88 protein-coding genes and 1 pseudogene (1 of these 89 running past the window's edge) are annotated in these 115,343 nt (G+C 72.0%); 54 read left to right on the forward strand and 35 right to left on the reverse strand.

Annotation, left to right across the window (positions count from 1 at the left end; translation table 11 throughout):
- The 16 genes from QSK25_RS17085 to QSK25_RS17160 all read left to right on the forward strand — a co-directional run.
- On the forward strand, positions 1-482 hold a 482-nt coding region (locus QSK25_RS17085), incomplete at its 5' end, for a ClpB D2-like domain containing protein (RefSeq protein ID WP_285639413.1).
- A 138-nt stretch (positions 483-620) separates the two neighbouring features.
- Positions 621-1,472, forward strand: a complete 852-nt coding sequence (locus QSK25_RS17090; protein ID WP_285639414.1) for a maleylpyruvate isomerase family mycothiol-dependent enzyme — start codon at positions 621-623, stop codon at positions 1,470-1,472.
- A gap of 41 nt (positions 1,473-1,513) precedes the next feature.
- Entirely contained in the window at positions 1,514-2,449 is a 936-nt protein-coding gene (locus tag QSK25_RS17095) for a hypothetical protein (RefSeq protein ID WP_285639415.1), read from the forward strand.
- A 123-nt stretch (positions 2,450-2,572) separates the two neighbouring features.
- On the forward strand, positions 2,573-3,775 hold the full coding sequence (locus tag QSK25_RS17100; protein ID WP_285639416.1) for a DUF6004 family protein: 1,203 nt from the start codon (positions 2,573-2,575) through the stop codon (positions 3,773-3,775).
- A gap of 114 nt (positions 3,776-3,889) precedes the next feature.
- A complete protein-coding gene (locus QSK25_RS17105; RefSeq protein WP_285639417.1) occupies positions 3,890-4,786 on the forward strand; it encodes a class I SAM-dependent methyltransferase in 897 nt (298 codons plus the stop codon).
- Entirely contained in the window at positions 4,786-5,424 is a 639-nt protein-coding gene (locus QSK25_RS17110; RefSeq protein WP_285639418.1) for an NHL repeat-containing protein, read from the forward strand. The genes QSK25_RS17105 and QSK25_RS17110 overlap by 1 nt, the downstream gene beginning before the upstream one ends.
- A 16-nt stretch (positions 5,425-5,440) precedes the next feature.
- The gene (locus QSK25_RS17115; protein WP_285639419.1) at positions 5,441-6,754 is read left to right on the forward strand and encodes an ABC1 kinase family protein; all 1,314 of its coding nucleotides are present in this window, start codon (positions 5,441-5,443) and stop codon (positions 6,752-6,754) included.
- Positions 6,755-6,818: 64 nt separating this feature from the next.
- A complete protein-coding gene (locus tag QSK25_RS17120; protein ID WP_285639420.1) occupies positions 6,819-7,514 on the forward strand; it encodes a winged helix-turn-helix transcriptional regulator in 696 nt (231 codons plus the stop codon).
- Between the two features lie 7 nt (positions 7,515-7,521).
- Positions 7,522-8,220 carry a DUF899 family protein gene (locus tag QSK25_RS17125; protein ID WP_285639421.1) on the forward strand — a complete coding sequence of 233 codons (699 nt, stop codon included), beginning with the start codon at positions 7,522-7,524 and terminating at the stop codon, positions 8,218-8,220.
- Positions 8,221-8,583: 363 nt separating this feature from the next.
- Positions 8,584-9,360 carry a crotonobetainyl-CoA--carnitine CoA-transferase gene (locus tag QSK25_RS17130; protein ID WP_285639423.1) on the forward strand — a complete coding sequence of 259 codons (777 nt, stop codon included), beginning with the start codon at positions 8,584-8,586 and terminating at the stop codon, positions 9,358-9,360.
- Entirely contained in the window at positions 9,357-10,625 is a 1,269-nt protein-coding gene (locus tag QSK25_RS17135) for an aminotransferase class V-fold PLP-dependent enzyme (protein ID WP_285639425.1), read from the forward strand. The genes QSK25_RS17130 and QSK25_RS17135 overlap by 4 nt, the downstream gene beginning before the upstream one ends.
- A 21-nt stretch (positions 10,626-10,646) precedes the next feature.
- A complete protein-coding gene (locus QSK25_RS17140; protein WP_285639426.1) occupies positions 10,647-11,480 on the forward strand; it encodes a class I SAM-dependent methyltransferase in 834 nt (277 codons plus the stop codon).
- Complete coding sequence (locus QSK25_RS17145) at positions 11,477-12,607, forward strand: trans-sulfuration enzyme family protein (RefSeq protein ID WP_285639428.1); 1,131 nt, start codon at positions 11,477-11,479, stop codon at positions 12,605-12,607. The genes QSK25_RS17140 and QSK25_RS17145 overlap by 4 nt, the downstream gene beginning before the upstream one ends.
- 22 nt (positions 12,608-12,629) lie before the next feature.
- Entirely contained in the window at positions 12,630-13,511 is an 882-nt protein-coding gene (locus tag QSK25_RS17150) for a homocysteine S-methyltransferase family protein (RefSeq protein WP_285639429.1), read from the forward strand.
- 60 nt (positions 13,512-13,571) lie between these two features.
- Positions 13,572-14,222 (forward strand): winged helix-turn-helix transcriptional regulator, encoded by a 651-nt coding sequence (locus QSK25_RS17155; protein WP_285639430.1) that lies wholly within the window; start codon positions 13,572-13,574, stop codon positions 14,220-14,222.
- Between the two features lie 34 nt (positions 14,223-14,256).
- Positions 14,257-15,702, forward strand: coding sequence for an NDP-hexose 2,3-dehydratase family protein (locus tag QSK25_RS17160; RefSeq protein WP_285639432.1), 1,446 nt, complete (start codon positions 14,257-14,259; stop codon positions 15,700-15,702).
- A gap of 14 nt (positions 15,703-15,716) precedes the next feature.
- On the opposite strand, the gene QSK25_RS17165 is transcribed toward QSK25_RS17160, so the two are convergent.
- Entirely contained in the window at positions 15,717-16,025 is a 309-nt protein-coding gene (locus QSK25_RS17165) for an ArsR/SmtB family transcription factor (RefSeq protein WP_285639433.1), read from the reverse strand.
- A 210-nt stretch (positions 16,026-16,235) separates the two neighbouring features.
- Here QSK25_RS17165 and QSK25_RS17170 point away from each other — a divergent pair, with 210 nt between their 5' ends.
- From QSK25_RS17170 to QSK25_RS17180, 3 genes are all read left to right on the forward strand, one after another.
- On the forward strand, positions 16,236-17,951 hold the full coding sequence (locus QSK25_RS17170) for a hypothetical protein (RefSeq protein WP_285639435.1): 1,716 nt from the start codon (positions 16,236-16,238) through the stop codon (positions 17,949-17,951).
- 205 nt (positions 17,952-18,156) lie between these two features.
- Positions 18,157-19,848 (forward strand): hypothetical protein, encoded by a 1,692-nt coding sequence (locus QSK25_RS17175; protein ID WP_285639437.1) that lies wholly within the window; start codon positions 18,157-18,159, stop codon positions 19,846-19,848.
- Entirely contained in the window at positions 19,845-21,533 is a 1,689-nt protein-coding gene (locus QSK25_RS17180) for a DUF6239 family natural product biosynthesis protein (protein WP_285639439.1), read from the forward strand. Before QSK25_RS17175 ends, QSK25_RS17180 begins: the two co-directional genes overlap by 4 nt.
- An 18-nt stretch (positions 21,534-21,551) precedes the next feature.
- Here QSK25_RS17180 and QSK25_RS17185 read toward each other — a convergent pair whose 3' ends face one another.
- Entirely contained in the window at positions 21,552-22,946 is a 1,395-nt protein-coding gene (locus QSK25_RS17185) for an aminotransferase class V-fold PLP-dependent enzyme (RefSeq protein ID WP_285639440.1), read from the reverse strand.
- A gap of 198 nt (positions 22,947-23,144) precedes the next feature.
- Here QSK25_RS17185 and QSK25_RS17190 point away from each other — a divergent pair, with 198 nt between their 5' ends.
- Positions 23,145-24,866: an ABC transporter substrate-binding protein gene (locus QSK25_RS17190; protein ID WP_285639441.1), complete on the forward strand. Its 1,722-nt coding sequence runs from the start codon at positions 23,145-23,147 to the stop codon at positions 24,864-24,866.
- A gap of 76 nt (positions 24,867-24,942) precedes the next feature.
- Here the strand turns inward: QSK25_RS17190 and QSK25_RS17195 are convergent, their stop codons facing one another.
- The gene (locus QSK25_RS17195; protein WP_285639442.1) at positions 24,943-26,082 is read right to left on the reverse strand and encodes a nucleotide disphospho-sugar-binding domain-containing protein; all 1,140 of its coding nucleotides are present in this window, start codon (positions 26,080-26,082) and stop codon (positions 24,943-24,945) included.
- Between the two features lie 74 nt (positions 26,083-26,156).
- Between QSK25_RS17195 and QSK25_RS17200 the strand changes: the two genes are divergently transcribed.
- On the forward strand, positions 26,157-27,311 hold the full coding sequence (locus tag QSK25_RS17200) for a DegT/DnrJ/EryC1/StrS family aminotransferase (protein WP_285639444.1): 1,155 nt from the start codon (positions 26,157-26,159) through the stop codon (positions 27,309-27,311).
- Here the strand turns inward: QSK25_RS17200 and QSK25_RS17205 are convergent.
- Positions 27,301-28,431: a glycosyltransferase gene (locus QSK25_RS17205; protein ID WP_285639445.1), complete on the reverse strand. Its 1,131-nt coding sequence runs from the start codon at positions 28,429-28,431 to the stop codon at positions 27,301-27,303. The genes QSK25_RS17200 and QSK25_RS17205 overlap by 11 nt on opposite strands.
- Positions 28,432-28,587: 156 nt before the next feature.
- On the opposite strand from QSK25_RS17205, the gene QSK25_RS17210 reads away from it, so the two are divergent.
- Genes QSK25_RS17210 through QSK25_RS17220 form a run of 3 tightly spaced genes read left to right on the forward strand, consistent with a single transcriptional unit; the run spans position 28,588 to position 31,288 of the window.
- Positions 28,588-29,565, forward strand: coding sequence for an ATP-binding cassette domain-containing protein (locus QSK25_RS17210; RefSeq protein ID WP_285639447.1), 978 nt, complete (start codon positions 28,588-28,590; stop codon positions 29,563-29,565).
- Positions 29,562-30,398 (forward strand): ABC transporter permease, encoded by an 837-nt coding sequence (locus tag QSK25_RS17215; RefSeq protein WP_285639449.1) that lies wholly within the window; start codon positions 29,562-29,564, stop codon positions 30,396-30,398. The genes QSK25_RS17210 and QSK25_RS17215 overlap by 4 nt, the downstream gene beginning before the upstream one ends.
- Entirely contained in the window at positions 30,395-31,288 is an 894-nt protein-coding gene (locus tag QSK25_RS17220) for an aminodeoxychorismate lyase (protein WP_285639450.1), read from the forward strand. Before QSK25_RS17215 ends, QSK25_RS17220 begins: the two co-directional genes overlap by 4 nt.
- On the opposite strand, the gene rfbH is transcribed toward QSK25_RS17220, so the two are convergent.
- Together rfbH and QSK25_RS17230 are read right to left on the reverse strand one after the other, a co-directional pair.
- On the reverse strand, positions 31,243-32,559 hold the full coding sequence (gene rfbH / locus QSK25_RS17225) for a lipopolysaccharide biosynthesis protein RfbH (protein ID WP_285639452.1): 1,317 nt from the start codon (positions 32,557-32,559) through the stop codon (positions 31,243-31,245). The genes QSK25_RS17220 and rfbH overlap by 46 nt on opposite strands.
- A complete protein-coding gene (locus tag QSK25_RS17230) occupies positions 32,556-33,533 on the reverse strand; it encodes a Gfo/Idh/MocA family protein (protein WP_285639459.1) in 978 nt (325 codons plus the stop codon). The genes rfbH and QSK25_RS17230 overlap by 4 nt, the downstream gene beginning before the upstream one ends.
- An 88-nt stretch (positions 33,534-33,621) precedes the next feature.
- On the opposite strand from QSK25_RS17230, the gene QSK25_RS17235 reads away from it, so the two are divergent.
- Positions 33,622-34,482, forward strand: a complete 861-nt coding sequence (locus tag QSK25_RS17235; protein WP_285639460.1) for a class I SAM-dependent methyltransferase — start codon at positions 33,622-33,624, stop codon at positions 34,480-34,482.
- Here QSK25_RS17235 and QSK25_RS17240 read toward each other — a convergent pair.
- Together QSK25_RS17240 and QSK25_RS17245 are read right to left on the reverse strand one after the other, a co-directional pair.
- Positions 34,436-35,644, reverse strand: coding sequence for a DegT/DnrJ/EryC1/StrS family aminotransferase (locus QSK25_RS17240; protein ID WP_285639461.1), 1,209 nt, complete (start codon positions 35,642-35,644; stop codon positions 34,436-34,438). The two genes, QSK25_RS17235 and QSK25_RS17240, sit on opposite strands and share 47 nt — an antisense overlap.
- Positions 35,641-36,357: a class I SAM-dependent DNA methyltransferase gene (locus tag QSK25_RS17245; RefSeq protein ID WP_285639462.1), complete on the reverse strand. Its 717-nt coding sequence runs from the start codon at positions 36,355-36,357 to the stop codon at positions 35,641-35,643. The genes QSK25_RS17240 and QSK25_RS17245 overlap by 4 nt, the downstream gene beginning before the upstream one ends.
- Positions 36,358-36,434: 77 nt before the next feature.
- Between QSK25_RS17245 and QSK25_RS17250 the strand changes: the two genes are divergently transcribed.
- On the forward strand, positions 36,435-37,601 hold the full coding sequence (locus QSK25_RS17250; protein WP_285639463.1) for a nucleotide disphospho-sugar-binding domain-containing protein: 1,167 nt from the start codon (positions 36,435-36,437) through the stop codon (positions 37,599-37,601).
- Positions 37,602-37,689: 88 nt separating this feature from the next.
- Entirely contained in the window at positions 37,690-38,550 is an 861-nt protein-coding gene (locus QSK25_RS17255; protein WP_285639465.1) for an SRPBCC family protein, read from the forward strand.
- A gap of 253 nt (positions 38,551-38,803) precedes the next feature.
- Here QSK25_RS17255 and QSK25_RS17260 read toward each other — a convergent pair whose 3' ends face one another.
- Positions 38,804-40,012 carry a DUF885 domain-containing protein gene (locus QSK25_RS17260; RefSeq protein WP_285639466.1) on the reverse strand — a complete coding sequence of 403 codons (1,209 nt, stop codon included), beginning with the start codon at positions 40,010-40,012 and terminating at the stop codon, positions 38,804-38,806.
- A 39-nt stretch (positions 40,013-40,051) separates the two neighbouring features.
- Between QSK25_RS17260 and QSK25_RS17265 the strand changes: the two genes are divergently transcribed.
- From QSK25_RS17265 to QSK25_RS17275, 3 genes are all read left to right on the forward strand, one after another.
- Positions 40,052-40,768, forward strand: a complete 717-nt coding sequence (locus QSK25_RS17265) for a class I SAM-dependent methyltransferase (protein ID WP_285639468.1) — start codon at positions 40,052-40,054, stop codon at positions 40,766-40,768.
- Positions 40,769-40,807: 39 nt separating this feature from the next.
- Positions 40,808-42,301: an ABC transporter substrate-binding protein gene (locus tag QSK25_RS17270; protein WP_285639469.1), complete on the forward strand. Its 1,494-nt coding sequence runs from the start codon at positions 40,808-40,810 to the stop codon at positions 42,299-42,301.
- Between the two features lie 231 nt (positions 42,302-42,532).
- Positions 42,533-43,480 carry an AfsR/SARP family transcriptional regulator gene (locus QSK25_RS17275; protein WP_285639470.1) on the forward strand — a complete coding sequence of 316 codons (948 nt, stop codon included), beginning with the start codon at positions 42,533-42,535 and terminating at the stop codon, positions 43,478-43,480.
- 44 nt (positions 43,481-43,524) lie between these two features.
- Here QSK25_RS17275 and QSK25_RS17280 read toward each other — a convergent pair whose 3' ends face one another.
- A complete protein-coding gene (locus QSK25_RS17280) occupies positions 43,525-44,643 on the reverse strand; it encodes a DegT/DnrJ/EryC1/StrS family aminotransferase (protein ID WP_285639471.1) in 1,119 nt (372 codons plus the stop codon).
- Entirely contained in the window at positions 44,640-45,605 is a 966-nt protein-coding gene (locus QSK25_RS17285) for an NAD-dependent epimerase/dehydratase family protein (RefSeq protein WP_285639473.1), read from the reverse strand. The genes QSK25_RS17280 and QSK25_RS17285 overlap by 4 nt, the downstream gene beginning before the upstream one ends.
- A 171-nt stretch (positions 45,606-45,776) precedes the next feature.
- Between QSK25_RS17285 and QSK25_RS17290 the strand changes: the two genes are divergently transcribed.
- Both QSK25_RS17290 and QSK25_RS17295 read left to right on the forward strand, forming a co-directional pair.
- A complete protein-coding gene (locus QSK25_RS17290; protein ID WP_285639474.1) occupies positions 45,777-46,577 on the forward strand; it encodes a class I SAM-dependent DNA methyltransferase in 801 nt (266 codons plus the stop codon).
- Entirely contained in the window at positions 46,574-48,070 is a 1,497-nt protein-coding gene (locus QSK25_RS17295; protein WP_285639476.1) for an NDP-hexose 2,3-dehydratase family protein, read from the forward strand. Before QSK25_RS17290 ends, QSK25_RS17295 begins: the two co-directional genes overlap by 4 nt.
- A gap of 273 nt (positions 48,071-48,343) precedes the next feature.
- Here the strand turns inward: QSK25_RS17295 and QSK25_RS17300 are convergent, their stop codons facing one another.
- Positions 48,344-49,618 (reverse strand): activator-dependent family glycosyltransferase, encoded by a 1,275-nt coding sequence (locus QSK25_RS17300; protein ID WP_285639478.1) that lies wholly within the window; start codon positions 49,616-49,618, stop codon positions 48,344-48,346.
- Between the two features lie 187 nt (positions 49,619-49,805).
- Here QSK25_RS17300 and QSK25_RS17305 point away from each other — a divergent pair, with 187 nt between their 5' ends.
- Positions 49,806-66,566, forward strand: coding sequence for an SDR family NAD(P)-dependent oxidoreductase (locus QSK25_RS17305; RefSeq protein ID WP_502881865.1), 16,761 nt, complete (start codon positions 49,806-49,808; stop codon positions 66,564-66,566).
- 74 nt (positions 66,567-66,640) lie between these two features.
- On the opposite strand, the gene QSK25_RS17310 is transcribed toward QSK25_RS17305, so the two are convergent.
- Positions 66,641-67,705, reverse strand: coding sequence for a cobalamin-independent methionine synthase II family protein (locus QSK25_RS17310; RefSeq protein ID WP_285639482.1), 1,065 nt, complete (start codon positions 67,703-67,705; stop codon positions 66,641-66,643).
- 377 nt (positions 67,706-68,082) lie between these two features.
- On the opposite strand from QSK25_RS17310, the gene QSK25_RS17315 reads away from it, so the two are divergent.
- Genes QSK25_RS17315 through QSK25_RS17325 form a run of 3 tightly spaced genes read left to right on the forward strand, consistent with a single transcriptional unit; the run spans position 68,083 to position 70,363 of the window.
- On the forward strand, positions 68,083-68,535 hold the full coding sequence (locus tag QSK25_RS17315; protein WP_285639484.1) for a hypothetical protein: 453 nt from the start codon (positions 68,083-68,085) through the stop codon (positions 68,533-68,535).
- A gap of 14 nt (positions 68,536-68,549) precedes the next feature.
- Positions 68,550-69,719 (forward strand): sensor histidine kinase, encoded by a 1,170-nt coding sequence (locus QSK25_RS17320; RefSeq protein WP_285639486.1) that lies wholly within the window; start codon positions 68,550-68,552, stop codon positions 69,717-69,719.
- Positions 69,719-70,363, forward strand: a complete 645-nt coding sequence (locus QSK25_RS17325) for a response regulator (protein WP_285639488.1) — start codon at positions 69,719-69,721, stop codon at positions 70,361-70,363. Before QSK25_RS17320 ends, QSK25_RS17325 begins: the two co-directional genes overlap by 1 nt.
- Here the strand turns inward: QSK25_RS17325 and QSK25_RS17330 are convergent.
- A complete protein-coding gene (locus tag QSK25_RS17330) occupies positions 70,356-70,820 on the reverse strand; it encodes an RDD family protein (RefSeq protein WP_285639490.1) in 465 nt (154 codons plus the stop codon). The two genes, QSK25_RS17325 and QSK25_RS17330, sit on opposite strands and share 8 nt — an antisense overlap.
- 112 nt (positions 70,821-70,932) lie before the next feature.
- Here QSK25_RS17330 and QSK25_RS17335 point away from each other — a divergent pair, with 112 nt between their 5' ends.
- Positions 70,933-71,964, forward strand: coding sequence for a MerR family transcriptional regulator (locus QSK25_RS17335; RefSeq protein WP_285640116.1), 1,032 nt, complete (start codon positions 70,933-70,935; stop codon positions 71,962-71,964).
- Positions 71,965-71,982: 18 nt separating this feature from the next.
- Here the strand turns inward: QSK25_RS17335 and QSK25_RS17340 are convergent, their stop codons facing one another.
- From QSK25_RS17340 to QSK25_RS17350, 3 genes are all read right to left on the reverse strand, one after another.
- Positions 71,983-72,651 (reverse strand): TetR/AcrR family transcriptional regulator, encoded by a 669-nt coding sequence (locus QSK25_RS17340; protein WP_285639493.1) that lies wholly within the window; start codon positions 72,649-72,651, stop codon positions 71,983-71,985.
- 38 nt (positions 72,652-72,689) lie between these two features.
- On the reverse strand, positions 72,690-73,145 hold the full coding sequence (locus QSK25_RS17345; protein ID WP_285639494.1) for a nuclear transport factor 2 family protein: 456 nt from the start codon (positions 73,143-73,145) through the stop codon (positions 72,690-72,692).
- 143 nt (positions 73,146-73,288) lie between these two features.
- Positions 73,289-73,729: an SbtR family transcriptional regulator gene (locus tag QSK25_RS17350; RefSeq protein WP_285639496.1), complete on the reverse strand. Its 441-nt coding sequence runs from the start codon at positions 73,727-73,729 to the stop codon at positions 73,289-73,291.
- 57 nt (positions 73,730-73,786) lie between these two features.
- On the opposite strand from QSK25_RS17350, the gene QSK25_RS17355 reads away from it, so the two are divergent.
- Together QSK25_RS17355 and QSK25_RS17360 are read left to right on the forward strand one after the other, a co-directional pair.
- Complete coding sequence (locus QSK25_RS17355; protein ID WP_285639498.1) at positions 73,787-74,524, forward strand: SDR family oxidoreductase; 738 nt, start codon at positions 73,787-73,789, stop codon at positions 74,522-74,524.
- Positions 74,518-75,444 carry an NHL repeat-containing protein gene (locus QSK25_RS17360; RefSeq protein ID WP_285639500.1) on the forward strand — a complete coding sequence of 309 codons (927 nt, stop codon included), beginning with the start codon at positions 74,518-74,520 and terminating at the stop codon, positions 75,442-75,444. The genes QSK25_RS17355 and QSK25_RS17360 overlap by 7 nt, the downstream gene beginning before the upstream one ends.
- Positions 75,445-75,778: 334 nt before the next feature.
- On the opposite strand, the gene QSK25_RS17365 is transcribed toward QSK25_RS17360, so the two are convergent.
- A complete protein-coding gene (locus tag QSK25_RS17365; protein WP_285639502.1) occupies positions 75,779-77,725 on the reverse strand; it encodes a tachylectin-related carbohydrate-binding protein in 1,947 nt (648 codons plus the stop codon).
- Positions 77,726-77,930: 205 nt separating this feature from the next.
- Here QSK25_RS17365 and QSK25_RS17370 point away from each other — a divergent pair, with 205 nt between their 5' ends.
- Together QSK25_RS17370 and QSK25_RS17375 are read left to right on the forward strand one after the other, a co-directional pair.
- Complete coding sequence (locus tag QSK25_RS17370) at positions 77,931-87,131, forward strand: DUF8616 domain-containing protein (RefSeq protein WP_285639503.1); 9,201 nt, start codon at positions 77,931-77,933, stop codon at positions 87,129-87,131.
- A gap of 136 nt (positions 87,132-87,267) precedes the next feature.
- Positions 87,268-87,561, forward strand: a complete 294-nt coding sequence (locus tag QSK25_RS17375) for a hypothetical protein (protein WP_285639504.1) — start codon at positions 87,268-87,270, stop codon at positions 87,559-87,561.
- Here the strand turns inward: QSK25_RS17375 and QSK25_RS17380 are convergent.
- The 7 genes from QSK25_RS17380 to QSK25_RS17410 form a co-directional block, all read right to left on the reverse strand.
- On the reverse strand, positions 87,548-90,613 hold the full coding sequence (locus tag QSK25_RS17380; protein WP_285639505.1) for an AfsR/SARP family transcriptional regulator: 3,066 nt from the start codon (positions 90,611-90,613) through the stop codon (positions 87,548-87,550). The genes QSK25_RS17375 and QSK25_RS17380 overlap by 14 nt on opposite strands.
- Positions 90,610-91,959 (reverse strand): hypothetical protein, encoded by a 1,350-nt coding sequence (locus QSK25_RS17385; RefSeq protein ID WP_285639506.1) that lies wholly within the window; start codon positions 91,957-91,959, stop codon positions 90,610-90,612. Before QSK25_RS17385 ends, QSK25_RS17380 begins: the two co-directional genes overlap by 4 nt.
- Positions 91,956-93,068, reverse strand: a complete 1,113-nt coding sequence (locus QSK25_RS17390) for a DUF8189 domain-containing protein (protein ID WP_285639507.1) — start codon at positions 93,066-93,068, stop codon at positions 91,956-91,958. The genes QSK25_RS17385 and QSK25_RS17390 overlap by 4 nt, the downstream gene beginning before the upstream one ends.
- Before the next feature lie 310 nt (positions 93,069-93,378).
- On the reverse strand, positions 93,379-94,107 hold the full coding sequence (gene pflA, locus QSK25_RS17395; RefSeq protein ID WP_285639508.1) for a pyruvate formate-lyase-activating protein: 729 nt from the start codon (positions 94,105-94,107) through the stop codon (positions 93,379-93,381).
- Positions 94,104-96,356, reverse strand: coding sequence for a formate C-acetyltransferase (gene pflB / locus QSK25_RS17400; RefSeq protein WP_285639509.1), 2,253 nt, complete (start codon positions 96,354-96,356; stop codon positions 94,104-94,106). The genes pflA and pflB overlap by 4 nt, the downstream gene beginning before the upstream one ends.
- Positions 96,353-96,775 carry a hypothetical protein gene (locus QSK25_RS17405; protein WP_285639510.1) on the reverse strand — a complete coding sequence of 141 codons (423 nt, stop codon included), beginning with the start codon at positions 96,773-96,775 and terminating at the stop codon, positions 96,353-96,355. Before QSK25_RS17405 ends, pflB begins: the two co-directional genes overlap by 4 nt.
- A gap of 1 nt (position 96,776) precedes the next feature.
- Entirely contained in the window at positions 96,777-97,382 is a 606-nt protein-coding gene (locus tag QSK25_RS17410) for a hypothetical protein (RefSeq protein ID WP_285639511.1), read from the reverse strand.
- 107 nt (positions 97,383-97,489) lie between these two features.
- Between QSK25_RS17410 and QSK25_RS17415 the strand changes: the two genes are divergently transcribed.
- The 6 genes from QSK25_RS17415 (at position 97,490) to QSK25_RS17440 (ending at position 101,641) form a co-directional block, all read left to right on the forward strand.
- On the forward strand, positions 97,490-98,644 hold the full coding sequence (locus tag QSK25_RS17415; protein WP_285639512.1) for a lycopene cyclase family protein: 1,155 nt from the start codon (positions 97,490-97,492) through the stop codon (positions 98,642-98,644).
- Between the two features lie 33 nt (positions 98,645-98,677).
- Positions 98,678-99,580, forward strand: coding sequence for a universal stress protein (locus QSK25_RS17420; protein ID WP_285639514.1), 903 nt, complete (start codon positions 98,678-98,680; stop codon positions 99,578-99,580).
- 78 nt (positions 99,581-99,658) lie between these two features.
- Positions 99,659-100,219 (forward strand): CBS domain-containing protein, encoded by a 561-nt coding sequence (locus QSK25_RS17425; RefSeq protein ID WP_285639516.1) that lies wholly within the window; start codon positions 99,659-99,661, stop codon positions 100,217-100,219.
- 82 nt (positions 100,220-100,301) lie between these two features.
- On the forward strand, positions 100,302-100,754 hold the full coding sequence (locus QSK25_RS17430; protein ID WP_285639517.1) for a universal stress protein: 453 nt from the start codon (positions 100,302-100,304) through the stop codon (positions 100,752-100,754).
- 10 nt (positions 100,755-100,764) lie between these two features.
- Positions 100,765-101,193 (forward strand): OsmC family protein, encoded by a 429-nt coding sequence (locus QSK25_RS17435; protein ID WP_285639518.1) that lies wholly within the window; start codon positions 100,765-100,767, stop codon positions 101,191-101,193.
- Positions 101,183-101,641: a universal stress protein gene (locus tag QSK25_RS17440; protein WP_285639519.1), complete on the forward strand. Its 459-nt coding sequence runs from the start codon at positions 101,183-101,185 to the stop codon at positions 101,639-101,641. Before QSK25_RS17435 ends, QSK25_RS17440 begins: the two co-directional genes overlap by 11 nt.
- 209 nt (positions 101,642-101,850) lie before the next feature.
- Here the strand turns inward: QSK25_RS17440 and QSK25_RS17445 are convergent, their stop codons facing one another.
- Genes QSK25_RS17445 through QSK25_RS17460 form a run of 4 tightly spaced genes read right to left on the reverse strand, consistent with a single transcriptional unit; the run spans position 101,851 to position 105,446 of the window.
- Positions 101,851-102,948 carry an ABC transporter permease gene (locus tag QSK25_RS17445; RefSeq protein WP_285639520.1) on the reverse strand — a complete coding sequence of 366 codons (1,098 nt, stop codon included), beginning with the start codon at positions 102,946-102,948 and terminating at the stop codon, positions 101,851-101,853.
- Positions 102,945-104,105 carry an ABC transporter permease gene (locus QSK25_RS17450; RefSeq protein WP_285639521.1) on the reverse strand — a complete coding sequence of 387 codons (1,161 nt, stop codon included), beginning with the start codon at positions 104,103-104,105 and terminating at the stop codon, positions 102,945-102,947. The genes QSK25_RS17445 and QSK25_RS17450 overlap by 4 nt, the downstream gene beginning before the upstream one ends.
- 2 nt (positions 104,106-104,107) lie before the next feature.
- Positions 104,108-105,031 carry an ABC transporter ATP-binding protein gene (locus QSK25_RS17455; RefSeq protein WP_285639523.1) on the reverse strand — a complete coding sequence of 308 codons (924 nt, stop codon included), beginning with the start codon at positions 105,029-105,031 and terminating at the stop codon, positions 104,108-104,110.
- On the reverse strand, positions 104,988-105,446 hold the full coding sequence (locus QSK25_RS17460) for a universal stress protein (RefSeq protein WP_285639525.1): 459 nt from the start codon (positions 105,444-105,446) through the stop codon (positions 104,988-104,990). Before QSK25_RS17460 ends, QSK25_RS17455 begins: the two co-directional genes overlap by 44 nt.
- 192 nt (positions 105,447-105,638) lie before the next feature.
- On the opposite strand from QSK25_RS17460, the gene QSK25_RS17465 reads away from it, so the two are divergent.
- Positions 105,639-106,232 carry an Rv1733c family protein gene (locus tag QSK25_RS17465; protein ID WP_285639527.1) on the forward strand — a complete coding sequence of 198 codons (594 nt, stop codon included), beginning with the start codon at positions 105,639-105,641 and terminating at the stop codon, positions 106,230-106,232.
- On the opposite strand, the gene QSK25_RS17470 is transcribed toward QSK25_RS17465, so the two are convergent.
- The 3 genes from QSK25_RS17470 to QSK25_RS17480 are packed head-to-tail and all read right to left on the reverse strand — an operon-like array spanning position 106,209 to position 110,021.
- Positions 106,209-106,565 carry a spore germination protein GerW family protein gene (locus tag QSK25_RS17470; protein ID WP_285639528.1) on the reverse strand — a complete coding sequence of 119 codons (357 nt, stop codon included), beginning with the start codon at positions 106,563-106,565 and terminating at the stop codon, positions 106,209-106,211. The two genes, QSK25_RS17465 and QSK25_RS17470, sit on opposite strands and share 24 nt — an antisense overlap.
- 31 nt (positions 106,566-106,596) lie before the next feature.
- Entirely contained in the window at positions 106,597-107,706 is a 1,110-nt protein-coding gene (locus QSK25_RS17475) for an acetate/propionate family kinase (RefSeq protein ID WP_352235991.1), read from the reverse strand.
- Positions 107,697-110,021, reverse strand: coding sequence for a phosphoketolase family protein (locus QSK25_RS17480; RefSeq protein ID WP_285639530.1), 2,325 nt, complete (start codon positions 110,019-110,021; stop codon positions 107,697-107,699). Before QSK25_RS17480 ends, QSK25_RS17475 begins: the two co-directional genes overlap by 10 nt.
- A 151-nt stretch (positions 110,022-110,172) precedes the next feature.
- Here QSK25_RS17480 and QSK25_RS17485 point away from each other — a divergent pair, with 151 nt between their 5' ends.
- On the forward strand, positions 110,173-110,475 hold the full coding sequence (locus tag QSK25_RS17485; RefSeq protein WP_285639531.1) for an HPF/RaiA family ribosome-associated protein: 303 nt from the start codon (positions 110,173-110,175) through the stop codon (positions 110,473-110,475).
- Positions 110,476-110,481: 6 nt separating this feature from the next.
- On the opposite strand, the gene QSK25_RS17490 is transcribed toward QSK25_RS17485, so the two are convergent.
- Positions 110,482-110,943 carry a Crp/Fnr family transcriptional regulator gene (locus QSK25_RS17490; RefSeq protein ID WP_285639533.1) on the reverse strand — a complete coding sequence of 154 codons (462 nt, stop codon included), beginning with the start codon at positions 110,941-110,943 and terminating at the stop codon, positions 110,482-110,484.
- A 201-nt stretch (positions 110,944-111,144) separates the two neighbouring features.
- Between QSK25_RS17490 and QSK25_RS17495 the strand changes: the two genes are divergently transcribed.
- Positions 111,145-111,555: an Hsp20/alpha crystallin family protein gene (locus tag QSK25_RS17495; protein WP_285639536.1), complete on the forward strand. Its 411-nt coding sequence runs from the start codon at positions 111,145-111,147 to the stop codon at positions 111,553-111,555.
- 330 nt (positions 111,556-111,885) lie between these two features.
- On the opposite strand, the gene QSK25_RS17500 is transcribed toward QSK25_RS17495, so the two are convergent.
- Entirely contained in the window at positions 111,886-112,578 is a 693-nt protein-coding gene (locus QSK25_RS17500; RefSeq protein WP_285639538.1) for a universal stress protein, read from the reverse strand.
- 156 nt (positions 112,579-112,734) lie between these two features.
- Here QSK25_RS17500 and QSK25_RS17505 point away from each other — a divergent pair, with 156 nt between their 5' ends.
- From QSK25_RS17505 to QSK25_RS17515, 3 genes and pseudogenes are all read left to right on the forward strand, one after another.
- Positions 112,735-113,274, forward strand: coding sequence for an MBL fold metallo-hydrolase (locus QSK25_RS17505; RefSeq protein WP_285639540.1), 540 nt, complete (start codon positions 112,735-112,737; stop codon positions 113,272-113,274).
- Positions 113,275-113,282: 8 nt separating this feature from the next.
- Positions 113,283-113,786: pseudogene (locus QSK25_RS17510) on the forward strand (MBL fold metallo-hydrolase); the annotation flags it as partial.
- Positions 113,787-113,914: 128 nt separating this feature from the next.
- On the forward strand, positions 113,915-114,106 hold the full coding sequence (locus QSK25_RS17515; protein WP_285640119.1) for an MBL fold metallo-hydrolase RNA specificity domain-containing protein: 192 nt from the start codon (positions 113,915-113,917) through the stop codon (positions 114,104-114,106).
- A 3-nt stretch (positions 114,107-114,109) separates the two neighbouring features.
- Here QSK25_RS17515 and QSK25_RS17520 read toward each other — a convergent pair whose 3' ends face one another.
- Complete coding sequence (locus QSK25_RS17520) at positions 114,110-115,105, reverse strand: Acg family FMN-binding oxidoreductase (RefSeq protein ID WP_285639541.1); 996 nt, start codon at positions 115,103-115,105, stop codon at positions 114,110-114,112.
- 129 nt (positions 115,106-115,234) lie between these two features.
- Between QSK25_RS17520 and QSK25_RS17525 the strand changes: the two genes are divergently transcribed.
- Positions 115,235-115,343 carry the beginning of a GAF domain-containing sensor histidine kinase gene (locus QSK25_RS17525; RefSeq protein ID WP_285639542.1) on the forward strand. Its footprint extends 1,571 nt past the window's final position, so 109 of the gene's 1,680 nt are visible here — the first part of the coding sequence; the start codon lies at positions 115,235-115,237; the stop codon falls past the right edge of the window.

A 115,343-nucleotide genomic window follows, 5' to 3' on the forward strand; every position in this document is an offset into this window, starting at 1 on the left:
CCTCGAACCTGGGCACGTCCGACATCAGCAAGGCCGTCGGTCTGGGCTTCACCTCGGGTCAGGACACCGCGTCCAACTACGAGCGGATGAAGAACAAGGTCAACGACGAGCTGAAGAAGCACTTCCGGCCCGAGTTCCTCAACCGCATCGACGACATCATCGTCTTCCACCAGCTCACGCAGGACGAGATCATCAAGATGGTGGACCTGATGATCGCCCGCGTCGAGACGCAGCTGAAGAACAAGGACATGGCGCTCGAGCTGACCGACAGGGCCAAGTCCCTGCTCGCCAAGCGCGGGTTCGACCCGGTGCTGGGCGCCCGCCCGCTGCGCCGCACGATCCAGCGCGAGATCGAGGACCAGCTGTCGGAGAAGATCCTGTTCGGCGAGATCAGGCCAGGCGGCACGGCCCTGGTCGACACCGCGGGAGAGGAGGACGACGAGCACTTCACCTTCCAGGCCGCGCCGGTACCGGCCCCCTGAGTGGAACTCCCCGAGTGGACGAACGCCGGCTGCACCCGTCCAGGTGACGCACGGTAATGACCTGCGCTGTCTTCATTGCGCCCCAGACCGAGATTCAATATGGTTATTTAAAGTGAATCTCCTCGGTCGGGGGTGGGCGTGCGCCTCGAACTCACCGAACGGCGCTGGCTCGGCCTGCGCACCGCGCTCTTCGACGCCACCGAACGGTTCGCCGCCCTGGTGCTGTCCGAGCAGGACGCCGTCCGCCCGGCGGTCGGACACTGGTCGCTGAGCGACTGCGTCGCGCACACCGCGGTCGTCGCCAGGATGAACGCGGGCTTCCTCGCGTCCCCGGCCGCACCGCTGGGTGTGCCCGAGCTCGACCGGCTCGTCGCGAGCTCCACGCTCGGCGACATCGGCGCGCTCAACGAGGTCCTGCTGCGCGCGTTCCCCGACCGGACGCCCGCCACCCTCGCGCGCCACCTGCGCGAGGGGGTCGACGACCTGTTGCGGGTCAGCGCGGACCTGGATCCGCACGCGCCCGCGACGTGGATCGGCGGGTCCGGAATGCCGGTCGCCGCGCTGCTCGCCCACCTGCTGAACGAGGTCCTGCTGCACGGCTGGGACGTCTCCCGCGCCCTCGCGCGCCCGTGGCGGGTGCCTTCGCACGAAGCGGCGTTCGCCTTCGAGGTGTTCCTCGTGCAGTTGCTCGGCGGCCCGGACACGCGCCGCCTCTTCGGTCCCGGCTCCGGCCGCGGCCGTCCCCTGCGGGTCGAGTTCCGCTCCCCGCACACCACCCCCGTCGTGCTCTTCAACGGTGACGGCCGCATCGGCGCGGATCCCCCGGAGGCCGGCGCGGACGCCCGCGTCCGGTTCGAACCCGGCGCGCTGATGCTCACCGTCTTCCGTCGCACGCGGCTCGCCCGCGCCGTCGCGACCGGCCGGATCGTCGCCACCGGCCGCCGCCCCTGGGACGCCGTCTCCTACCTGCGGCGGATGCACACGCCCTGAGCCCTGCCGCGCCTGTCCACCCCGTCCTGGAAGGGTTTCGCATGTCCGTGCAGCTCAAGAGGGACGTCCCCGACGTCCTCGCCCGTCCGCGCCGGCCGTGGCTGGTGGTCGGTCTCAGCGCACTCGCCGGCTTCCTGCTCACCGTGGTGTGGTCGGCCCACTTCGTCGACTCGGTCATCGGCGGCACCGTCGCCGACGGCCTGCTCGGTCACGACGCCGACGCGACCCCGATCGCAGGGGTCGGTGCCGGGGTGGTGTTCGCGTTCGTGTCGGGTCTCGCGGGTACGTTCACCGCCTGCAACATCGCGGCGTTCGGCGTGATGGCACCGGTCGCGGGCCGCGAGGGCACCGCCGCGAGCAGGGTGCTGGGGGTGCTGCGGCCGCTCGGGTGGCTCGCCGCCGGCATGGTCGCGGTGTCCGCCGCGTACGGCGTCGTCGTCGCTCTCGTGGGTACCTCGATGCCGCAGTTCCAGACGGCCACGACTACCGGACTCGCGCCACGCCTGGTGCAGGCCATGGTCGTCTACGGGGTGGTCGGTCTCGTGATGATCTACCTGGGACTCGCGGCGGCCGGGCTGGTGCCCGACCCGCTCGCGCGGCTGGCCCGGCGGTGGGCGCCCGCGCCGATGGTGGTGCTCGGCGCGCTCATCGGCGCGTTCCTCATCGGCAGGCCGTTCCCGCTGTTCCGGGTGATGTTCCGGGACGCGGCCGAGAGCGGCAACGTCCTCTACGGCGCCGCCGCCTTCGTGCTGCAGTCGGTCGGCAACATCCTCGTCATGGCCGTGTTGCTGCTGCTCGTCGCCTGGCTCGCGGGGGAAAGGATCGGCCGCTGGTTCGCCGCGGATCCCCGGCGCAGGGCCGTCCTGACCGCCGCGGCCTTCGTCGCCGCGGGCGTCTTCCTCGTCCTGTACTGGGACGTGCGGATCCTCGAACGCCGCGACCTGATCCCGTGGTACCCGGTCGCCCCTTGGGTCTGAGGGTTGACGTTACTTCAAAAACATATAGCATCGTGGCGTAGACCGAGCGTGACCGTTCGTGTGTCCACCGGGCATCGGTCCACTGGCGGTCCCCAAACTCAACAGACGCTGGAGGTGTCTGGAGTGAGTCTTTCCAAGGAGAACTACGAGGCCCTGAACCTGGAGCCCAAGCCGATCCGCCCGCACATCTTGGCTGCCGCGACGGTGGTGTTCGGTGACGACTACTACTCGGGCCGGCGGGAGACGATCAACCTCTCGGGCTTCGTGCAGCTGAACAAGTGGCCCATGCCCGGCTTCGAGCACCGGGTGGACGAGAAGGGCTACGCCTCGTTCGACACCGAGCTGATCAGTGCTCCCGAGGTCGGCATCAAGGGCTACAGCTACGAGCTGGACGACCGCCTTCAGGTGTTGTCCAACCCGTTCCTGCCGAACTCCGGCCACGTCAAGCAGATCGTGCCGGGCAAGAACTTCCCCGCGGAGTTCTACATCCGCCGCTTCGGCATCCTCGAGACGAGCACGCTGCGCCTCGCGCACCGCAACGTCATCGACATCTACGGTGTCGTGGACAACGTGCCGCCGTTCAAGAAGCCGCTGACCGGTCCGTACCTGGGCCACCCCCGCGGCGACGGCCCGTTCGACGTCGTGCAGGCGCCGAACGTCGTGCGCGGCACCACGCTGCCCGAGGCCTGGTACCCGGCCAGTGACGAGAACGAGCCCATCGGCATCACGCCGGAGGTCTTCTTCGCGCCCAGCGCCGGCCCGTGCATGTCGATGCTGGTCGACCCGTCGCTGATCATGCAGGTGACCCTGGAGGGTCAGCTGGAGCTCGAGGTCGGGGGCAAGACCGTCAAGGTCGACATCGACGGCGACTACCGCAAGGCCGCGGGTGCCGAGATCCTGCTGTTCGGCCCGGACAAGCACAAGGACGGTCCCGGTGTGCTCGCGCAGCTCGCGCGGGTCGCCGTGTCCGGCCACTGCGCCGAACTGGGTGGCCGGGTCATGCTGCGCGCGTCGTGGCCGCGCGTGTCGGGTGGCACGCTCGGCGAGGGCTCCGAGGACAGCCTCAGCCGCGTCAGCTTCCCGAGCGACCTGCACATCGACACCAACTTCGAGCTCTGCACGCCGCAGGGCACGCTCTACGCCGACAACTCGGTCCACGTCGCGGGCAAGCTGCGCGACGTCGAGGCGACCGGCACCGAGCTGAAGATGGACGGCACCGACTCGCCGCTCGTCACCACGGACAACGAGGTGAAGGCGCGGCTGACCGGCGTCCGCCTGGCGATGCGCGACGCGCACGTCGGCGAGACGGCCGCGGTCAACATCTGACGCCGGTTGCCTCCGGCTCAGGTTTGGTTTAGATTCAATTAGCAACTCTCGGTGGGTGTCGCCCGTTCCCGCGGGTGGCACCCACCGTTGCTACGGCATGAGGGGAGAGCGCGCATGGACTCCCGGCTCCTGGCCATGCACCAGGTGATGGTGGCGGATCGCGTGCGTCTCGACGCCTACGACCGCGCCCTCGCGAGCGCCGTCGAGCCGGGCGACGTGGTCGCCGACGTCGGCGCCGGGACGCTCGTGCTCTCGGTCATGGCGCTCAAGCACGGCGCGTCCCACGTGTACGCGATCGAGGCGGACCCCGCGATGGCCGCGCTCGCGGAACGCATCGCGGCGGACAACGACCTCCGGGACCGGATCACCGTCGTCCAGGGCGACGCGCGGGTGGTGCGCCTGCCGCGCAAGGCGGACGTGGTGGTCGCCGAGCTGATGGGCAACCTCGGTCCCGAGGAGGAGATGGTCGAGCTCGTCGGCGCCGTCGCACGCCGCAACCTCGCGCCCGGAGGCCGGGTCGTGCCCCGCCGCCTGACCACGTTTCTCACCGCGATCGAACTCGACGGCGAGGGCTGGGGCGTGTGGCGCGACGAGCACCTGGGCTACCGGCTCGACGCCGTGCGCACCGCCGCGGGACCCGGACCCCAGCTCCACTTCTTCCAGCGCGATCCCGTGCTGCTCAGCGCCCACGTCGCGGTCGCCGACAGCGAGATCGGGGTCAGCCGCTCCGGTCGCCCGGACGGCGCCAGGACCCTGCGCGTCGAGCGTGGCGGCGAACTGCACGCCGTGATGGGCCACTTCGCGGCCGAACTCGCCGACGGGGTCGTGCTGTCGAACTTCCCGTCCTACGCCGGCTGCAACTGGGCGGTGTGGACCTGGCCGGTCCAGCACACGCCGGTGCTGCCGGGCGACGAGCTGGTCGCGGAGCTCGTCGCGCCGTCCGCGAGGGCCGTGCGCGACGCGACCGGGTGGCGCCTCGACTGCGCCCTGGCCCGGCGGAGGAGCGCCTGATGCCCATGTCACTCGGCACCGTCCGAGACATCCCGGTCCGCGCGCTGAAGCTGTGCGGCCTCACCTGGTCCGGCGAGTTCCTCTGGTTCTCCGAGGCCGTGTCCAACCAGATCATGGCCCTCGACCCGGTCACGGGCAGCGTCGAGCGCCGGATCCCGTGCCCCGGCGTGCGGACCGATCTGACGACGCTCGCCGGCAACCTCGTGCAGGTGGTCGGCGACCGGCGGGACCTGAGGGTGATCGACCCCGCGAGCGGCGACACGGTCCTGGAGATGCCGAACCCCCGTCCGGGCCACGTGCTGTGCGGGCTGGAGGCCACCAAGGACGGCATCTGGCTCGGTTACGAGGACCTGCGCGTGCTCGACCTGCGCAGTGCCCAGAGCGGCGAACTGCTCGACACCATCCCGATCCCGCGGGCCGTCGCGGGCCTCACCGTGTCCGACCGGTTCCTCGTCTACGCCGAGCACCAGGCCGGAACGATCAACCTGATCGACGTCGCCCTGCGCCGGCAGGTCGCGAGCTACGACGTGGCCGGCAACCCGACCGGGATCACCTGGGACGGCAGCCGGATCTGGTACTGCGACTACACCACGCTCCAGCTCCGAGCGATCGAGGTGCCCGGCATCAGCGGCGACTGACCAGAGGGAGCTGCCCGTGCCCGACCCCACCACCTCCTGCCGTCCGTCCCGCCGCGCGCTTGTTTTGAGAACGGTCCATGTGTGCGCCGTCCTCGCCGCGGTCCTGGTGCCCGCGCTCGTCTCGGCGCTGGTGCTCCGGGTCCGCTCCGGCCGTGACGCCGCACGGCAGCACCTCTACCGGCGCGTCACGGTCCTGCTGATCCGCCTGGGACCGACGTTCGTCAAGGCGGGCCAGGTGCTCGGCACGCGCCGCGACGTCCTGGCGCCCGCCCTGTGCGACGAACTCGGCGTGCTCCAGGACGACGTGCCCCCGATGAACGCCGCCCAGACCGGCCGCGCGCTCGCGGACGCGTTCGGCGGTGAGTTGGACGAGCTCTTCGCCGAGGTCGACCGCACCCCCGTGGCGAGCGGCAGCGTGGCCTGCGTCTACCGGGCGAAGCTGCGCACGGGCCGCACCGCCGCGCTCAAGCTCCAGCGCCCCGGCGTCGACCGGGTGATGACGCTCGACCTGGTGCTGATGCGGCGCGGCGCCGCGCTGGCCGCGAAGCTGCCGCTGTTCGCGGGCCTGCCCGTCACCGAGGTGGTGGACCACGTGACGGGCGCGGTGCTCGGCCAGCTCGACTTCGAGCGCGAGGCGGAGGCGCTGCGCCGGTTGCGGCGCAACCTCTCCGCCGTGCCGCGGGTGTGGGTGCCGCAGGTGTTCACCGAGGCGTCGCGGCCCCGGTGCATCGTCATGGAGTTCATCGACGGCCTCGCGACCGACACCGCCCAGCACTGCTCGCCGGCCGCGCGCCGCACGTTCGGCGTCTCCGGGCTCACCGCGATCTACCAGATGCTGTTCGTGGACGGCTTCGTGCACTGCGACATGCACCCCGGCAACCTGTACTTCACCAAGTCCGCCCAGGTCGTGGTCCTCGACGCCGGGTTCAGCGTGCAGCTCACCGACCGGCTGCGCAGGCTCTTCGCCGAGTTCTTCATGAACATGGCCGTGGGCCGGGGCGACCGCGCCGCCGAGATCGTCGTGGAGAGCTCCACCGGGCTCGACGAGCGCGCGGACGTGGCGGGCTTCCTGACGAGGATGGCGGACCTGGTCGAACGCAGCCACGGCCTGCCGGCCAAGGAGTTCAGCCTCGTCGGCTTCGCCACCGAGATGTTCGACCTGCAGCGCCGGCACGGCGTGCACGCGGCTCCCGAGCTCATCTTCCCACTGCTGTCGCTACTGGTCATCGAAGGAACCATTCGCGATCTGAACCCGGACGTCGACTTCCAGGAGGCGGCGAAGCCCGTGCTGGTGAAGGGACTTTTCGGGACAACCCCGACATCCGGCTGATCAGCGGCGGCCGTCGGAAACTATAGGTTAGAATAGCCAGCGCTGTGGCGGGAGGAGGAGACCCATGACGACCAAACGGACCTACCAGCAGTACTGCGGTCTCGCGTCGGGTCTCGACGTGGTCGGCGAGCGCTGGACGCTGCTCATCATCCGCGAGCTGCTGATGGGCCCCGCCCGGTACAGCGACATGATCGCGAACCTGCCCGGTCTCGGCACGAACCTGCTGGCGGAGCGCCTCAAGTTCCTGGTGGAACGCGGCGTGGTCAAGCAGGTCGACGTGCGCGGCACCGGCTCGCAGCTCGCCTACGCGCTGACCCCGGTCGGCGAGGAGCTCCGGCCGCTCATCCTGGGCCTCGCCCGGTGGGGCATGGAGTTCGTGGGCGACCTGCGCCCGGAGGACGCCGTCCGGCCGCACTGGGGCTTCCTCGCCGTCGAGGCGATGCTCGACCAGACCAAGGTCGCCGACGTCGAGGAGCGCTACGAGTTCCAGGTGGACGACCAGGTCTTCCACGTCGAGGTGTCCGGTGGCCGTGCCCGCGCGGTGAAGGGCGCGGCGCACGAGCCCGCGATGGTCGCGAAGACCGACGCGGCCACGTTCGTCCAGGTCGGTGCCGGCCGCCTGACACCACTGCTCGCGATGGTGACCGGCAGGCTGTCGCTGCAGGGCGACATGGAGGCCGTCGTGCGGTGCTGCGACCTGCTGGGCCTGGAGACGGGCATGCCGGCGAAACAGCCCGCCCCCGCCCTCCCCGCCGTCTGATCCGGTGGTGGCCGACCCCGCCGGTCTGTGGCCGGACTCCGCCTCCGACGACTACCGCGCGGCGCGCACGGAGCTGTGGCACGCCGAACGCGACCTGTACGCCGCGCTGGAAGCGGTCGCCGCCGCCCGCCGTGCCCTCCCGCCCGGCGGCCTGCTGGGCGACTACTCGTTCGTGGAAGGCCCCGAGGACCCCGGCCTGGACGAGCCCACTCGTGCCATCGGCCTCGCGGACCTCTTCGGCGACCACGACACCCTGGTCGTCTACCACCTGATGTTCGGCCGGGACGCCCAGGAGGCGTGCCGGATGTGCTCGATGTGGGTCGACGGCCTGCACGGCGTCTCGCACCACCTGGCCCGGCACACCGCGTTCGCCGTGGTGGCGGAGGCGGGCGTGGCCGAGCTGCGCGCGTGGGGCCGCAGACGAGGGTGGGACGGGCTGAGGCTGGTGTCCGCGCACGGCACGACGTTCGGCCGTGACCTGGGCGCGGTGCGCCCGGACGGTGCGCTTCGGCCGGGGTTGAGCGTGCTGCGGCGTGAGGCCGGAGGTGCGCGGCACTTCTACACCGCGTTCGCCGACTGGACCGAGTCGGAGAAGGAACGCGGGATCGACCTGTACTCACCGGTGTGGCAGGTGCTCGACCTGCTGCCGCAGGGGCGGGGCGACTGGTACGCGGCCAACGACTACGCGGGCAGGCTGCGGGGCTGAGCCGGGCGTCGCAGCCTGGACGGCGGGCCTGGGCGGCGAGCTTGACTGAGGCGAGGCGAAGCCGGACTGGCGGGCCGGACGACGAGGGCGTTCAGGCCGGCCAACCGGGCGGTTGAGGTGGGTGCGGCCGAGCAGCCGGCTCCCGATGCTTGCCTCACGCCGGCGTCCGCACACCAGCTACCTCTCTCGCACGCGGCCCCGCGGCCTTGGCCTGCCCTGCACGCCTGCCCACCCTCACCTGCGGCACTCCACACCCGCTCCCAGCCCGCTCCACCGCCGTTCTCGGCTTGATCGCCCTCGCCCAGTCCGTGTTACTGTTCACTTGAAAAAGATATTGCCTTCCTGAGGACCGTGGAGGGGATCGTGAGGTGTGACATCGGTTCCGCGCCGGACTTCGTCGAGGTGGCGCGGTCCTACGTGGAAAGCCACCCACACCTTTCCTCGCAGCGGATCGCCGTGGCCCGGCAGCTCAGGCTCGACCTGGACGAGGGCTTCTGTCGCGACATGGCCGACCTGTTCGACCGGGCGCCACTGATGGTCTGGAACGACGACATGGCGCGGCGCTATGAGTTGTTCAAGCAGGCGAATCTGGCTCAGTACCGCGCCATCCGCGCTGCCGGGCTCGACGTGCGGCCGTGGTCGGGGGAGCGCGGGCCCTACGCGGACTCGCGTGACCTGGCCCGGCGCGTGCGGGAGACCGCCGTCCTGCACGTCTACCTGACGTCGGCCGGTCACGGGCCCGGGCCCGCCACGGGCTTCCACCCGCTGCGCGCTCCGTCGGGGGTGGTCGAGCACGGCGTGGAGCTCACGCACAACGACATCTCCCGGGTGGTGCATGACGTCTTCGGGCACGTCGTGCACGGGTACGCGTTCGGGCCGCGCGGGGAGTTCCTGGCCACCCGCACCCACCTGCCGATGTACCCGGACGACGCGCACCCGGTGCTGCTGAGCGAACAGGTCGGGCAGATCTGCTGGTTCTTCCACGGCCCGCACCTGCGGGTGGACGGCCGGGTGCCGGCGCGCGGTGAGCCTGGGTGGACGCCGCCCTCCGAACGGCCCTACGCGCAGCAGAAGGTCTTCCCGCTGTCCGCCTGGCACGTCGCCCGGTTCACGAACCTGTTCACGGAGGAGGACCGTTGACGCACACCGCACAGGAGAGTCCCGCCACCGCCCTGCCGGCCGGCGTGCGGGACGACTTCCCGATCCTCACCACCTTGCCGGGGCCCTACCTCGACAACGCCGCCACCGCGCACAAGCCCCGCACGGTGCTCGACGCGATCACCCGCTACTACACCACCGCCAACAGCAACGTCGGCCGCGGCTACCACGCGCTCGGCCGCCGGTCGACCGACGTCTACGAGCAGGCGCGGGCCGACGTGCAGGAGGCGCTCGGCGCGGCCCAGCCCGAGGAGGTCGTGTTCACCGCGGGCACGACCGACGCGGTCAACACCGTCGCCGACGGGCTGCGCCACCTGCTCGGCCCCGGCAAGGCGGTGCTGGTGAGCGGCATGGAGCACAACTCGAACCTGCTGCCGTGGCGCAGGCTCGCCGAGGAGACCGGTGCACAGCTGAGGGTGGCCCCGGTCGACGCGCGCGGACGGGTCGACACCGAGGCGTTCACCGCCCTGCTCGGGCCCGAGGTGCCGCTGGTCGCGCTGTCGCACGTGTCGAACGTGCTCGGCACCGTCAACCCGGTCGAGCAGCTCGTGGCCGCCGCGCACCGGCACGGAGCGCTGGTCGTCGTCGACGGGGCGCAGGCCGTGCCGCACCGGGCCGTGGACGTGCGGGCGCTGGACGCGGACTTCTACTGCTTCTCCGCCCACAAGGTCTACGGGCCTATGGGGACCGGGGTGCTCTACGGCAAGCGCGACCTCCTCGACGAGCTGCGCCCACCCCGCGTCGGCGGAGGCACGGTCAAGGGCGTCCACGCCACCGAGCCGGTCCGCTACGTGCCGGTGCCCGCGCGGCTCGAGGCGGGCACGCCGAACGTCGCCGGCGCGGTGGGCCTGGCGGCGGCCCTGCGCTACCTCGACGGGCTGGGCAGGGACGCCGTGCGGGCACACGACGAGCAGCTGGTCCGGTACGCGGTGCACCGGCTGTCGGAACGGCCGGACGTGCGCGTGATCGGGGCACCGGAGGAGGACCCGAGCGGCATCGTGTCGTTCGTCGTCGACGGCGTCCACCCCTACGACGTGGGCGGGCAGCTGGACGAGCAGGGCATCGCGGTGCGCTGCGGTGTGCACTGCGCCAGCACGTTCCTCGACGACCTGGGCCTGCTCGGAACGGTGCGCGCGTCCTTCGCCGTCTACAACACCCGTGCCGACGTGGACACCCTCGTCGGGGCGCTGGACGCGGTGCGACCGGACGTCTGGACGAACGAGCACCCCACGACCCGTTTCCTCTGACCCGCGTCGCGAGGAGGTCCGATGCCGACGGTGGACGAGCTGGAGCAGGTGCGCGCCGACCAGACCGCGATCTGGGACGCGGTGAGCGACGGCTGGCTGGCTTGGAGCGAGGAGTTCGAGAGCGCCGCGGGCGCGGTGTCCGCGGAGCTGGTGCGGCTGGCCGGGGTGCGTCCCGGCCACTCCGTGCTCGACTACGGCACCGGCCTCGGCGAGCCCGCGCTCACCGCTGCCCGCGTGGCGGGCGAGAACGGCGAGGTGGTGGGCGTGGACCTGTCACCGCGCATGGTGGCGCGGGCACGGGAACGCGCGCCGGGCGTCCGGTTCCTCGTCGGCGGCACGGAGGTCGTGCCCGGCGGGCACGACGTCGTGCTGAGTCGCTGGGTGCTGCCGCTCGCGGCGGACCGGGCGGCCCTGTTGAGGGACCTGCGTGCGGCGCTGCGGCCCGGTGGTGTCCTGGCCGCAGCCGTGTGGGGCCCTCCCGCGGAGGTGCCCGTGATCGCCCTGGGCTTCGGCGTGCTGAGCGGGCTGCTGGAGCTCCCACCGCCACCACCGGGACCGGGCCCGTTCGCGCTGGCGGATCCGGCGGTGCTGCGCGACGAGGTCGCCGCGGCCGGGTTCGGCGAGGTCGCGGTGAGCGAGCTCGTGGTCGGCTTCCGGCTCGCCGGTCCCGAGGCGTTCGCCGACTTCACCCTCGACGTGCTGCCACCCCGGCTGCGCGGTCTGCTGCGCGGGAGGTACGGCGACGAACGCCACCCCGAGGTGGTCGCCGCGCTCGCCGCCGCGGCCGGCCGGTTCCGCGTGGACGGCTGCCTGCACCTCCCGTCGCGGTGCCTGGTGGTCAGGGCCGTCGCATGAGGTTCGACACGAGGCTGGTGCACGTGGGCCAGGAGCAGCAGGACGGCACCGGTGACGTCGTCCCGCCCCTGCACCTGGCCTCGACCTACGACCGCGACGCGCAGGACCCGCCGCGCTGGTTCTACGCCCGTGGTGAGAACCCGACGAGGGAAGGTCTCGAACGCTGCCTGGCCGCGCTGGAGGACGTGCGGTTCGCCTCGGTGTTCTCGTCCGGGCAGGCCGCGGGGGCGACGGCGCTGGCCGTGCTCGCCCGGCGCAGGGTGATCGTCTCGGACGACGTCTACGGCGGTACGCACTCGTTGATGGGCACCCTCGCCGCCCAAGGCGTCGAGGTGCGGTACGTCGACCTGGCGGACCCGGCGGTCGTGGCACGCGTGTTCGACGACCGCGCGGAGGGCGCGCTGGTGTGGGTCGAGACGCCGACGAACCCGCTGCTCAAGATCGTGGACCTGGCCGAGGTCAGCAGGCGGGCCCACGCCGCCGGGGCGGTCGTGCTCGTGGACAACACGCTGGCGGGGCCGGTGCTGCAGCAGCCGTTGCGGCACGGCGCCGACGTGACGCTCTACAGCACCACCAAGTCCGTAGCCGGGCACCTGGACGTGCTCGGCGGGGCGCTCGTGCACGACCGCGAGGACCTGCACGAGGCGTTCACCGCCCACCGCACGGCGGTCGGCAACGTGCCGGGCCCGTTCGACTGCTTCCTGGTCCACCGCGGCCTCAAGACGCTGGCGCTGCGCACCCGCTGCCAGGTCGCCACCACCGGGTTGCTCGCCGACGCGCTGCGCGAGTCGCCCGCCGTCGCCGAGGTCCGCTACCCGGGACTGCCGGAACACCCGGGGCACGCGGTCGCCGCCCGGCAGATGGCCGGGTTCGGCTCGCTGATCTCGTTCCGCTACCGCGGCGACGTGGACGCGCTGCTGCGCCGGCTGCGGCTGTTCGCCAACGCGGTCAGCCTCGGCGGCGTCCGGTCGCTGGCCGGGTGCCCGGCCACCACCACCCACCGCCCCGTGCCGCAGGAGACCAGGACGGCGCTGGGCATCACCGACGACCTGGTGCGCGTGTCGGTCGGCATCGAGGACCCGCAGGACCTGCTCGACGACCTGGACCGGGCGCTGCACGGCACCTGACGACGCATCGCGGAGGACTGACATGGCGGAGTTGACCCTGCTCGACGGGGCCGTCGCGACCGAACTGCACCGGCGCGGCATCCCGATCACCGCACCGTGGTGGACCACGCGGGCCGTCCTGACCGGGCCGAAGCGCACCGTGCTGCAGTCCGTGCACGAGGACCACGTCGCCGCCGGCGCCGACGTGATCACCGCGAACACGTTCCGCGCCAACCTGCGGACCCTGCAGGGCAACGGGCTGGAGGACGCGGGCCTCGCGTGGATGGTGCACGCGGCGGTGGGCGTCGCCACCGCGGTGCGCAACGCCACCGGCCGCCGGATCAGGGTCGCGGGGTCCGTCGCACCGGTCGAGGACTGCTACCGGCCGGACCTCGTGCCCCCGGACGACGAACTGCGGACCGAGCACCGCTGGCTGGCCGTGGAACTGGTGCGCGCGGGCGTCGACCTGGTGCTGGTCGAGACCATGAACTCGGTGCGCGAGGCGCGGATCGCGGTGGGCGAGGCGGTGGCGGCGGGAGCGCCCGCTTGGGCGTCGTTCGCCTGCGGGCCCGACGCACGCCTGCTCTCCGGCGAACCGCTGGCCGAGGCAATGCGCGCGGTGACGGGGGAGGGCGCGAGCGCGGTGCTCGTCAACTGCACGCGCCCCGGCGACGTCGAGGCGGCGCTCGCCGTGCTGGCGGAGGCCGGTGTGCCGTTCGGCGCCTCGCCCAACCTGGAGGACCGCACCGTCGCGGCGGAGGGAGACGGGCACCTGCCCGTCGCCGTCACGCCGGAGGAGTTCGCCGCGCTGGCCGCGCGGTGGCGGTCGGAGTTCGGCGCTTCGGTGCTCGGTGGCTGCTGTGGCACGACGCCCGAACACCTCGCCGCGGCGGCGAAGGCGGTCGCGGCGGTGTCCGCGCGGTGATCACCGGGCCGATCACCGGCGCGACTAGCATTGGCCACCCGGAAGGGTGGTGCTGGCGTGGTGTCCTCGAAACGCGACTACGGGCAGTTCTGCGGGCTGGCGGCGGCGCTGAACGTGATCGGCGAACGCTGGACGCTGCTCGTGGTGCGCGAACTGCTGGTCGGGCCCACCCGCTTCACCGAGTTGATCGACAACCTGCCCGGCATCGGGCCGAACCTGCTGACCGACCGGCTGCGCACGCTCGTCGAGGAGGGCCTGGTCGAACAGCAGCCGGTGCCCGGCGACGGACGGGCCCGCCAGTACGCGCTCACCGCCGTGGGGGCCGAACTCGCACCGGCGGTGCTGGCACTGGCCAGGTGGGGCCTGCAGTTCCTCGACGAGACCGACTCCTCGGGTGCGACCCGTGCGCGGTGGGGTTTCCTCGCGGTGCAGGCGATGGTGCGGGAAGACCGCGTCCCGGACGTGGACGAGGTCTACGAGTTCCGGGTGGCCGACCAGACCTTCACCATCGCGGTGGCCTCGGGCGCGGTCGCGTTCGGCCACGGTCCCGCCGCCGCCGCGGACCTCACGATCGAGTGCGACACGGACACGTTCGTGCGGATCGGCGCGCGCATGCTGTCGCCGTTGCAGGCCATCGCCTCGGGCGCGGTGAAGATCTCCGGCGCGGAGGAGGCCATCCGGCGCTGCACCTGGATGCTCGGCCTGCACTGACCCGGTGCGCCTCCGGTCGCGGAGGTGGGGTGCGGTGACGGCCGGATGGCGGTCCGCCGCGGTGGCCGCGGGCGAGCGCGCGGCACCGGCCCGGCTGGCCCGTTCCGCCCAGGCCGGACGCAGCGCGGTGGCGTCCGAGGACGCGGAACAGTGGTTCGGCGAGCGGTCCCGCACCACCGAACTGCACGTGCAGCGGGTGCCCCTCGACGCGCTCACGGGCTGGCACGCGGATCCGTCCACCGGCGACCTCCACCACGACAGCGGCCGGTTCTTCTCCGTGCGCGGCATCGACGTGTCGGTGCACGGCCACGAGGTGTCCCGCTGGAACCAGCCGATCATCCACCAGCCCGAGGTGGGCGTGCTCGGCTTCCTGGCGCGCGAGTTCGACGGCGTGACCCACCTGCTGGTGCAGGCCAAGGTGGAACCCGGCAACGTCAACGGGGTCCAGCTCTCGCCGACCGTGCAGGCCACCCGCAGCAACTACACCGGCGTGCACCGCGGCCGTTCCGTGCCCTACCTCGGGCACTTCCTGGACGCCCGGCCGGAGCGGGTGCTCGTGGACGTGCGGCACTCCGAGCAGGGCGCGTGGTTCTACCGCAAGCGCAACCGCAACGTCGTCGTCGAGGTCGTCGAGGACGTGGAGGTCCTGGACGGGTTCCGCTGGTTCACGCTGGGCGAGGTGCACCGGATGCTCGCGCGCGACGACGTGGTGAACATGGACGCCCGCACGGTGCTGGCGTGCCTGCCGTTCGCCGGTGACGGCCTGACCGCCGACCTGGCCGCGGCGGGCGACGACTTCCGCTCCGCTCTCGTGCGCTCCTGCGAACCGGACGCCGGCAGCGTGAACACCACCGGCGAACTGCTGCGCTGGATCAGCGAGTGCCGCACCAGGACGGACTTGCGCACGACGGACGTACCGCTCGCGGCGCTACCTGACTGGCACCGCTCGGGTGACCGGATTTCGCACCGCAGCGGCGCGTTCTTCGACGTGACCGGTGTGCGGGTGCGGGCACCGGACCGCGAGGTCGCGAGCTGGTCGCAGCCCATGATCGAACCGCGTGGCGTCGGTCTCACCGCGTTCGTCGTGACCAGGATCGGGGGAGTGCTGCACGCCCTCGTGCACGCGCGCGCCGAGGCCGGCTGCGCGGACGTGGTCGAGCTGGCGCCGACCGTGCAGTGCACCCCGGAGAACTACCGGCACCTGCCCGCGCGGGCCCGGCCGCGTCACCTGGACCTGGTGCTGCGCGCGCGGCCCGAGCAGATCAGGTTCTCGGTCGTGCAGTCGGAGGAAGGCGGCCGCTTCTTCCACGCCCGCACGCGCAACGTGGTCGTGGAGGTCGGCTCACCGGACGGCGCGGAGAGCCACGAGCACCGCTGGGTGGCCGTGCACCAGCTGGTGGACCTGTTGCGGCACAGCCATTACGTCAACATCCAGGCGCGCAGTCTCGTGGCCGGCCTGCACACGTTGCTGGCGCCGTGACGCGCCGGGGCGGGTCAGTCCGCCAGTGTGTCGAGGTACTGCTCCAGGTTGTCGAACCGCCCGGACCACAGCCTGCGGTAGGGCTCGAGCCAGCGGTCGAGCTCCATCAACGGGCCCGGACACAGCTCGTAGATGCGGCGCTGGGCGTTCTTGCGCGCGCGGACGATGCCCGCTTCGCGCAACACCTTGAGGTGCTTGGAGGTTCCGGGCTGCGAGAGGCCCAGCTGCTCCACCAGTTCCCCGACCGGGCGGGGACGCTCCAGCAGCAGCTCGACGATGCGCTGACGGGCCGGATCTGCCAGTACGGCGAAGACGTCGGCCATGAGGTGAACAATACGTGCACGTTGTATGCCTCGCAAGTTATAGACGTCGCCGGGTGAGCTGCCGCGTCCCGGTGGCTGGGAGCCGCACGGGCGGGTTGCTCTGACCGACGTGGACTTGCTAGCGTTTTTTAAAGTAATTTGCCCACCTGGGAGGACCTCATGAGCGTCGGAAACGCACTGACCCGACCATGGCGGGCCAGGCTGGTGGTCGTGGCCACCGTCCTCCTGGTCGCGGTGGGGACGCTCACCGCCGCCGGTCCACCGGGGCACGCCGAGGTCACGGTCACCTCGTCCGCGGTGCAGGGCACCGACGGCAGGACGTACCGGGCGACCAACCACCTCGTGCCGCTGCCCGACCGCAAGCGCGCCAGGGAATGGCTGCTCACCTGGGCGGGCGACGCCGGAGGCGGGCAGGGCACCGACCCGGACTTCCTCGCGGTGATCGACGCGACCAAGGGCTCACCGACCTACGGCAAGGTCGTCAACACGGCCGTGCTGAGCCCCCAGGTCGGCAGCGAGCCGCACCACATGCAGTACATCTGGCACGCCGGCGACCGCGTCTACGCGGGAGCCATGTTCACCGACACCACCTTCGTGCTCGACGTGTCGAAGCTGCCCGAGGTCCGCCTCACCGGCATCAACCTCGGCGCCGACACCCCGTGCGCCTCCGTGCCCGACGCCTACTGGGTGCTGCGCGACGGCACCGCCTACGGCTCCTACATGGGCGGCCCCGACGTCAGCGGGCCGTGCACCTACAGCAACGGCGAGACGCGTGTGGGCAACGGCTTCGCCGGCTCGCCCGGTGCCGTCGTGCGCATCGGCAAGGACGGCAGGACGCTCAGCGAGACCCCGGCCTCGACCCGCGAGGCGGAGATGCCGGAGCTGTGCGGGAACGTGCCCGCCCTGCCGCAGCCCAGCTGCGCCAACCCGCACGGCATCCAGGCCCGCGAGGACCTGAACCGGCTGGTGGTGAGCGACTTCGCCGAGGTGCGCAACTACCTCGACCCCGACACGGTGCAGCTCGACCCGAAGTTGTTGCGCACCACCGTGCGGATCTTCGACATCGCCGACAGGAACAACCCGAAGCTCGTCTCTGTGAGCGCGCTGCCCGCCGGTCCGCGCGTCGACGAGGCGGTGTTCGAGGAGAACCAGATGGTCATGGAGACCACCGTGACCAACCGCAGGCACAACAAGGGCGCCTTCGCGGGCACCATGGCCGGTGGCGCGATCTACTACACGCCCGACATCACCGACCCGACGCCGGAATGGCGCCAGGTCTTCGACAACACGGCCGCCTACCGCAGGATCGACCCGACCGGTGTGCTCAGCGGGCAGCTGAGCGGCGGCAGCTGGCTGCAGACCAGCCCGGACGACCGGTACCTGTTCAACGCCGTGATGGGCTCGGACCCGCGCCTGGCGCCGGACCAGAACCGAGGCCTGGTGTACGTGCTCGACATCCGCAAGCTCCTCGCGTCCGGCTCCGACCCGCGGTGCCGCATCGACACACCGGACGAGGTCACCTCGGGCGGCGTGGAACGCGACTGCCCCGCCGTGGTGGACGTGTTGCCGATCAAGGGCGGCGTCGGTGGCCCGACCGGCCGCGTGGCGGTCGGCCCGCACTGGGGCGCGATGGACAACTTCGAGGCGGGGCGCGACGGCCGGTACCGCGAGACCAGTGACATCAAGCGGCTCGCCACGGCCAACTACTTCGTCGCCCAGACCGGCATCGACGGCGACCACCGCGTCTGCATGGTCGACTTCGACGACCGGAGGGGGCGGCTGCGGCTCGACGAGTCGTTCCGCGACGAGGTCGACGGCACGCCGTGCGTGAACTTCAACCGGCAGAGGTGGCCGCACGGGGACCACGGGGGTGCCCGGCCGCACGGCGTGCTGTTCGCCGTGGCGGACGCCCACCTCGGCCGCTGACCGGACCACCCCGGCCAGACCGCAGTGGCCGGCCGGACCGCAGCAGTCGTCGGCACCGCAGTAGCCGGCCGGTCGGCACCGTCCGGCAGCCGACCAGACCGCAGTAGCCGGCTGGACCGCAGTAGCCGGTCGGCACCGTCCGGCAGCCGACCGGACCGCAGCAGCCGGCCGGCACTGTCCGGCACCGTCCAGAAAGGACTCGGCGATGGCGATCGCCCGACGTGTCCCCGCCCTGCTGGTCGTCCTGCTCACCGTCGCGGCGGTGACCTCGCTCGGCCCACCGGCAGCGGGGCACGCCACCGTCACCACGTCGTCCGTGCGCGGCACCGACGGGCAGAAGTACTCCGTCACCAACCACCTGACCGCCGAGGCGCGTGACCGCGGCGGGCAGCGCAGGGAGTGGCTGCTCGTCTGGGCGGGCGGCGAACAGGACTTCCTGGCCGTGCTCGACGCCACCAAGGGGTCGAGGACCTACGGCGCGGTGGTCAACACCGCCACGATCGACGGCCTGACCGGCAACGAGCCGCACCACATGCAGTACCTGTGGCACAAGGGACAGCGCGTGTACGCGGGCGGCCTGATGTCCGACACGGTGTTCGTGCTCGACGTGAGCAGGCTGCCCGAGGTGCGGCTCGCGGGCGTGAACCTGCCCGCCGACACCCCGTGCGGCTCGGTGCCCGACGCGTTCTGGGTGCTGCGCGACGGCACCGCCTACGGCTCTTACATGGGCGGGCCGAACGTGGCGGGGCCGTGCACCTACACCAACGGCGAGACGAGGGTGGGCAACGGGTTCGCGGGCTCACCGGGCGAGGTCGTGCGCATCGGGCCGGACGGCCGCACGCTCGCCGAGGCGCCCGCGGCCACCGCGGCGGGGGAGGACCCCGCCTCGTGCCTGAACGTCCCCGCGCTGCCCCAGGCGACGTGCGCCAACCCGCACGGCATCCAGGTCCGCGAGGACCTGGACAGGATGGTGACGAGCGACTTCTTCGAGGTGCGGCACCTGCTCCAGCCGAACGTGCCGCCAGGGGCGAACATCGCCCGCGACACCGTGCGGATCTTCGACATCGGCGACCTCGGCGCGCCGAAGCTGCTGTCGGTGTCGAAGATGCCCGACGGGCCGCGGGTGGAGGCGGAGCCGGCGGAGGAGGAACCGCGCCCGGTCATGGAGACCACCGTGACCAACCGGCCGGAGCACCGGGGCGCGTTCGCCAGCACGATGAACGGGGCGATCTACTACACCCCGGACATCACGGCCGCGCAGCCGCGGTGGCGGCAGGTGTTCGACGACGCGACCGCGTTCGCGAAGGCGTTCCCGGCCGACCCGCCCCGCAGCGGGGGCAGTGCGGGCGCGTGGCTGCAGACCAGCCCGGACGACCGGTTCCTCTTCCACGTCGTGCTGCGCGGCGGGCCGGGGTCGACGCACGCCGAGGCCGGTCTGGTCTACGTGCTCGACATCCGCGAACTGCTGCGCTCCGGCGGCGACCCGCGGTGCAGCGTGGACACCCTCGCCGAGGTCACGGCAGGCGGAGCCGAACCGGACTGCCCGGCGCTCGCGGGTGTCGTCCCGATCGTCGACCCGACCACCGGCGGCCCGCACTGGGGCGCGATGGACAACTTCGACCTGGGCCGCGACGGCTACTACCACGAGACGGACGACATCCGCCGCCTCGCGGTGTCGAACTACTTCGTCGCGCAGACCGGTCTCGACGGTGACCACCGGGTGTGCCTGGTGGACGTCGGGAAGCGGGGACAGCTCTCACTCGACCGGGACTTCCGCGACCGCGGCCAGCACCGGCCGTGCGTCGACTTCGACCGCACCCGCTGGCCGCACGGTGCCCGCGGTCCCGCCCGCCCGCACGGCGTGCTGTTCGCGGTCGCCGACAGGGACGTGCGGTGACCTGGGCCGCGGTGGTCCTCGCGCAGCACGGGCACGACGTGGCGCCTGCGGGCGACGGCTGGGCCACCGTGGTGCGGGTGCCGGTGCTCGGCGCCCTGGTCGTGCTGGTCGGCACGGTGCTGCTGCGGTTCGTGGCGCCCGCCGGCCGTGCCGTCCGCGTCGTGGCGGCCGGTGGCGCGGTCGTCGTGGTGGCGGGCGAGGCGCTGCTGGCCTCCGCCTCACCCCGGCCGGTCGACGTGGCCGCCGGTGTCGCCGCACCGCTGGTGCTCGCGGTGGCCGCACTGGCCGCGGCACCGTTCCGGGTGCGGGCGGGCTGGGTCGTCGTCGCGGCCGCGACCGTCCTCGCCCTCGCACACCTGGGCCGGGTCCCCGGCGCGGAGGCGGGGGACCGGGTGGCGCTGCTGCAGGCCGCCGTGCTCACAGCCGTGGCGGCGCTCGCGTGGTTCGTGGTCACGCCCGTCGGCAGACCGGCAGCGCAGGCGCCGGCGGTGGTGCTCGCACTGGCCGTCCTCGCCGGGACCACCCAGCTGACCGCGCTCGAACCGGACAGACCGGTGACCGGGGTGCCGCAGGTGCGCGACGCACTCGGCGGCCGCGTCCTCGTCGCACCCCAGCGACCGGGCTGGAACCTGGTCCAGGTCGCCGAGGCGGGCACGGAGGTCGGCACCGACCCGGCCGCGCTCGCCCCCGCGACACCGAGGCCGGGCGCGGGCGGTGCCTGGGCCCTGGTCGAGCTGCCGGAAGGACGCAGCACCCTGTGGGTGCGGCGCGGAGGCGAGACGGCGGCCGTGCCGGTGGACGCGGGCACGCCCACGGGACCAGACCTGAGCTCGGCGGACGGCCCCGAGTGCGCGGCCGCGGCCGTCGGCGCCCTGCTGGCGGGCGAGGTGCGCGCGCTGCGCGGGTGCCCGGCCGACCACCTCGACCCCGCCGACGCGGACGTGCTGCGGGCCCTCCTGGGGTTCGTGGCGGGGCGTGGGCACCGGTCCGTGACGCTGGTGGAGGACGCGTCGGCACGGTCGGTGGCCGCCGCTGTGGTGGTGCGCGAGGCGGCCCGCCGGCACGGCGTCGAGGTGACCGGGTGGCGTCCCGGCGGGCAGGGCGCCGCAGGACCGGACTCGGCGGGACCAGGCTCGACAGCACCGAACTCGACAGCACCGGACTCGACAGCACCGAACTCGACAAGCGCGGGCACCCCAGGACCGGATACGACGGGCACGGGCACGTCGGCACCGGACTCGACAGGTCCGGGCACTCCTGGCCCGGTTTCCGAGCCCGGCCGCGCCCCGGTGCTCGTCGTCGCCGGCTGGGTCACCGCCGACCAGGCCCTGCGCGCCGTCGCCTCGGGCGCACTCCCCGGTGAGGGCAGCTACCTCGCCCCGTGGCTGCTCACCGCACCGCTGCTGCGCATCCCCGCGGGACAGCTGGTCCCGCTCCGCACCCACCCCCAGGAACCCGACCGCCTCGATCACGTGGCCGCCCTGGCCGCCGGCGCCCCCGACACCACCGCCTCGCCCGCCGGCTACGCGGCGTGGCGCGGCACCCCCGAGCCCGCACCCGCCCGCCTGTACGCCGCCTCCCTGGTGACCATGCAGCTCAGCACCACCGGCCACGCCCACGGCAGCGCGACGTGGTTCCCCGGCGGCGCGGTCGCGCCGGTGTCCGGCCCGCTCCCGGGAACGTGAGCGGGCCGGACACCGCGGTCAGGAGAGCTCCGCCGTCACCTTGATCATCGCCTCGACGGCGTGGTCGAGCTCGTCGCGGGAGTTGTAGAGGTGCGGTGCGAGGCGCACGGCGAAACGTTCTCCCTCGGCGTCGCGGACGGGGAAGAACGTGAAGCGCAGGTTCACCCCGTGCTGGTCCTCCATGCGCTTCTCGAACTCGAAGAACTTCGCCACGTCCACGGCGTGCGCGGCGTCGGCGAACGGCTGGAACGCGACCATGCCGCTGTGCAGGCGCTCGTCGTCGAGCGGGCTGAACAGCGAGTCGCGGCCCCAGTGGTCCACGACGCGCTCCTTGAGGTACGAGCACAAGCCCCACACGTACCGCTGGACGTTCGCGCGGCCGATCCGCTCCCAGATCTCGGTGGAGGCCTGCAGGGCCGGGCCGCGGGACAGGTCGGCCGAGCCGGTCTTCTGCACGTACGTGCCGATGTCGTAGGTCTGCTCGCGGCCGGTGGTGCGGGGCGGCAGTTCGCCCTCGATCGGGTACCAGAGCGTGATCACCGGCCAGAACTCCGGCAGCGGCAACGGGTTGTGCTCGGCCAGCACCTTGTTGCGCGCGTAGAGGATGCCCGTGCCCATCGGTCCGCACTGGTACTTGGCGCCGGACCCGCTGAGGAAGTCGACGCCGAGGTCGTGCAGGTCGAAGTCGAACTGGCCGGGCAGGTGCGCGCCGTCGACCATGCTGATCAGGCCGTGCTCCTGGGCCAGCCGGGCGAGGGCCTTGGTCGGCATCGTGGTGCCGACGGTGAACGTGACGCCCGCCCACTGCAGCACCTTGGTGCGCGGAGTGATGGCGTCGGCGAACATCTGCACGATCTCCTCGGCCGACTGGTCCGGCCCGAGGCGCGGGGTGAGCTTCTTGACCACCACGCCGCGCCGGTTGTGCAGGATGTTCAACGGTGCCTGGGCGGTGTAGCACTCGTGGGTCGTGGTCACGACCTCGTCGCCCTCGCGCAGGTCGAGCCCGTTCAGGATGCGGGCGTTGCCGTCGGCGGCTCCCTGCACGATCGCGAGCTCGTCGGGGTCGCAGCCGTAGCGGGCGGCGAGCGCGGCGCGGGCCTCGGCGAACGTGGTCGGCGGGTACGGGTCGCGTGGACGCCGGGCGTAGTCGACGTCGGTCTCACGCAGCAGGTCGAGCACGGGCTTCGGCACCGAGCCGATGGTGCCGACGTTCAGGTGGACCATCTCGGGGTCGATGGTGAAGAGCGAGCGCACCCGTTCCCAGTTCGCGCGGTCCTCCAGCGGGCCCGACGGGATGCTCTCCAGCAGTGCGGCGGGCAGGACGGTCTGCGGCGCCTGCGCCGTCTTCGCCGCCGTGCCGGCCCTGGCCATCCTGACGACGGCGGACTCGGTGTCGTGCGCGGTGCTCTCCACGGGACTGCCCCTCTCCGGCCTGTCGATCAAGCCGTAGTCCACTGACATAAGTAGTAGCTATCCTGCGCAGATCCCAGCAGTGGGCATCAATGACTTCACTATCATATAGCGCTTTGGAGGGCGCTTCCACTACAGTCGGCCGCACGGGGCCCTGCTCCGCACTCTGATCGCCACGCGGCTGGAGGAGGTCGACAGAGGATGTCCAGCACACCCCGTTACGGCGGGACCTTGCGACTCGTAGGCCCCGGCGGGGTCGACCACATCGACACGGCGAGCGCGTACTACGCCACCTCGGCGCAGATCCTGCGGGCGCTGTCCCGGCAGCTCTTCGCCTACCCGGCGTCCGCGGACCTGTCCGACCCGGCGGCGTCGTTCACGCCGGCGCCGGACCTCGCCGCCGAGCTCCCGACGGAGGAGAACGGGGGTATCAGCGCCGACCGGACGACCTACACGATCCGCCTGCGCGACGGCATCCGGTGGAACTCCGAGCCACCGCGCGAGGTGACGTCGCACGACGTGATCCGCGGCCTCAAGCGACTGCCGAACCCGGTGTCCGGAGCGGGCGCGCTGCACTACTTCACGAGCACGATCGTCGGCTTCCGGGAGTACTGCGACGCCTACCGCGCCGCGTTCGAGGGGCGTGAGCCCACCCCGGCGGCGATGGCGGAGTTCCAGCGCTCCCAGGACGTCGAGGGTCTGTCCGCTGTGGACGACAAGACCCTCGTGTTCCGGTTGACGAGGCCCGCCAACGACTTCCTGAACATCCTCGCCACCGGGTTCACCACGCCCGCGCCGGAGGAGTACGACGCGTACGTGCCCGACAGCATGGAGTTCCGCCGCAACACGCTCTCCTGCGCGCCCTACCGGCTCACCGAGTACGCCGACAACGGGCTCAAGATCGTGCTGGACCGCAACCCGCAGTGGCAGAAGGAGACCGACCCGATCCGCAACCAGTACGTGGACCGGATCGACATCACCGTCGGCTCCGAGCCGGTGACCGTGACCCAGCAGAAGATGGACCGCGGCGAGATCGACCTCGCCTGGTCCTACACCGCGGTGTCGTGGGCGCGTCCCAAGGCGGGCCAGGACGCCGCCCCGCGCAGCTACCCTGGCTTCGCGCTCAACCCGTACATCGTGTTCAACCTGCGCAGCCCGAACCAGAACTCCGCGACGAGCAACCTCGACGTGCGCAAGGCCATCGCCTACGCGATCGACAAGGTCGCCATCGGCGAGATCCTGGACGTCCTGGACGCGCCGAACACGCCGCTGCACTCGGTCATCCCGGTCGGCAGCATCGGCCACCGCGAGATGAACCCGTACCCGACGCCGGACGACCGCGGCGACATCGCGAAGGCGCGCGAGCACCTGGTCGCCGCGGGCTACGGCGACGGTCTCACGCTCATCGCCGCCGTCCGCGAGATCGGCATCCACCTCAAGATCATGGAGTCGGTCGCGGCGGACCTGGCCAAGATCGGCATCACGCTCGAGTGGCGGAAGTTCAGCCAGGCCCAGTACTACGGGTCGGCGCTGTCGGACCCGGAGGCGGGCAGGCGGGGCGACTGGGACATCGCCGAACCGGGCTTCACGCCGGACTGGTTCGGCAACAACGGCCGCGTGATCGTGCAGCCGCTGTTCCAGACCAACGACGTGCAGGGCACCACCAACTACGGCGGCTACAGCAGCCCGATCGTGGACGAGCTGATCGAGCAGGCGCTGCAGGAGTCCGACGAGGCCAAGGCCGAGGAGCTGTGGCACCAGGTCGACGTCGAGGTGATGAAGGACCTGCCGATCGTGCCGATCCTGAACTTCGCCGCGATGACCTCGCGCTACCACGGCAAGCGCGTCCGCAACGCCGTGCACGTGCCACAGATCGAGTTCTTCGACATGACCAACATCTGGCTCGACCCGCCGGACGACTGACGTCCGGTGCGGTGCACCCCGGTGGCCGTGCCGTCCCACGCTCCGACGTGCGGGACGGCACGGCCACCGTCCGGTGTCAGCGGGTCAGCGCCTCCAGCCGGCCGACGAGCTCGGCGGGGCCGGGCAGGGAGGCGAGTTCGCGCTGGACCTCGGCGGTGCGCACGCGCAGCGACTCGTCGCTCAGCATCCGGTTCAGCACCTCGCCGTCGATCTCGTTCTCGTCGGCGACGATGCCGATGCCCGCCTTGCGGACCGCGGGCGCCAGCGTCTCGTTGCCGGGGTACAGCGGGTTCACGCCCACCACCTGCGGGAGGCCCGCGTCGATCGCGGCCATCGTGGTGGTGCCGCCGCCGTGGTGGACCACGCCGTCGCAGGTGCGGAACAACGCCTCCAGCGGCGTCCAGCCGACCGACCGGACGTGGGCGGGCAGGTCGCCGAGCGGGGTCAGGTCGGTCTCCCCGAGTGCGAGCACCAGCTCGGCGTCCACCGCCGAGGAGGAGGCGAGCAGGCCCTTGAGCGGCCCGAGTCCGTCGGTGCCGGGCCGGTTCGTGCCGAGCGTGACGACGATCCGGGGCCGGTCACCGCGTTCGGGCAGCCGGTCGCCGAGCACCGCGCCGCCGGTGAACACGACGTCGCGCACGAACTCGCCCTCCGGCTCGTCGAACGGGAACATGCTCGGCGGCACGGTCTCCAGCACGAGCGCGGGCGGCACGAACCCCGGCACCCCGTACCGCTCGAACACGTCGGGCAGCAGGTCCGCGATGGCCCGGTGCAGGTTGCCGGTGCGCACGATGCCCAGGTTGCGCTGCACCGCCGGCACGCCGAGCTTGGCGGCGACGATCAGCCCGTACGCCGCGGTCTGCTCGTACACGACGAGGTCGGGCCGCCACTGCTCGACGAGGGTGAACGTGCGCTCGAAGAACGGCCGGTTCAGCTCCGCCGGCATCAGGGCGAACCGCGACGGGTCGTCACCCAGCGTCTCGTTCCACCACATCTGCGCGAACTCGGGGTTGTCCTCCAGTGTCTTGTCGAAGATCGCCATGCCGTCGAAGCCGGGGGCGGCGTCGACGATGTGCAGGCCCGACGCGACGGCCTGCTCGGTCTGCTCGGCGAACGTCACCAGCACCTCGTGGCCTGCCGCGCGCATCGCCCAGGCGAGGGGGACGAGGGGGTACAGGTGGCTCACGCCGTCGGTCGAGCAGAACAGGACACGCATGTGACCGGTCCTTTCATGTGAATGTTCGACCTCTCCAGTTACTATCGGTTATTCAACCACAACGGAGGTGGTTCGTGATCAACGTGTTTCAGCCGTCGCTGGGGGAGGAGGAACTCGGCGCCGTCCGCGAGGTCTTCGCCACCGGCTGGGTGGGCAGGGGCCGCAGGGCCGACGCGTTCGAAGCCGCCTTCGCCGCCCACCTCGGCGTCGGCCGCGAGCACGTGACGTCGGTGAACTCCTGCACCGAGGCGACGTTCATCGCGATGAGCCTCGCCGGTGTCGGCCCCGGCGTCGAGGTGGTGATCCCGTCCATCAGCTTCGTCGGCGCCGCCAACGCCATCGCCGCGCACGGTGCCAGGCCGGTGTTCTGCGACGTCGACCCGCGGACCCTCAACCCGACGGCCGACGACGTCGCCCGCGCGCTCGGCCCGTCGACCCGGGCGGTGCTGTTGCTGCACTACGGCGGCCACCCCGGCGAGGCGGCGGAGATCGCGCGGCTGTGCGCCGAGCGCGGGGTGCTCCTGGTCGAGGACGCCGCCAACGCCATCGCGTCCACTGTGGATGGACGTGCCTGCGGCACCCTGGGCGACTTCGGCGTCTGGAGCTTCGACCACGGCAAGATCGCCGTCGCCGTCGACGGCGGCGTGCTCTACGCCCGCGACCCCGAGCTGGTGCGCCGGGCGACGAGGCTCGCCTACTTCGGCCTGGCCGAGCCGACCGGTCACCAGCGGGCCGCCCGGTCGGCGAGCCGGTGGTGGGAGATCGAGGTCGAGTCGTTCTCCCGGCGCTCCGTGCTGAACGACGTGCTGGCGGCGATCGGCACCGTGCAGCTGCGGCGGCTGCCGGAGTTCCTGGCCCGGCGCGCGGAGGTCGTGGCCCGCTACGACGCCGGACTCGCCGGCGTGCCGGGCGTCGTGCTGCCACCGCCGGTGCCGCCGGGGCACCGGACGTCGCACTACTTCTACTGGGTGCAGCTCGACCCGCGCGTCCGCGACGACGTCGCCGAGGACCTCTACCGGGCGGGCGTCTACACGACCTTCCGCTACCCGCCCCTGCACCACGTGCCGCTCTACGGGTCGGACGCCGTGCTGCCCGGCGCGGACCTGGCGGCGGCGCGGACGCTGAACCTCCCGCTGCACCAGTCGTTGTCCGACGACGACGTGGACCTCGTGGTGCGCGAGCTGAAGGCGAGCCTCGCGCGCCGTTCCGGCGTGGTGCTCACCCCGTGACGAGCGCGGTGATCCTCGCCGCGGTCTCGGCCGTCGTGGGCAGCCCCGCCCGTTCCGCGCGCACCTCGGCCGTGGCGGCGCGCAACGACTCGTCGGAGACCAATCGGGTCAGCAGGGCGGCGTCCACCTCGTCGGCGGTCGTCACGATCCCGACGCCCCGCTTGGCCACGGCCGCGGCGACCACGGGCGTGGACTGGTCGTCGGGGTCGAGCACGACGAGCTGCGGCACACCCGCGTGCAGCGCGGCGAGCACCGAGCCGCCGCTGCCGTGGTGCACGACGGCCGCCGACCCGCGGTACAGCTCGCCGTACGGTGTCCAGCCGAGAGCGCGGGCGTTGGGCGGCAACGGTTCCAGCGGCGCGGTGTCGACGCCTCCCGCGAGCGCGAGGTCCACGTCCAGCCCGGCACCCGCGCCGAGCACCGCGCGCATCGCGGTCAGCGAGAAGTCGGGGAAGCTGCTCGTGGTCACCGCGATCCGCGGCCGTCCCGTCCGCTCCGGTGCGGCACGGTCCGCGACGGAACCGCCGGTGAACGGTGCCTCACCGGTGAACCAGCCCTCGGGTTCGTCGGTGAGCAGACTCGGCGGGAACGCCTCGACGGTCGCGACGGGTTCGTCGAGCGTGCCGACACCGTGGCGGTCGAGGAGGTCGGCGAGGTGCCGGGCGACCTCGTGGTGCACCCGTCCGGTGCGGAAGTTCTCCAGGTTCCGCTGCACGGCGGGCACGCCCAGTTTCGTGGCCACGACGAGGCCGTAGGTGGCGACCTGCTCGTGGACCACGAGGTCCGGCCGCCAGTGGCCGGCGAACTCGAGCGCCCCCTCGGCGAGCGAGCGGTTGACGCCCGCGAACAACGGCGCCCACGGCGTGATGTCCTCGGGAATCGGGCGCTGCCAAGCGTCTTCGGTGAATTCCGGGTGCGCGGCGAGCGTCCGCGGCACGACCTCCTCCGCCTGCCAGCCGGGGGAGACGTCCACGACCGGCAGGCCGCATTCGGCGGCCTTCCCGGTGAGCTCGGCGAAGGCGATCCGGACGTCGTGCCCCGCCGCGACGAACGCCCAGGCCAGCGGGACGAGGGGGTAGAGGTGACCGACACCGGGGACGGCGGCGAAGAGGACCCGCATGGCGACAGCTCCTGTCGTGTTGGCGCGACGCCGATACGGTATATGTAACTAAACTCAAAGTTCAAAGGATTCTTTACATAACTTGATTGGCACATAACCCGTGCGGTATGTTCGCACGGTGATCGCGGCATTTCGGACAGTGGGGAGGTGGGGTCCGTGACGGCGGTGGAACCGGCCATCGAGACTTCGGGTCTGGTCAAGGCGTTCGGTGAGACCAGAGCCGTGGACGGCGTGGACCTGGTGGTGCCCACGGGTGGTGTGTACGGCTTCCTGGGCCCCAACGGCGCGGGCAAGACCACGACCATCCGGATGCTCGCCACACTGCTCCAGCCCGACGCGGGCACCGCGCGCGTGCTGGGTCACGACCTGTTGCGCGAACCGGACGAGATCCGCGCCAGGATGAGCCTGACCGGCCAGTACGCCTCGGTCGACGAGCAGCTCACCGGCGCGGAGAACCTGGTCCTGCTCGGCAGGCTGCTGGGCTTCGCCAAGGCGGACGCCGCCGCTCGGGGAGAGGAGCTGCTCGACGTCTTCGGGCTCACCGAGGCCGCGGGCAAGCAGGTCAAGGACTACTCGGGCGGCATGCGCCGGCGGCTCGACATCGCCGCCAGCGTGGTCGTCACCCCCGACCTGCTGTTCCTCGACGAACCGACCACGGGCCTCGACCCGCGCTCGCGCAACCAGGTGTGGGACATGATCCGCGCGCTCGTCGCGGCGGGCACCACGGTGCTGCTGACGACGCAGTACCTGGAGGAGGCCGACCACCTCGCCGACCGGGTGGCGGTGATCGACCGCGGCCGGATCGTCGCCGAGGGCACGCCCGGCGAGCTCAAGCGGTCCGTCGGCTCCGGCACGGTGCACGTCCGGCTCGCCGACCCGGCGCAGCGCGGGGACGCCGAGACCGTGCTGGCCAGGGTCATCGGCGGCGAGGTGCACCGCGACGCGGACGCGAACGCGCTGTCGGTCGTGTCGTCCGACCTGGAACGGGTCGGGACGGCGCTGGTGGAACTGAGCCGCGCCGGGATCGCGGTGAGCGGCTACCGGCTCGCCGAACCCAGTCTGGACGAGGTGTTCTTCGCGCTCACGGGCCACCCGGCCGACGTGGACGAGAAGGGCGAGGAGGCGGCGGCATGAGCACCACGACCCCGGCGAGCGACACCCGCGCGGTGCCGCAGGCGCTGACCACGCGCACGCGGCCGAAGCGGCCCGGTCCGTTGTCGACGACGTGGACCTTCACCTGGCGGGCGCTGCTGAAGATCAAGCACGACCCGGACCAGCTCTACTCGTCGTTCATCCTGCCGATCATGTTCACGCTGGTGTTCACCTACCTCTTCGGCGGTGCGCTGGCCGGCTCGACGAGCGACTACCTGCAGTTCCTCATGCCGGGCATCCTGGTGATGACCGTGATCATGATCAACATGTACACGGGCATCTCGCTCAACACCGACATCACCAAGGGCATCTTCGATCGGTTCCGCGGGCTGTCGATCTGGCGGCCGGGCATCCTCGCGGGCGCCCTGCTCGGCGACGCGCTGCGCTACACGATCGCCCTGGTCGTGGTGACGCTGCTGGGCCTGCTGCTCGGCTTCCGGCCCGAGGGCGGCGTGCTCGGCGTGCTCGGGGCGGTGCTGTTCCTGCAGCTGTTCGCGTTCTGCCTCGGCTGGATGTGGAACGCGGCCGGCCTCGTGCTCAAGTCGCCGGAGTCGGTGAACCAGCTCAGCTCGATGGTGCTGTTCCCGCTGGTGTTCGCGAGCAACGTGTTCGTCGAGACCTCGACCATGCCGGGCTGGCTCCAGGTCGTCGTCAACGTCAACCCGATCACCCACGCGGTCACGGCCGTGCGCGGGCTGACCGGGGGCACGCTGACCGCGGAGCAGTTCACCTGGGCGCTCGTCGCCTGCGGTGTGCTGCTGCTCGTGTTCGCTCCGCTGTCCATGTACCTGTTCAGGTCCAAGAGCCTGAGGTGAGCGGCCCGAGGCGGGTGCTGGCACTCCTCGACGGCACCCTGGCCGACCCGGACGCCCCCCTCGTCCGGGCGGGCGACCTCGGGCTCATGCGGGGCGACGGCGTGTTCGAGACCGTTCTGGTCGAACACGCCGTCGCCCACGAGCTCGACTCCCACCTCGAGCGGCTCGCCCGCTCGGCGGGGCTCCTCGGCCTGCCGGAACCCGGAGCGGCGGCGTGGCGCCGCTGCGTCGCGGCCGCCGTCGCCGGGTGGGGCAGCACCGCCGAGCTGTCGCTCACGCTGGTGTGCTCGCGGGGCATGGCCGCCGACGGCTCAGCGGGCACGTGCTTCGCCTTCGGGCTGCCGATGTCCCCGCGCCGGGTGCGGCTGCGCGAGACCGGGGTGTCCGCGCTGGCGCTCGACCGCGGCGTTCCCCTCGACGTCGTGGACCGCGCGCCGTGGCTGCTGCTCGGCGCGAAGACGTTGTCCTACGCGGTGAACATGGCCGCCGTGCGGTACGCGGAGGAGCACGGCGCCGACGACGCGATCTTCACCGCGCCCGGCGGCACGGTCCTCGAGGGACCGACGTCCTCGCTCGTCGTCGCCTCGGGTGGCACGCTGCGCACCACCCCCGCGGCGCTGGGCGTGCTGCCCGGCACCACGCAGCGCGCGTTGTTCGAGGAGGCGGAGGCCGGCGGCTGGCGGGTGGCGGAGGAACCGATGTCGCTCGACGACCTGCGTGCGGCGGACGGCGTCTTCCTCACCTCCGCGGGCCACAAGGTGACCCGCGTGCACACCCTCGACGGCAGGCCGCTGCCCGACTCGTCCGCCCTCGCCGCCCGGCTGCTCGGGCTGCTGGAGCGCCGTTACCGGAAGCGGGCGACCCAGTCGCGGAACGCCGTGATCACGTAGTCGACCATCTCGGCGGTGATGCCGGGGTAGACGCCGATCCAGAAGCTGCGTTCGGTGATCACGTCGGAGTTGGTCAGCTCACCCGCCACGCGCATCGGCCGTCCCGAGTACGCGGGCTGCCGGACCAGGTTGCCCGCGAACAGCATCCGCGTGGCGATGAGCCGCGACTCCAGGAACCGGACCAGGTCGTGCCGGCGGAACGGCGCGTCCGCGGTCAGCGTCAGGGCGAACCCGAACCAGCTCGGGTCGCTGTCCTCGGTGGCCCTCGGCATCACGAGCCACGGCACGTCGTCGAGGCCCGCCCGCAGCCGGCGCCAGTTCTCCCGTCGTGCCGCGGTGAACTCGGTGAGCCTGCCGAGCTGGTTGAGCGCGAGCGCTGCCTGGAGGTCGGTGCTCTTCAGGTTGTAGCCGACGTGCGAGAACGTGTACTTGTGGTCGTAGCCCGGCGGCAGCTGGCCCAGCTGGAAGCCGAAGCGCCGGCCGCAGGCGTCGTCCTCGCCCGGCTCGCACCAGCAGTCGCGGCCCCAGTCCCGCAGGGACTCCACGACCCGGGCGAGCGCGAGGCCGGTGGTGGCCACGCAGCCGCCCTCGCCCGCGGTGATGTGGTGCGCGGGGTAGAAGCTCGCGGTGCTCAGGTGGCCGAACCCGCCGGTCGGCCGGCCGCGGTACAGGGAGCCGACGGCGTCGCAGTTGTCCTCGACCAGGTACAGCCCGTGTTCGCGGGCGAGGTCCGCGATCTCCTGCGCGGCGAACGGGTTGCCCAGGGTGTGCGCCATCATGATCGCCCGCGTGCGCGGCCCGATCGCCGCCGCGACGCGCTCGGGCGTCGTGTTGTAGGTGCCGAGGTCGACGTCGACGAAGACGGGCACGAGACCGTTCTGCAGGATCGGGTTGACCGTGGTGGGGAAGCCCGCGGCGACGGTGACGACCTCGTCGCCGGGACGCAGCGCCTCGTCGCCGAGCGTCGGCGAGGTCAGCGCGGTGATCGCGAGCAGGTTGGCCGAGGACCCCGAGTTGGTCAGGTGCGCCTTGCGGACGCCCAGCTCGCGGGCGAAGGCCCGTTCGAACCGGCGTGCCGTGACGCCCGCCGCGATGCGGAACTCCAGCGCGGCCTCGACCAGCGCCACGCGGTCCTCGGCGGTCAGCACCGCGCCGGAGGTCAGGACGGGCGTCACACCGGGCCGGAACGCACCACCGGACGCGACCTGCTTGTCGTAGTCACGCACGAGTTCCAGGACGCGCTGCTTGGTCTCGGCGCTCTCCTCGGTCATGCCGCCTCCCTCACTGTGTCTACGAGCTCCAGTCCGCGGATGGTCGCGGCGAGGACGTCGGGGTGGACCCCGCCCTCGCGGACCGCGCGGGCGAAACTCGTGATCGACTCCCGGAACTGGTCGGCCGCGGGCAGGCGCAGCTCCTCGGTCCCGCCGGCCCGCTCGACGCGGACGAGCGGGTGGCGCGCGGGCGGCGGTGTGAACGCGTGGTCGAGCGAGATCCGTCCCGTGGCGCCCCACAGCTCGTAGTGCGAGCCGTAGTGGTGCTCGAACCCGAACACCAGGTGGGCGGACACGCCGTCGCGGTCACGCAGCAGCACGCTCCCGCCGACGTCGACGCCGAAGTGGGGGGACCGGCGCAGCACCGCGCCGACGACCTCGAGATCGGAGCCGAGGTGCAGCAGCGCCGCGTGGATCGGGTAGTAGCCGACGTCGAGCAGGGCACCGCCGCCCAGCGCCGGGTCGAGGCGGACGTTGCCGCTCGGCAGCGGCGGGATCGCCATCGCGGCGTTGAACACGCGCAGTTCGCCGATCGCGTCGTCGGCGACGAGCTTGCGCACGGCGTCGTGCTGGGGGTGGTGGACGAACATCCGGTTCTCCGCCACGCACCGGCCCGTGCGGGCGGCGAGGGTGAGCAGCTGTTCGGCGTCGGCCCTGTTCGTGGCGAGGGGCTTCTCGACCAGCACGTGCTTGCCGGCCTCGACCGCCTCGACGGCCCACTCGGCGTGCAGGCCGGTGGGCACCGGCAGGTAGACCGCGTCCACGTCGTCGCGCCGCAGCAGTTCCCGGTAGCCCGTGACCGGCAGGCAGTCGAACTCCCGCGCGAACCGGGCGGCCCGGCCCGCGTCCCGGCTCGCCACCGCGACCAGGCGCACACCCGGGACGTGCCGCACCGCGGGCAGGAACCGCCGCCACGCGACGCTGGCGCACCCCAGCACCCCGAAGCGGAGCGGACGGTCCGGAACTCCGGTCATCGACACCGCCTGACAGTGGTGGTGCGCGGCACGCACGCCGACAGTTACTATATTTTATGTTAGCAGAATCGAGAGGTGGGAGTAGCTCATGATCGACGCGGACACCGCTCGCGAGCAGCAGCGCGAGGAGTGGGCACTCTCGGCGCCGGGGTGGTCGGAGTACCGCGACAACCTCGCCGCCCCGTCCGGGACGATGACCGCCAGGCTGCTCGCCGCGGTGGCCCCCCGACCGGGCGACCGCGCGCTCGACCTCGCCTGCGGCATCGGCAACCCGACCGGCGCGCTGGCCGCCGCGGTCACCGGCGAGGGCAGCGTGCTGGGGCTCGACCTGTCCCCGGAGATGATCGACGGCGCCCGTTCCTGGGCGCGGCGCCACGGCGTGACCAACGCCGAGTTCCGCGTCGTGCCGGACGAGACCCGCCTCGGCCTCGCGCCGGAGGCGTTCGACGTCGCGGTGTGCCGCGTGGGCCTGCAGTACATGCCGGATCCCGGTGCCGCGCTGAGCTCGGTGTACGAGGCGTTGGTGCCGGGCGGGCGGCTGGCGGCGACGACGCTCGGGAACCCCGGCCGCTGCATGGCGTTCCGGATCAGCTCGCAGGTGATCGCCCGGCACGTGCCGATGCCCGCGGCGCCGCCGTCCGGGCCGGGACCGGTGGCGCTGTCGGACGCGGACAGGCTGCGGGAGCTGTTCGCGGACGCGGGTTTCGCGGACGTGGCGGTCGAGCCGTTCGAGACCGCGTTGATCGAGGTCGGGGACGCCGAGTCGTGCTGGCACATGTTCGAACGCACGATGGGGCCGCTGATCAGGATGCTCGCGACCATGCCCGCCGACCGCGTGCGTGCCTTGCGGGAGGACGGGATCACGACGTTGCGTCAGGAGTTCGCGGACGGACCGGTGGTGCTCACCGGTGAGGCGCTGCTGGCGTCCGGGACGAAGCCCAAGCCCTGACGGCGGGTGCGCGCCGCACCGCCTCGCCGATCACTTCGCACACGCGGCCGGCGTCCTCGTTCCGCAGGGACGTGCCGGTCGGCAGCACGAGCACCCGCTCGCTGAGCGCCTCGGTCGCGGTCAGCGAGCGGGGGGTGTGCCGCCGCGGCGCCCGCCGGTAGGGCTCGCTGCGGTGGCAGCCGGGGTGGAAGTGGTCGCGCGCCAGCACGTTCTCCGCGTGCAGGACCGCGCGCAGCTCGTCCCGCGTGAGTCCGGCGGCTTCCGGGTCGACCTCCACGACCACGTAGGAGCGGTTCGACTCCAGCGGCGCCGGGTCGCGCAGCCGCACGCCCGGCACGCCGCAGAGCCCGGCCGCGTAGTGCTCGTGCCGCTCGCGGTGGAGGGCGAGCAGCTCGTCCAGGTCCTCGAGCGAGGCGAGTCCCATCGCCGCGGAAGGCTCGGTCATCTTCGCGTTCAGGCCCAGCATCCCGACCGTCCCGTCGCCGTTGCGCCCGTAGTCGCGCATGGCCCTGACCCGTTCGGCCAGGTCCCCGTCGCCGGTCACCACGGCCCCGCCCTCGAAGGCGTTGACGAGCTTGGTGGCGTGGAAGGAGAACACCTCCGCCGCGCCGTGCCCGCCGACGGGACGGCCGTCGCAGCGGGAGGCGATCGCGTGCGCGCTGTCGAAGTACAGCCGCAGCCCGTGCTCCCGCGCGAGGCTCGTCAGCTGCGGTGCCGGCGCGGGCACGCCCCACATGTGCACCGCGGCGATCGCGCTGGTGCGCGGGGTGATCAGCTCGGCCACGCTGCGCGGGTCCAGGTTCCCGGTGCGCGGGTCGACGTCGCAGAAGACCGGTGTGAGGCCTTCCCACTGCAGGGCGTGCGCCGTCGCGATGAACGTCCACGACGGCATCACCACCTCGCCGCGCAGTCCCAGGGCGCGCACCAGGAGCTGCATCGCGACCGTGGCGTTGCACGTCGCCACGCAGTGCGCCACGCCCGCCACCGCCGCCACGGCCCGTTCGAACTCGCGCAGCAGCGGGCCGCCGTGCGTCAGCACCCGCCGGTCCAGCGCGCCGCCGATCAGCTCCAGCACCCGGTGCGGGCGCAGCACCGACGGACGTCCCACGTGCAGCGGCTCGGAGAACGCGGGTGCGCCGCCGAGCACCGCCAGCGTCCTCACCTGCGCACGGCGACGAACAGGCCGCGGGCGTTGGGCTCGCCGGGCAGGAAGCGCGCGTCGCACCCGGCCTCGTCGAACGCCGCCAGGTACTCGTCCAGCGTGAACAGCGAGACCACCTCGTACTCGCGGAACTCGCGGATGCCCGACGGTTCCGCGACGGTCACGCGGACCTCCATCCTGGTGGCGCCGCCGTCGCGCACCGAGTGCGTGACGCGGGTGATCACGCGGTGCTCGTCGCGCACCAGGTGCCCGTCCACGTACCCGTCGAGGAACTGCTCGGGGAACCACCACGGCTCCGCCACCAGCACACCGCCGGGCCGCAGGTGGGCGGCCATGCGCGCGGTCGCCGCCCGGAGGTCCGCCGTGCCGCGCATGTAGCTGAGCGCGAAGAACAGGCACGTGACCGCGTCGAAGGTGCGGCCGAGGTCGAAGTCGCGCATGTCGCCCTCGTGCAGCGGCACGCCCGGCAGGCGCGCGGCGGCGCGGTCCAGCATGGGCCGGGAGGCGTCGACGCCCGCGACGTCGGGGAAGTCCTGGCGGAACGACTCCAGGTGCACGCCGGTGCCGCACGCGACGTCGAGCAGCGAGACGGCGTCCCCGCACGCCTCGCGGACCAGCCGCGAGACCAGCTCGGCCTCGGCGGCCCAGTCCTTGCCCCTGCTGACGAGGACGTCCTCGTAGATCTCGGCGTGCTGCTCGCTGTAGCCGCCCATGGTGCTCCTCGGATTGCAGGTGGCCAAAAATCACTATACGGTTTTCCAGTAAATCAGCCTACCAGCGGAGCGTGGTCATGCGCGTGCTGTTCCTGTCGACGCCGCAGGCGAAGGACCTCCTGCCCATGGTTCCGCTCGCGTGGGCGCTGCGGGCCTGCGGCCACGACGTGCGGATCGCGACCTCGGGCCCGGCGCTCGCGGTGGCGGGCGGCCTCCCGGTGGTCGACTTCGGCCCGGCGGACCCCGGTTCGGCGGAGGCCATGCCGGAGCTGGCGCCGGGGCACCGTCAGATGGTCTGGTCCCGCCTGCACACCGTGGAGGAGGGCTGGCCCGTCCTCGGCTACATCGCGAGCACGTTCGCCGACCCGATGCTGCGCGCCGCGCGCGAGTTCCGGCCCGACCTGGTCGTGCACTCCCAGCTGCAGGGCGCGGGACTGCTGACCGCGGCGGCGCTGGGCGTGCCCGCGGTCGAGCACGGGTTCGGCCTGCTGCGCACGGGACGGTTCTACGAGGAGCTGGCCGGTCTGGTGCCCGCCACTCTGCAGCGGCTCGGGATGACCGCCGGCGACCTGGCCGCCGTGCCGCGCGCCCTGATCGACATCGCGCCGCCGTCGATGGTGAAGGCGCAGGAGGGCGCGTGGCCCCTGCGTCACCTGCCGTACAACGGCGGGGGAGTGGTGCCGGAGGACCTGCGCCTGCCGCCGGAGGGGCGGGCGCGCGTGGCCGTCACCCTCGGGACGATGGGACTCATCGGGCCCGACGTGGACGCGGAGGCGTTCCTGGGGCGTTTTCTCCCACTTCTGGGTGAATTGGCCCGCCGTTCCGACGCCGAGTTCGTGCTGATCGGCATCGAGCCCCGCCACCTCGACGCGGCCGGGTTCCGCGGTGACGAGCCGATTTCCGGGGTGAGGTACCTGCGCGACTGGGTACCCCTGCGCGAACTGCTCTCCGGCTGCACCGCCATCCTGCACCAGGGGGGTGCGGGCACGATGCTCAACGCGCTCGACGCCGGGTTGCCCCAGCTCACCGTGCCCGCGGTGGCGCCGAACTTCATGCACTCCGTGCTGATGCGGGAACGAGGACTCGGCTGGTGGGTGACGCCGGACGAGCTCGACGCGGCGGCGGTGGAGCGGTTGCTCGCGGACGAGGACGCGCGGGTGGCGGCGCGGGAGGTGCGTGAGGAGATCGCGACCATGCCGGTGCCGTCGTCGCTGGTGGCGAGGCTCGAGGAGTTGGTGCGCTGACGTTCTGTATGCGGTTGAAGTTATATACTGTCGCTGGTATGTTCGCCTCGTCCCGTTTGCCTGATCAACGAGTGAAGGAGATGGTCCGGTGAAGGACGTCGCGCTGCTGACTGTCGACGGCCGGTCGCAACTGCGCATGGAGCGACACCTGCAGCATCCGCCGGAGAAGGTGTGGAGCGCCTTGACCGAGCCGGAGCACATCGGCCACTGGTACCCCTTCCCGGTCGCCGAGCTGGACCTCAAGGAGGGCGGCAAGGTCAGCTTCGACGCGGGCGACGGCTCGACGTTCGAGGGAGTGATCACCGAGGTCGACCCGCCGAGGACCTTCGCCTTCCGCGAGGAGGACGACCTCCTGCGTTTCGAGATCACCCCGGAGGAGGGCGGCAGCCTCCTCGTCTTCTCGCACACCTTCGACGACCGCCCGGCCGCCGCGAGCAACGTCACCGGCTGGACCGACTGCCTCGACGCGCTGGAACAGGTCGTCGAGGGCAAGAAGGAGATCCACGTCGACAACGACTCCGTCGCGATGCACGAGCAGCTGATCAAGGAGCTCGGCCTCGACGAGGGCACCGCCGAGACCACCGACGACGGCTGGACCGTGCGCTACGAGCGCCAGCTCCGCGTTCCGGCGGACCAGGTCTGGGCCGCGCTCGCCGGCTCCGGCGACGTGAACGCGGGCAGCGCGGTCCCGTCGGGCTTCGTGCACCCCGGCCTCGCCACCGCCGAGGTCACGGCCGTGGAGAAGGCGGAGCGGATCGAGTTCGGCTGGCTCAACGACGGCAAGCCCGCGGGCACCGTCAGCTACGAGCTCAGGCCGGGCAACGGCGGAGCGCGGATGACCGTCGTGCAGGAGGGCGAGGCCGGCTCCGACGTGCTGCGCGACCCGGCGCTGCACGCGTGGCACGACCACGTCGAGGGGCTCGCGGCGGAGCTGTTCGCGCGGCGCTGAGGTTCTGCGCCGATCCGCTGGTGCGGGGCTTCCCGCCTCGCACCAGCGGGCGGTTCGCGCGCCTGGTCCGCGCGGCTGGCCACGTGGTTCTCGCGCGCCTGGCCGCCCGGTTCACGCGTGGTTCGCCACCCCGCCCCACGCGGCAAGTCCCACGCCGCGATCGTGAGTCCAGCTCCCACCCATGTGGCCCACGTCCGGCACTGCCGCCGGCGCGTCCGGTGTGCGTCCCGCCGCGCCAGGTCCGTGCCATGCCTCACCTCACCAGGCCGACCTCCACCAGGTCCGCCGGAACCATCGGCTCGTCCAGCAGCCTCCGATACCGGTCGGCCACCGACTGCCCCTCCGGCCGCGCCCCGATCCACGCGCGCACCCGCCGTGATCCCTCGATGTAGGTGGTGGTGTACGCCCGCCACAGCGGGTCCGTCAGGAACCGGACCGCGTGCGACGCCCGCTGCTCGTCCACGAGCATCCAGCGCCGCAGGTAGGCCACCACGTCGTCGGGGCTCGCCCCGCGGTCGTGCAGCAGGATCGCGGCGTCCTGCCGGGCCGCCATCAGCAGCACGGTCCGGTTCAGCATGAGCTCCGACAGCTCGCCGTCCAGCACGAGTCCGAGGTCCGCGAGCAGGTCCTGCGTCCAGCGGCCCCACCCCTGCCCGAGCACGGCGGGCAGTGCCGCCTCGGCGAGTCCTTCCGCCATCAGGCACTGCGGTGTGTTGACCAGGGCGATGGTCTGCTCGGCGTGGCCCTGCTCGCCGACCAGCAGCCGTTCCTTGCGGCTGTGCTCGGTGTGGTGGCCGGGGTAGGCCTCGTGCGTCACGAGCAGCGGGAGTGCGGCCATGCGGTGCCGCACGTCCGCGTTGAGCGCGATGGAGGAGCGGAAACCGCCGTGGTAGCGGTTGAAGGCGTTCCACGGGCGGTCGGTGACGGCCTCGTACTCGACCGACTCGCCGTCCGGCAGGTCGTACAGCGCGTGGGCGCGGGTGCGGAGCTCGTCGGAGATCGCCCGCGTCGCGCGCACCAGGTCGCCGGGCGGGACGCGGTCGTGCTCCTGGAACGCGTTGACCCGCTCGGGCAGCGGTGCGGAGCCGGGCAGGAGCGCCGCTATCTCGTCGTGGATCGCGGCGTAGACGTCGGTGTCGGTCAGCTCGATCTCCACGTCGAAGTAGCGGTGGATCTCCTCCAGGAACGGCACCTCGGTGCCGGCGAGGCGGTCCGCCGCGCACGCGAGCGCGCCGAGCTGGCCGTCGAGGAAGCGCCGCCGTGCCGGGGAGAGGTCCGCCGAGCCGAGCTCCGCGCGCAGGGACCGTGCCGTCGCGGCGAGCGTGGCGGGGTCGGCGGGCGGCTCGTCGTCCACCTGCCGGCTCAGGGCCGGGTCGCCGAACCAGCTGTCCACGAAGCCGTCCACCAGGCGGCCGAGCCGCAGTCCGAGCACCAGGTAGTCGCGTACCAGCGGTTCGGTCATGGTTCCTCCAATTCGCTATCTGATAGTAAAGTAGCGAAGATGGGATACGGGAGGAAGCACGCCGAGCTGTACGACGTCGTGTTCGCGGACCGGGGCAAGGACTGGGCGGCGGAGGCGAGTTCGGTGGCCGAGCAGGTGCGCCGGCGCAACCCCGGGGCGTCGTCCCTGCTCGACGTCGCATGTGGCACCGGTATGCACCTCGCGGCGTTCGCCGGGCACTTCGCGCACGTGGAGGGCGTCGAGCCCGCCGCGGACATGGCGGAGCTGGCCGAGAAGCGCGTGCCGGGTCTCGTCGTGCACCGGCAGGACATGCGCGAACTGGCCGCCGGACGCCAGTTCGACGTCGTCACCTGCATGTTCTTCGCCGTCACCTACATGCCGACACCGGACGACCTCGCGGTGGCGGTCGGGGCGATGGCGGCCCACCTCGCACCCGGAGGCGTCCTCGTCGTGGAGCCCTGGTGGTTCGAGGACCGGTTCCTGGACGGCTACGTGGGCGGCCACCTGGTCAAGGAGGACGGTCGCGTCATCTCCCGGGTCACCCACTCGGTGCGCGAGGGCGACCGCGTCCGGCTGACGATCCGGTTCGTCGTCGCCGACGCGGACGGCATCGACGAGTTCACCGAGGTCGAGGTCGTCTCGCTGTTCACCGAGGCCGACTACCGGCGTGCGTTCGATCTTGCGGGGGTGACGGCCGAGCACCTGCCGCAGTGGGGCGCCGGAACCGGGCTGTTCGTGGCGCAGCGCCCAAGGTAACTTGAAAAACAAGTTGCTTTCCGGACGTGAGGAGACGCGGTGAGCACCAGCGCCATCCCCGGCACGGTGACCAGCACCCTGACCAGCACCCTGACCTTCCTCGGCCCCGGTGACCCCGACCACCTCGAGCCGGACAGCGCCTACCACCTCCGGCCCGGCCAGGTGCTGCGCGTCGTGTCGCGCACGTTGTTCGCCGTGCCGGTCGTCGAGGACGTGGCCGATCCCGACCAGGTGTTCGTGCCCGTGGCCGACGTGGCGGAATCCCTGCCCACGCAGGACAACGGCGGCCTCACCGCCGACCTGCTCACGTGCGTGGTCCGCCTGCGCCGCGGTGTCCGCTGGGACACCGAACCACCCCGCGAGGTGACCGCCCACGACTTCGTGCGCGGGCTGCGACGCATGACCGACCCCGCGCACGCCGGCGACGTGGCCGGCTTCTTCACCGACACCGTGCGCGAGGTACGCGCCGAGGACGACCACACGCTCGTGTTCCACCTGCACAGCCCGGCCAACGACCTGGTGAACCTGCTGGCCACCGGCTACGCCACGGCTCTGCCCGAACCACACGAGGGCAGGCGCGCGAACGGTCCGTACCGCGTCATGGCCGACACCGACGACGAACTGGTGCTGGAACGCAACCCGGTGTGGAACCGGTCCGCCGATCCGGTCCGCCGGGCCGAGGCGGACCGGATCGTGGTGCGCCGCCACGGCGCCGCGGCCGACTGCGACCCGGCGTGGCAGTTCGGCATCGCGTCGTGGGGCAGCGCCCCGGCCCCACCGTGCCCCGGCTACACCCTCAACCCGTACCTGGCGCTGAACCTGCGCAGCCCCAACGCGAACGGCGCGCTCGCCGACCTGCGGGTGCGCCAGGCGATCGGCTACGCCGTGGACAAGATCGCGGTCCGCGACATCTTCGCCGCCCTGCCCGGCGTGACGGCCGTGCCCGCGCACTCGATGGTGCCACCGGGCGCTCTCGGCTACTCGAAGTACAACCCGTACCCGACCACCGGTGACCGCGGCAGTCCGGAGAAGGCGCGCGCCCTCCTCGTCGCCGCCGGCTTCCCGTCCGGTCTGAGCCTCGTGATGGCCGTGCGCGACATCGAACTGCACCGGACCGTGTTCCGCGCGGTGGAGGAGGCCCTGGGCCGCGCGGGAATCGTCCTGGTGCCGAAAGTGGTGTCCAGCGAGGAGTTCTACGGCGGCCTGATGTTCGACCGGGCCGCCGGCGAAGCAGGTGCGTGGGACCTCGCCGCCCCCGGCTGGACCCCGGACTGGCACGGCAACAACAACCGCTCGGTGATGGCGCAGGTGGTGCGCGGCATCGGCAACTACGGCGGGTACGACAACCCCAGGATGGACATCCTGGTGGAACGCGCGCTCGGCGCGGTGAGCCTGCCACGGGCCGCGTTGCTCTGGCACCAGGCGAACATCATGGCGATGACCGACCTGCCGGTGATCCCGGTCGTGGCCATGGCCTGCCGTTGCTGCGCCGCACGGACGGGTGCTTCGGGACGCTGGCCCGAACAGGTGTGAGGCGCGCGGGAACGTCGAGCCGGCACACCGTCATCACGGAGTCCGTTGCGTGCGTCGCGGGCGAGGTGGAGGTTGCCGGTCAAGCGTTCGTGCTCGACGCGAGCGCGGTCATCGTTGCGCGACAGGGGAGTCAGCCCTTCGGGTTCCGCTCGGAGGTGCGGACCTGCCCTGGCTGCGGAGGTCTGCCGATCGGTCGAGGTGGAGAACTTCGCTCCACCGTTGGGGGTATGGATGCGGGTACGGGTACTGGGTGAGTTCGACGCTGTGCTGAACGCGAAGTCGGTCGTGCCGACCGCGACGAAGCCGCGACAGGTGTTCGCCCTGCTGGCGCTGCACGTCAGACGGATCGTGTCGGTGCCGATGCTGATCGACGAGCTGTGGGGAGACCGGCCACCGCTGAGCGCGCGGACCACGCTGCAGACCTACATCCTGCGGGTGCGCAGGCACATCGAAGCCGCCCTGCCGCCCTCCGAACGCGCGAGGGCCAAGGAGATCCTGTCGACCAGGTTCGACGGGTACGTGCTGAACATCGAACCGGACGACGTCGACGCGTGCGGTTACGAACGGCTGGTGAAACTCGGCAACCAGGCGTTCCGCAGCGGCGACCACGACACGGCGTCCCGGCTGCTGGGGGTGGCGCTCGAGAAGTGGCAGGGCCGGCCCCTGACCGGCGTGCGCACCGGGATGCGGCTGGGCATCGAGGTGGCTCGCCTGGAGGAAAGCCGGCTCACCGCGCTGGAGAGCCGGATCGGCGCGGACATCCAGCTCGGCCGCCACCAGGCCGTGCTGGGCGAGTTGACCTCGCTCACGGCGGAGCACCCCATGCACGAGAACCTGTTCGCCTACTACATGGTCGCGTTGTACCGGTCCGGCAGGCAATGGCAGGCCCTCGAGGCGTTCAAGGTCCTGCGCGGCAACCTCGACGACGAACTCGGGGTGGTGCCGTCCGACCGGCTGCAGAAGCTGCACCAAGCGGTCCTGCGGTCCGAACTCGACCTCGAATCGTCGATCCGCCGGCAATGGCAGCCGCCGGTGCCGACGGCGGTGCACGACCCGCTCGTTCCGGGGCTCCCGGCCGAGGCGCTGGTGGAGATCGCCCGCCATGACGAGTTGGTGAACCGCCACAGCAGGGTGATCAACTCACCGGCGGGGGACGGGCGTGCCGTGTGGTTGAGGTGAGAGCGGCGACGGCGACCCGCGCGTGATCGCGGCCGAGGCCGGCGTCAGAGCGTCAGCACGGTCTCCCGGACCGCGGAGATCACCTTGTCCTGGAGGTCGACCGGCAGCGACGGGTACATCGGCAGGGAGAAGATCTCCTTCGCGATCCGCTCGGTGACCGGCAGGGACCCTTCGGCGTAGCCCAGGTGCGCGAAGCCGGTCATGGTGTGCACCGGCCACGGGTAGCTGATGTTCAGTGAGATGTCGTAGCGCTTCATCGCCTCGATGATCCGGTCGCGCTCCGGGTGGCGGACCACGTAGACGTAGTAGACGTGGTCGTTGCCCGGGTTCGCCGACGGCAGGACCAGGCCGTGCCCGGCGAGGTCGCCGAGACCGTCCCGGTAGCGCTCGGCCACGGCCCGGCGGGCGGCGACGTAGCCGCCGAGCCGGGTCAGCTTGCGGCGCAGGATCTCGGCCTGCACCTCGTCCAGGCGGCTGTTGTGCGCCGGGGTCCGCACGACGTAGTAGGTCTTCTCCATGCCGTAGTACCGCAGCCGCCGGACGGCGGCGTCGACCTCGGCATCGCGGGTGACCACGGCCCCGCCGTCCCCGTAGGCGCCGAGGACCTTGGTGGGGTAGAAGGAGAACGCCGCCGCGTCGCCCGCGGTGCCGACCAGCTCGCCGTGGTGGCGCGCGCCGTGCGCCTGCGCGCAGTCTTCCAGGATCACCAGGTCGTGCAGGTCCGCCAGCTCCCGCAGCGGCGCCATGTCGACGCTCTGGCCGTACAGGTGAACGGGCAGCAGCGCCTTGGTGCGGCCGGTGATCGCGGCGGCCACCTGGCTCGTGTCCATCAGGTAGTCGTGTTCGCGGACGTCCACGAACACGGGCACGGCGCCGACCGCGTCGATGGCGACCACGGTGGGCGCCGCCGTGTTGGACACCGTGATCACCTCGTCACCGGGGCCGACGCCCAGTGCGCGCAGGCCCAGCACCAGCGCGTTGGTCCCGTTGTCCACGCCCGCGCAGTGGGACAGGCCGTGGTAGGCGGCGAACTCCTGCTCGAAACCGCGCACGCTCGGGCCGAGCACGAGCGTTCCGGACCGGAACACCGTGTCGACCGCGTCGAGCAGGTCCTCCCGCTCCAGCTCGTACTCGGGCAGGTAGTCCCACACGTGGTTCGTCATGTCACGGCACTCCGTTCCGGTTCGTCGTGTGCTCGCCGGACGAAGTCGGCCCAGAACGCGGCCACCGACTCCGCCGGCGTCCGCTGCGGCCGCCAGCCGAGCAGCCGCTCGGCCGGGCCGATGTCCACCCGCAACCAGTCCTCCGTGGAGTGCCGGGCACCCGTGCTCGGCCGCTCCACCACCACCGCGGGCGTCCGGCTGTGCGTGATCAGCAGTTCGACCAGGGTGCGCACCGGCACCGTCTCGCCGCGCCCGATGGGCACGAGCTCACCGGACACCGTCGAGGTCACCGCCGCGGTCACCGCGACCGCGACGTCCCGGACGTCCACGTAGTCGCGGTGCGCCTGGAGCGGATCCAGTTCGATCTCCGCGGGCCCGGTGCCGCCTGCCGCCAGCAGTCGTTCGGCGACCCGGCCGAGCAGGCTGACCGCGGGACTGCCCGGACCGGCGACGTTCGCGATGCGCAGCACCATCCCCTCGAACCGGCCCGCGCGTATCTCGGCCAGCACGGCCTGCGTGGCGTGGAGCTTCGCCCGGCCGTAGGCGCTGCCGGGCCGTTCGGCGGTGTCGGTGCCGCTGGTGCCCACCCGCACCGGCCCGTACTCCAGCACCGACCCGAGGTGGATCAGCCGCGGGCGGGTGCCGAGCAGGACCAGGGCGTCCAGCAGCCGCTGGGTCGGCACGACGGCGCCGTCCCACATCTGCTCGTCGTTGCGGCGCCCCCAGATGCTGCCGGTCGCGTTGACCACCACCCGAGGACCGATCGCGGCGAGCTCCCCGGCGAGTTCCCCGGCGGACACGCGGGTCAGGTCCATCGCGAGGAACCGCCCGGCGAGCGCCCGGTCCGGTGGCCGGCGGGCGACCGCGACCACGTCGAAACCCGTTTCGGCCAGCCTGGCGCACACGTGGAGGCCGACGAACCCCGTACCTCCCAGGACGACGACGCTGCCTCTCGCGGACATGCTGCCCTTCCTCCGCTGTGACTGCGCTGCCTCGGACCGGCGCTCCGCTCGCGAGCATGTCGGGTGGCGGTTGATCCTCGCTTGACGACGCGGGTCCACCCATCTTCAAAGGCGAAGACCGCACGGGCGGGTAGGAAGCGGCCGACAGCGCCAACGCGGCAAGGAGGCGGCATGTACGGCGGCGAGTCGGCGAAGATCTACCACGCGCAGCACACCGCGCGCGGCAAGGACTACCGGGCGGAGGCCGAGGTGGTCGCCGGGGAGATCCGCAAGCGGTGCCCCGAAGCCGGGTCGGTGCTGGACGTGGCCTGCGGCACCGGCGGGCACCTCGGAGCCTTCCAGGACCTGATCGGCCACGTGGAGGGCGTCGACCTCTCGGAGCCGATGCTGGCGATCGCGCGCGCCGGACACCCGGACGTCCCGCTGCACCTCGGTGACATGCGGTCGTTCGACCTGGGCCGCACCTTCGACGCGGTGACGTGCCTGTTCGCCTCGATCGGGTACGTGGCCTCGGAGGCCGAGTTGCACCAGGCCGTCCGCTGCCTCGCCGGGCACGTCGTACCCGGCGGAGTGGTGGTGGTCGAGCCGTGGTGGTTCCCGGAGACCTACCTCGACCGGTGGGTCTCCGGTGACGTCGTCGAGCACGAGGGCACCACCATCGCCCGCGTCGCGCACACCGTGCGGGAGGGCGACGCGTCGGTGATGGACGTGCACTACTTGCTGGCCTCGGCGGCGTCCGGCGTCCGGCACGTGCACGAGGTCCACCGCGCCATGTTGTTCACCGCGGCCCAGTACGAGGCGGCCTTCCGCGAGGCCGGCCTCGAACCGGAGCACGTGCCCGGTGTGCAGTCCGGCCGCGGCCTGTTCGTCGGCGTCACCCCGCCGTCCAGCGCGAGTGCAGCCGAGTTCAAGTCCGGCCACCCAGGATCGGGAACGGCGAAGAACCAGACATGCCTGGGGGAACGCTCGTGAGCAACCAATCCCGGTCGGTGGTGTCCTCGGCGGTGGCCGACGGAACCGCGCCGCGGCAGATCGCACGGTCGGTGCTGGCGAAGTCCGGACTCGTCGCCGACGTCGAGCAGTTCCACGGATGGGTCGCCGCGCAGCGGTCGACCATGGAGGTCCGGCAGATCCCGCTGGACTCGTTGCAGGGCTGGCGCACCGACCCGGACACCGGCAACCTCGCGCACCACTCCGGCAAGTTCTACACCGTCGAGGGGCTGGACGTGCGGGTCGGCGGCGCCCCGGTCGAGCACTGGCAGCAGCCGATCGTCAACCAGCCGGAGGTGGGCATCCTCGGCATCCTGGTCAAGAAGTTCGACGGGGTGCTGCACCTGCTCGCGCAGGCCAAGATCGAGCCGGGCAACCGCAACGGCATCCAGCTCTCCCCGACCGTCCAGGCCACCCGCAGCAACTACACGCGGGTCCACCAGGGCCTGCCGGTGCCGTACCTGGACTACTTCCGCGACACGTCCCGGCACCGCGTGCTCGCCGACGTCCGGCAGTCCGAGCAGGGCGCCTGGTTCCACCGCAAGCGCAACCGGAACATGATCGTGGAGGTGGACGAGGACGTCGAGGCGGTCGACTCCTTCTGCTGGCTGACCCTCGGTCAGGTGCACGAACTGCTCGCCTTGGACGACCTGGTGAACATGGACGCCCGCACGGTCCTGTCCTGCATGCCGTTCGCGGGCGCGGACCTGTTGCCCGCGTTCGGCCCTGACCTGGTCGGGTTCACCTCGTCCCTCATCCGGTCCTACGACATCGGCGCCGAGGCCCTGCACAGCATGGGCGAGGTGCTGGGCTGGATCACCGACGTGCGCACCCGCCACGACGTCGTGGCCGAACGGATGCCGCTCGCCCAGGTGGCGGACTGGCACCGCGACGAGCACCGGATCTCCCACCGCACCGGGCTGTTCTTCGACGTCATCGGCGTCGGGGTGACCGCGGCCGGCCGGGAGGTGCGGTCCTGGTCGCAGCCGATGATCCGGCCGACCGACGACGGCGTGGTGGCCTTCCTGGCCAAACAGGTCGACGGCGTCCTGCACCTGCTGGCGCACGCGCGGGCCGAACCGGGGTACGTCGACGTGATCGAGCTGGCGCCGACGGTGCAGTGCAACCCGTCGAACTACGCGGCGCTGCCCGCCCACGCACGTCCGCACTACCTCGACGAGGTGCTGTCGGCAGGACCGGACCGCATCCGGTTCGACGCGGTGCACTCCGAGGAGGGCGGCCGGTTCTTCCACGCCCGCAACCGGTACGCGGTGATCGAGGTCGACCCCGGGTTCGCCCCCGACCCGCCCACCGGCGACTACCGCTGGCTCACCCTCGCGCAGCTGGTGGAGCTGCTGCGGCACAGCAACTACGTCAACGTGCAGGCCCGCAGCCTGGTCGCCTGCCTGCACGGCCTGTCCGGTCGATCCGACACGACGAGGGGAACCGCATGGCCCACGCCGTCCCGTCCGTGACCAGGTTCGTCGTTCACGGCGAACCCGTCGATTCCGCGGGCGCCCGGCTCGCCCGGCGGTCGATCTCCGCGCACGGCCCGGCGCGGGCTCAGGACGACACCCGCGTCCCGGAGAGCGGGTGGGTGGTGGCCGTTCCGATGCTGTTCCTCCCACCCCTGACGAGCGAGGTCTGGTCGTCCGGCACGCTCAGACCTCCTGCCCGGTGGTTCACCTGTGCCGGACCAAGGTCCCACCAGGCGCTCGAGAACCGGTCGAGCGGGCTGGACCTTCCCGTCACCCGGCCAGTTCCTCCAGTTGGGGCACCAGGTCGTGCGGGGTAGGCGCGGCCAGGCACTCCTTCCTGAGGCCGGCGGCGTTTGCCGCGACGGCGGGATCGAGTGCCTCGGCGACGGCGTCCTGGACGGATCGGGGCGTGAGCGTGCCGGCGGGGACCAGGCGGCCCGCGTCGAGGGAGTGGAAGTGCTCCGCCTTGTGCACCTCGTCCCACACCGGGCCGGGGACGATGATCTGCGGGACACCGTGCACCACGGCGTTCATCGTGGTGCCGGTGCCGCCGTGGTGGACGATCGCCGCGCACGTCGGCAGCAGTTCGTTGAGGGGCACGAAGTCCACCAGCCGGACGTTGTCCGGCAGGCGGGTGCCGGTCGCGAGCTGGTCGGCGTTGAGGGTGGCGACGACCTCGACGCCGAGGTCCGCGATCGAGCGGAGGACCTCTTCGGCGGGCACGGGGGTGCCGAGCACCTGCTCGACCGACCTGCCGTCGTGCGACGTCAGCCGCCGGGAGATGCCGAGGGTGACGCAGACGCGCGGACGGGTGGGCGGCGTGCCCAGCCAGGGTTCCACCACCGCCGGACCGTTGTACGGGACGAACTGCATCGAACGGTAGTCCAAATCGACCGGATAGCGCATCGACGCCGGCATCGGGTCGATGGTGATGTGCCCGAGCGAGACGTCCTCGGAGAAATCCCGGCCGTGTGGTTCGAGTTTCTTGCCGAGCCAGTCGGCCACGGGATCCGTGGCCGAACCGGTGCGTTTCCGCGCGTCGAGGAAAATCGCCCGCATTCGAGCCCAGTGGTCCAGTGCCCACAACACCCGTGCGCTCGGCACGCCGATGATCTTGGCGAGTGCGCCGCCCGCGAAGGTGAACGCGTCCCACACCACGACATCCGGTTTCCACCATTCGGCGAACCGGACCAGCGAGTCGAGGACCGTCTGGTCCGACATGGTCTCGATGGAGAGCGGCCCGTGCAGGTATTCGTCGTACATGCCGAGCAGGTAATCCCAGGTCAGTGCGGATTCGCGCATCTCTCCCATGTGGTAGCCCGATTCCAGGAGCTGCCGGCCGGGCGGCACGTCGCGGAACCGTTGGGCGAAGTCGAGCGGCTCACCCGCGGCGACGGCGGTCAGGCCGGTCGCCCGGATCGTCTCGGTCAGGTCGGGCTGACTGGCGACGCACACCTCGTGGCCGGCCGCGCGGAGCGCCCACCCCAGCGGAACCAGGTTCTGCAGGTGCGTCGGTGACGCGGTGACGGTGAAAAGTACGCGCATCAATACCTCCCGATAAACCAGAATAGCGCCGAATGTAGACGCGGAACATCGGCGCGGCAAGGGTCCGTTCGAACAATTCACGCGAGGTGCGCGCTCGGGTGTCGGTTCATCGCGTCGGCCGGCAAATGTATTCGGCGTGCCCAGAGGAATAACAATGCGAATGGTTGATCCGATTGCCGTTGTCGGTATGTCGTGCCGTCTTCCGAAGGCGTCCGATCCGGACGAGTTCTGGGACCTCCTGGTGGGTCGGCGGGATGCGATCGGCGAGGTCGGTGACGAACGCCGGGCCGGCGTGGGTGCCCGGTGGGCCGGACTGCTCGACGACGTGGCGGGGTTCGACGCCGCGTTCTTCGGCATTTCGCCCCGGGAGGCCGTGGCGATGGATCCCCAGCAGCGCGTGGTGCTGGAACTGAGCTGGGAGGCCCTGGAGAACGCCGGCATCGTCCCGGCGGACCTGCGCGGCGAGCGGGTCGCCGTGGTGCTGGGCGCGATGTGGGACGACTACGCGGCACTGGCGGGGCGGGACGGGGACTTCACCCGGCACAGCCTGACCGGGACACACCGCGGCATGATCGCCAACCGCGTCTCCTACCACCTGGGTCTGCGCGGCCCGAGCATGACCGTCGACACCGGGCAGTCCTCGTCCCTGGTCGCCGTCCACACCGCCTGCGAGGCGCTGTGGAGCGGGGAGACACCGATCGCGCTGGCCGGCGGGGTGAGCCTCGCGCTCGCCCCGGAGTCGGCGGAGCGGGCACGGGCCTTCGGCGCGCTCTCGGCCGAGGGCCGCTGCTTCGTCTTCGACGCGCGCGCCGACGGCTACGTCCGCGGTGAGGGTGGCGGGCTCGTCGTGCTGAAGCGCCTCGAGGACGCGCTCGCGGCAGGGGACCGCGTCCAGGCCGTCATCCGGGGTGCGGCGGTCAACAACGACGGGGGCGGCGCCGGGTTGACCGTGCCGCACCAGGCCGCGCAGGAAGAGGTGCTGCGGACGGCCTACCGGCGGGCCGGGGTGTCCCCGGCCGACGTGCGGTACGTGGAGCTGCACGGCACCGGGACCAGGGCGGGCGATCCCGTCGAAGCGGGTGCGCTGGGCGCCGTCCTGGGCGCTGCCCGCCCCGCGGACCGGCCACTGCTCGTGGGGTCGGTGAAGACGAACATCGGTCACCTCGAAGGCGCGGCGGGGATCGCCGGCCTGCTCAAGGTCGTCCTCGCCCTCGGCCGCGGCACGGTGCCGGCGAGCCTCAACTTCGCCACGCCCCACCCGGACATCCCGCTGGACGCGGTGAACCTGCGGGTCTGCCGGGAGCCGGAACCGTGGCCGGGACCGGGACGGCTGGCCGGGGTCAGCTCGTTCGGCATGGGCGGCACGAACTGCCACGTCGTCCTGTCGGACTGGCCGGCCACGAACCCGGTCCACGCCGATCCCGGCGACACCGGTGGAGCGGGCGGGGTCGTGCCGTGGGTGGTGTCGGGTGTGGACGAGGACGCGGTGCGCGCGCAGGCGCTGCGCCTCGCGGAGCACGTCGAGAGCCGGCCCGATCTGTCCCTCCGGGACGTCGGCCGTTCCCTGATCACCACCAGGACGCTGTTCCGCCACCGGTCCGCGGTGGTCGGCGGTGACCGCCGCGCGCTGCTGGACGGTCTGCGCGGGCTCGGCACCGCGCACGTCCCGGGGGACGGCCGCTGCGCGGTCCTGTTCACCGGCCAGGGCGCGCAGCGCGCGGACATGGGCCGGCGCCTGTACGAGACGACACCCGCGTTCGCCGCGGCCTTCGACGAGATCTGGTCCCACCTGTCCGATGTGGACGGTGACGTCGACGACACGGGGTTCGCCCAGCCGGCGTTGTTCGCGCTCGAGGTGGCGTTGTACCGGTTGTACGAGGGATGGGGCCTGCGCCCCGACTTCCTGATGGGGCATTCGCTCGGCGAGATCTCCGCCGCGCACGTCGCCGGGGTGCTGTCCCTGGCGGACGCGTGCACCCTGGTGCGGGCGCGCGGGAGGGTGATGCAGGCCCTGCCTCCCGGTGGCGCCATGGTCGCCGTGCAGGCCGCGGAGCACGAGGTCGAGCTGCCGGAGGGGGTGAGCCTGGCCGCGGTGAACGGCCCGCGGTCCGTGGTCCTCTCCGGCGACGAACAGCCGGTGCTGCGCCTCGCCGCGCAGTGGGCGGCCCGCGGCCGGCGGACCAACCGGCTCACCGTCAGCCACGCGTTCCACTCGGCCAGGGTGGACGGGATGCTGGACGAGTTTCGCGCGGTGGCCGCCGGGCTGCGGCACCGGCGGGCCACGATCCCGGTCGTGTCCAACCTGACCGGGGAGGTCCTGGAGGTCTTCTCGGCGGAGCACTGGGTCCGGCACGCCAGGGAAGCGGTGCGCTTCGCCGACGGGATGGTCCGGCTCGAAGCCGAGGGCGTCACGACCTACCTGGAGATGGGCCCGGACGGCGTGCTGTCGGCGCTGGGCAGGGACTGCCTCGCCGATCCCGGTGCCGCCGCGCTGCTGCCCACCCTGCGGGCGGACCGGCCGGAGGACGAGACGGTCGTGGCCGCGCTGGCGACCGCCCACTGCCGTGGCGTCCCGGTCGAGTTGTCCGCGTTGTTCGCCGGCGCGCGCGACGTCCCGCTGCCCACCTACGCGTTCCACCGCGAGCGGTACTGGATCGACAGCGAGATCCCTCCGGTGGCGGCACCCGCCACCCCGGTCGTCGTCGTCCGCGACGAACACGCCTTGCTGTCGGCGGTGCGGGCTCAAGCGGCAGCGACGCTCGGACACGGGGATCCGGCGGCCGTTGCCCCGGACGTGCCGTTCCGGGAGTTGGGCCTGGACTCGCTGACCGCGGTGGAGATGTGCGAGCGGATCGCGGCGGAAACCGGGGTCGCGGTGACGTCGACGACGCTGTTCGACCACCCGACGCCGCGGGCGCTGGCCCGCGAGCTGGCCGCCGGGCGCGGCGCCGGCGACGAGACCGGCGACGTGCCGATCGGGCAGGACGACGCGGACCCGGTGGTGATCGTCGGCATGGGCTGCCGGTTCCCGGGCGGTTCCGGTGTCGCGGGGCTGTGGGACCTGCTGCTCCGGGAGGACTGCGCCGTGGCCGGGGTGCCCGCCGACCGGGGCTGGGGTCCGGTCGCGGTGCCGCTGGGGGGTTTCCTGCCGGACGCGGGTGGGTTCGACGCCGGGTTCTTCGGCATCTCGCCGCGCGAGGCGCTGGCGATGGACCCCCAGCAGCGGCTGGTGCTGGAGGTGGTGTGGGAGGCGTTCGAGAGCGCGGGGATCGATCCGACGGGCCTGCGCGGCTCCGCCACCGGCGTCTACCTGGGTGTCTCGGCGTCCGGTTACGGCGCGGGTGCCGGTCACGGGGAGGCCGCGGGGTACCTGCTGACCGGCCGGGCGGCGAGCGTGGTCTCCGGCCGGGTCGCCTACGTCCTGGGGTTCGAGGGCCCCGCGATCTCGGTGGACACGGCGTGCTCGTCGTCCCTCGTCGCCCTGCACTCGGCGGTCCGGGCGCTGCGGGCCGGTGAGTGCTCGCTGGCCGTGGCCGGCGGGGTCACGGTCATGGCCGACGAGGAGATCTTCACCGAGTTCGACCGGCAGGGTGGTCTGGCGGCAGACGGCCGGTGCAAGGCGTTCGGTGCGGACGCCGACGGTGTCGGCTGGTCCGAGGGCGTCGGTGTGGTGCTGGTGGAGCGCTTGTCGGACGCGGTGCGGCGCGGGCACGAGGTGCTGGCGGTGGTGGCGGGTTCGGCGGTGAACCAGGACGGCGCGTCGAACGGGTTGACGGCGCCCAGCGGTCTGGCGCAGCGGCGGGTGATCCGCCGGGCGTTGGCGGACGCGGGGTTGCAACCGTCCGATGTGGACGTCGTGGAGGCGCATGGCACGGGCACGAGGCTGGGTGATCCGATCGAGGCCGAGGCGATCCTGGCGACGTACGGGCAGGGCCGGTCGCGTCCGTTGTGGCTGGGGTCGGTGAAGTCGAACCTGGGGCACACGCAGGCGGCCGCGGGGGTGGCCGGTGTGATCAAGATGGTGCTGGCGTTGCGGCACGGTGTGGTGCCGCGGACGTTGCACGCCGACGTGCCGTCACCGCTGGTGGACTGGTCGTCGGGTGCCGTGGAGCTGCTGACGGGGCAGCGGTCGTGGCCGGACGCGGGCCGGCCGCGCCGTGCCGCGGTGTCGTCGTTCGGGATCAGCGGCACCAACGCCCACCTCGTCCTGGAGCAGGCGCCCCCGGCCGAGGCCGTCGAAGGCCGTCCGCCGGGTGGCGAGCTGATCCCGTGGGTGCTGTCCGGTGTGGACGCGGACGGCCTGCGTGCCCAGGCGGCGCGGCTGAGGTCGTTCGTCGGTGAGGAGCAGGCGGCAGTGGACGTCGGCCACTCGCTCGCCACCAGGGCCGCGCTGGGAACGCGGGCCGTCGTGCTGGGCCGCAGCACGGCGGAGCTGCTCGCCGGTCTCGCGGACGTGCCGGCCACGCGGGCCCGGTCCGGCGTGGTGTTCGTCTTCCCCGGCCAGGGCTCGCAGTGGGTCGGCATGGGTGCCGAGCTGCTCGGCTCCTCACCCGCCTTCGCCGACGCGATGGCCCGGTGCGACGAGGCGCTGCGGGAGTTCGTGGACTGGTCCGTGCTGGACGTTCTCCGGGAGGGGCGCGACCTGGACCGGGTCGACGTCGTGCAGCCGGCGCTGTGGGCGGTGATGGTCTCGCTGGCCGAGGTGTGGCGGGCGGCGGGCGTCCACCCGGACGCCGTGGTGGGACACTCGCAGGGTGAGGTCGCCGCGGCCTGCGTCGCGGGCGGCCTGTCGCTGACCGACGGCGCCCGCGTGGTGGTCCGCCGGAGCCGGATCCTGGGCGAGGTGCTGGCCGGTCACGGTGGCATGGTCTCGGTCGCGCTGCCGGTGGAGCAGGTGCGCGAGCAGGTCGCCGCCTGGCACGGGCGGGTCGCGGTGGCGGCCGTGAACGGGCCCGCCTCGGTGGTCGTGTCCGGTGCTGACGAGGCCTTGGACGACCTGGTGGCGGGGTGGACGGCCGCGGGCGTGCGGACGAGCCGGGTCCCGGTGGACTACGCGTCGCACTCGCCGCAGGTGGAGACCGTGCGCGACCGCCTGGTGGCGGACCTGGCCGGGTTGCGCCCGCGCTCCGGCGCGGTGCCGTTCCTCTCGACCGTGACCGCGGACTGGGCCGACACCGCGGACCTGGACGCGCGGTACTGGGCGGACAACCTCCGGTCCCAGGTCCGGTTCGCCGAGGCCGTCGAGGCGCTGGGCGCGCGGGACCACGGCGTCTTCATCGAGATCAGCCCGCACCCGGTCCTGGTCGCGGGCATGCGGGACACCCTGGACGACGCGGCGCACGTGCTGGAGACCCTCCGCCGCGACGACGGCGGCCAGGACCGGCTGACCACCGCGTTCGCCCAGGCCTGGTCCTGCGGCGCGCCGGTCGGCTGGGCCGGGCTGCTGCGGAGCTACCACCCCCGGAGGGTCGAGCTACCGCCGTACGCCTTCCGGCACCGGCACTACTGGCTCGGCAAGCCCGTCGACGTGGACCCCTGGCGGTACCGGATCACCTGGACTCCGCCGGTCACCGAAGCCGTTCCGCTGGCGGGGACCTGGCTCGTGCTCGGCGACGACCCCCGGATCGGCGCGGCGCTGGCCCGGCACGGCGCCGAGGTGGTGACGACCGCGGCCGGGCCGGTCACGGGCGTGGTCGCGGCGGTGCGGACGGTGGACGAACTGCTGGAACTGGTGCGGTCGCCGATCGCCGACGCCCCGCTGTGGTGCGTCACGCGCGGCGCCGAGACCGATCCGGAAGCGGCGCGGCTGTGGGGGTTCGGCCGGGTCGCGGCGATGGAGCACCCCGAGCGCTGGGGCGGCCTGGTCGACCTGCCCGCCGAGTGGGACGACGACGTCCCCCGCAGGCTGGCCGCGGCACTCGCCGGCGCCGAGGACCAGGTGGCGGTGCGCGCGACCGGCGTGCACGGGCGGCGCCTCGAACGGGCTCCCCGCCGGGCCGCGGGCACCGCGTGGCGGATGCGGGGCACGGCGGTGGTGACCGGCGGCACGGGCGCCCTCGGTGCGCGCGTGGCCCGCTGGCTCGTGGACCACGGCGCCGAGCACCTGGTGCTGGTCAGCCGCCGGGGGCCGGACGCGCCGAACGCGGCCGAACTCGAAGCGCTCGGCGCGGACGTGCGGCTGGTGGCCTGCGACGTGGCGGACCGGGAGGCCCTGGCAGATGTGCTCGCGCAGGCGCCGGGCCCGGTCACGGCCGTCTTCCACGCCGCGGGCGTGCTGGACGACGGCCTGATCGAGTCGCTGACGCCGGAACGCCTCGACCGCGTGGTGCGGTGCAAGGCCACCGCCGCCCGGTACCTGCACGAGCTGACCGCGGACCTCCCGCTGACGGCGTTCGTGCTGTTCTCGTCCGTGGTGGGCGTGGTCGGCAGCCCCGGCCAGGCGAACTACGCGGCGGCGAACGCCTCTCTCGACGCGCTGGCGCGGCACCGGCGCGCGAACGGCCTGCCCGCCACCTCGATCGCCTGGGGCCCGTGGGCGGGTGGCGGGCTGGCCGCCACCGACGACGACCACCTGCCGCGCCGGGGGCTGCGCAGGATGGACCCGGACCGGGCCATGGTCGCGTTGCGCGAGGCCCTGGAGGACGACGAGACCTGCCTGACCGTGGCGGACGTCGACTGGGACCTGTTCGCCCCGGCCATGACGTCGGCGCGGCCGTCCCCGCTGATCGCGGACGTGCCGGAGGCGCGGCGCGCGGTGACCGGCAGGCCGGCCGCGGCGAGCACCCCCGCCGAGGCCCTGGCACTGGTCACCCACCACACCGCCGCGGTGCTGGGGCACGCCGACGCCTCGGCGGTGGACGGCGGCACGGCGTTCCGGGACCAGGGGTTCGACTCGCTCACGGCGATGGACCTGCGGAACCGCCTTGCCCGGGCGACCGGTCTGAAGCTGCCCTCGACGGTGGTCTTCGACCACCCGACCCCGCGTGACCTCGCCGCCCACCTGCTGGGCGACAAGGCACCCGACGAGGAGGTCCCGGTCGCCGCCCCGGCCGGCGAGGACGACCCGGTCGTCCTGGTGGGTCTGGGGTGCCGGTTCCCCGGCGGGGTGCACGGCGCCGACGCCCTGTGGGACCTGGTCGCCCGCGGCGGCGAGGTGGTGTCCCGGGTCCCGGACGGCCGGGACTGGCCGTCCGTGCCGGTCGGTCTGGGCGGGTTCCTCGACGACGTGGCCGGGTTCGACGCCGGGTTCTTCGGGGTGTCGCCCCGCGAGGCCGCCGCGATGGACCCGCAGCAGCGCCTGGTGCTGGAGGTGGTCTGGGAGGCGTTCGAGGACGCCGGCATCGACCCGACCGGGTTGCGCGGTTCGGACACCGGGGTCTTCGTCGGCGTCACGCAGTCCGGTTACGGCGCCGGGAACACGGACGACGCGGCCGCCGGGTACCTGTTGACGGGCCGAGCGGGCAGCGTGGTGTCCGGGCGGGTGTCCTACGTGCTCGGGTTCGAGGGACCGGCGTTGTCCGTGGACACGGCGTGCTCGTCCGGTCTGGTCGCGCTGCACACCGCGGTGCGCGCCGTGCGGTCGGGGGAGTGTGCGCTGGCGGTGGCGGCCGGCGTGACGATCATGGTGTCGCCCGAGGTGTACCTGGAGTTCGGCAAGCAGGGAGGCCTGGCGGCGGACGGCCGGTGCAAGGCGTTCGGTGCGGACGCCGACGGTGTCGGCTGGTCCGAGGGTGTGGCGGTGGTGCTGGTCGAGAGGTTGTCCGATGCCCGGCGGCTCGGTCATGACGTCTTGGCGGTCGTGCGTGGTTCGGCGGTCAACCAGGACGGTGCGTCGAACGGCCTGACCGCGCCGAATGGTCCGGCGCAGCAGCGGGTGATCAGGCGGGCGTTGGCCGACGCCGGTCTCCGTCCGTCCGATGTGGACCTGGTGGAGGCGCACGGCACCGGTACCCGGCTCGGCGATCCGATCGAGGCCAAGGCGATCCTCGCGACGTACGGGCAGGACCGGCCGCGTCCGTTGTGGCTGGGGTCGGTGAAGTCGAACCTGGGGCACACGCAGGCGGCCGCCGGCCTCGCCGGGGTCATCAAGGTGGTGCAGGCCCTGCGGCACGGCGTGCTGCCGGCGACCCTGCACGCCGGCCAGCCCTCCCCGTTCGTCGACTGGGCGGCCGGGAACGTGCGGCTGGCCACCGCCTCGCAACCGCTGCCGGACCCCGGCCGGCCGCTCCGGGCCGGCGTGTCGGCGTTCGGGATCAGCGGGACCAACGCGCATGTGGTCGTGGAGCAGGCGCCCGTGGATCAGGCATCCGCAGCGCAGCGGACCGGCGGAGACGCGCCCGTGCTCGTGCCGTGGCCGGTCTCGGGCGCCGACGAGGCGGGCGTGGTCGCGCACGCGGCCAACCTCCTGACCTGGGTGGACGCGGACCCGGTGGACGTGGGCCACACCCTCGGCGCGCACCGGGCCGCCCTGCGGCACCGGGCCGTCGTGCTCGGCGAGGACCGGGAGCAGCTCACCGCCGGGCTCGCGGCACTGGCCTCGTCGGCGCCGTCGCCGCACGTGGTCAGGCCGGTCACGGCCGGTGGCGGGGTGGTCTTCCTCTTCCCCGGCCAGGGCGCCCAGCGGCCGGGCGCGGGACGGCGGCTGTACGAGCGGTTCCCGGTGTTCGCCTCCGCGTTCGACGAGGTCTGCACGCACCTGGGTGATCAGGTGCGGGAGGCGTTGTTCGACCCGGAGGGCTCGCTGCTCGACCACACCGACCACGCGCAGAGCGCGCTGTTCGCGTTCGAGGTCGCGGCGTTCCGGCTGCTGGAGCACTGGGGTCTGCGACCGGACCACCTGGTCGGCCACTCGGTCGGGGAGATCGCCGCCGCGCACGTCGCGGGAGTCCTGTCGTTGCCCGGCGCCGCGCGGCTGGTCGCTGCCCGCGGGCGCCTGATGCGGTCGTTGCCCGGCGGCGGCGCGATGCTCGCCGTGCAGGCTGCCGAGGACGAGGTCGCGGCCTGCGCGCCAGCCGTCGCGCTGGCGGCGGTGAACGGCCCGCGGTCGGTGGTGCTGTCCGGCGCCGAGGACGCGATCGCGGAAGCCGAGGCGATGTGGCGGGACCGGGGCCGCCGGACGCGCCGCCTGGCGGTGTCGCACGCCTTCCACTCGTCCCTGGTGGAGCCGGTGCTGGCGGAGTTGGCCGAGGTGGCCGCCCAGGTGGAGCACCACCCGCCGCGGATCCCGGTGGTGTCCGCGGTGACCGGCGAGCCGAGCACGCCCATCACGCCGGAGTACTGGGTTCGCCAGGCGCGCAGGACCGTGCGGTTCGCGGACGCCGTCCGGTGGTGCCGCGACCACGGTGCGACCACGTTCGTGGAGCTGGGGTTCGGCACGCTGACGCGGGCGGTGGGGGAGGCCGACCCGGAGGGCGTCGCGCTGATCCCCCTGCTGCGGCGCGACCGGGACGAGGCCGCCACCGCCGTCCGGGCGTTGGCCGAAGCGCACGTGGAGGGCGCCCCCGTGCGGTGGCGCGAGGTGTTCGAGGCGTGGGGTGGACAGCGGGTGCCGTTGCCCAGCTACGCCTTCCAGCGCGAGCGCCACTGGCTCGACCCGGTCTCCCGGCTGCCGGACCCCTGGCAGTACGAGGTGGTCTGGCAGGAGGTCGACCGGCCGGCCACGTCCGTGCGGGGCACCTGGGTGCTCGCCGTGCCGCCGGGCGTGCCCGGTGACGAGGCGGCGCAGGCACTGCGCGAGCACGGCGCGACCGTGCGGCGGCTGGAGGTCCCGGACGACGTGACCAGGGAGTCCCTGGCCGCCCGGATCGGCCGGCCCGACGGCGTGCTGTCGCTGCTCGGGCTCGACGAACGACCGCACGACGCCGCCCTGGGCCGAGGGGTCCGCGGCTCGGTGCTGCTGGTCCAGGCGATGGCCGACATCGGCGGTTCCGGCCGGCTCTGGTGCGTGACGTCGGGCGCGGTGTCGGTGGCCGGCGAGCCGGTGACGAACCCCCTCCAGGCGCAGCTGTGGGGACTGGGGAGGGTCGTCGCGCTGGAGCACCCCGACCTGTGGGGCGGCCTGGTGGACGTGGCGGGCCCGCTGCTGTTGCCCGACGGCGAGGACCAGGTGGCGATCCGGTCGAACGGCGTGTTCGCGCGCAGGCTGCGCCGTGCCCCGGCCGCGGCACCGACCCCGTGGAGGCCGTCGGGGGACGGCGCGGTGCTGATCACCGGGGGCACCGGGGCGCTGGGCCGCCGGGTGGCCCGCGAGCTGGCCGCGCAGGGGGCAGGTCACCTGGTGCTGGCCGGCCGGCGCGGCCTGGGGGCGCCCGGCGCCGACGAGGTCGTGGCGGAACTCGAAGCGCTCGGCGCGCGCGTGGACGTCGTGGCCTGCGACGTCTCGGACCGGGACGCGCTCCGGCGGCTGCTGGACGCGGCGCGGGTGACGGGCGTGTTCCACGCGGCGGGCGTGGAGGAGTTCACGCCGTTGCGGGACACCGGCGTCGAGGACTTCGCGGACGTGCTCCGGGCCAAGGTCGCCGGCGCCCGGAACCTCGACGAGCTCCTGGGCGCCGACGCGGAGGTGTTCGTGCTGTTCTCCTCCGTCGCGGGCGTCTGGGGCAGCGCGAACCAGGCGGCGTACGCGGCGGCGAACGCGTACCTCGACGCCCTGGCGCTGCACCGGAGGGACCGGGGCCTGGCCGCGACCTCGGTGGCGTGGGGACCGTGGGCCGGGTCGGGCATGGCGGTGCGGGGTGGCACCGAGGAGTACCTGAGCCGCCGGGGCCTGACCGCGATGTCGGCCGCGTCCGCGCTCGGCGCCCTGTGGCGCGCGGTGGGCGGGCGGCGCGCGTGCCTCGCGGTCGCCGACGTGGACTGGGAGCGCTTCGGCGCGACGTTCACCTCCGCCCGGCCCAGCCCGCTGATCAGCGAGCTGTACCGGCCGCCCGCCGAGGCACCGGCCGCGCCGTCGTCGTGGGCTCGGCGGACGGCCGGTCTGGCCGCGGCCGACCGCGATCGCGAGGTGCTGGCGCTGGTCCGCGCGGAGGTCGCCGCCGTGCTCGGCCACGCGGGCGCCGACGCCGTGCCGGCCGGTCGGCCGCTGGAGGAACTGGGGTTCGACTCGCTGACCGCGGTGGAGCTGGCCACGCGGATCTCGGCCGCCACCGGCCTGCGGCAACCCGCCACGCTCGTCTTCGACCACCCCACGCCCGCCGAGGTCGCCCGGCACCTGGTCCGCCAGGTCACCGGGGAGCAGACCGGGAACGTCCCCGCGGACGAGGTGACGGGCACCCGCGACGCGGCGGACCCGGTGGTCGTCGTCGGCATGGGGTGCCGGTTTCCCGGAGGGGTGACCGGCCCCGACGCCCTGTGGGACCTGCTGGCCGACGGTGGCGAGGTGGTGTCCGGGGTGCCGCACGACCGGGGCTGGGGTCCGGTTCCGGTGGGGCTGGGCGGTTTCCTCGACGACGCCGGCGGGTTCGACGCGGGGTTCTTCGGCGTGTCACCGCGGGAGGCGCTGGGGATGGATCCGCAGCAGCGGTTGGTGCTGGAGGTGGTGTGGGAGGCGTTCGAGAGCGCGGGAATCGACCCGACCGGTCTGCGCGGTTCGGACACCGGCGTCTTCGTCGGCGTCTCGCCCTCCGGGTACGGCGCGGGCAGCGTCGAGGAAGGCGTCGGCGGATACCTGCTGACGGGCCGGGCGGGCAGCGTGGTGTCCGGTCGGGTGTCCTACGTGCTCGGGTTCGAAGGACCGGCCGTGTCGGTGGACACCGCGTGCTCGTCGTCGCTCGTCGCCCTGCACTCCGCGGTGCGCGCCGTGCGGTCGGGGGAGTGTGCGCTCGCGGTGGCGGGCGGGGTGGCGGTGATGGTGACGCCCGAGGTGTTCACCGAGTTCGATCGGCAGGGTGGTCTGGCGGTCGACGGCCGGTGCAAGGCGTTCGGTGCGGACGCCGATGGTGTCGGCTGGTCCGAGGGCGTGGCGGTGGTGTTGGTCGAGAGGTTGTCCGATGCGCGGCGGCTCGGCCACGAGGTGCTGGCGGTGGTGCGTGGTTCGGCGGTCAACCAGGACGGTGCGTCGAACGGTTTGACCGCGCCGAATGGTCCGGCGCAGCAGCGGGTGATTCGTCGGGCGTTGGCGGATGCCGGTCTGCGTCCGTCCGATGTGGACTTGGTGGAGGCGCACGGTACGGGTACGAGGTTGGGTGATCCGATCGAGGCCGAGGCGATCCTGGCGACGTACGGGCAGGACCGGTCACGGCCGTTGTGGCTGGGGTCGGTGAAGTCGAACCTGGGGCACACGCAGGCGGCAGCCGGCCTCGCCGGGGTCGTCAAGATGGTGCTGGCGTTGCGGCACGGTGTGTTGCCGCGGACCTTGCACGCCGATGCGCCGTCGCCGTTCGTGGACTGGTCATCGGGTTCGGTGGAGTTGCTGACGGAGCAGCGGTCGTGGCCGGATGCGGGCCGGCCGCGTCGTGGCGCGGTGTCGGCGTTCGGGATCAGCGGGACCAACGCGCACGTGATCGTCGAGCAGGCTTCCGCCGTGGAGGCACCGGAGAGTCGTGAACACGGGGACGACCTCGTCGCGTGGGTGCTGTCCGGCGTCGGGGAACGGGGCGTGCGCGGTCAGGCGGAACGGCTCCACGCCTTCGTCGCCGAGAACCCCGGTGTGCCGGTCGTGGACGTCGCGCGCGCTCTCGCCGGCCGGGCGTCCCTGCGGGAGCGGGCGGTCGTGCTCGGGCGGGACACCGGCGAACTGCTCGCCGGCCTGGCCGACGTCCGGCCCTCGGTCTCCGGCTCCGGCGTCGTCTTCGTCTTCCCGGGGCAGGGCTCGCAGTGGATCGGCATGGGCGCCGACCTGCTGGAGTCGTCCGCGGTGTTCGCCGCCGCGCTGCAGCGGTGCGACGAGGCGTTGCGGGAGTTCGTGGACTGGTCCGTGGCCGACGTCCTGCGCCGGCGCGCCGGGCTCGACGAGGTGGACGTGGTCCAGCCCGCTCTCTGGGCGGTCATGGTCTCGCTGGCCGAGGTCTGGGGCGCCGCCGGGGTGCGGCCGGACGCCGTGGTCGGCCACTCGCAGGGGGAGATCGCGGCGGCGTGCGTGGCCGGAGGGCTGTCATTGGCGGACGGCGCCAGGGTCGTGGCGCTGCGCAGTCGCATGATCAAGGACGCGCTGGCCGGTGCCGGCGCGATGGCGTCGGTCGCCCTGCCCGAGGCCGACGTCGCGCGCGCTCTCGCCGGGACGGACGTCTCCGTCGCCGCGGTGAACGGACCGGCGTCCGTCGTGGTGTCGGGCGGACACCTGTCCGTGGAGGCCCTGGTCGTGGCCTGGGAGTCGGCGGGGGTGCGCGTGACGCGGCTCCCGGTGGACTACGCGTCCCACTCGTCCCATGTGGACGGTCTGCGGGACCGGCTGCTCACCGAACTGGCGGGTGTGGCGCCGCGGCCGGGGCGAGTGCCGTTCTACTCGACGACCACAGGGCAGTGGCGGGACACGGGAGGACTGGACGCGGCCTACTGGTTCGAGAACCTGCGTCGCCCGGTGCGGTTCCTCGACGCGGTGCGGACGTTGCGGCAGCAGGACCTCGCGGTGTTCATCGAGATCAGTCCGCACCCGGTGCTCGTGCCCGGCATGCTGGACGAACTCGGCGACGGCGCGCTGGGCACACTGCGCCGCGACGACGGCGGAGCCGACCGGCTGACCGGTGCGTTCGCGGAGGCGTGGGCGAAGGGCGCGCCCGTCGACTGGGTGAGGCTGCTCGAACCGCACCGCCCGGCCAGGACCACCCTGCCCACGTACGCCTTCCAGCACCAGCACTTCTGGCTGGACCCGGTCACCCCCGCATCGCGGCCCGCCGGACACCCCTTCATCGGGACCGTGGTGCCGGTGCCGGGCACGGAACGCGTCGAGCTGACCGGCCGGGTCTCGCTCGTCACACACCCCTGGCTGGCCGACCACACCGTCGGCGGGGTGGTGCTGGTGCCGGGCACCGCGTTCGTGGACATCGCGCTGCACGCCGGGGACCACACCGGCTGCGGCCGGATCGAGGAACTCGTGCTCACCGCGCCGTTGCGGCTGGAGGGGGAGGTGGTGCTGCACGCCTCGGTCGACGAACCCGACCCGTCCGGCAGGCGCGGGGTGCGCGTCTACTCCCGTCCCGAGCACGACACGACGTGGACGGCCCACGCCGAGGGCACCCTCGTGGCCGAGCCGGGCGAGGAGCCCGCCTGGCTCGTCGAGTGGCCGCCCGACGCGGAGCCCGTCGCCGACGTGGAGGAGCGTCTGGCCGGACTCGGCTACGGGTACGGGCCGGCGTTCCGCGGCGTCACGGCGGCCTGGCGCCGCGGTGACGAGGTGTTCGCCGAGGTCGAACTGGCCGGCCACCTCCGCCCCGCCGGCCACGGCCTGCACCCGGCCCTGTTCGACGTCGCCCTGCACGCCGCCGCCTGCGGGCACGACCGGGTGGCGCTGCCGTTCGCGTGGACCGGCGTGTCGCTGTTCGCGACGGGCACGACCCGCGCGCGGGTGCACATCGCGCCGTCGGGCCCGGATTCGGTGTCGGTCCGCATCGCGGACGCCTCGGGCGCTCCGGTCGCGGTCGTGGACTCCCTGCTCGTCCGGCCGTCGCACGGTTTCCACGCCGAGTCACTGCACCGGCTCGAATGGGTCCGCGCGGGCGCCACCCCGGCGCGGGCGTTGCGGTACGGCGTGCTCGAACCGGAGGACGGCGGTCTGGCGGAGGCGTTGGGCAAGGCCGGCGCTGACGCCGTGTGGTGCAGCGAGCCGGGCGAGGTCCCGGCGGGCACCGACGTCGTGCTCGTCCCCGAGTTCGGTCCGGGAACCGGGGACCCGGAGGCCGTGCGCGCCGCGACGCACCGGGTGCTGGCGCTCGCCCAGGAGTGGGTCGACCGGGAGGAACGGCTCGTGGTCGTGACCCGGGGCGCGGTCGCCGTGGACCCGGAGGACGACGTCCCGGACCTCGCCGCCGCCGCCGTGTGGGGCCTGGTGCGGTCGGCGCAGTCGGAGAACCCGGACCGGTTCGGGCTGGTCGACGCCGACCACCTGGGCCCAGCGGTGCTCGACGCGCTCGCCGGGGGGTTGCCGCAGGTCGCGGTGCGCTCGGAGCAGTGCTTCGTGCCCCGGATGACCAGGGCGCCCCTCGACACGTCCACCACCTCGTGGCGCGGCAGCGTGCTGGTCGTGGGCGGCACGGGCACGCTCGGCAGGCTCATCGCCCGGCACCTCGTGGTCGAGCACGGGGTGCGGGACCTGGTGCTCGCCGGCCGGCGGGAGCACGCCGACCTGGCGGACCTGGCGGGACTGGGCGCCCGCGTGCGGGTGGAGCGCTGCGACGCGTCCGATCCGGAGGACCTGCGCCGGCTGCTCGGCACCGTGCCGTCGCTGCGGGGTGTGGTGCACGCGGCCGGCGTGCTCGACGACGGCGTGCTGGGTTCGCTGACCCCCGACCGGGTCGACGCGGTGCTGCGGCCGAAGGTCGACGCGGCCTGGCACCTGCACCGGCTCACCCGGCACCTCCCGCTGGACCACTTCGTGCTGCTGTCGTCGGCCGCCGGGGTGCTGGGCAGCGCCGGACAGGGCAGTTACGCCGCGGCGAACGCGTTCCTCGACGGTCTCGCACACCACCGCCGGGCCGGAGGACTGCCCGCGGTGTCCCTCGCCTACGGGTTGTGGGCGGAGGGCAGCGGCATGACCGGTCACCTGACCGGGGCCGACGTGGACCGGATGGCGCGCAACGGGATCCGCCCGCTGTCCACCGCGGAGGGGCTCGCGCTCTTCGACGCCGCGCTGGCCCGGCCCGAGCCGGTGCTCCTGCCGATCGGCCGCACCACCCGGTCCGCTGCCGCTGCCGTCACCGCTGCCGTGAAACGGCGCACCGCCAACGGAAGCGGAACCGACCGGGCGGAGGACATGATCGACGTGGTCCGGAAGCACGTCGCCGCCGTGCTCGGCCACTCGTCCCCGGACGAGGTGGACGTCACCGCCAAGTTCCTGGAGACCGGGTTCGACTCGCTGACCGCCGTCGAACTGCGCAACCGGCTGGCCTCGGCCACCGGGCGCCGGCTCTCGGCGGCACTGGTCTTCGACCACGCCACCCCCGCTGCCCTGGCCCGCCACCTGGCCGGGACGAGCTCGGCACCCGCCGAACCGGAACGCCCCGTCGAGGGCGTCGCCGAGCTGTTCCGCCGGGCGTGCGCGGAGGGACGGGCGGAGGAGGCCGTCGCGCTCGTCGTGGCCGCCTCCAGGCTGCGCCCCACGTTCGTGGAGGCGACCGCCCCGGCGGAGGTGACGCGCCTGGCCACCGGCCCGGAGCCGGGCTACGTCTGCCTACCGCCCATCGCGCCTTACTCCGGACCGCACCTGTACGCGCGCTTCGCGTCCGCGGTCGCGGGGCGTCGCCGCACGTCGGCGATCTCGCTGCCCGGCTACCGCACCGGCGAACTGCTCCCCGACACCGTTCCCGCCGCCGTGGAGGCCATCGCCGCCGCCGTCCTCGGCGAGCCCGGCGGCCGGATCCTCGTCGGGCACTCGTCGGGTGGCTGGTTCGCCCACGCCGTGGCGCACCACCTCGCGTCCGCCGGGGCCACCCCGGCAGCCGTGGTCCTGCTGGACACCTACTGGCCGCGCAGCGAGGCCGTCGACACCCTCACCCGTCCGCTCGTCGAAGGGATGTTCGCCCGCGAGCAGGAGTTCGGTCAGGTCGACGAGGTCCGGCTGACCGCCATGGGCGGCTACCTGCGCGCGTTCGCCGGCTGGACCCCGTCTCCTCCGTCGACGCCCACCCTGTTCGTCCGTGCCGCCACGTCCCTGGTGGACGGCGGGCACGCCCCGGCGTCGTGGCGGCACGCCACCGAGACCGTGGAGGTGCCCGGCGACCACTTCACCATGCTGGAGAAGGAGGTCGGCGCCACGGTGGACGCGGTGGAGGCGTGGCTGCGCCTGACGGGTGCGTGACGTGGCCTGCCGCGGGCGCGACGCGGCCGTCCCCGTGCCGCCGGGTTCGCACCACGGCGCGGGAGTGCGCGTGCTCAGCCGCCGAGTTCGGCCCTCGCCAGCGCGGTGCCCTCGACCCGTGCGGCGATCTTGGCGAACGCCGTGTCGCGCGAGGTCGAGGTGTCGTCGGCGAACGGCGAGAAGCCGCAGTCGTCGCACGTGCCCAGGCGGTCGGCGGGGATGAAGCGCGCGGCCTGCAGGACCCGGTCGCGCACCTCCTCCGCCGTCTCGACCCTCGGGTCGATGGGGTCGATCACGCCGACGAACACCCGCGCGTCGGACGGGGCGTGTTCGCCGATGATCCCCAGGACGCGCTCGCGGTCGGGTTCGCTGGCCAGCTGGAGGTAGAAGCGGCCCGCGTGCAGGGCGAAGAGGTCCGGCAGGAGTTCGGCGTAGTCGATGTCGGCGCTGTGGGTCGAGTCCTGGTCGCCGCCGGGACAGGTGTGGACGCCGATCCGCGTGCGTTCCTCGGCGGAGAAGCGGTCCAGCACCTGGTTGTTGAGGTCGACGAAGCTGCGCAGCAGACCTCGGCTCGGGTCCAGTTTGAGCGAGAGCCTGCCCTCGGTGAAGTCCAGCTGCACGGAAGCGGCGCCGGCGTCGAGGCAGCGGCGGATGTCGGCCTCGCTCTGGTCCACGAGGTCCGCGATGAACTCCTCGCGCGAGTACCCGGCGATGCCGTCGGCCGGGTACAGCAGGCTCAGCGCGGACGGGGCGATCACCGCCTGCTTGACCGGCAGGTGGGTGTGCTCGGAGACGCCGCGGAAGTACTTCTCCGCGAAGGAGGCGTAGCGGAACGGACCTTCGGTCAGCCGCGGCAACTGGCGGGTGTGGCCGTCGGCGAACGGGATGACCGCGCCGTCGCCCGCGAGTGACGTGGCACCGTCGAGGGGGTAGGTGGCGAAACTCGACTTCGCCTGTTCGCCATCGGTGACGACGGGAGAACCGGTGGCCTCGAAACGGCTGACCGTGTCGGCGATCGCGGCGTGCGTGAGTGCGTCGAGCTCGGCCTGACTGATTCGACCGGAGGCGAACGCGGTCAGTCCCTGAAGCAATTCCGGGGAACGTGGAATGCTGCCGATCGGCTCGGTTGGAATGAGCAAGATTACCCCTTGCGGCGCGGTATGTGACAAACCGGAAATTCCGACCGAAGCTAACAGGATGATCATGGGGGAACATCCGCCCGCGATGCTCTCCACCCGTGTGGTGGATCAAACTGCCGGTCGTTCGCTACACCCAGCCACTTGACGCCGTTGCGGTGAAAGCCTTGAGTCGCAGTGCTGAACGCGCAGATCGATCGGCTCTTCGATCTGCTGAACCTCGGTCGAAGGATCCCGGCTCTCGTCGAACAACCGGCACGGCGCCGCCGGTCGTCCCGGACACGGCGAGGGCCAGCGCCGCAACCCGGCTCTCGGCCAAAAGTACGAAATGGCGTCTCGTGCCATCGCACCTGTTCTGAGCTGCTCCTACGGTCGTGATCATGACTTTCGCAACGGACAGGACCACTCCACCGCGGACCGTGAACATCGCGTTCGCCGGATTCCTGGTGTCGTGCGTTTTCGCGGTGACGTCCATCGGCGTCCTGGCGGGCACGCACGACGACCTGGTCGACGCGCTGAGGGCGTCGGGAACGCAGCTGACCGAGGAACAGCTGCAGAGCGCGGCCACCGTCACCCAGGTGACGTTCGCGGGCATCGCACTGGTGATCGCGTTGGTGCAGTTGTGGCTCGCGTTCAAGGTCCGCGCCGGGCGCAACTGGGCGAGGATCGTGCTGACGGTGTTCACGGTGCTCCAGGTGGGCAGCCTGTTCGTGGGGCAGGGAACGGCGACGTTGCCCGCTTACGGCGGTGCGCTCGTGGCCGCGCTCGCGGTCGTGGCCGGCTACCTGCCCACGTCCAACGCGTACTTCGACGCTGTGAAGCAGAGGCGGTAGCGGAGAATGTCCGCATGATCGCCGCAGGGGGAACTCGACGTGGCGTGTTCGTCGCGGAGGTCACCGTGCTGCTGGTGGCGGTCGTGGTGGACGCGGTGCTGGCGAGCGGTGGCGACCGGCCGGACGGAGTGCTCGGGCCGTTGCTCACCGCGGTGGTGCCGCACGCGGGGGAGGCGACGGCGGTCCTCGCGGTGCTGCGCCGCAGGTTTCCACACCGGATCGAACTGCTGGGCGGTGTGGCCGTCGCCCTCTCCCTGCTCGGCACGGCCGCGGCCGGTCTCGTCGAGCGGGTTTCCGCGCAGCCGCCGGTGACGGAGGTGCTGGCCGTGTTGCTGCTGGCGGGCGCGGGATGCCGCAGGCTGCGTCCCCACCGGGCGGTGGTGCTCGCCGTCGCCGCCTGCGCCACCGTCGTGCTCGCGCCGATCGTCCGGTACGGACCGGACTTCCCGGCCGCGGTGCTGCCCGTGGCCGCGGCGCTGGCGTGGGGCGCGGCGGTCGCCCTGGGCCTGATCCTGCGCGACGCCGACGCCCGGCACCGCCGCGAGCTGGGGCGGATCCGGGCCGAGGACCGTCTCCAGCTCGCCCGCGACCTGCACGACCTGGTGACTCACCACGTCACCGGGATCCTCGTGCGCACCCGTGCGGCGCAGGCACTCGCCGAGAACCCGGCGGCACCGCACCAGAACCCGATCGACGTCTACGACGAGATCGAACAGGCGGCAGCCGAGGCGTTGACGGCGACCCGCGGTCTGGTCGGCGTGCTGCGCAGCGACGAGCCGATGCCGTCCCCGAGTCTCGTGCTGGGTGATGTGGTGCGCACGGCGGTGGGTGCGCAGGCGTCCGTGCGGGTGGCTGACGACCTCGACGGCTTGTTGCTGCCGGCACAGGTGTCCGTCGCGCTGCACCGGGTTCTGCTGGAAGCGCTGACCAACGCCCGCCGGCACGCGCGGGCCGCGGACGTGCGCGTAACGGCCCGCTGCGACGGGGACGAGCTCGTGGTGGAGGTCGACAACGACGGCGTGCCGGCCGGTGATCCGGAGGAGGGCGGGCACGGCATCATCGGCATGGCGGAACGGATGACCGCGCTGGGCGGAACGGTGACCGCCGGCCCGCACGGCGAGGCGGGCTGGCGGGTCACGGCGAGACTGCCGCGTGAGTTCGACGCCGTGCCGAGGGGGATCTGATGACGATCCGCGTGCTGATAGCGGACGACCAGACCCTGGTCCGCACCGGCTTCCGGCTGATCCTGGACGCCGAACCGGGCGTCACGGTGATCAGCGAGGCCGCGGACGGCGAATCGGCCGTGCGCCTGGCGCGGCAGCTGCGCCCGGACGTGACGCTGATGGACATCCGGATGCCGAAGCTCGACGGCCTGCGGGCCACCGAACTGCTCGCCGGGCCGGGGGTCGAGGATCCGTTGCGCGTGCTCGTGGTCACGACCTACGACGTGGACGAGAACGTCTACGCGGCGCTGCTCGCGGGGGCGTGCGGGTTCCTGGTCAAGGACGCCCGGCCGAGGTTGCTGGTGGAGGCGGTGCACGCCGCGGTCAGGGGAGAGGCGCTGGTCTCGCCCGCGGTCACGGTCCGGCTGCTCGCGCACTTCACCGGCGGCACCGCAGGAAACCGCTCGCACACCCCGCTGACCGGCCGGGAGCTGGACGTCGTGCTGGCGGTGGGCCGCGGCGCGACCAACGCGGAGATCGCCGACCGCCTGCACATCTCGCTGTCCACCGTGAAGTCACACCTCGCGCACGTTCAGGAGAAGATCGGTGCCCGCAACCGCACCGAGGTCGCGATCTGGGCGTGGCGCACCGGTCTGCTCAGGTGAGGGCGGGCCGCCGCACCACCACGGTGCCCGCGACCACGTCCCCGAGCCGCTGGTTGCGCGGCGTCACGGCGATGAGCACGGCACCGACCAGGCCCAGGAAGAGCCCGTCCACCACCATCAGCAGCCACCGCACGAAGTAGTCCCGCAACGACGGCTCGCCGCCGCGCAGCGTCGTGATCCGGATGCCGAGCCACCGCATCGCCGGCGTCGACCCGCCGTGCCGGTACGGGTACCAGATCTCGATCCACAGCACCCCGAGCAGGGACACGACCGCGATCGAACTCGCTGCGACGTAAGGGAAGTGCTCGGGCGGCATGCCGAGCTTGACGAGCAGCACCGACAGCAGGACGCCGGGGACGAGGCCCAGCACGCTCGCGACGACCAGGAGTGCGAACTCGATGACGTGCTGCGTGTACCGGCGCAGGACGATCGACCGTGCTTCGGCGTCGAGGGCCACCCGGCACATCCTGGCGGGGTACCGGCCGGGTTGTCCACTGACGCCCGCGGCCGAACGGCCAACGGGAGAACTCGTCGCCGGGGTTGCGTCTCAAGCCGCTTGAGATCCCATGATGGGCGTCGTGGACGAGAACGGGCTGTACGCGATCGGCGAGGTGGCGCGCCGCACAGGGCTGAGCGTGAGCGCCATCAGGTTCTATTCGGACGAGGGCGTGGTGGCACCCGCGCGGGTCACCGATGCCGGTCATCGGCTCTACGACGTCCGTGGCGTCGCGCGGCTGGAGTTCGTGGCGACGTTGCGCGAGTTGGACACGGGACTGGAGGACATCCGCCGGCTGCTGGCGGGCGGCGTGACCCTGACGGAGCTGGCGACGGCCCACCTGGCGCGGTTGGACGAGCAGGAGCGGCGCATCCGGTCGCGGAAGGCCGTACTGCGCACGATCGCCCGCCAGCACACCGAAGCCGAGCAGGTGGTGTTGCTGCACAAGCTGGCCGGAATGTCCGATGAGGATCGTGACCGGCTGGTGGACGAGTTCTGGAACGAGATCAGCACGGGGCTGCCGGTCAGTTCCGACTTCCTCGGCCTGATGCGCAACGGTCCGCTGGTGCTGCCGGACGAACCGACGACGCAGCAGCTGGAGGCGTGGATCGAGCTGGCGGACCTGCTGCGGAACGCCGAGTTCCGCCGCACGGTGCGAGAGGCGCTGCGCGAGACGTTCTCCTCGCCAGGGGCCGCGTTCATGACGTCGTCGACGATGGTGGACGCATTCGCGAGAGGTGGCGAGATCTTGACGCGTGCGCAGGAGGCGCAGCGCGCCGGCGTTCCGGCGGACTCCGCTCACGGGCGGGAGGTCGCCGCGGCCTACGCGGCACACCTCGGGGCGCTCGCCGAGACGCCCGACGGTCCTGCGTTCCGCGTGAAGCTCGCGGCTGACGTGCTCGACGTCGAGCGGCTGCACCTGGAGTCCATCGAGGAGGCCGCGGCGCCTTCCGACCCGTACCAGCGGTACCAGTCCCTGGTCGCGATCATCGACGGCACGGCGCAGGAGGCCGCCGAGTTCATGCCCTTCGCCTGGCTGTCCGCGGCGCTCACCGCCTCCGCGGAGTGGACCGGCACGCCGGAGGCCTCGCACTCCGAGCGATGACGGCCACGAGGACGCTTCTCAGGCGCGCGGGTTCACGCTGCCCTGCGCCACTTGATCGCGTTGAGAGGTCGAGGGTCGGTCTCCGTCGGGAGTCAGCGACGCCAGCACGATGTGCTGAGCCGCCCGGACGGTGGCCGCGAGGCTGGAAGGGTCGCGACTCACCCGACTGCCGGCCGCGGTCATGGCACCGGAGAGCAGTTCCACGACGAGTCGCACGTCCTCGACGGCGCGGAACTCACCTCTGGTCACGCCGTCGCACACGACCGTCTCGACCTGGGCCTCGATCGTGGTGAACGGGTTCTCCGGTCCCTCCTGGAACTCGGCGACCAGCGAGGTGGCGTTCGGGAGGAACATCAGCCCCATCGCGGGGTTCGTGGACGCGGTCAGGATCTCTTCGACGATCCCCGTCAACCGGTTCGCGGCGGAGTCGGACGAGCGCGCGGCGATCGTGGTCACCAGTTCGACCAACGGCCGGCTCGCTCGCCGGGCGAGTTCCAGCACCAGCGATCGCTTGTCCTGGGCGTAGTTGTAGAGGGTGTTGCGCGCGAGGCCGGCCCGGGCCGCGATGTGGCCCATGTTGATCGAGTCGTAGTCGCGTTCGAGGAGCAGGTGCCGCATCGCCTCGGTGAGGTCGGCCCACACCATCTCGTGGTGTTCCTCGATCGTGGCGGCTCGGATCCGCGGCATCTGGTCGTTCTCCTCGCTGCTGGACGTGCTGCTGCCGCCTATTCTCCGGTGGACGGGTCCGCCGGTCGCGGCGCGTTCTCCTGGTGGGTCGCGGTCAGTTTGACGCGGGAGAGCCTCCACCCGCCGGGTGTGCGGATCGCCTCGTTGTCGTAGAAGCCGACGACCAGCCAGCGCGGCGCGGGGGCCTCGTCCGGGAACCAGTGCTCGGCCCGGACGTGGGCGCGGACCCTGGCGGTGTCACCGTCGATCTCGACGACGTGTCCGGTGATGGCGTGGTGCGTCGCCTTGAACGCGGAGAACGCTCCGCTCAGGCTCTGCACGTAGGCGCTCAGCGGGACGGTCATCACCGGAGTGCCTGCCACGCTGGAGAAGTCGACCGTCAGCTCGTCGGTGAACGTCTTGGCGGGCAGCGTCGTGAACTCCCGCCGGTCCGAGATGGTGGCGTAGTTGCTGATCAGCTCGATGATCTCGGCTCGGTCACTGGCGGTGCTCATGTGTTCCTCTTCCCGCGGCCGGTCGGGTCGCTCTTTGCGACAACCTGTCGCGAAACTTTAAGACAGGTTGTCGCAAAGAACAACCCGAGTGTGCGATCGCCGCCTGTCGGGCGGTGCTCAAGGCTGGGTCCGAGCGGTTCCGTTCAAGAACGTGCTCCGGCCCCTGCTGACGGACATGTACGCAATCCCGCCAAGGCGAAGCCGAACACGCGTCGGCGCTGGGCTTCGTCGACGTACTCGACGGCGCTCACGCCGGAGAACATCCTGAGCACGTCGTCGATCGTCGCCTCGGGGTGGACGGCGCCTGCGTCCTGCGTGCGGACGAGCAGCGGCTCACCCGCGACGCGCATCGCCTGGCGGCACGCCTGGTACCCCTCGGTCGTCCGGTTCAACGCCTCGGCGAACGCCAGCTTCGTCCCGATGTAGGCGACGAAGTTCTCAAGCCACTTCGCCAAGGCGTCCCACGGCTCGAGGTGCCCGAGGTCGGCCGCGGACCGGCACAGCGCCTCGACCGCGTCCCGGTTCACCTCGGCGACGAGGTCCTCCCGGTTGGGGAAGTTCCGGTAGAGGGTGGCGATGCTCACCTGCGCACGTCGCGCGATGTCCTCCAGGGCCGCTTGCGACCCCTGTTCCGCGAACCCATGTCCGCGAAGAACATTGCTCTGGTCACCGGGGCGAACAAGGGCATCGGCCTGGCCACGGTCCGGCAACTGGCCGAGCTGGGCCACACGGTGTTGCTCGGCTCCCGTGATGTCGAGCAAGGGGAGAAGGCGGTGAAGGAACTGGCGGACGACGGTCTCGTGGCCCGGCCGGTGCGGTTGGACGTCACCGACGACAACTCGGTGCGCGAGGTCGCCGAGTTGGTCGAACAGGACTATGGCCGTCTCGACGTGCTGGTCAACAACGCCGGCACGCTGATCCGCAAGCCCGCCGTCGATGTGACGGCGGAGGACATGCGGCCGGAGTTCGAGACCAACGTCTTCGGTCTCGTCCGCGTGATCCACGCGATGTTGCCGCTGTTGCGCGCGTCGCGGTCCGCGCGGATCGTCAACGTCGCGAGCGACTCGGCGATGTTCGCCAAGGCGACCGAGCAGGGCTCGATGTTCGCGCGCTCGCACGAGTCGTTCGCTTACTCCGCCTCGAAGACCGCGGTGAACATGCTCACCGTCAAGTACGCGAACGCGTTCCTGGACGACCCCGCACTCCGGCACATCAAGGTCAACGCCGTCACCCCGGGGTATGTCGCGACCGACCTCAACGGCTTCCAGGGCGAGTTCACCACCGCGGAGGGAGCTCGAGCCTCCGTGCACTGGGCGACGGTGGGCGACGACGCGCCGACCGGCGGGTTCTTCGACCGCGAAGGCGCCGTGGCGTGGTGACCGGCCGGGCGATCACCGCGGTCCTCTTGGGAGTCCTGAGCTGGACCGGGGTTCCCGCGATCGCCGCCACCGCTCCCTTGTCCCACGCGCGGATCGTGGCGCACTTCGACCTGGCCGCCGGACAGCTCCCGGAGTCGGCGGTGCCGGCTCCGCTGGGCGCGGTCGACGTGGTGTTCGCGGTCAGCAGGCAGGTCGCGCGGATCTCCGCGGACGGCACGACCCGCGTGCTCGCGACCCTGCCCGCACCGGTCGAGCCCGTCGGCGGGTTCTCCATCGCCTCCGGATTGGTCCGGTCCTGGGATGGAACCTTCTACATCGCTTATGCCGCAGGCACCGCGGATCTCACCGGTGTGTGGCGCGTGCGTCCTGGCGGCAACCCCGAGCGGATCGCGGCGTTGCCCGCCGCCGGGCTCCCGAACGGGATGGACGTCGATCCGCGGACCGGTGACCTGTACGTCGCGGACTCGGCCCTGTCGGTCATCTGGCGCGTTCCCGCCGAGGGAGGTGACCCGGTGGCATGGGCGCGCGGTGCCGAGCTGTCGCCCACCGGCTCGTTGGGGGTCAACGGCCTGAAAATCCACAACGGAGCCGTCTGGGCCACGAACACGGACCAGGGCACATTGCTGCGGATCCCGTTGCGCGGCAATGGGAAGATCACGGTGAAAGCACGCGGCCTCGCGGGAGCCGACGACTTCGCGTTCATCGACAGGAGAGACACCGCGCTCGTCGCGCTCAACGGTTCCAACCAGGTGGTGCTGGTCGAGCCGGACGGCTCCCACTCAGTCGTGCTCGACGGCCAGGACGGTCTGCAGGGCCCCAGCACCGTCGTGGTCAGAGGCAGATCCGCCTACGTGGCGAGCGCGGCGTTCGTCCGGCAGCACGATCCCAACCTGCTCGTCGCCGACCTCGGTAAGCCGTGACTTCGCCAGGCGGTTTGTCCGGCCATGCGGTCAGGACGTGGACGCCGTTGCGCACCAACGTAATCGCGATGGTCGCCGGTGCGAGCCCGCCGTGTCCATGATGATCGTCAAGTGGCTTGTCGTGCACGGAAGTAGTTTCGGCACGCACAGGTCGTTGACGCCGCCGTGCGCGCCCCGGCGACGTCAACGACGTCGCCGGGGCTTCCACCGTCCTCTGCGGGCTGGAGTCCGGTCAGGTCACCGGCGCCACCCGTGGCTGGCACAGTCATCGACGGGCCGGCGTCGCGTCATCCGCTCCCGCGGCAACGCCATGCGCAAGGCGCCCCGCCTGGGATCAGGTCTGGGGGCCGCCGGTGAACGAGTCGCCGGCCGCCCCGATGCGCGCGGCCGCGGTCGATCCCGTGGTCGTGCCCGCCGAGGCGTAGAACCCGGAGATGTCGTTGGGATCGCGGAAGGTGATGTACACCCCGGTGTTGTTGGCCGCCGTGGCCATGGCCGGATCCGTCGCGGCGATCATCTTCGCGCCGGTGCGGGAGTCCGCGAGGACCGTCCAGGCCGTGTGCTCGATGCTGCCGGGAGTCGCCTGCATGGTCGTGTACACGTAGTTGTCCGCGCTGTTGCGCACCGAGACGCGCGTGACGCCACCGACGACGGCCGCGGCGGGAGAACCCACGGCGGTGAGGCCGGCGATCGGGGCCCAGATCCCGGTGAAACCGGTGTTCGACTCGCGCTGCCAGTGCACTGAACCGTCCGCGCGGCGCGCGTAGAGGTCCAGCTTCCCGTTCAGGTTCAGGACCGCGGCGGGCTTGCCCGTGATCGCGCCACCCGGCACCGCGCGCCAGGGCCCGAAGCCCGTGCGTTCCCACCGCACGGCCGCGACGTCACCGGTGGTCGTCCGCGCGGCGAGTTCGAAGCCGTCGCCGGAGGGGATCACCACGAAGTCGGACGTGAGGTTCGTGCCGCCGGCCTCTGCCCACGGGATGAGCGGCCCGTCGACCGCGGCCTGCGAGCGCGTCCACAGCTTGCCCGCGGCGTCCACCGCGAAGCCGCGGACGAGGTTGTCCTTGTCGCGCACGAACGTCGCGGGACCGGGCGTGAACCCGCCGAGCGAGGTGTACCCGGTCCAGCTGAGACCGTCCGCCGTCTGCGCGCTGGTCCTCGTCTCCCCGTCCTGGCCGAGGGCGAACGCCTGCAGCCGGTCGCCCGCGCCGATCACCGCGGAGGGTGTCTTCGTCAGGGAGTTGCCGTCGATCACCTGAAGCTGCACGCTGCGCGGGTCGGTCGAGTTGACCTGCTTGCCGTGCACGGTCTGACCGAAGTCGTTGACGTAGAAGTACTGCGGGACGCCGTCCTTGCTCATCGTCACGTGCGTCGCGGCCCGGCCGTCCAGCGGGACACCGACGCGCGCGGGGAACGACGGCACCGACGTGAGCTTGCAGGCGTCGCTCATCGCGCTGACGTCGTCGTTCTGCCACTCGTTGCCGATCGGCACGCCCGTGGTGTCGCCGCCGACCCACGTGCCGGTGGCCTCGATGTAGCGGTACCAGAGCATGACGCCGTCCGGGCGGATGCCGTAGAGCACGTCGCCGCCGGGGGAGAAGATCCGCTTGAAGCCGTTCCAGCCGGTGCCGACCTGCTGGTCGCGGAGGACGTAGCGCTGCGATTCGGCGTGGTAGCGGTAGCGGATCATCTCGCCGGTGGGCTTGCGCGCGTAGAGCACGCCCGCGCCGCCCGCGGTGATCGAGTCGTACCGGTCCCAGCCCACGCCGATGACGTCACCGGCGGCGTTGAGCCACTTCTTGTTCTGCGCGTCCCAGAGGTAGACCCGCAGCTCGCCCTTGTCGTTGATCGTGTAGATGCGGCCGGTCTCGTCGACGGTGATCCGGTTGCGGTACGCGTCGGTCGTGAACCGCTGCCAGTCGACGCCGATCACCTCGGCCTGGCCGTTGCCGTCCCAGCCGGAACCGTTCCAGCGAAGGCGCTTCAGCGCGCCGTCCGGCGGGATGTTGTAGAGCACGCCGTCCGGTCCGGCGAGGGTGCGGCCCGTCCACTGGGTGCCCTTCACCTCGCCTCCGCTCCACACGGCCTGCCCGTTCTCCGGCTCCTCGTGCCCGTAGACCGCGAGGTCGCCGTTCTGGCGCACGGTGAACACCGGTGCGGCGCTGCGGCACACCGGGGTGGTGTCCGCGGCGGCCACCAGCGGGGTCGAGACCGCGGCCAGCGGTGCCGCGATCAAACCGGCCAGCAGTGGTCCGGTCCACCGCTTCACTCTTCGCCTCATTGCGTTTCCTCTGCATTGATGAGAAATGGGCGTACGACTGGGTTTGGAAAATTCTAAAGTGTGCCGCCTTCAAATCTGTTTCATCTTGGCAACATGCTTCTTTCGCGATGAAACAGCAGTTCGAAGCCTTGCGAGGGCGTGTTCGGCTAGTTCATTCTCTCGGGCGCAGCAGTTATTTCGTCCTGCCTGGGGGATGGTTCACGTGGTGGCGCAGAAACGCGGTCGGATGCGGCGGTTGTCCCTGCTCGGACTGGCGCTGTTGTTGATCGTCACGTTGTTCGGCCCGGCGGCGTCGCAGCTGTTCCCGCTGATCACCGCCGAGCAGCGCGCGTTGCTGGAGGCGATCGAGCTCGCGCCCCGGCAGCAGGAGGGCAGCGCGGCCGGTCAGCCCCACGAGATCGCCGAAGGGCCGCCGAACCAGGCGAAGCCCGAGTCGCTGCAGGCGAAGTACCGCGAGATCAAGTTCCCGGAGCAGCCCGACGTCCAGCGCAACGAGACCGCGGTGTCCGCCGGTCCGGTGCAGGTGCGCGGCTTCGACCGCAACACCAGCACGGAACTCCCCGAGCAACGCGGCAGACAGCAGCGCACGTACCGCAACGACGACGGCACGCTCACCACCGAGTTCTCCCGCGACCCGGTCAACTACCGGTCCGCCGACGGCAAGTGGCACACCGTCGACCCGGCGATCGAGGACGCCGGTGCGGACGGCTGGCGCAACCGCGCGGACAGCGTGCGCACCACCTTCGCCCGCACGGCGGACGCACAACGCCTGGTGCGCATGGACTTGGGCGACGGACTGGAGTTCGGCTACGGCTTGGGTGACGCCACCCGCGCGACCGGTGTGGTCGACGGCGCGACCATCACCTACCCGGCCGCGCTGCCGGGCAGCGACCTGGTGCTCGAGTCGGTCGCCGGTGGCGTCAAGGAGTCCGTCGTCCTGCACAGCGCGGACGCGGCCAAGAAGTGGCGCTTCCCCCTGCACCTCAAAGGGCTGACCGCGCACGTCGTGGACGACCAGGTCGTGCTGAAGGACGCGAAGGGCACCGAGCGCGCGACCGTCCCCGCCGGGTTCATGACCGACTCGGCGAGCGACCCCGCCACCTCCTTCGGCGTCACGTACTCCATTGTGGACGGTGCGCTGCTCGTCGAGGCCGACGAGGCCTGGCTGCGCGATCCCGCCCGCGAGTTCCCCGTCGTGGTTGACCCGAGCGTGCTGGAACGCACGGCCGGAGACGGCATCGTGGTGCACTCCAACGGCCGCCAGTCCGGCGCCCAGGACCTGCTCGTCGGCCTGCACGGCGGCGTCAAGCACGCCAGCTACCTGAACTTCGGCGACGTCGCCGGCGCCATCCGCGACCACAAGGTGTTCGGCGCCCAGCTCTACCTCACCAACTGGTGGTCGGAGTCCTGCGAGCCGCGACCGATCACCGTGCACGCCGTGCGCGGCGCTTGGGGCACCAGCGGCGCGTACCCCGGCCCGGCCTTCGACGCCGAACCGCTGACCAGTTCGTCGTTCGCCCACGGCTACATCGGTGACTGGCAGTCGGCGTCGAGTTGCCCCACCGCGTCCGAGGTGATCGACCTCGGCGTCCGCGGCCGCGACCTCGTGCAGGGCTGGGCCAACGGCCAGGCCAACAACGGCCTCACCGTCCGCGCGTCGGAGACAGACCGCTTCGGCTGGAAGAAGTTCACCGGCCACGGCACCGCGAACAAGCCGCGGTTGTTCATCACGCACAGCCCGTACGACGCGGAGTACCGCATCGACAACGGCGTGCCGGAACCGCCGGTGCACGCCAACTCGCCCGGCAACGTCAAGATCACCGTCACCAACCGGGGCTCGCAGCCGTGGGGCAAGAACGACTTCGCGCTCGGCTACCGCGCCTACACCGCCACCGGCGCGCCGTTCGCGACGGTCGAGTCCGCGCTGCTGCCGAACGACGTTCCGCGCGGCGGTTCGGTCACGCTCGACGCGAAGATCAACGCGATGCCGATCGGGGAGTACGTCCTCGATTTCTCGATGCTGCGCAAGGGCGGACCCTGGTTCACCGACGAGCAGATCGCACCCGCGCGGCTGACGTTGCGCGTGGTCAACATCAAGCCGATCGTCAAGGCGCAGTACCCGCCCAACGGCTACTCCGCGCAGACGCTGACCCCGCAGCTGTGGGTCGACGCCGTGGACGTCGACTCGCCGCCGGACAAGAAGCCGCAGTACCGGTTCCAGATCTGCGAGAAGTACGTCGACAACAACGGCGTCGGCTGCGTCGTCAACTCCGGGTACGTCAACGACCGCGTGTTCACCGTCCCGGTCGGTGCCCTGAGGTGGAGCAAGAGCTATCAGTGGCGGGCGTGGGGCTACGACGGCATCGCCGAGAGCGTCGAGCTGCCGCCGAGCACCCTGCTCACCGCCGTGCCGCAGCCCGAGATCACCTCGCACCTCGCGAACGCCCCCTACGGCGGCGCGAACGAGAACTTCGACTCGCAGACAGGCAACTACTTCTCCAGCGCGGTCGACGCGACCGTCGCGGTCACCGGTCCCGCGCTCGATGTCGTGCGCACGTACAACAGCCTCGACCCGCGCAAGAACCTGATCTTCGGTGCGGGCTGGTCGACCCGGTACGACATGCGCGTCCAGCCGGACGCCGACGGGTCCGGCAACGTCGTCGTCACCTATCCCGACGGCCAGCAGGTCCGGTTCGGCCGCAACGCTGACGGCACCTTCTCCTCGCCTCCCGGCCGTTCGGCGAACTTCCGCACCGAGGCCGCCGAGACCGGGGGCGGCTGGCTGCTCACCGACAAGGCCTTCACGAGCTACCGCTTCCGCGTTGACGGCAGGCTCTGGAAGATCATCAACGAAGCCGGTCACGAGGTCGAGGTCGAGTACGACGGCGCCGGCAAGGTCATTCGCGCCATCAACCGCACGAGCGACCGCGCCCTCGAGTTCGGCTGGGAGGGCGGCACGCACGTCAGAACCGTCAAGACCGATCCGGTCGACGGCAGCCCGGCCGGCATCGTCTGGACCTACAGCTACACCGGCGACAAACTCGACCAGGCTTGCGGACCGGACAACAACTGCACGAAGTACGAGTACCAGCTCGGTTCGCACTACCGCAGCGTGGTGGTCGACTCGCGGCCGCTGTCGTACTGGCGGCTCGGCGACCCGCTCGGCACCAAGGCGGAGAGCCAGGTCCGCACGAACCTGGGCAAGGACGACGGCGTCTCGAAGGACGTGACGCCTGCCGAGGGCGTGCTGAACGGCACCTCCGACGGCTCCGGCCGGTTCAACGGCACCTCGTCGGCGATCACGCTGCCGACGGGCATGGTGCGCAAGAACCGCGACCTCGCGATCGAGCTGTGGTTCAAGACCTCGGCGGGCGGGCCGCTGTTCGGCTACCAGCAGCAGCCGATCACCGGAACCTCCGCCGGCGCCGTGCCCGCGCTCTACGTCGGCCAGGACGGCAAGCTGCGCGGCCAGTTCTGGAACGGCGCCGCGAACCCGCTCACCTCGACCAGGACCGTCAACGACGACCAGTGGCACCACGTCGTGCTGTCCGGCTCGCTGGCCACCCAGATGCTCTACCTCGACGGCGAGCCGGTCACCACCACACCGCTCGCAGGGGAGATCAACCACCCGGACGCCCTGCACAGCCAGATCGGTGGCGGCTACACCGTGCCGCCGTCCGCGTGGCCCGGCTGGGGCACCGACGCCCGCCGCTACTTCTCCGGCCTGATCGACGAGGTCGCCTACTACGAGCACCCGCTCGGCCCGGCCGAGGTCAAGTCCCACTACCAGGCTCGCGCGCCGTCCGACCAGCTGACCAAGCTCACCCTCCCGAGTGGACGGACGGCCGCACAGCTGCGCTACGACCTCGTCAACGACAGGGTCAGCGAGTTCACCGACCGCGACGGTGGCCTGTGGAAGATCAGCACACCGGTCGTCACCGGCACCGCGGACAACCTGATCCGCACCACCCGCGTCACGGATCCCGGCAACCGCCAGCACTTCTACGACTTCGATCCCCGGCGCGGGCGCGTGCTGCGCTACGCCGCACCGCTCGGCCTCGGCACCAGGCCGGAGGACGCGCGGGACGCCACCGGCAAACCCAGCGTGCCGCCGGCACCCACCTGTCCCGTCCCGACCAGTCCATCACCGGGGCCGAGCGACCCGCCACCGGTCTACTGCGGAGGTCCGGGCACCCCGCCGAACGAGTGGATCGGCGGCCCGGTCGACGGCCAGGGCGTTCGCACGTTCACCTACGACGAGCAGGGCTTCCAGAGCACCATCACCGATGAGAACGGCAACAAGGTCCACCTGACGACCGACGCGCGCGGGAACCTGGTGTCCCGCAAGACCTGTCGGGTCGCGCCGGATGACTGCCAGACGTCGTACTCGACCTACTACCTCAACACCGGGGACGTCACCGACCCGCGCAACGACAAGATCGTCACCCACCGGGACGCCAGGTCGTCGGGCGCGACCGACTCCCGCTACCTCAGCAGCTACACCTACACCGGCGAGAACAACCCGCGCGGACTCCTCGCGCAGGTGTCCAAACCGGACGGTGGCGGGATCACCCACACCTACACGCTGCTCAACGGCGGCACGCCCGCGTTCGACGGCGGCAGCGCGCCCGCGGGCCTGCTCGCCACCTCGAAGGACAGCCGCGGCGCCGTCACGAAGTACAGCTACTTCCGCAACGGCGACCTGGCGCAGGAGGAGGTCGTCGCGACCGGGCTGATCACCCGGTACACCTACGACACGCTGGGCAGGCGCAAAACCCAGACGCAGATCTCCGACGCCCACCCGCAGGGCCTCCAGACGACGTTCGCGTACGACAGGCTGTCGCGGCGCACGTCGGTCACGGAACCGGCCACCACCAACGCGGTCACGAACGTCAAGCACACGTTGCGCACGGAGACGTCCTACGACGCCGACGGCCGGCCGGTCGAGGTGAAGGTCAGTGACACCACGGGTGGCGACGCCGAGCGCGTCACCAAGAACGAGTACGACGACCGCGGCCGGCTCAGCGTCCAGACCGACGCGGAAGGCGCCAAGACGTTCTACGGTTACGACTCGTTCGGCAACCGCACGTCGATGACCGACGCGAGCGGCACCAAGTACGAGTTCGCCTACACCGGCCGCAACAAGATCGCCGAGGTGCGGCTGCGCGCGTTCCACGACCAGCCGGTCGTTCCCGGCAGCGGCACCGGTGAGGGCACGACCTCGGACACGCCGGGCACCACTCTCGTGCTCCAGTCGTTCACCTACGACCTCGCTGGCCGAACGACCCGTGTCACCGACGCGATGGGCCGCACGAAGCAGTTCGTTTACTACAACGACGACCTGCTGCACAAGGTCGTGGCCAAGGGGGTGCGCAACCCGTTCAACGCCGGTGAGGCGGCGCGAGACGTCCTGCTGGAGGAGAACCTCTACGACGGTGCGGGAAACCCCACCCGTCAGCTGACCCCCGGCACAGACGGGACCGGCAAGCGCGTCACCGCCAGCACTTACGACGCCGTCGGCCGCGTCAAGACCACCGAGTCCGATCCGGACGGTCTCAAGCGCAGGACCGAGTTCACCTACGACACCCAGGGCAACACGACCCAGGTCAGGCGCACCGGCCTGAGCTCCAACAGCGTCGGCATCGACACGAGCCGTGTCGAGGTCACCGACTACCAGTACGACCTCGCCGGGCGCATGTCCAAGCAGACCGTCGTCAACGGCTCCAAGTCGCTGGTGACCCAGCTCGCCTACGACGACCGAGGTCTGCTGACCTCCGCTACCGACCCGCGCAACAACACCACCGACTTCGGTTACGACGAGCACGGCAACCAGGTGACCGTGACGTCGCCGTCCGTGCAGGTGGAGTCGAACGGCGGCGATCCGGTCGCGCACCGCCCGGTGAGCAGGACGGGTCTCGACACCTTCGGTGCGCCGACACACACCAAGACCCCGAACGGCCAGGTCTTCGTGACGGGCTACGACCGGCTCGGCCGCGTCGTGCGCACCGAGTCGCCGGACTACACGAGGCCGGGCGAGAGCACGGCGAAGAAGTCGGTCCAGACCGTCGCGTACGACGCCCTGGGCAACCGGATCGCGGTGACGGATCCGCGCGGCGGCGTCACGACCAACCGCTACGACCAGTTGGGCAGGCTGCGCGAGGTTCGGCAGCCCGCGCCCGGCGGAACCTGGTCGTACACCTACACCGCCGCCGGCGAGACGCTGTCCGTGACGGACCCGACCGGCGGACGGGCCCAGTCGACCTACGACGACCTCGGCAGGCCGGTCACCAGCACCTCGCTGGAGCGCAAACCGCAACCCGCGGCGCACACCACCGAGCTGCGCTACGACGACGCGGGCAACCTGCGCACGGTCACCCCGCCGTCGAAGTCCGTCACCCAGCACGACTACAACGTGCTCGGCGAGCGGATCCGCACCACCGCGCCGGACACCGTCACGACCCAGTTCGGTTACGACCTGGCGGGCAACCAGGTCCGCGTGTCCGACGGCCTCGGGCGCACGGCGTTCACCAAGATCGACGCCGCGGGCCGCGCGGTCGGGACCTACCAGCTCAACGCGCAGAACGCCGTTCTGCGCCAGACTTCGACCGCGTACGACGACGCCGGCAACGTGGTCGAGAGCCGCAACGCCGAGCAGGAAGCCACGACGTTCGCCTACGACGCGGCGAACCGGCTCGTCAGCCAGGTCGAACCGGTGGCGGACAACAAGTCCATCACCACGTCGTTCGGCTACGACGCCGACGGGCAGCGCACGCGCTACACCGACGGCCGCACCAACAGGTTCGTCACCACCTACAACAGCCTCGGGCTGCCCGAGTCGACCGTCGAACCCCCGACGCCGCAACACCCGCAGCCCGCCGACCGCACCTGGACGACGAGCTACGACCTGGCAGGCAACCCGGACCTGCTGAAGGCACCGGGCGGCGTGACGCGCACGCGCGCGTACGACGTGCTGAACCGCCTAATCGAGGAGACCGGCGCCGGTGCCGAGGTCGCCACGCCGAACCGCGTGCTCACCTACGACGCGGCGGGCAGGCTCAAGACCACCAACGCGCCCGGCGGCACGAACGCGTTCGACTACAACGACCGCGGCCTGCTCCTCAGCGCCACCGGCCCGTCCGGCAACTCGTCGTTCACCTACGACGCCGACGGACGGCAGTTGACCCAGACCGACGCCGCCGGCACCACCGTCAACTCCTACGTGTCCGGCCGACTCGCGTCCGTTGTGGACGGTGCCACCGGCCGCACCCGAGTGCTGGACTACGACAACGCGGGTGCGCTGGAGTCCGTCGCATACGGCGCCGGCAACACCAGGACGTACGGCTACAACGACTTCGGCGGTCTCGCGAGCGACACCCTGCGCGGCGGGACGGCCACCGTCACGGCCACGAACTACGAGTACGACCTGGCCGACCGGGTCAAGCGCAAGAAGGTCGTCACCGGCACCTCGACCACCGACAACACCTACACCTACGACAGGTCCGGCCGGCTGAAGACCTGGGCCGCGGGCGGCACGACCACCGCCTACGGCTGGGACGACTCGGGCAACCGCACCTCGGCCGGCACGGCCACGGCGACCTACGACGCCCGCAACCGGATGCTGTCCGACTCCAGCGCCTCGTACACCTGGTCGGCCCGCGGCACCCCGGTGAAGCGCGGCGACGTGACGTACCAGTTCGACGCGTTCGACCGCTCGGTCAAACGCGGCGCGGGCACCTACACCTACGACGGCCTCGACCGTCTGGTGCGCCGCAACGGCGTGGCGTTCTCGTACGTCGGCAAGTCCCTGGACGTCGCCTCCGACGGCACCACGAACTACAGCCGAGACCTGTCCGGTTCTCTGCTGTCTTTGAGTCGCGGCAACGACAAACGCACCTTGGCCACCGACCGGCACGGCGACGTGGTCGGCGGGTTCGACGGCGCCACCACCGTCAGCGGCCTGACCGACTCGACGACGTTCGACCCGTTCGGCAAGGTGCTGGCGAGCACCGGAACCCGCCCCTCGCTCGGTTTCCAGTCGGACTACACCGATCCGGACAGCGGCGAGGTCGACATGGGCGCCCGCTGGTACGACCCGGCGGCCGGCGGCTTCACCTCGCGCGACGACATCGCCTTGCCGACCTCGCCTTCGGTGGGTGCGAACCGCTTCGTCTACGGCAATGGCGACCCGATCGGCAACCACGACCCGGACGGCCACCAGTGCGCGGGAGTGAGAGCACCGGCCCGGCCTGACCAAGGGCTGTACAAGAAAGCGGGCCTGGGCGGCAACTGTTATCAGGGAACCGCAGCTTCGCGGCAGACCACGAAGAGCCTGGCCAGATTCGGGGCGCTCCGGGTCGCGACCAAGTTCGTCCCGGTCATCGGCTGGGCACAGACCACCTTCGACGTCTACGACTGGCTCAACCCCCCTGGCCCGCAGAACCAGTTCGTTGCTTCCACGAAGTGGCGGGACCTCCGCAAGAAGAACCCCGACTCGCCTAACGAGCCCCTCCCGGACGAGCAGCAGCTCCCGCCTGAAGTCGTCATGCCGCCGCCCGTCCCGCCGGGTGTGATCGCCCGCATCGAGGCGGAGCAGGGGGCCAAGAACGTCGAGATGGCGCTCGACCCGGCAGCGCTCGCGGTCGTGATCGCGGGTGGCGTCGTAGCGGCGAACCCGGACGTGCCGGCGGCTGTGGTCGCGACCGTGCAGCGCGACGTGCAGGACGAGGAGGTCGTCAACGAGAAGGTTCGGGACGCGGTGCTGGGGGCCGAGAACACGGTCATCCAGAACGCCGAGGAGACCTTGCCGTCGGAGCTGTCGAACTCCGGTGGGGGCAACCTCTACACCGAGGACGGGATCTTCCGGGCGAGCGAGAACGAGGACGGCTCGAAGTCGTACCAGCAGGTCGCGTGGAGTGCGGCGTCCGCCAGTTCCGGAAATCAGTCGTCCAACTGGCCGCCCTGTACAACCACGAGCTGGCGCTATAAAGCGATCAACTGTGAGCGATCGGTTTATATGCTTCCGCACGATGATTTCCTGAAGCACCACGCTGCCACTTCACCCATGACGGGCTTCTACGACGTGGTTGCTCATGGCACACCGACGAAGGTGTTGCTCGGCCCCGGTCAGCAGCTGGCCGATGCCAGGGCGCTTGCAGAGGCACTCAAGCGCGACCCAAACTACCGAGGTGGCCCGATTCGCCTGTGTTCCTGCTCAACGGGTTCCCCGAGGGGCGATTTCGCGCAGCGCCTCGCTGATCTGCTGAAAGTCGAGGTCCGAGCTCCGGTTGACATCTTGTGGATCTGGGAGGATGGAAAGATTGGTGTCGGTCCGACCTCGGACAAGCGGGACCTCTTGCCGGAGGCCGACGCCTGGAAGCACTTCTATCCGCGTCAGTACGGACCGTAGAAGTGACTTGGTGGCGGGTGGCGACGACGTGCCACGAATCGTCCTTGAGGGAGGGCTGCTCATGACCGCACAATCGTTCGGGCACTTCCGTGAGCTTGTTCACGGAAGTCGTGATGCTCCTTCGATCCACGACTGTGTGGGGCAAGGTGACCCCGAAGTTCAGGAACGGCTGGCGGCGTACCTGGAGCGCGGGAGAAATTACGCCGTGTCGACGTCGGTCGTCGTCGACGTGCTGAGCGAGGAGCGGGTCGAGATCGGCCGTCTCGCGACGCTCACCGACGGAACCTGGTTGTGGCCAACGGACCTCGCTCACTACGTGCGCCGTTACAACGTCTCGGTGCCCGCCGAGTTCGTCGCGCACGCGGCCGCACTGGGATGGGAGCCGCCCGAGGTCACCTGGGAGCAGATCGTCGCGATCAGGGACGCGTGAGCAGCTCCGCCGCCACCCCGAGCGAGGCGAAGATCTCGGCCGCCATCTCCCGATGCGGCCGAGCCTCTTCCTCCCCGGACACCACCGACACCGCATCGGCGTACACCCGCAAAGCCCGAGCCTCTCCCAACCGATGCCCGTGCTCCCGGTGAGCCGAAACCGCCCGCCACCCTTCAACAACAGCAGCCGAAGCGTCCCCGACCCGCAGATGAGCAGCAGCCAGCGCCGTCAACACCCGCCCCACCCGAGACCGAACCCCGGACGACACCACGAGGGACAACGCCCGCCGGCACATCTCCAGCGACTCGCCCCCACGCCCGGCCGACCCCAACGCCTCCGCCATCCCGAGCAGCGCGGCGGCCTCGGCACGGCGATGCCCCAGCGAACGAGCTACGTCCAAAGCACGCGAGTGATGGTTCAGAGCGTCATCCGCCAGCCCCAACCGCAGGCAGACGGCGCCCAGCGTGTTGTGCGCCTCGGCGGCGAGGCGGGGGTGGTGGGCCGCGGAGGCCAGAGCCCTGGAGGCGTAGTCGTGGGCCTGGTTGAGGTCGCCGCGGTCCAGGTGCACTCGGGCGAGGCTGTCCTGCACCTCCACCCGTGCCTGGTGCGCGTCGGTCGAGCCCAGGCGCGCGAGGGCCTCGTCGAAGGTCGCCAAGGCGCGCGAAAGGTCGCCCATCTCCCAGTGGGCCGAGCCCAGGTTGACCAGGGTCGTGGCCTCGGCGGCGAAGTGGCCCGCCGTGCGCTGGACCACGAGGGCCTGGGAGTACTCGGTGATGGCTGCCGCGGGTCTGCCCATGTCCTGGCGCAGCACCCCGATGTTGTTCCGGGTGGCGTGCACTACGCGGGGGAAGTCGTGATCGGCGGCGATGCGCAGTGCTTGGTCGTATTCCTCCAGGGCCAGGCCGTGGTGGTGGAAGCTCGCGTAGAGGGTGCCCAGGCTGTGGTGCATCAGCGCCTGCGCCTGGGGGTTGCCCTCGGCGGCGCGCAGGCCGGCGTGGGCCGCCACGGCCCAGTCGGTGCCGTTGGTCTGGAGCCAGAAGTAGCCGCGTAGCGCGTCGGTCAGCTGCCAGGCCAGTGGCCGCGGGCCGTGGTCGGCGGCGTGGCAGATGGCGGCCACCAGGTTGGTCCGTTCGACGTGCAGCCACGTCAGCGCGTCCTCGGCGGTGCGGAACGCGGTTGCCGGGGAGCACGGCACCATTTCGGGGTAGAGGTGTTGTGCCGCGCTGAGTGCGCGGGTCAGGTACCAGTCGTAGACGCTGTCGACGCCGCACGGGTCGGGGAGCGCGGCGGCGTAGTTGCGGATCAGGTCGTGGAAACGGAACCGGCCCGGCGCCACCCGGTGCACGAGGTGCGCGTCGGTGAGCGCGCGCAGCACCGTCGCGGCGGTGGCGGGGGAGGCGGAGATCAGCACGGCGGTGACCTCGGTGCCGAAGTCGTCTCCCGGCAGCCGGGCGAGCAGGCGGAAAGCCTGTTTCGCCAACGGGTTCAGCGCCGCGTAGGACAGGTCGAACGCCGCTGACACGGCCACGCGCGCGTCTCCCGCGACGGACAGCGCCGCCAGGCCCTGGCCGCGCAGCTCGGCGACGTACTCGGCGATCGAGCCGGTGATGTTCGCGGCGGCGATGCGCAACGCGAGTGGCAGGTGCGTGCACAGGGCGACGAGTTCCGCCGCCGCCAGGGGTTCCGCGCCCACCAGCTCGGGACCGACGACGTCGACCAGCAGCTGTTCGGCCTCGGCGGAGTCGAACACGCCGACGGTCAGTGAGCGCGCCCCGTGCGTGACCACCAGGCCCCGCAACGGATCCCTGCTCGTGACGAGCACCGCGCAGCCGCCGTCGGCCGGGAGGAGCTTGCGCACGTGCTCGGCGTCGGCGGCGTTGTCCAGCACCACGAGCACGCGGCGGCCGGCGAGGATCGAGCGGAACAGCGCGGCCTGCTCGTCCACGTCGAGCGGGATGCGTTCGGCCGGGATGCCGGTGCCGCGCAGGAAGTGGTTGAGCACCTGGTCCGCGGTGAGCGGCGGTTGCTCGTCGTAGCCGCGCAGGTCCGCGAACAGCTGGCCGTCTGGGAAGTGCTCGCGAACCTGGTGCGCCACGTGGACGGCGAGCGCGGTCTTGCCGACGCCGGGCGGGCCGCTCAGCACCACGACGGACGGGGCGTCGGCGCAGGCGCGCACCCGTGTGGCCACCCACTCGGTCAGTCCTGTCCTGCCGACGAACCCGCGCAGGTCCAGCGGGAGCTGCATCGGCACCGGCGTGGCGGCAGGCCCGGCCACGTCGTCATCGCCGCCGGCCAGCACTGTCGCGTGCGCCCGTCTCAGCTCAGGGCCGGGATCGACGCCGAGCTCGCCGGCCAGCGCGCGGCGCACCTCATGGTACGCCGCGAGCGCGTCCGCCTGCCGCCCCGACCGCCACAGCGCGGTGATCAGCTGCGCCCACATGCGTTCCCGCAACGGGTGCGCCGACACCAGCGCCCGCAGCTCGCCTGTCGCCGCCGAGTGCTCACCCCGTTCCAGGTCGGCGTCGATGCGCAGTTCGACGGCGTGCAACCGCTCCTCCGCCAGCGCCGGCGCCACGTGCGTGACGACGTACGCCGCCTGCACGTCGACCAGCGGGGTACCGCGCCACAGCGCGTCGGCGTCGCGCAGCAGTGCCGCGCGGGCAGCGAGGTCGGCCGTGTTCCGGGCGGTGGCCACCATGCGCCGGAACGCCACCAGGTCCACCGCTCCCGGCTCGACGCTGAGCCGGTAGCCGCCCGGCGTGGTGCGGATCAGCTCCCTGCTGTCGCCGAGCAGCGCGCGCAGACGCATCACGTACACCTGCAGCGTCCGCTTGGCGTTGGCGGGCGGTGAGGCGCCCCACAGCCGGTCGACCAGCTCGTCGACGCGCACCACCTCGTTCGCCCTGATCACGAGCAGGGCGAGCAACGCGCGGAGTTTCGCCGTCCGCACGGCGAGCGGCCGCGATCCGTCGAACGCCTCGAGCGGTCCGAGCACGCCGAAGCGGAAACCGCCGGACACGACCACCTCCGGGAGTTCGTCGCGCACGTTCACGTGTCCAGCAACCGCCGGATCGCACCGGTCACCAGACCCTCGGCGCAATCGGGCGCACCGGGCTGGTCACGGGGCGAGGCCCGCAACGGAGCGGGCAGGAGGTACGAGATCGCGGCGGTGCCGGCACCCGCGATCTCGGGATCGTCCTGCCACCCGGCGGCGTAACCACCGCGCCACAGCAGGTCGTCCGCGGCGACGTAGGCGTCCACGTGGTTCGCGTACGCCATGACCCACAACGGTTCCGCGTGCGCGTTCTTCGTGCCGACGTGGTAGCCGCTGGTCACCTCGTGGGCGAGCGCGAGCACGGTCAAGCCGCCGAGGTCGAGGCGCTGCACGGTCATCGGCAGCGCACGCGGGAGCGCGTCCCTGCTGATCAGGTCGAGCATCCGTTCGGCGTGCCGGCGCACGCCGGCCTCAGGGCTCGCGTCAGCGCGCTGCTGGTACTTGCGCCGCAACCGTTCCACGGCGGCGGAATCCGCCAGGTCCACGGAGAACGGGAGGTCGATCGTCTCCGCCGCAGTCCTGAACGGACCGTCGACCGGCAGGAAGGCGTTGTTGCGCACCATCGCGACCACGGAGTCGGCCAACCGGTCGCCGGTGAGCCGCACGGCGGCCTCCGAGCCCATCGAGGCGGGGTTGAGATCGCCCGCGGCGCCCTGGAAGAACAACGCGGGCACGCCGAGCCGGCGCTCCACCTCCGCGCTCGCCCGGCCGCAGTGGTCCGCGTCGAACGTCGTGGTGGCGAACGGGTGGCACACGGGATGGCAGGCGTGGCCGAACAGGACGGCGTGCGGTGCTCCGTCCGAGACCCTCCGTGCGAGGAGCACCGGCACGTCGGGCGGTGCCCAGCCGAGGTTCTCCCGGTTGACCGCGAGGTACGCCTGCCCCTCCGCGTACCCGAGCGTGACCTCGACGGGCGCCGCCGCCCGCGCACGGGTCACCAGCCGGACGAGCGTCTCGACGAACGAGGCGGTGAACCCGTCGGTCAGCGCGACGTCGTCCTCGTTGCCCAGCAACACGTACGGGTCGGGCACACGACCGACCATCGGCCCGTTGTGGGTGTGGCTCTGCGCCAGGACGAAGTCCGCGGCGGAGGCGACGAGGCCGGCTGCCACCAGCCGCGTCACGACGTCCAGGTACACCGCGCGAGGCACGCTGATCACGTCGGCCCGCACGAGCACGACGGTGTGGCCGCTGGCGTCGGTCAGCACCGCGCACTGCGCTCGCAGCCGCCTGCCGGCCACCGCGCTGCCGTCGCTGCGGCGCTCCGACCAGCCGTACCCGCCCATCGGCACGTCCGCGCCGGGCGTGTGGTCGACGGACTCGATCCGCATCGTGCAACTCATGCCGTCACCACGCCGTCGTCCGCCCAGGTCTGCCACGGCTGCCAGCCCGTACCGGTCCGCCGCGTCCAGGTCATCGCGCCGCCCGCCGTCACCCCGAACACCGAGATCTCCCCACTGGGACCGAGCACCGCCGACGGGTCCGTGACGGTCTCACCGCCGAGGTCCGTCCACGACCACGCGCCGCGCCCGTCCTGCTCGACGAACCGCACCCGGCGTCCCGCGTCCCTGGTCACGACCACGAGACGGCCGTTCGCACCGGTCAGCAGCGCGGGCCTGCCCGTGACCACCTGGGTGCCCACCACGGTGAACGCGCCCCACGCGCCTCCGCCCGTGCGCTGGCCGAGGTGCACCAGCTTGCCGTCGTCACCACGCGCCACGATCGCGAGCGCACCGGTCGGCGTGACCGTGACGGCGGGGTCGCCGCCCAGCGAGCCGCCGAGTCCGGTCCAGCCGGTCGACCAGTCGTCGCCGACCCCGATCTGCCACCGGTGTACGAGGCCCGTGCCGTCGCGTGCGACCACCACGGCACCTCCGGATCCACCGACGACCGCGCGCGGCCGCCCGGTCACGCCGAGGTCGAGCCAGCCGTTCCAGGCACCTGCCTCCGACTGCTGCTCGCGGCACCGCACGGAGCCCTGCGCGTCGCGCACGAACACGGCCATGCGCCCAGTGGGCCCGACCGTGACAGCGGGCTCGTTCGTGCCCGTGACAGCGCCGAGACCGTGCCAGTCCGACCACTCACCGCCGTACGTGTTCTGCCAGCAGTGCACCAGTTCGCCACCTGCGCGCGCGAACACGACGATCGCGCCGTTGGGCACGGTGACGGCGACCGGTCGGCAGTCGAGAGCGGCGTCCAGCACCGGCTCGAACGGCGACCAGGTGCCGCCCCGGCCGTTCTGGTGACGTTGGTGCAGCCGGCGCCTCGGCCCGAGTGCGAACGCGGTCAGCCCGCGGCCGGTGTCGACGACCGCCGGGTAACCCGGAGACACGCTCGTCAGGAACCGTGCTTCGGCAGGCTCGGCGGGTGCGCCGTGTGCCGCCGCCGAGCGACCGAACGCGGCCAGGCCGGTGGTGAGGACGGCGCCCTTGATCGCCGTCCTCCTGGTCATGCTGTTCAAGTAGACCCCCCAGGGTGTGCCAGGCGAGGTTAAGGGGTCAGCCGTCGCGTTCGGCGGGGATCGGGACGCACTCGTGGACCGCCGGACCGTTGTCGCTGGCAGGGGCGGCGCCGCCGGGTGTACGACTGGAGCCGGGGCTGTGCAACTGTGCCGCCGCCGTGGTCGACCGACGCGTCGACACCGGAACGGAGACGACGAGCTCGCCGCGCTCGGTCAGCCGGGCGACCGGCGTTTCATGTCGCGGTCTCCCCGAGGCTGGGTCTGCTGCGCGGGTCTCGATCGGAAACCGTGCCTTCCCCCTTCACAGCGCGGCGAGTCCGTGAGACGCGAACTGCTCTCGCACGCGGTCGACCAGGTCCTGGTCCGGAGTGGGAACATCCGCGAGCGGGAACGGGAGGCCGAGTGCCGCGTACTTCGGGGCGCCCAGCTTGTGGAACGGCAACACCTCCACCCGTTCGACGGCGTCCAGGCCGCTGACGAACCGGGCGATGCCTTCGACGTTGTCGAGTGCGTCGGTGTAGCCCGGGACGAGCACGAAGCGTACCCACATCGGCTTGCCCAGGTCGGACAAGCGTCGTGCGAACTCCAGCGTGGGCGTGACCTCGCCCCGGGTCACGCGGCGGTAGGTCGCGGGATCCCACGACTTGATGTCGAGCAGGACGAGGTCGGTGTCGGCGAGCAGCGCGTCGGACGCGCGGGCGCCGAGGAAACCTGACGTGTCGAGTGCGGTGTGCAGACCGAGTTCCTTGGCGCTGCGGAAGACGGCGGAGGTGAAGCCCGGTTGCAGGAGGGGTTCACCTCCGCTGATCGTCATCCCGCCACCCGCCACTTCGATGAAGCGGCGGTAGTGCTCCATCTCGGCCGTGACCTCGTCGGCGGTCATGCGGTGGCCGTCGCGCATGTGCCAGGTGTCCGGGTTGTGGCAGTAGAGGCACCGCAGCGGGCACCCGCTCAGGAAGAGCACGAAGCGGGTGCCCGGTCCGTCGACCGCGGTGGCGATGTCCCACGAGTGGACCGACCCGGTGGTCACAGCGCCTCGTGGAACGTGCGGTTGATGACGTCTCGCTGCTGTTCGGGGGTGAGGCGGATGAAGTTGACCGCGTAGCCCGAGACGCGGATCGTCAGCTGCGGGTGGTTCTCCGGGTGTTCCATCGCGTCCAGGAGGGTCTCGCGGGTCAGGACGTTGGCGTTGAGGTGGAACCCACCGGCGTCGGTGTAGGCGTCGAGGACGCCCACGAGGTTGGTCACCTGTTCGTCCTTCGTGCGGCCGAGGCCGGTGGGGGTGATGGTGGCGGTGAGCGAGATGCCGTCCTGGGCCTGGTCGTACGGGAGCTTGGCGACGGACAGGGCGGCGGCGACGAGGCCGTGGTCGTCGCGGCCGTTCATCGGGTTGGCGCCCGGTGCGAACGGCTCGCCCGCGCGGCGGCCGTCCGGGGTGTTGCCGGTGTGCTTGCCGTAGACGACGTTCGAGGTGATGGTGAGGACGGACTGGGTGTGCACGGCGCCGCGGTGCGCGGGATAGCGCCGCACCTTCGTCATGAAGCTCTCGACGAGGTCGACGGCGATCGCGTCGGCGCGGTCGTTGTTGTTGCCGTACTTGGGGAAGTCGCCCTCCACGACGTAGTCGACGGCGAGACCGGACTCGTCGCGGACGACGCGCACGCGGGCGTCGCGGATGGCCGACAGGCTGTCCGCCACCACGGAGAGGCCCGCGATGCCGCAGCCGAGCAGTCGTTGGACGGGGTGGTCGTGCAACGCCATCTCGATGCGCTCGTAGGCGTACTTGTCGTGCATGGCGTGGATGATGTTCAGCGCCTCGACGTAGGTCTTGGCGAGCCAGTCGGTCATCCGGTCGAACGCGGCCCGCACCTCGTCGTACACCAGGTACTGCGTGGTGATCGGCGGGAACGCGGGCGCCACCTGGGCGCCGGTCATCTCGTCGCGGCCGCCGTTGATCGCGTACAGCAACGCCTTGGCGAGGTTGACGCGCGCGCCGAAGAGCTGCATCTGCTTGCCCACCTCCATCGCCGAGACGCAGCAGGCGATGGCGGTGTCATCGCTGAACCTCGGGCGGATCAGCTCGTCGTTCTCGTACTGGATCGAGCTGGTGTCGATGGACACCTGGGCGCAGAACCGCTTGAAGCCCTCCGGCAACCGGGGCGACCAGAGCACGGTGAGGTTGGGCTCCGGCGCGGGGCCGAGGTTGTAGAGGGTCTGCAGGAACCGGAAGCTCGTGCGGCTCACGAGCGGGCGGCCGTCGGATCCCATGCCGCCGATGGACTCCGTGACCCACGTCGGGTCGCCGGAGAACAGCTCGTCGTACTCGGGGGTGCGCAGGAAGCGGACGATGCGCAGTTTGATCACGAGGTCGTCGACGAGTTCCTGCGCCTCGCCCTCGGTGAGCGCGCCGTTGTCGAGGTCCCGCTGGAGGTAGACGTCGAGGAACGTCGAGGTGCGGCCGAGCGACATGGCAGCGCCGTTCTGCTCCTTCACCGCCGCGAGGTAGGCGAAGTACAGCCACTGGACGGCTTCACGGCCCGTGGTGGCCGGACCGGAGATGTCGTAGCCGTAGGTGGAGGCCATCCGGCGCAGTTCCTCCAGCGCGCGCGTCTGCTCGGCCAGCTCCTCGCGTTCCCTGATCACGTCCTCCGTGGACCAGAGCTCGTCGAGCGCGGCGCGTTCGGCCCGCTTCGCCGCGATGAGCCGGTCGACGCCGTACAGGGCGACGCGGCGGTAGTCGCCGATGATGCGGCCGCGCCCGTAGGCGTCGGGAAGTCCGGTGATGATCCCGGCCTTGCGAGCACGCAGGATCTCGGCGGTGTAGGCGTCGAACACGCCGTCGTTGTGCGTCTTGCGGTACCTCGTGAAGATGTCGCGCACGCTCGGGTCGAGTTCGAAGCCGTAGGTCGCGAGGCTCGTCTCCACCATGCGCAGCCCGCCCTGCGGCATGATCGCGCGCTTGAGCGGCGCGTCGGTCTGCAGGCCCACGACGATCTCGTGGTCGCGGTCGACGTAGCCGGGGGCGTGCGAGGTGATGGACGAAGGTGTGTGCGCGTCGACGTCGTAGATGCCGCGGGCGCGTTCCTGGACGAACATCGTCGTGAGTTCGTGCCACAGCGTGGTGGTGCGAGGGGTGGGCCCGGACAGGAACTCCGCACCGCCCTCGTAGGGGACGTGGTTGGTGGCGATGAACCCCCGCACGTCGATCGTGTCGCACCAGGGGCCGGGCGTGAAGCCCTGCCAGGCGGAGGTGGTGGTGCGGTCGGCGGTCGTCGTCATCGGATCTGCGCCTTTCCTGGTCGCGGGTGGAGTGGGGGACGTGGTCCGCTGGACAACGCGCTCAGCAGCACGACGACGCCCGCGACCGCCATGAGCGGCTGCAGCCAGCTGAAGGTCTGGATCAACGCGAGCTGGACGAGGATCCAGCCGATCAGCATCGCGCCGGCGCTCGCACCCGCGAGCCGCCACCACGTGCTGCTCCGAGCGCAGAGCCACGCCGTCAGCGTCATCGGCACCGCGACGACGAACAGCAACGCGATCGCGGCGAACACGGCGCTGTGGAAGGGAAGCCGGCTCGTCACGTCCCTGCCGAAGTCGATGGCGCCGATGAGCAACAGGCATGCTCCGGCCCACGCGCCCAACGCCACGACCGCGCTCAGCGCGAAGGTCGCCCGATGCTTGATCATCGAGGTGGTCACGTCAGCTCCGTTGCGCGAGGCGGTAGAGGAACAGGCCGGTGATGGCCGCCATCGTCGCGGCCATGAGGAGACCCCCGGACGCGCCGATGAGGGCGATCAGGGCGGTGGTCTGTCCCGGCTGCCACAGAGGGGTGGTGAACGCCGTGAAGACCAGCAGTCCCGCGGCCCAGGCGAGTGCGTTGGCCCAGATCCAGAGCGAGCTCCCGGGAACGTGTCGTCGCAGCACCAGCCATTGGCCCGTGCCGAGGGAGAGCAGGACGGCCGTGCCGGAGAGGGCGGCGACCGCCAGCACGGCGGGCAGCGGCAGGGAGTTCAGGCGTTCGCCGTTGTCCACGGCGAGCAGCGCGACGGCCCACGCGAACCCGGCGGCGAGCGCGCTGACGCCGATCCACGCCCCGGCTCGCAACACCGGGAAAGTGCGACGCAGGACGCTCCACTGCGCCGCACCCAGGACCGCGCCCTCGGCGACCCCCGCCAGCACGAGCACGGGTGCGGGAGCCGACAGCGCTCCGGCGAGCGCCGGGACGAGGAATCCCAGGAACTCGCCCGCGGTCACCCGCAGGAACCACACCCCGCGGAGGTCGCCGGTGGTCAGCTTGGTGCTCATACCTCAACGGTGCGCCGCCGGCGTCGCCGGACGCAGGGACGAAGGTCCTCACCTGACCGGTCCGCTGTTCCGTGTCGGCGCGGGGATCCGGTGAGCAGGGTGGGGACATGATGCGCATCGTGATCGCGGGCGGAGGGCTGAGCGGGGTGAGCCTCGCGGCCCACCTCGCCGTGGCCGACCACCGCCGGCCGGTGGTCGTGGTCGACGACGGGAGCCGGGACCTCAGGTCCAGGACGTGGGCGTCGTGGACCGACCGGCCCGGGCTGCTGGACGCGGCCGCGTGCCGGTGGTTCGACCAGGTCCGGGTGCACCTGAACGGGGAGACGAAGGTCGTGCGGCTGGGCGCCTACCGGTACCGGGTCGTGCGGGGCGGCGACCTCGCCGACGCCGTCGCGCGGCTCACGAACCCGTTGCGGCACTTCACCTCGCTGCGCGGGCACGTCGACCGGATCGAGCGGGACGGGGTGATCGTCGACGGCGAGCACGTGCGCGCGAAGTGGGTCTTCGACAGCGTGATCGGGCCCGGGTCACCACCGCCGGCGGACGCCTCGCTGGTCTTCCGCGGGTGGCACGTGCGCAGCGAGCGCGCTGCGTTCGACGCCGAGACACCGACGTTGTTCGACTTCCGCACGTCACAGCTCAACAGCGCGAGCTTCGTCTACGTGCTGCCCTTCGACGCGCACCACGCCCTCGTGGAGCACACCGCGTTCACCGCGCCCGGAGCGCCGGAATCCCCGTCAGACCAGGAAGAAGCGCTCGCCGAGTACCTGACGGAGGTCGTGCGGACAGGCGGTCACGAGGTGGAACGCGCCGAGCGCGCGGTCCTGCCGTTGCGCGCCGCACAGCCGGTGCGGGCCGGCGGCACGGTCCTGCGGATCGGTGCGGAGGGCGGCCTGCTCAAAGCCTCCACGGGGTTCGCCTACCAGCGGATCCAGCGCGACAGCGCGGCGATCGCGGACTCCCTGCGGCGCAACGGTCATCCGTTCGACCTGCCGGTGACACCGGCTCGGTTCAGGACGTTCGACGGCACGTTGCTCGACGTGGTGACGCGTGAGCCCGCCCAGCTGGAACGCGCGTTCGGCGCGCTGTTCCGGCGCCGCACCGCGGAGCCCGCGCTGCGGTTCCTCGACGAGGAGAGCTCGGTCGCGGGGGAGTGGCGGCTGTTCGCGGGCATGCCCGCGGCCCCGTACCTGGCGGCGGCACGGCGCAGGCTCGCCCACGAGGGCCGAACGGCCCCGGCCGAGTGGGGCCGTCCGCACTGACGGACGACGTGCGGCGACGGGATCGTCAACGACATGAGCGAAACCTCTCGTGAGCACGTCAAGGCACCGAACCCGCCTGTGGTGGTGGGGATCGACGGGTCGGCGTCGGCGCTGGCCGCCGCGAGCTGGGCCGCTGCCGGATGCGCGCGGCACCGCGCACCGCTGCGACTCGTGCACGGATACATGGTGCCCGCCAACGCTTATCCGGAGATGCTGATCATCGCGGACGAGACCCGGCGGGCGATGGAGGAGCAGGCGCGGGCCTGGCTGACCGAGGCGGCGGCCGCGGCCAAGGCCGCCGCACCGGAGGTGGAGATCACGACCGCGGTGGTGAGCTGCGGCGGCGCGGGACTGCTGATCGACGAGTCCGCGACCGCGCGCCTCGTGGTCGTCGGCTCTCGCGGGCACGGCTCCGTCACCGGGCTGCTCGTCGGTTCCACCGCGATCGCCCTGGCGGCGCACGGCCGGTGCCCGGTGGTCGTGGTGCGGGGCACGGCGGCGCCCGGCGGCCCGGTGGTCGTGGGTGTCGACGGCTCGCCGACGAGCGAGGCGGCCGTGGCGTTCGCGTTCGAGGAGGCGTCGGCGCGCGGTGCCGGGCTGGTCGCCGTGATGACCTCACAGGACTTCACCGTCGACAGCGCGTACAACATCTCGCGCATGGCGACGGACTGGGCGCAGGTGGAGGGGGACGGACGCCGTTTGCTCGCCCAGCGGCTCGCCGGGTGGCAGGAGAAGTACCCGGACGTGGAGGTTCTGCGTGAGGTGGTGCGCGATCGGCCCGCACGAGCGTTGATGCGCTACGGCGTCGACGCGCAGTTGCTGGTCGTGGGCAGCCACGGTCGTGGCGGGTTCGCGGGCATGGTGCTCGGTTCCACGAGTCAGGCCCTCGTGCACCACGCCCCGTGCCCGCTCGCGATCGTCCGCCCGGCGGGATGACGACGAGGACCAACGTCACCGCGCCGGCGTGGCCAACCGCTCTGCCGCACCGCGCGACCGAGTCACAGGCTCGATCACATGAACGCAGCGGATGTGATGACCAGCCCACCGGTTTCGGTCCTTCCCGGCACCGCCGTCCGCGAAGCCGCGGCCGTGATCGGTGACCGCGGGTTCTACGCCTTGCCGGTGGTGGACGAGGAGAACAGGGTGGTGGGCATCGTCTCCGGGGCCGACCTCCTGCTCGCGGGCACGGTTCCGGAGACCGCCGACGGCCCGGTGTCGCGGATCATGCGCGAGCAGGTGATCAGCGCCCCGATCACGGCCACGCCCGCCGAGCTGACCGCGACCATGCTGTCGAAACGCCTGCGGTGCCTGCCGATCGTCACCGAGGGGCACGTCCTCGTCGGGGTCGTCAGCCGCAGCGACCTCCTGCGCGTCCTCACCCCGGCCGACGCGGTGCTCGCGGCACGGGTGGAGACGGTGTTGCGCGCCTACCATCGCGATCCACAGTGGATGGTGGCGGTCGACGACGGCGAGGTGCGGGTGGCCGGGAGGTTTCTCGACGACGCCGAGCGCAGGGTGATCGAGGCGTTGGTGCGCACGGTGCCGGGTGTGCGGACGTCCGTCGTCGCGTCGTGATCGGGCGGCGGGACGAAAGTCCTGAGGTGGGCGGGCCTGCGGCCACTGACCGGCGCACCGCCCACCCGAGACGCTGAGACGCATGAGCGACGACGAACTCCGGCCGATCGTGGTGGGCGTCGACGGCAGTGCCGCGGCCAAGGCCGCGTTGCGCTGGGCCGTCGACCAGGCGCGGGTCCTGGAGTGCCCGGTGGACGTGGTCTCCGCGTGGCACGTCGATTACGCCGTGATGATGGGACCGATGCCCGTCGCGAGCGTGCCGGACCCGGCCGGCGTCGAGGCGGCGCAGCGCGCGGTGCTCGACGAGGCGACCGCGGGGGTGGACGTTCGGCGTGTGCTGGCGGAGGGCGACGCGGGCGACCTGCTCGTCAAGATGTCCCGCGACGCGCGGATGCTCGTGGTCGGCAACCGGGGCCGGAACCCGCTGGCGGAACTGCTGCTCGGCTCGGTCAGCTCGTACTGCGTGCACCACGCCACCTGTCCCGTCGTGGTCGTGAGAGCGGCCGAGCAGACGACACCGGCGACCACCCCGTGACGAGGCCACCATGACCACCGCTTCGAAACCGTCGACCTCGCGCAAGCTGACGGTCCGGCACGTCCGTGACGACGAGTTCGTCATCCGGCTGCGCGCGCACGAGCTGCACACCGACCAGCCGGACAGCGACCGGGCGATGTCCCCCGTCGAGCTGTTCGTCGCGTCGCTCGCGACCTGCGTCGCGCACTACGCCAACGTGTACCTGCGCCGCCACCACCTGTCGGCAGAGGGACTTCACGTGTGCGTGGAGTACCAGATGGCGGTGGACCGGCCGGCACGGGTCAGCCGGATCAAGGTCACCTCACACGTGGCGGAACGTCTTGAGCCGCAACAGAAGGCCGCGCTTCAGGCCGTCGTGAACCACTGCACCGTGCACAACACCCTCCGGCACCCGCCCGAGGTCGAGATCCGCGTCGAGGAGGACAGCTGTGAGCACTGAGAGAGCACCGATCGTGGTCGGTGTCGACGGAACGGCGGCCTCCGCCCTGGCCCTGCGCTGGGCGGTGGACGAGGCGACCGTGCGGCGGTGCCCGCTGCACGTCGTGAACGCCTGGAACTTCGAGCCGATGGTCGACTGGAACGAGACGAGCGCGCAGGAACGCCTCGGCCGTTCGGAAGAGCTCGTCGGGAACGCGCTGAGGGAAGCGCTGCAGGGCCGGGAGGAGAAGCCCGAGATCGAGCGGCGGAGCCTGCGCGGTGACGCGGCCGAAGTGCTGGAGGAGGCGTCCAAGGGCGCCGCGATGCTCGTCGTGGCCTCCCACACCGGCCACCGGTTGCGGCAGATCGTGATGGGCTCGACCAGCATGCACTGCGTGCGCCACTCGTCCGTGCCCGTCGTCGTGATCCCCGTGAACGAGCACGCCCCGGCCGGGCACGACGCTTCGTAGGAGGTTTCCGATGGCCACCGGCTCCCCGGTGCGGGTGCACGCGCGTGCAGCCGGTGGCGCGGCAGGTCTGAGCCCGGAGACGAGCTCTTCGCCGGCGGGCTGTTCCAGCCGGCGCGGGAGATCCCGACCGGCGCGTCGTCGCCCGCCGTGCCGACCTCGTCCGGGCACCGGGTCGTCGGCTCGTTCGTCTGAAGTGGACAGTCGGGGGTTCAGCGGGTCATGGCCCGGCGCAGCCACCACGCTCCGAGACCGAACAACACCACCGCGAAACCCAGCAGCACGGCCAGGTTCGGCGCGATCGAGAACAGGTCGCCGCCCTGCCGGGTGAGCACGTCGAAGCCGTCGTTGGCCCAGCCGTGCGGAGTCGCGAACGCCGCCGTGCGCAGCGTTGGACTGAAGAACTCCAACGGCACCATGCACCCGCCGAACGCCGCGAGGCCGAGACCGAGCAGGATGCCGAGCCCGGTGATCTGCTGCTGGGTGCGGCAGGCGGCCCCGAGCACCAGGCCCGCGGCGCCGGAGACGAGGGCGAAGGCGCAGAGCAACGCGCCCGCGCCGACCGGGTCACCCCAGCGGACGCCGAACAGCAGTGCCGACCCGGCGAGCACGATCAGCCCCTGCAGCAACGCGATCGCGACCCGGCCGAGCGCCTCGCCCGCCACGACGGCCCACGCCGGGGTCGGGGTGGCGAGCATCCGTCGCGTGACACCGAGGGTGCGCGCCTCGACCAACGCTGCCGCTGTGGTGAGCGAGTTGAGGAAAGTGAACACGAGGAGCTGGTTGGCCGCCCCGAGGTCGAACCCGGAGAAGTTCTCGGGGAACAACGCCGTCCCCGTGGTGCTCGTGCGCACCTCGACCGGTTCGACCCGGGTCGAGTCCACCGCGGACAGCGCCGTGGCCTGGTCGGTTCCCGCGTGCGCGGCGACGAAGCCGGCGGCGGAGAGGCGGTTCGCCTCCCGCGTCAGCGCCGACGTGACGAGCAGTCGAACCTGTTGACCGGCCTGGTCGGACCGCACGAGCAGCAGCGGCGCACCGGTGCCCGTCCGCAGGAGGCCCGCGCCGACCTCGCCGTGTTCGACGGCCGCGCGCAGTGAAGGTTCGTCCGCGAAGGCGCGCACCCGCACCGCCGGGTCGTCGCGCAGCACGCCCGCGTCGCCCGCCACGCCGACCACCGGTGTCCCGGCGCCGCCGAACGCGGCGCCGACGACGAACACCAGCAACAGGGGGAGTGCCACCAGGAAGAACAACCCGGTGCGGTCGCGCAGCGCGCGGTGCACGTTGTTCCACGCGATCGTCAGCACCTTCACGGCCGCACCACCTTCCGGAACAGCACGAGCGCGATCGAACCGGTCACCACCGCGAACGCGGTCATCGCCGCCGCGGCGGGCAGCACCGAGCCGCCGCCGGCGAGGTCGGCGAGGCCACGCAGGAACCAGTGGTGCGGTGCGATCGGACTGAGCTGCTCGAGCAGACCCCCGGCCTGTGCCACGGGGAAGAAGGCACCACCGAGCGCGCCGAGCACGATGGCCGTGATCGCCTGCCAGCCGCTCGCCTGCTCGGCCGTCCTCGCCGACGCCGCGACCACCGCCATCACGCCGGTCGCGGCCAGCACCCCGGTGACGACCAGCAGGGCCACGCCGGCGGGATTTCCCCAGTGCGCGCCCATCAGCAACGAGGTCGCGAAGATCAGCAGCGTCGTGCTGACCAGGCCGACCGCCACGCTGGTGAGGATCTTCCCGGCGAGGATCGACGACCGGCGCACCGGTGCCGCGAGCAGCCTCGCCAGCGTGCCCGTGCGGCGTTCGTCGAGCAGGCCGGTCACGCCGGACTGCACCGCGAAGAACAGGAAGAACACCGCCATCCCCGCCGCGTACCGGGTCTTCGCGTCGAGTTCGCGACGGGCCGTGGTGTCGGTGGCGACCGCGGTCTGCGGCAGCGCGGCGGCGGCTTCGACGGACAGCAGGGACGGATCGGTCGTCACTCCCGAGTGGACGGTCGCGGCGACGGCCACCCGCACCGCGGCCAGCCGGTCGGCGTACGACCCGGCGAGCGAGCGGGCGACCTGCGTCCCGGTCGGGGCGTCCACGTCGCCGACCACCTCGATCCGCGCGGCTCGACCGGCGAGCACGTCCTGCGTGAGCCCGGCGGGCAGCAGGAACGCCGCCGTGGCAGCGCCGTCGTCCACCAGGGCACGAGCCTCCTGCTCGGAGGAGACGGAACGGACCTCGATCGCGCCTGACGAGGCCGCCTGCCCCAGCACGTCCCCGGTGAACGTCCTCGCGATCTCACCGCGGTCGGAGTCGGCGACGACGTAGTGGAAGACCTCGCCGTCGGCGAGGTTGCCGAGCACCAGGCTGAAGATGCCCGCGAGTCCCAGCGGCAGCACGACGGCGAGCAGGTAGGCGGTGCGGTCGCGGGCCCGCTCGCGCAGGTCGCGGCCGGCGATCAGCAAGGCGTGGCGCATCGTCACTCCCGCAGGGCTTTGCCGGTGAGGTGCAGGAACACCGTTTCCAGGTTCGGTTCGTCGAACTCGGCCGCCCGCACCACGGCGCCACCGGTCGAGATGGCGGACAGCACCGCGGGAAGGGCTTCCCGCGCGTCGTCCACGACCAGCTCCAGACCGTGGCCGTGCGCCGACACCCCGTGCACGGACGGCACCGCGCCCGCCACCGCGGCGGCGCGCGCGAGGTCGCCTTCGAGCTGCAACGAGATCCTGTCCCGTTCGCCGAGCCGTTCGACCAGTTCGCGGCGGGTGCCCTCGGCGACCAGGCGGCCGGAGTCGATGACGCCGACCCGGTCGCACAACCGCTCGGCCTCCTCCATGTAGTGCGTCGTGTAGAGGACGGCCATGCCCCCGGCCGCGAGTGTCCGGACGTTCTCGATGATCTGGTTGCGACTCTGCGGATCGACGCCCGCGGTCGGCTCGTCCAGCACGAGGAGCTTCGGCTCGTGCAGCAGCCCGATGGCGACGTTGAGGCGCCGCTTCATCCCGCCGGAGTACTCGCGGGCGAGGTCGTCGGCGCGGTCCGCCAGCCCGACGACGCCGAGCACGTGCTCGACCCGGCTCCTGGCCGCGCCGTGCAGGCTCGCGAAGAACCTCAGGTTCTCGCGGCCGGTGAGGTCCGGGTACAGCGCCAGCTCCTGGGGCACGTAACCGACGAGGCGTTTGGCGGCGACGGTGCGCGTGGACATCGGCACACCGGCGACCACGACCTCGCCGGCGTCTCGCTCCAGCACGCCGGTGATCATCGAGATCGTGGTCGTCTTGCCCGCGCCGTTCGGCCCGAGCAGGCCGTAGGTCTCGCCCTCGCCGATGGTGAACGACACGTCGTCCACCGCGAGCACGTCACCGAACCGGCGCCTCAGGCCGGAGCATGAGAGGACCGTCATGGCGTGCTCCCTCCAGCGGTACGACGACCACGGGGCATCGGGCGTGCCGCAGGCAGTACTCGGTCGTAGGGCTCAGTACGGTCACCCCGGACTGGCGGTGACCGTGTTCGCCGATCACGAGCAGGTCCGCGTCGGCGGAGCGCTCGACGAGCACGGGGCCGGGCACGCCGTGCGGAACCTCCTGCTCCAGCCGCGCGCCCTCCTCGGTCGCTCCCAGCGCGGCCACGGCCTCCGCGAGCCGGTGGGCGTGGGCCTGGGCGGAGGCGGTGTCGTCCGACGAGGAACCGAGCCGGCAGACGGACAGGGCGTGAACGGTCGCGCCGGTGCGTTTCGCCTCCCGCACGGCCCAGGCCAGCGCCGCCTTCGCGGCCGGTGAGCGGTCGACGCCGACGACGATCGTGGACGGGGGCTTCATGTGCGGCTCCTCGTGGTGGTCGGTGTGATCAGCGTGCCGATGCGGGGGCGTGGTCGCGCAGGGCCGTTCGTCCCGTCTGACCCGTGCCGGCCGGCGGCAGTCCACTGAGGACGGGTGGGAGGGTGGTGAAGAGACTTTGTGCCCTGGGACCGGCCGCCGGGCAGCGGAACCCTGGACGGTGGAGGTGGGACCGTGAACCAGAAGCCGATCGCCCGAGCCCTGCGTCAGGCGTTCCCGGGTCGCAACGAGCTCGCGACCGCGGGCGATCGGCTCGAGGGAGCGTTGCTGGCCCTCGTCGTCGCGGTCGCGGTGCTGGCGGTGCCGGTCGCGGCTGCCGCTGGGTCGGAGTTCCACGCGCGCCAGCGGGACCGGGTCGTGAGCGAGCAGGACACCCGGTGGCCCGCCGAGGCCGTCCTCCTCGAGAACGCGGCCGCGCCCCAGCGGGTCGACGATCGCGGCACGGTCCTGGAGACCACACCGGTCCCGGCCGAGTGGAGGGCGCCGGACGGCGAGACGCGCCAGGGCGAGGTGCAGGCCCACCACGGCGCGCCGGCGGGGTCCACCGTGCCGATCTGGGTCGACCACGACGGTGTGGTGACGCCGCCGCCCCTGTCGCGCTGGGGTGCCCTCCTCAACGCGATCGGGCTGGCACTGGCGGTCTGGGGCGGTGCGACCGCCGTGACCGCGGTGCTCTACGCGCTGACCCGGTTCGCGCACACTCGGTCGCGGCGCCGCCGCTGGGAGCGGGAGTGGCGGCAGGTGTCACGCGACGGGACCGTCCGCTGACGCATGCCGTGCCTTGAGCAGCCGCAACGCGACGAACAGCGCCGCGACGGCGACCGTGCCCACGGTGGCCATCAGGCGGTTCACGTCGATCGCGGGCTCCCAGCGGACCTTGCCGTCCTTGATGACGAAGGCGCCCACGGGCTTCGCGTTGACACCGAAGCCGCCACCCTCTCCCTCCTGGCCCTTCTCGTCCCGTCCGGTGCCGCCGCCCGCACCTCCGGCGAGCGCCGCGGCGACGATCACGGTGATGCCGTCCTTCTCGTACGGCTCGGCGTAGACCTTCTTGGCCTGCAACGAGTCCTTCGTCTTCGAGATGAGTTCGTCGACCTTCACGGTTCCTCCTCGGGGTGGTGTCCTCGCCTGGTCAGCGTCGGTCCGGGCGGGTGCGCGGGGACAGGGCCGCAGGTCCCGGCACGGTGGTGCTGGAAGGCACTCGGTGCGGACGAACGGGCGTCGCCTGAGCAACGGCGCGCGTCTGAGCGGCGATCTCCAGGTCCTCGCGCGCCCGCACCACCAAGACGTCGAGCTCGTGCAGGAACGCCAGCTTGCCCACGACCTCGGCGCGCAGCAAGGCGTCGTGCTCGCCGACCCCGCCGGTGAACACGAGCAGGTCCACCCCGCCCAGCGAGGCGGTCATCGCGGCGATCGACTGGCACAGCCGGTGCACGTACACCCGCAACGCCAGCGCGGCCCGCTCGTCGCCCGCCTCCGCGGCCCGCCGCACGTCCCGCAGGTCACCGCCCACCCCGCCGAGCCCGGCGAGACCGGACCGGTGCTCCAACCCGGCTTCCAGGTCGTCGAGGGGGAGGCCGGCCCGCAGCAGCCACACCAGCAGGCCGGGGTCGACGTCACCGCTGCGGGTGGCCATCACCAGCCCGGCCAGGGGAGTGAACCCCATGGTGGTGTCGACGCACCGGCCACGCTGCACGGCCGCGAGCGATGCGCCCGCACCGAGGTGGCAGCTGACCACGCGCGCGTCCGGCGTGCCGGCGAGCTCAACGGCCCGGCGTGACGCGTAGGCGTGCGAAAGACCGTGGAACCCGTACCGCCGCAGTCCCCACTTCTCGCGCCATTCGAGGGGAAGCGCGTACGTGGTGGCGTGTTCGGGCATGGTCGCGTGGAAGGCGGTGTCGAAGCAGGCGACCTGCGGCACGCCGGGCAACGCCTCGCTCGCCGCGTCGATGCCGGCCAGCGCGCGGGGCTGGTGCAACGGCGCGAGCGCGGTGAGGTCTTCGAGCGCGGCCCGCACGCGGTCGTCGACCACGACCGGTTCGGTGAACTCGGCACCGCCGTGCACGACCCGGTGACCGACGGCGTCGATCGGGGGAGCCGTGGCGAGGAAGTCCCGCAACGGACCGGGTTCTCCGTTCCAGCGTTCGGCGTGGTGCTCGGCGAGGACGGTGTCGTCCCCGCCGAGCACGGTCAGCTTCAGGCTCGACGAGCCCGCGTTCACGACGAGGACGTTCACTGCCACGTCCAGTCGCGGACCTCGGGGAGGTCCTCGCCGTGCTCGCGGATCCAGGCGTGGTGGCGGGTGCGCTGGTCCTGCATGAGCTGGCGCAGCCGGGCGGCCTTCGGGCCGAGGTCCGGCACGCGGTCGACGACGTCGATGACGAGCCGGTAGCGGTCCATGTCGTTGAGCACCAGCATGTCGAACGGTGTCGTGGTGGTGCCTTCCTCCTTGTAGCCGCGGACGTGCAGGTTGTGGTGGTTGGTGCGGCGATAGGTCAGGCGGTGGATGAGCCACGGGTAGCCGTGGTAGGCGAAGATCACCGGCTTGTCGGTGGTGAACAGCGCGTCGAACTCGCGGTCGGGCATGCCGTGCGGGTGCTCGGTGTCGGGTTGCAGGCGCATGAGGTCCACGACGTTGACCACCCGGACCCGCAACGACGGCAGGTGCTCGCGCAGCAGCTTCGTCGCGGCCAGCACCTCGACGGTCGGGGCGTCCCCGGCGCAGGCCAGCACGACGTCCGGCTCGTCCTCGTCGTTGCTCGCCCACTCCCAGATGCCGGCGCCGCGCGCGCAGTGCAGCACCGCTTCGTCGACGTCGAGCCAGTCCGGCGTCTCGTTCTTGCCGGCGACGATGACGTTGACGTAGTCCTTGCTGCGCAGGCAGTGGTCCGCGACGGACAGCAGCGTGTTGGTGTCCGGTGGCAGGTAGACGCGGACGACCTCGGCCTTCTTGTTCACGACGTGGTCGATGAAACCGGGGTCCTGGTGGGAGAAGCCGTTGTGGTCCTGGCGCCACACGTGCGAGCTCAGCAGGTAGTTCAGCGACGCGATCGGCCTGCGCCACTCCAGCTTCTTGTGCGTCTTGAGCCACTTCGCGTGCTGGTTGAACATCGAGTCGACGATGTGGATGAACGCCTCGTAGCAGTTGAACAGGCCGTGCCGGCCGGTGAGCAGGTAGCCCTCCAGCATGCCCTGGCACAGGTGCTCGGACAGCACCTCGACCACGCGGCCGTCGTGCACCAGGTGCTCGTCGACCGGCAACGTCTCGGCCTGCCACTGCTTCCCGGTCACCTCGAACAGCGCGTCCAACCGGTTGGACGCGGTCTCGTCCGGTCCGAAGACGCGGAAGTCGCGCGCCTCGGCGTTCTGCACCACGATGTCGCGGAGCATCCGGCCGAGCACCCTCGTCGGTTCCGAGTGCGTGGTGCCCTGCTTGACGACCTCCACGGCGTGTGCGCGGATGCCCGGCATCTTCAGCTCCCGCAACAGCAGTCCGCCGTTCGCGTGCGGGTTCGCGCCCATCCGCCGAGGGCCGTCCGGTACGAGCTCCGACAGTTCGGGACGCGGTGCGCCGTGCTCGTCGAACAGCTCTTCCGGCAGGTAGGAGCGCAGCCAGGACTCCAGCTGCCGCAGGTGGTCAGGGTTGTCGCGCACCCCGGCGAGCGGGACCTGGTGCGCGCGCCAGGTGTTCTCGACCGGCACCCCGTCCACTTCGGACGGTCCGGTCCACCCCTTGGGGCTGCGCAGCACGATCATCGGCCAGCTCGGGCGGTCGGTGCGCTTCTTGATCCGGTGGATCTCGTCGACGACCTGGTCGAGGACCTCGGCCATGCGCGCGTGCATCGCGTCCGGCTCGTCGCCCTCGACGTAGTACGGCGCGTAGCCGTAGCCGCGCAGCAACGCGTCGAGCTCGTCCTCCGGGATGCGCGAGAGCAGGCTCGGGTTCGCGATCTTGTAGCCGTTGAGGTGCAGGATCGGCAGCACCGCGCCGTCGTGCAGGGGATCGAGGAACTTGTTGGCGTGCCAGCTGGTCGCGAGCGGCCCGGTCTCCGCTTCACCGTCCCCGACCACGCACGCGACGATCAGGCCCGGGTTGTCGAACGCCGCGCCGAACGCGTGCGCGAGCGAGTACCCGAGTTCGCCGCCCTCGTGGATCGAGCCGGGCACCTCGGGCGCCACGTGGCTCGGCACCCCGCCGGGGAAGGAGAACTGCCGGAACAGCGCGCGCATGCCCTCGGCGTCGCGCCGGACGTCCGGGTAGGTCTCGCTGTAGCTGCCCTCGAGCCAGGTGTTCGCGAGCAGCGCGGGACCTCCGTGGCCCGGCCCGGTCACGAACAGCACGTCCAGGTCACGTTCTTTGATGATCCGGTTGAGGTGGGCGTAGACGAAGTTCAGGCCCGGCGTGGTGCCCCAGTGCCCCAGCAGCCTCGGCTTGATGTGCTCCGGTGCGAGCGGCTCGGTCAGCAGCGGGTTGTCCATCAGGTAGATCTGGCCCGCGGACAGGTAGTTCGCTGCCCGCCAGTACGCGTCGACCAGGTCCAGGTCCGCGTGGGACATGAGGCACTCCTCAGCTCGATGTGCTTTCCACGGTGCTGTCTGAACGGATCCAGGACCAGGGACCCAGGTCCCGCCGGACCCGGCACCTTCGGACCTGTGGTCACGGCACGGCCGGGGCGAGAGTGCGGGTATCACGTCGATGGAGGTTCAGATGAAGCACGCAGGCGCCACGGAGATCGGCAACGTCGTCGTCGAACTCGGTGACGGGATCGCGACCGGCGCACGGCAGTACGCGCACGATCGGATCGCTCCGCTGGCCAGGTACGCGCCACGGCCCGCGCCGTTCGCCCATGTCCGGCTCACCACCACCGGGCCGCGCACGATCTCGGTGCACGTCAACGTGGACGTCGACGGCACTCCCGTCCTCGGGCGCGCCGAGGCGGTCTCGTTCGAGGAGGCGGTGGACGCCGTGCGCGACCAGCTGCACAACAAGTTGCTCAAGATGCACAACTGAGGCCGCTCACGACGAGCTCCGGTGCAGGTCGACCAGCCGGGTCCTGGTGGCCTGCAACCGGTTCAACACCGCGTCGAGCAGCACCAGGGAAAGCTGGTAACCCAGCGCCGGGTCCTCGTCGGCCAGGCGCCGCAACTCCGCGGTGTCCACCACCGCGGCCCGCGTGGGCGACACGACGCCGGCGCCGAAGTGCCAGCGGTACGGCGGAACCAGCCAGGACCAGCCGACGATCTCGCCGGGGCCGACGCTCTCCACGGCCACCCGGCCGTGCGGGCCGGTGGCGGCGTCCACCACGACGCAGCCGCTCGGCACGAGCCGGCACCGGTCGGCGAGCCCGCCCTCCTCGAACAGCCGGGTGCCCGCCGCGTAGGTCGTGATCCTGCTGACCCCGGCGATCGCCGCGCGTCGCGTGTGCGACAGGTTCGTGAACAACGGAAGGGTGTCGATCTCGGTCGACGGAACGGTCATGCTCACTCACCTCACCGGATTCTTCTTCGTCCGAAACCGGTTCTGGCGACGCACCGTCCACAACCGACAGCTCCGTGGTCGTGCCGCCGCACGCGGTTTCCCAGTGACGAAGGGCTCTCCCGGCCCGGCGCTTCGGTCTCTGTCCGCCCGCTGGTGCGGGTGGTGAGCTGGAAGTGGCGCAAGACGGAGGAAGGAGACGACATGAGCACGCTCGTACGGCACCCGGCCGGCGGCCTCCTGCCGGACATCTGGGGGTTGTTCGACGCGACCTGGCCGTTCGGCACGAGGCACCCGATGACCATCGAGGACTTCGTCGAGGAGGACACCTACGTGCTGCGCGCGCAGCTGCCCGGCCTGTACGCCGCGAAGGACATCGACGTGAGCGCGACGGATGGCGCCCTCACGATCACGGCGAAGAGGGAGGAGACGAAGAAGGACCACCAGCGGTCGGAGTTCCACTACGGCTCGTTCAGCCGCACCGTGTCGCTGCCCACCGGCGCCGACACCACGAAGATCGCCGCCGAGTACCGGCGCGGTGTCCTCGAGGTCCGCGTGCCGATCGCGGCACCGCCGGAGGCGCGCAGGGGCGAGATCGAGGTCCAGGAGGACTGACCGAGCGCCCGCGAGGCCCCGGATCCCCCGGATCCGGGGCCGTTCGGCGTGTGGTGGTTGTGGGAGAGGAGCCCGTGGCGGGGCGATTGCGTCATCTTGCTGTCGTGTAGGGCTCATCGCGTTCGATCGAGCGCGTCACCTCCGGCCTGCCGGTGCGGTCGGCCATCTCGTCCGCGAGGTGTTCCTGCCGTTCCTCTCCGCGACAGCGCGCGAGCGGCCGGCAGCAGGAGCACGACGAGGGAGAACAGGGTCGTATTGAGCCAGCTCGCGGCAGCACGGGCACCGGACCAGGGACCTCGGGCGGGCCCGTGACGGGCCGTTCGGCGTGGTTCACACCGGAGTGCGCACCGGCCTGCGAGGAGCGGGAAGTGCCGGTGCGCCAGTGCGTTCCCGCGCACCGGGCCGGTGCACGACCAGAACCGGGCACGGGGCGTGGTGCAGCGCGGCCCTGGTGACCGAGCCGCACGCACGCGTCTCGCCGGGCCCGACGACGATGAGATCGGTGTTCAGACAACGGGCGATCGCCTCGTGTGGCTGCCGGCGCACGAGCATCGAGCTGTGCGCGACGTCGCCGAGGAGTTCGGACGCGCGGGCCAGCACCCGGGTGTGGTCCTCGTCGTGGTCCTCCCGCAGCACGGGCAACGGCTCCGCGTGCAGGACCCGCAGGGCGGCACCGCGCTGCTCGGCGAACGCGGCGGCACGCGCGAGCACCAGCGCGTCGTCCTGGCCGCCGCTCACGAGCGCGGTGACGCGACCGTGCTCGCCGTGCCGCGCGGCGGACGTGCCTCGCACGACCACCGCGTCGCAGCCCGCGGAGCAGACGACGGACAGGACGTGCCTGCCGAGCCCCAGCGAGGAGTTCGCCCGGCTCTGGTAGCCGAGCACGACCAGTCGCGCGCGGAACCGGTCCTCCGGCCACCGCGCCACCACCGGCGCGTGGACGAGCCGGGCGTGCGCCGTCGCCCACTCCACGGCTTCGACGCTCCAGGGCGAGCCGTCCGCGATCACCACGACAGGGTCCATGCCTCCACGGTCGTCCTGCCCGCTCACCGCTCCCAGAGCGAAGGGTGACGACCTGTGCGGGACGAAGGTCCTCGTGGAGCAGGGCCGGGTGCCGCTGTGGTGCCGGTGGCCGCGGAAAGCACCGTGTGACTTCCCGGCTCCAGGAAGGGCAGAACGATGAGCACGTTGACGTTTCTCGGCGGCACCGGCACGGTGACCGGCAGCAAGTTCCTGTTCGACACGGGGAAGTCGCAGGTGCTGGTCGACTGCGGCCTGTTCCAGGGACTCGCCCCGCTGCGCCGCAGGAACTGGCGGCAGCCCCCGCTCGACCTCGACCGGCTCGACGCCGTCGTGCTCACCCACGCCCACCTCGACCACTGCGGCTACCTGCCGGTGCTGATGCGGCACGGCTGGCGCGGGCCGGTGTTCACGACGCGGGGAACCGCCGACCTGGCGGCGATCGTGCTGGCCGACAGCGCGCACCTGATGGCGGAGGAGGCGAGGTACGCCGACGAGGCGGGGTGGTCCAAGCACCAGCCCGCGCTGCCGTTGTACGACGCGGAGGACGCCGAACGCGCGGTCAGGTCGTTCCGGCCGGTCGACTTCGGGGCGCGGCGGTCGGTCGCCGACGGCGTCGACCTCGAGTTCGGCCGCGCGGGGCACATCCTCGGCTCGCCTGGGCACACCTGGGGCTGGGGGACCGGAGCGTGGTCGTGAGCGGCGACATGGGCAGGCCCGCGCACCGTGTGCTGCTGCCACCACAGCCCCGGCCCGAGTGCGACGCGTTGCTGATCGAGTCGACCTACGGCGACCGGACGCACGACGACGCCGCGGCGACCGCCCGGTTCGCCGAGACGATCCGCCGCACCGCCGCACGGGGTGGCAGCGTGCTGATCCCGGCCTTCGCGGTGGACCGCACCGAGGTGATCCTCGTGGAGCTGACCAGGCTGGTGCGCGCGGGGGAGATCCCCGACCTGCCGGTGTTCGTCGACAGCCCGATGGCGCTCGCGTCCCTGCGGGTCTACCGCCAGGCGGTGGCGAGTGGCTGGCCGGAGATCCGTCCCGAGCTGCGCGACGGGGACGACGCCTTCGATCCCGGACGCCTCGCGGAGCTGCACACCGCGGCGCAGTCCATGCAGGTCGACGATCCGAGGGAACCGTCGATCGTCATCTCGGCCTCGGGCATGGCCACCGGCGGACGGGTGTTGCACCACCTCAGGTCGATGTTGCCCGACAAACGGCACACGGTCGTGGTCGTCGGGTACGCGGCCGCCGGCACGCGGGCCGCAACCTGGTCGACGGCGCCCGCGAGATCAAGATCCACGGCCGGTACGTGCCGGTGCGGGCCGAGGTGCGGGTGCTCGACGCGTTCAGCGCGCACGCCGACGCCGGTGAGCTGCTGGCGTGGGCCACCGGCGCCCCCGCCCCGGAGACGACCTACGTCGTGCACGGCGAACCGCGCGGCGCCGGGGCCCTCGCGGAACGGCTGGAGAACGAGCACGGGTGGACCGCGGTCGTCCCGCGAGACGGTGAGAAGGTCCTGGTGTGAGCCTCACGAGGCCGAGTTCGTGGGCTCCATGAGCAGTTCGGAGATCGGGCGGCGGGGCGTCGCGGGCACCGGTGTGCTGTAGCCGATGCGCAGCAACGTGTGCGGCACCAGCGTGCCGCCGAGCGCCCGTCGCAGCTCCTCGCGCACGTTGCGGACCTCGACCGGCTGCGACATGAACGACGCGGACAGGCCGAGCGTCGTGGCGGTCAGCAGCACCCGTTGCATGGCCTGACCCGCCTGGATGTCGGCGAGCTGCCCCCGGTAGTGCGAGCACACGACCGCCACGAGCGGGTTCGACTCGTAGTCCTTGCCGGCGACGCGCTCGCCGGCCTGGAAGTCGCGGAAGATCCACTCGTCCTGGGTCTCGGGCCGGAAGCCCGCGTTCGCGCGGGGCACCCCGTCCGCGGCGCCGGGCCGGTCCCCGGTGAAGGACTCGAGCTCCGCCTGCACCTCGGGGTCGCGCAGCTGGATGGTGTGGGCACGCCGCACGAAGCTCTTCATGCGCGCGACCTCCTCACGGGTGTCGACGACGTGCAGCCACGAGCGTTCCAGCTCGGCGGCCCGCACCAGCGCGTGCCGATGCCGTCCCTCCACGCCGGACTCGAAGAACGGGTGGCGGTTGGTCCGGCGCTGCGGCACGGCCTTGAGCAGTGCCAGCATCTCGTCGTCCGGCGCGAGCTGACCACCCCTGCGGATCGTGGCGAGCGCGCCGTGCGCCTCCTGGCCGGGCAGGATCGTGACCAGCGGGCGGACCCCGAACCCTTGCAGTGCTAGGCGGAGGTTCAGCAGCGCGGCACCGCAGGCGAGCCGCATCTCGTGCCCGTCCGGGTCGGTCGCGGGCAGCGTCCTGTCCGGATCCGCGTGCAGCTCGATGCGGTCCGGCAGCAGGCGGAACCGCCACGGCTGGGAGTTGTGGACGGACGGCGCGAGCGACGCCGCGGTCAGCACCGCCTCCACCTGCTCCGGCGCCAACCCCAACGCCGCCAACACCTCGGTCATCCCCGTCACCCCGCTCGTCGTTCTCGGTCCCGCCACTTTCACCCGTTCGCGTCGCGGCCCCCAGCGCCGAAGGTCCCGACCTGACCGGGACCGCTTGGTGTGGAGGTGATCACGTGCCAGGGTTGATCCATGACGGGTTCGGCAGAGAGCGGGTCGCGCAGTCTCCTCGGCGGGCTGAGACTGGACGACCTGCTTGACGAGATGCGCGAGCGCCTGGCCGAGATCGGCTCGACCAGGG

The organism is Lentzea sp. NBRC 102530 (assembly GCF_030269365.1).
Lineage (GTDB): Bacteria > Actinomycetota > Actinomycetes > Mycobacteriales > Pseudonocardiaceae > Lentzea.

Coding starts and splice junctions, on each gene's coding strand:
- QSK25_RS17355 (WP_285639498.1), top strand. CDS start 73,787: ATGTCCGCGAAGAACATTGCTCTGGTCACCGGGGCGAACAAGGGCATC.
- QSK25_RS17450 (WP_285639521.1), bottom strand. CDS start 104,105: ATGCGCCACGCCTTGCTGATCGCCGGCCGCGACCTGCGCGAGCGGGCC.
- QSK25_RS17415 (WP_285639512.1), top strand. CDS start 97,490: ATGATGCGCATCGTGATCGCGGGCGGAGGGCTGAGCGGGGTGAGCCTC.
- QSK25_RS17205 (WP_285639445.1), bottom strand. CDS start 28,431: ATGCGGGTCCTCTTCGCCGCCGTCCCCGGTGTCGGTCACCTCTACCCC.
- QSK25_RS17390 (WP_285639507.1), bottom strand. CDS start 93,068: ATGACCAGGAGGACGGCGATCAAGGGCGCCGTCCTCACCACCGGCCTG.
- QSK25_RS17145 (WP_285639428.1), top strand. CDS start 11,477: ATGAGGTTCGACACGAGGCTGGTGCACGTGGGCCAGGAGCAGCAGGAC.
- QSK25_RS17120 (WP_285639420.1), top strand. CDS start 6,819: ATGACGACCAAACGGACCTACCAGCAGTACTGCGGTCTCGCGTCGGGT.
- QSK25_RS17320 (WP_285639486.1), top strand. CDS start 68,550: ATGATCGCCGCAGGGGGAACTCGACGTGGCGTGTTCGTCGCGGAGGTC.
- QSK25_RS17095 (WP_285639415.1), top strand. CDS start 1,514: ATGTCCGTGCAGCTCAAGAGGGACGTCCCCGACGTCCTCGCCCGTCCG.
- pflB (WP_285639509.1), bottom strand. CDS start 96,356: ATGACGACGACCGCCGACCGCACCACCACCTCCGCCTGGCAGGGCTTC.
- QSK25_RS17430 (WP_285639517.1), top strand. CDS start 100,302: ATGAGCGACGACGAACTCCGGCCGATCGTGGTGGGCGTCGACGGCAGT.
- QSK25_RS17190 (WP_285639441.1), top strand. CDS start 23,145: ATGTCCAGCACACCCCGTTACGGCGGGACCTTGCGACTCGTAGGCCCC.
- QSK25_RS17325 (WP_285639488.1), top strand. CDS start 69,719: ATGACGATCCGCGTGCTGATAGCGGACGACCAGACCCTGGTCCGCACC.
- QSK25_RS17260 (WP_285639466.1), bottom strand. CDS start 40,012: ATGACCGAACCGCTGGTACGCGACTACCTGGTGCTCGGACTGCGGCTC.
- QSK25_RS17235 (WP_285639460.1), top strand. CDS start 33,622: ATGATCGACGCGGACACCGCTCGCGAGCAGCAGCGCGAGGAGTGGGCA.
- QSK25_RS17140 (WP_285639426.1), top strand. CDS start 10,647: ATGCCGACGGTGGACGAGCTGGAGCAGGTGCGCGCCGACCAGACCGCG.
- QSK25_RS17150 (WP_285639429.1), top strand. CDS start 12,630: ATGGCGGAGTTGACCCTGCTCGACGGGGCCGTCGCGACCGAACTGCAC.
- QSK25_RS17175 (WP_285639437.1), top strand. CDS start 18,157: ATGGCGATCGCCCGACGTGTCCCCGCCCTGCTGGTCGTCCTGCTCACC.
- QSK25_RS17480 (WP_285639530.1), bottom strand. CDS start 110,021: ATGTCCCACGCGGACCTGGACCTGGTCGACGCGTACTGGCGGGCAGCG.
- QSK25_RS17335 (WP_285640116.1), top strand. CDS start 70,933: ATGGGCGTCGTGGACGAGAACGGGCTGTACGCGATCGGCGAGGTGGCG.
- QSK25_RS17425 (WP_285639516.1), top strand. CDS start 99,659: ATGAACGCAGCGGATGTGATGACCAGCCCACCGGTTTCGGTCCTTCCC.
- QSK25_RS17290 (WP_285639474.1), top strand. CDS start 45,777: ATGTACGGCGGCGAGTCGGCGAAGATCTACCACGCGCAGCACACCGCG.
- QSK25_RS17285 (WP_285639473.1), bottom strand. CDS start 45,605: ATGTCCGCGAGAGGCAGCGTCGTCGTCCTGGGAGGTACGGGGTTCGTC.
- QSK25_RS17410 (WP_285639511.1), bottom strand. CDS start 97,382: ATGAGCACCAAGCTGACCACCGGCGACCTCCGCGGGGTGTGGTTCCTG.
- QSK25_RS17420 (WP_285639514.1), top strand. CDS start 98,678: ATGAGCGAAACCTCTCGTGAGCACGTCAAGGCACCGAACCCGCCTGTG.
- QSK25_RS17250 (WP_285639463.1), top strand. CDS start 36,435: ATGCGCGTGCTGTTCCTGTCGACGCCGCAGGCGAAGGACCTCCTGCCC.
- QSK25_RS17105 (WP_285639417.1), top strand. CDS start 3,890: ATGGACTCCCGGCTCCTGGCCATGCACCAGGTGATGGTGGCGGATCGC.
- QSK25_RS17280 (WP_285639471.1), bottom strand. CDS start 44,643: ATGACGAACCACGTGTGGGACTACCTGCCCGAGTACGAGCTGGAGCGG.
- QSK25_RS17435 (WP_285639518.1), top strand. CDS start 100,765: ATGACCACCGCTTCGAAACCGTCGACCTCGCGCAAGCTGACGGTCCGG.
- QSK25_RS17455 (WP_285639523.1), bottom strand. CDS start 105,031: ATGACGGTCCTCTCATGCTCCGGCCTGAGGCGCCGGTTCGGTGACGTG.
- rfbH (WP_285639452.1), bottom strand. CDS start 32,559: ATGACCGAGGAGAGCGCCGAGACCAAGCAGCGCGTCCTGGAACTCGTG.
- QSK25_RS17315 (WP_285639484.1), top strand. CDS start 68,083: ATGACTTTCGCAACGGACAGGACCACTCCACCGCGGACCGTGAACATC.
- QSK25_RS17495 (WP_285639536.1), top strand. CDS start 111,145: ATGAGCACGCTCGTACGGCACCCGGCCGGCGGCCTCCTGCCGGACATC.
- QSK25_RS17275 (WP_285639470.1), top strand. CDS start 42,533: ATGCGGGTACGGGTACTGGGTGAGTTCGACGCTGTGCTGAACGCGAAG.
- QSK25_RS17305 (WP_502881865.1), top strand. CDS start 49,806: ATGTCGTGCCGTCTTCCGAAGGCGTCCGATCCGGACGAGTTCTGGGAC.
- QSK25_RS17340 (WP_285639493.1), bottom strand. CDS start 72,651: ATGCCGCGGATCCGAGCCGCCACGATCGAGGAACACCACGAGATGGTG.
- QSK25_RS17265 (WP_285639468.1), top strand. CDS start 40,052: ATGGGATACGGGAGGAAGCACGCCGAGCTGTACGACGTCGTGTTCGCG.
- QSK25_RS17245 (WP_285639462.1), bottom strand. CDS start 36,357: ATGGGCGGCTACAGCGAGCAGCACGCCGAGATCTACGAGGACGTCCTC.
- QSK25_RS17165 (WP_285639433.1), bottom strand. CDS start 16,025: ATGGCCGACGTCTTCGCCGTACTGGCAGATCCGGCCCGTCAGCGCATC.
- QSK25_RS17385 (WP_285639506.1), bottom strand. CDS start 91,959: ATGAGTTGCACGATGCGGATCGAGTCCGTCGACCACACGCCCGGCGCG.
- QSK25_RS17460 (WP_285639525.1), bottom strand. CDS start 105,446: ATGAAGCCCCCGTCCACGATCGTCGTCGGCGTCGACCGCTCACCGGCC.
- QSK25_RS17345 (WP_285639494.1), bottom strand. CDS start 73,145: ATGAGCACCGCCAGTGACCGAGCCGAGATCATCGAGCTGATCAGCAAC.
- QSK25_RS17230 (WP_285639459.1), bottom strand. CDS start 33,533: ATGACCGGAGTTCCGGACCGTCCGCTCCGCTTCGGGGTGCTGGGGTGC.
- QSK25_RS17520 (WP_285639541.1), bottom strand. CDS start 115,105: ATGACCGAGGTGTTGGCGGCGTTGGGGTTGGCGCCGGAGCAGGTGGAG.
- QSK25_RS17505 (WP_285639540.1), top strand. CDS start 112,735: ATGAGCACGTTGACGTTTCTCGGCGGCACCGGCACGGTGACCGGCAGC.
- QSK25_RS17110 (WP_285639418.1), top strand. CDS start 4,786: ATGCCCATGTCACTCGGCACCGTCCGAGACATCCCGGTCCGCGCGCTG.
- QSK25_RS17485 (WP_285639531.1), top strand. CDS start 110,173: ATGAAGCACGCAGGCGCCACGGAGATCGGCAACGTCGTCGTCGAACTC.
- QSK25_RS17365 (WP_285639502.1), bottom strand. CDS start 77,725: ATGAGGCGAAGAGTGAAGCGGTGGACCGGACCACTGCTGGCCGGTTTG.
- QSK25_RS17195 (WP_285639442.1), bottom strand. CDS start 26,082: ATGCGTGTCCTGTTCTGCTCGACCGACGGCGTGAGCCACCTGTACCCC.
- QSK25_RS17490 (WP_285639533.1), bottom strand. CDS start 110,943: ATGACCGTTCCGTCGACCGAGATCGACACCCTTCCGTTGTTCACGAAC.
- QSK25_RS17300 (WP_285639478.1), bottom strand. CDS start 49,618: ATGCGCGTACTTTTCACCGTCACCGCGTCACCGACGCACCTGCAGAAC.
- QSK25_RS17215 (WP_285639449.1), top strand. CDS start 29,562: ATGAGCACCACGACCCCGGCGAGCGACACCCGCGCGGTGCCGCAGGCG.
- QSK25_RS17500 (WP_285639538.1), bottom strand. CDS start 112,578: ATGGACCCTGTCGTGGTGATCGCGGACGGCTCGCCCTGGAGCGTCGAA.